111 protein-coding genes and 1 riboswitch (1 of these 112 running past the window's edge) are annotated in these 111,934 nt (G+C 74.4%); of the genes, 53 read left to right on the top strand and 58 right to left on the bottom strand.

Going from position 1 to position 111,934, the window contains the following annotated elements:
- Positions 1-228: 228 nt before the first annotated feature.
- Positions 229-1,188 (bottom strand): DMT family transporter, encoded by a 960-nt coding sequence (locus ACGFZL_RS08945; RefSeq protein ID WP_393690227.1) that lies wholly within the window; start codon positions 1,186-1,188, stop codon positions 229-231.
- Positions 1,189-1,262: 74 nt separating this feature from the next.
- Between ACGFZL_RS08945 and ACGFZL_RS08950 the strand changes: the two genes are divergently transcribed.
- A complete protein-coding gene (locus ACGFZL_RS08950; RefSeq protein ID WP_393690228.1) occupies positions 1,263-2,174 on the top strand; it encodes a LysR family transcriptional regulator in 912 nt (303 codons plus the stop codon).
- Between the two features lie 20 nt (positions 2,175-2,194).
- On the opposite strand, the gene ACGFZL_RS08955 is transcribed toward ACGFZL_RS08950, so the two are convergent.
- On the bottom strand, positions 2,195-2,662 hold the full coding sequence (locus ACGFZL_RS08955; protein ID WP_393690229.1) for a pyridoxamine 5'-phosphate oxidase family protein: 468 nt from the start codon (positions 2,660-2,662) through the stop codon (positions 2,195-2,197).
- Positions 2,663-2,758: 96 nt separating this feature from the next.
- On the opposite strand from ACGFZL_RS08955, the gene ACGFZL_RS08960 reads away from it, so the two are divergent.
- Both ACGFZL_RS08960 and ACGFZL_RS08965 read left to right on the top strand, forming a co-directional pair.
- Entirely contained in the window at positions 2,759-3,520 is a 762-nt protein-coding gene (locus tag ACGFZL_RS08960; RefSeq protein WP_393690230.1) for a HipA family kinase, read from the top strand.
- Entirely contained in the window at positions 3,517-3,900 is a 384-nt protein-coding gene (locus ACGFZL_RS08965) for a DUF3037 domain-containing protein (protein ID WP_393690231.1), read from the top strand. The genes ACGFZL_RS08960 and ACGFZL_RS08965 overlap by 4 nt, the downstream gene beginning before the upstream one ends.
- Positions 3,901-3,916: 16 nt before the next feature.
- Here the strand turns inward: ACGFZL_RS08965 and ACGFZL_RS08970 are convergent, their stop codons facing one another.
- The gene (locus ACGFZL_RS08970; RefSeq protein WP_393690232.1) at positions 3,917-4,357 is read right to left on the bottom strand and encodes an excalibur calcium-binding protein; all 441 of its coding nucleotides are present in this window, start codon (positions 4,355-4,357) and stop codon (positions 3,917-3,919) included.
- A gap of 511 nt (positions 4,358-4,868) precedes the next feature.
- Between ACGFZL_RS08970 and fabG the strand changes: the two genes are divergently transcribed.
- The 5 genes from fabG to ACGFZL_RS08995 all read left to right on the top strand — a co-directional run bounded on the left by fabG (position 4,869) and on the right by ACGFZL_RS08995 (position 9,631).
- Entirely contained in the window at positions 4,869-5,630 is a 762-nt protein-coding gene (gene fabG, locus ACGFZL_RS08975; RefSeq protein ID WP_355176366.1) for a 3-oxoacyl-ACP reductase FabG, read from the top strand.
- Between the two features lie 24 nt (positions 5,631-5,654).
- Entirely contained in the window at positions 5,655-6,422 is a 768-nt protein-coding gene (locus ACGFZL_RS08980; RefSeq protein ID WP_393690233.1) for an SDR family oxidoreductase, read from the top strand.
- A 191-nt stretch (positions 6,423-6,613) separates the two neighbouring features.
- On the top strand, positions 6,614-8,200 hold the full coding sequence (locus ACGFZL_RS08985; protein ID WP_393690234.1) for an ABC transporter substrate-binding protein: 1,587 nt from the start codon (positions 6,614-6,616) through the stop codon (positions 8,198-8,200).
- A gap of 105 nt (positions 8,201-8,305) precedes the next feature.
- On the top strand, positions 8,306-8,992 hold the full coding sequence (gene ung / locus ACGFZL_RS08990) for a uracil-DNA glycosylase (RefSeq protein WP_393690235.1): 687 nt from the start codon (positions 8,306-8,308) through the stop codon (positions 8,990-8,992).
- Positions 8,993-9,103: 111 nt separating this feature from the next.
- The gene (locus ACGFZL_RS08995) at positions 9,104-9,631 is read left to right on the top strand and encodes a hypothetical protein (protein ID WP_355176362.1); all 528 of its coding nucleotides are present in this window, start codon (positions 9,104-9,106) and stop codon (positions 9,629-9,631) included.
- Between the two features lie 845 nt (positions 9,632-10,476).
- On the opposite strand, the gene ACGFZL_RS09000 is transcribed toward ACGFZL_RS08995, so the two are convergent.
- The gene (locus ACGFZL_RS09000; protein WP_393690236.1) at positions 10,477-10,989 is read right to left on the bottom strand and encodes a DinB family protein; all 513 of its coding nucleotides are present in this window, start codon (positions 10,987-10,989) and stop codon (positions 10,477-10,479) included.
- Between the two features lie 87 nt (positions 10,990-11,076).
- On the opposite strand from ACGFZL_RS09000, the gene ACGFZL_RS09005 reads away from it, so the two are divergent.
- The gene (locus ACGFZL_RS09005; protein WP_393690237.1) at positions 11,077-11,988 is read left to right on the top strand and encodes a Gfo/Idh/MocA family protein; all 912 of its coding nucleotides are present in this window, start codon (positions 11,077-11,079) and stop codon (positions 11,986-11,988) included.
- On the opposite strand, the gene lnt is transcribed toward ACGFZL_RS09005, so the two are convergent.
- Complete coding sequence (gene lnt, locus ACGFZL_RS09010) at positions 11,906-13,486, bottom strand: apolipoprotein N-acyltransferase (RefSeq protein ID WP_393690238.1); 1,581 nt, start codon at positions 13,484-13,486, stop codon at positions 11,906-11,908. The two genes, ACGFZL_RS09005 and lnt, sit on opposite strands and share 83 nt — an antisense overlap.
- A 138-nt stretch (positions 13,487-13,624) precedes the next feature.
- Here lnt and ACGFZL_RS09015 point away from each other — a divergent pair, with 138 nt between their 5' ends.
- A complete protein-coding gene (locus ACGFZL_RS09015; protein WP_393690239.1) occupies positions 13,625-14,365 on the top strand; it encodes an SDR family NAD(P)-dependent oxidoreductase in 741 nt (246 codons plus the stop codon).
- Positions 14,366-14,385: 20 nt separating this feature from the next.
- On the opposite strand, the gene ACGFZL_RS09020 is transcribed toward ACGFZL_RS09015, so the two are convergent.
- From ACGFZL_RS09020 to ACGFZL_RS09030, 3 genes are all read right to left on the bottom strand, one after another.
- Positions 14,386-14,565 (bottom strand): hypothetical protein, encoded by a 180-nt coding sequence (locus ACGFZL_RS09020; RefSeq protein ID WP_355176357.1) that lies wholly within the window; start codon positions 14,563-14,565, stop codon positions 14,386-14,388.
- Positions 14,566-14,638: 73 nt separating this feature from the next.
- Complete coding sequence (locus tag ACGFZL_RS09025) at positions 14,639-15,514, bottom strand: undecaprenyl-diphosphate phosphatase (RefSeq protein ID WP_393690240.1); 876 nt, start codon at positions 15,512-15,514, stop codon at positions 14,639-14,641.
- 161 nt (positions 15,515-15,675) lie between these two features.
- Entirely contained in the window at positions 15,676-16,461 is a 786-nt protein-coding gene (locus ACGFZL_RS09030; protein ID WP_393690241.1) for a TVP38/TMEM64 family protein, read from the bottom strand.
- 114 nt (positions 16,462-16,575) lie between these two features.
- Between ACGFZL_RS09030 and ACGFZL_RS09035 the strand changes: the two genes are divergently transcribed.
- Positions 16,576-17,424, top strand: a complete 849-nt coding sequence (locus ACGFZL_RS09035; RefSeq protein WP_393690242.1) for a spermidine synthase — start codon at positions 16,576-16,578, stop codon at positions 17,422-17,424.
- 20 nt (positions 17,425-17,444) lie between these two features.
- Here the strand turns inward: ACGFZL_RS09035 and ACGFZL_RS09040 are convergent, their stop codons facing one another.
- Positions 17,445-18,467 (bottom strand): hypothetical protein, encoded by a 1,023-nt coding sequence (locus ACGFZL_RS09040; protein ID WP_393690243.1) that lies wholly within the window; start codon positions 18,465-18,467, stop codon positions 17,445-17,447.
- A 130-nt stretch (positions 18,468-18,597) separates the two neighbouring features.
- Between ACGFZL_RS09040 and ACGFZL_RS09045 the strand changes: the two genes are divergently transcribed.
- Both ACGFZL_RS09045 and ACGFZL_RS09050 read left to right on the top strand, forming a co-directional pair.
- A complete protein-coding gene (locus tag ACGFZL_RS09045; RefSeq protein WP_393690599.1) occupies positions 18,598-19,035 on the top strand; it encodes a DUF4442 domain-containing protein in 438 nt (145 codons plus the stop codon).
- 97 nt (positions 19,036-19,132) lie between these two features.
- Positions 19,133-19,795, top strand: a complete 663-nt coding sequence (locus ACGFZL_RS09050) for a DedA family protein (RefSeq protein WP_393690244.1) — start codon at positions 19,133-19,135, stop codon at positions 19,793-19,795.
- Positions 19,796-19,850: 55 nt separating this feature from the next.
- Here the strand turns inward: ACGFZL_RS09050 and ACGFZL_RS09055 are convergent, their stop codons facing one another.
- The 3 genes from ACGFZL_RS09055 to ACGFZL_RS09065 all read right to left on the bottom strand — a co-directional run bounded on the left by ACGFZL_RS09055 (position 19,851) and on the right by ACGFZL_RS09065 (position 21,893).
- On the bottom strand, positions 19,851-20,429 hold the full coding sequence (locus ACGFZL_RS09055) for a YbaK/EbsC family protein (RefSeq protein WP_393690245.1): 579 nt from the start codon (positions 20,427-20,429) through the stop codon (positions 19,851-19,853).
- 43 nt (positions 20,430-20,472) lie between these two features.
- Entirely contained in the window at positions 20,473-21,045 is a 573-nt protein-coding gene (locus tag ACGFZL_RS09060; protein ID WP_393690246.1) for an XRE family transcriptional regulator, read from the bottom strand.
- A gap of 74 nt (positions 21,046-21,119) precedes the next feature.
- On the bottom strand, positions 21,120-21,893 hold the full coding sequence (locus ACGFZL_RS09065) for an acyltransferase (RefSeq protein ID WP_393690247.1): 774 nt from the start codon (positions 21,891-21,893) through the stop codon (positions 21,120-21,122).
- 107 nt (positions 21,894-22,000) lie between these two features.
- Between ACGFZL_RS09065 and ACGFZL_RS09070 the strand changes: the two genes are divergently transcribed.
- The gene (locus ACGFZL_RS09070; RefSeq protein ID WP_393690248.1) at positions 22,001-22,528 is read left to right on the top strand and encodes a gamma carbonic anhydrase family protein; all 528 of its coding nucleotides are present in this window, start codon (positions 22,001-22,003) and stop codon (positions 22,526-22,528) included.
- Positions 22,529-22,790: 262 nt separating this feature from the next.
- Here the strand turns inward: ACGFZL_RS09070 and ACGFZL_RS09075 are convergent, their stop codons facing one another.
- Positions 22,791-23,198: a CoA-binding protein gene (locus tag ACGFZL_RS09075; RefSeq protein WP_393690249.1), complete on the bottom strand. Its 408-nt coding sequence runs from the start codon at positions 23,196-23,198 to the stop codon at positions 22,791-22,793.
- Positions 23,199-23,249: 51 nt separating this feature from the next.
- Here ACGFZL_RS09075 and ACGFZL_RS09080 point away from each other — a divergent pair, with 51 nt between their 5' ends.
- The 3 genes from ACGFZL_RS09080 to ACGFZL_RS09090 all read left to right on the top strand — a co-directional run bounded on the left by ACGFZL_RS09080 (position 23,250) and on the right by ACGFZL_RS09090 (position 25,592).
- Positions 23,250-23,876 carry a YigZ family protein gene (locus ACGFZL_RS09080; RefSeq protein WP_393690250.1) on the top strand — a complete coding sequence of 209 codons (627 nt, stop codon included), beginning with the start codon at positions 23,250-23,252 and terminating at the stop codon, positions 23,874-23,876.
- A 158-nt stretch (positions 23,877-24,034) separates the two neighbouring features.
- Entirely contained in the window at positions 24,035-24,895 is an 861-nt protein-coding gene (locus ACGFZL_RS09085; protein WP_393690251.1) for an RNA polymerase sigma factor SigF, read from the top strand.
- 256 nt (positions 24,896-25,151) lie between these two features.
- Positions 25,152-25,592 (top strand): ATP-binding protein, encoded by a 441-nt coding sequence (locus ACGFZL_RS09090; protein WP_355175816.1) that lies wholly within the window; start codon positions 25,152-25,154, stop codon positions 25,590-25,592.
- Between the two features lie 36 nt (positions 25,593-25,628).
- Here the strand turns inward: ACGFZL_RS09090 and ACGFZL_RS09095 are convergent, their stop codons facing one another.
- From ACGFZL_RS09095 to ACGFZL_RS09110, 4 genes are all read right to left on the bottom strand, one after another.
- A complete protein-coding gene (locus tag ACGFZL_RS09095) occupies positions 25,629-26,597 on the bottom strand; it encodes an anti-sigma factor RsbA family regulatory protein (protein WP_393690252.1) in 969 nt (322 codons plus the stop codon).
- Positions 26,594-27,487, bottom strand: coding sequence for an MEDS domain-containing protein (locus ACGFZL_RS09100; RefSeq protein ID WP_393690253.1), 894 nt, complete (start codon positions 27,485-27,487; stop codon positions 26,594-26,596). The genes ACGFZL_RS09095 and ACGFZL_RS09100 overlap by 4 nt, the downstream gene beginning before the upstream one ends.
- An 83-nt stretch (positions 27,488-27,570) precedes the next feature.
- A complete protein-coding gene (locus ACGFZL_RS09105; protein ID WP_355175821.1) occupies positions 27,571-27,930 on the bottom strand; it encodes an STAS domain-containing protein in 360 nt (119 codons plus the stop codon).
- Positions 27,927-29,252, bottom strand: a complete 1,326-nt coding sequence (locus ACGFZL_RS09110) for a PP2C family protein-serine/threonine phosphatase (RefSeq protein ID WP_393690254.1) — start codon at positions 29,250-29,252, stop codon at positions 27,927-27,929. Before ACGFZL_RS09110 ends, ACGFZL_RS09105 begins: the two co-directional genes overlap by 4 nt.
- Before the next feature lie 119 nt (positions 29,253-29,371).
- Here ACGFZL_RS09110 and ACGFZL_RS09115 point away from each other — a divergent pair, with 119 nt between their 5' ends.
- From ACGFZL_RS09115 to ACGFZL_RS09130, 4 genes are all read left to right on the top strand, one after another.
- Complete coding sequence (locus ACGFZL_RS09115) at positions 29,372-33,556, top strand: SpoIIE family protein phosphatase (RefSeq protein ID WP_393690255.1); 4,185 nt, start codon at positions 29,372-29,374, stop codon at positions 33,554-33,556.
- Positions 33,556-33,846 (top strand): STAS domain-containing protein, encoded by a 291-nt coding sequence (locus tag ACGFZL_RS09120; RefSeq protein WP_355175810.1) that lies wholly within the window; start codon positions 33,556-33,558, stop codon positions 33,844-33,846. The genes ACGFZL_RS09115 and ACGFZL_RS09120 overlap by 1 nt, the downstream gene beginning before the upstream one ends.
- A 126-nt stretch (positions 33,847-33,972) precedes the next feature.
- Positions 33,973-35,136 (top strand): exonuclease SbcCD subunit D, encoded by a 1,164-nt coding sequence (locus ACGFZL_RS09125; protein WP_393690256.1) that lies wholly within the window; start codon positions 33,973-33,975, stop codon positions 35,134-35,136.
- A gap of 37 nt (positions 35,137-35,173) precedes the next feature.
- A complete protein-coding gene (locus ACGFZL_RS09130; protein WP_393690257.1) occupies positions 35,174-38,170 on the top strand; it encodes an AAA family ATPase in 2,997 nt (998 codons plus the stop codon).
- Positions 38,171-38,180: 10 nt separating this feature from the next.
- Here ACGFZL_RS09130 and ACGFZL_RS09135 read toward each other — a convergent pair whose 3' ends face one another.
- Complete coding sequence (locus ACGFZL_RS09135; protein ID WP_355175807.1) at positions 38,181-38,627, bottom strand: Lrp/AsnC family transcriptional regulator; 447 nt, start codon at positions 38,625-38,627, stop codon at positions 38,181-38,183.
- 123 nt (positions 38,628-38,750) lie between these two features.
- Here ACGFZL_RS09135 and ACGFZL_RS09140 point away from each other — a divergent pair, with 123 nt between their 5' ends.
- Complete coding sequence (locus tag ACGFZL_RS09140; protein ID WP_393690258.1) at positions 38,751-39,245, top strand: rhodanese-like domain-containing protein; 495 nt, start codon at positions 38,751-38,753, stop codon at positions 39,243-39,245.
- Between the two features lie 21 nt (positions 39,246-39,266).
- On the opposite strand, the gene ACGFZL_RS09145 is transcribed toward ACGFZL_RS09140, so the two are convergent.
- A complete protein-coding gene (locus tag ACGFZL_RS09145; RefSeq protein WP_393690259.1) occupies positions 39,267-40,955 on the bottom strand; it encodes a DUF885 domain-containing protein in 1,689 nt (562 codons plus the stop codon).
- A gap of 65 nt (positions 40,956-41,020) precedes the next feature.
- Positions 41,021-41,491 carry an Lrp/AsnC family transcriptional regulator gene (locus ACGFZL_RS09150; protein ID WP_355175804.1) on the bottom strand — a complete coding sequence of 157 codons (471 nt, stop codon included), beginning with the start codon at positions 41,489-41,491 and terminating at the stop codon, positions 41,021-41,023.
- Positions 41,492-41,550: 59 nt separating this feature from the next.
- Here ACGFZL_RS09150 and ACGFZL_RS09155 point away from each other — a divergent pair, with 59 nt between their 5' ends.
- On the top strand, positions 41,551-42,744 hold the full coding sequence (locus ACGFZL_RS09155) for a trans-sulfuration enzyme family protein (RefSeq protein WP_393690260.1): 1,194 nt from the start codon (positions 41,551-41,553) through the stop codon (positions 42,742-42,744).
- A 15-nt stretch (positions 42,745-42,759) separates the two neighbouring features.
- On the opposite strand, the gene ACGFZL_RS09160 is transcribed toward ACGFZL_RS09155, so the two are convergent.
- The 3 genes from ACGFZL_RS09160 to ACGFZL_RS09170 all read right to left on the bottom strand — a co-directional run bounded on the left by ACGFZL_RS09160 (position 42,760) and on the right by ACGFZL_RS09170 (position 46,816).
- The gene (locus tag ACGFZL_RS09160; RefSeq protein WP_393690261.1) at positions 42,760-44,067 is read right to left on the bottom strand and encodes a GNAT family N-acetyltransferase; all 1,308 of its coding nucleotides are present in this window, start codon (positions 44,065-44,067) and stop codon (positions 42,760-42,762) included.
- A 188-nt stretch (positions 44,068-44,255) separates the two neighbouring features.
- Positions 44,256-45,683: a PLP-dependent aminotransferase family protein gene (locus tag ACGFZL_RS09165; protein WP_393690262.1), complete on the bottom strand. Its 1,428-nt coding sequence runs from the start codon at positions 45,681-45,683 to the stop codon at positions 44,256-44,258.
- A gap of 260 nt (positions 45,684-45,943) precedes the next feature.
- Complete coding sequence (locus ACGFZL_RS09170) at positions 45,944-46,816, bottom strand: alpha/beta fold hydrolase (RefSeq protein ID WP_393690263.1); 873 nt, start codon at positions 46,814-46,816, stop codon at positions 45,944-45,946.
- 291 nt (positions 46,817-47,107) lie between these two features.
- On the opposite strand from ACGFZL_RS09170, the gene ACGFZL_RS09175 reads away from it, so the two are divergent.
- Entirely contained in the window at positions 47,108-47,869 is a 762-nt protein-coding gene (locus tag ACGFZL_RS09175) for a GntR family transcriptional regulator (protein ID WP_355175799.1), read from the top strand.
- Positions 47,870-47,935: 66 nt separating this feature from the next.
- On the opposite strand, the gene ACGFZL_RS09180 is transcribed toward ACGFZL_RS09175, so the two are convergent.
- Positions 47,936-49,090: an ROK family transcriptional regulator gene (locus tag ACGFZL_RS09180; protein WP_393690264.1), complete on the bottom strand. Its 1,155-nt coding sequence runs from the start codon at positions 49,088-49,090 to the stop codon at positions 47,936-47,938.
- Between the two features lie 28 nt (positions 49,091-49,118).
- Here ACGFZL_RS09180 and ACGFZL_RS09185 point away from each other — a divergent pair, with 28 nt between their 5' ends.
- Together ACGFZL_RS09185 and ACGFZL_RS09190 are read left to right on the top strand one after the other, a co-directional pair.
- Complete coding sequence (locus ACGFZL_RS09185) at positions 49,119-49,337, top strand: hypothetical protein (RefSeq protein WP_393690265.1); 219 nt, start codon at positions 49,119-49,121, stop codon at positions 49,335-49,337.
- A 61-nt stretch (positions 49,338-49,398) separates the two neighbouring features.
- On the top strand, positions 49,399-49,842 hold the full coding sequence (locus tag ACGFZL_RS09190; RefSeq protein WP_355175797.1) for a hypothetical protein: 444 nt from the start codon (positions 49,399-49,401) through the stop codon (positions 49,840-49,842).
- Here ACGFZL_RS09190 and mug read toward each other — a convergent pair.
- The 10 genes from mug to bioB all read right to left on the bottom strand — a co-directional run bounded on the left by mug (position 49,803) and on the right by bioB (position 59,748).
- Complete coding sequence (gene mug, locus ACGFZL_RS09195) at positions 49,803-50,336, bottom strand: G/U mismatch-specific DNA glycosylase (RefSeq protein ID WP_393690266.1); 534 nt, start codon at positions 50,334-50,336, stop codon at positions 49,803-49,805. The genes ACGFZL_RS09190 and mug overlap by 40 nt on opposite strands.
- A 74-nt stretch (positions 50,337-50,410) precedes the next feature.
- Positions 50,411-51,853, bottom strand: coding sequence for an adenylosuccinate lyase (gene purB, locus ACGFZL_RS09200; protein ID WP_393690267.1), 1,443 nt, complete (start codon positions 51,851-51,853; stop codon positions 50,411-50,413).
- A gap of 60 nt (positions 51,854-51,913) precedes the next feature.
- A complete protein-coding gene (locus ACGFZL_RS09205; protein ID WP_393690268.1) occupies positions 51,914-52,714 on the bottom strand; it encodes an SGNH/GDSL hydrolase family protein in 801 nt (266 codons plus the stop codon).
- A 71-nt stretch (positions 52,715-52,785) separates the two neighbouring features.
- Complete coding sequence (locus tag ACGFZL_RS09210; protein WP_393690269.1) at positions 52,786-53,799, bottom strand: hemolysin family protein; 1,014 nt, start codon at positions 53,797-53,799, stop codon at positions 52,786-52,788.
- The gene (locus ACGFZL_RS09215) at positions 53,796-55,139 is read right to left on the bottom strand and encodes a hemolysin family protein (RefSeq protein ID WP_393690270.1); all 1,344 of its coding nucleotides are present in this window, start codon (positions 55,137-55,139) and stop codon (positions 53,796-53,798) included. Before ACGFZL_RS09215 ends, ACGFZL_RS09210 begins: the two co-directional genes overlap by 4 nt.
- Positions 55,140-55,269: 130 nt before the next feature.
- Entirely contained in the window at positions 55,270-55,695 is a 426-nt protein-coding gene (locus ACGFZL_RS09220) for a GNAT family N-acetyltransferase (RefSeq protein WP_393690271.1), read from the bottom strand.
- Positions 55,696-55,753: 58 nt separating this feature from the next.
- Complete coding sequence (locus ACGFZL_RS09225) at positions 55,754-56,431, bottom strand: class I SAM-dependent methyltransferase (protein WP_393690272.1); 678 nt, start codon at positions 56,429-56,431, stop codon at positions 55,754-55,756.
- Positions 56,432-56,500: 69 nt separating this feature from the next.
- Positions 56,501-57,217 (bottom strand): dethiobiotin synthase, encoded by a 717-nt coding sequence (gene bioD, locus ACGFZL_RS09230; RefSeq protein WP_393690273.1) that lies wholly within the window; start codon positions 57,215-57,217, stop codon positions 56,501-56,503.
- A gap of 1 nt (position 57,218) precedes the next feature.
- Positions 57,219-58,508, bottom strand: a complete 1,290-nt coding sequence (locus ACGFZL_RS09235; RefSeq protein WP_393690274.1) for an adenosylmethionine--8-amino-7-oxononanoate transaminase — start codon at positions 58,506-58,508, stop codon at positions 57,219-57,221.
- Positions 58,501-59,748, bottom strand: coding sequence for a biotin synthase BioB (bioB, locus tag ACGFZL_RS09240; protein ID WP_393690275.1), 1,248 nt, complete (start codon positions 59,746-59,748; stop codon positions 58,501-58,503). The genes ACGFZL_RS09235 and bioB overlap by 8 nt, the downstream gene beginning before the upstream one ends.
- A 161-nt stretch (positions 59,749-59,909) precedes the next feature.
- Between bioB and ACGFZL_RS09245 the strand changes: the two genes are divergently transcribed.
- A complete protein-coding gene (locus ACGFZL_RS09245) occupies positions 59,910-61,037 on the top strand; it encodes an 8-amino-7-oxononanoate synthase (protein ID WP_393690276.1) in 1,128 nt (375 codons plus the stop codon).
- Positions 61,038-61,044: 7 nt separating this feature from the next.
- Here ACGFZL_RS09245 and ACGFZL_RS09250 read toward each other — a convergent pair whose 3' ends face one another.
- Together ACGFZL_RS09250 and ACGFZL_RS09255 are read right to left on the bottom strand one after the other, a co-directional pair.
- Complete coding sequence (locus tag ACGFZL_RS09250; protein ID WP_393690277.1) at positions 61,045-61,266, bottom strand: DUF397 domain-containing protein; 222 nt, start codon at positions 61,264-61,266, stop codon at positions 61,045-61,047.
- Positions 61,267-61,275: 9 nt separating this feature from the next.
- A complete protein-coding gene (locus ACGFZL_RS09255; RefSeq protein ID WP_355175784.1) occupies positions 61,276-62,139 on the bottom strand; it encodes a helix-turn-helix transcriptional regulator in 864 nt (287 codons plus the stop codon).
- Positions 62,140-62,373: 234 nt separating this feature from the next.
- Here ACGFZL_RS09255 and ACGFZL_RS09260 point away from each other — a divergent pair, with 234 nt between their 5' ends.
- The gene (locus tag ACGFZL_RS09260) at positions 62,374-62,865 is read left to right on the top strand and encodes an ATP-binding protein (RefSeq protein WP_355175783.1); all 492 of its coding nucleotides are present in this window, start codon (positions 62,374-62,376) and stop codon (positions 62,863-62,865) included.
- 40 nt (positions 62,866-62,905) lie between these two features.
- Here the strand turns inward: ACGFZL_RS09260 and ACGFZL_RS09265 are convergent, their stop codons facing one another.
- Positions 62,906-63,379 carry a C40 family peptidase gene (locus ACGFZL_RS09265; protein WP_355175782.1) on the bottom strand — a complete coding sequence of 158 codons (474 nt, stop codon included), beginning with the start codon at positions 63,377-63,379 and terminating at the stop codon, positions 62,906-62,908.
- A gap of 3 nt (positions 63,380-63,382) precedes the next feature.
- Positions 63,383-63,597: riboswitch (cyclic di-AMP (ydaO/yuaA leader) on the bottom strand.
- A gap of 509 nt (positions 63,598-64,106) precedes the next feature.
- On the opposite strand from ACGFZL_RS09265, the gene ACGFZL_RS09270 reads away from it, so the two are divergent.
- The 7 genes from ACGFZL_RS09270 to ACGFZL_RS09300 all read left to right on the top strand — a co-directional run bounded on the left by ACGFZL_RS09270 (position 64,107) and on the right by ACGFZL_RS09300 (position 70,422).
- Positions 64,107-64,409, top strand: a complete 303-nt coding sequence (locus ACGFZL_RS09270; protein WP_355175781.1) for an urease subunit gamma — start codon at positions 64,107-64,109, stop codon at positions 64,407-64,409.
- Positions 64,410-64,420: 11 nt separating this feature from the next.
- The gene (locus tag ACGFZL_RS09275; protein ID WP_355175780.1) at positions 64,421-64,732 is read left to right on the top strand and encodes an urease subunit beta; all 312 of its coding nucleotides are present in this window, start codon (positions 64,421-64,423) and stop codon (positions 64,730-64,732) included.
- Positions 64,725-66,446, top strand: coding sequence for an urease subunit alpha (locus ACGFZL_RS09280; RefSeq protein WP_393690278.1), 1,722 nt, complete (start codon positions 64,725-64,727; stop codon positions 66,444-66,446). The genes ACGFZL_RS09275 and ACGFZL_RS09280 overlap by 8 nt, the downstream gene beginning before the upstream one ends.
- A gap of 27 nt (positions 66,447-66,473) precedes the next feature.
- Positions 66,474-67,148, top strand: a complete 675-nt coding sequence (locus ACGFZL_RS09285; RefSeq protein WP_393690279.1) for an urease accessory protein UreF — start codon at positions 66,474-66,476, stop codon at positions 67,146-67,148.
- A gap of 54 nt (positions 67,149-67,202) precedes the next feature.
- Positions 67,203-67,880, top strand: a complete 678-nt coding sequence (ureG, locus tag ACGFZL_RS09290; protein WP_355175777.1) for an urease accessory protein UreG — start codon at positions 67,203-67,205, stop codon at positions 67,878-67,880.
- Positions 67,877-68,689: an urease accessory protein UreD gene (locus ACGFZL_RS09295; RefSeq protein WP_393690600.1), complete on the top strand. Its 813-nt coding sequence runs from the start codon at positions 67,877-67,879 to the stop codon at positions 68,687-68,689. The genes ureG and ACGFZL_RS09295 overlap by 4 nt, the downstream gene beginning before the upstream one ends.
- 128 nt (positions 68,690-68,817) lie before the next feature.
- Positions 68,818-70,422, top strand: a complete 1,605-nt coding sequence (locus ACGFZL_RS09300) for an alpha/beta hydrolase (RefSeq protein WP_393690280.1) — start codon at positions 68,818-68,820, stop codon at positions 70,420-70,422.
- Positions 70,423-70,427: 5 nt separating this feature from the next.
- Here ACGFZL_RS09300 and ACGFZL_RS09305 read toward each other — a convergent pair whose 3' ends face one another.
- The 5 genes from ACGFZL_RS09305 to ACGFZL_RS09325 all read right to left on the bottom strand — a co-directional run bounded on the left by ACGFZL_RS09305 (position 70,428) and on the right by ACGFZL_RS09325 (position 76,155).
- Entirely contained in the window at positions 70,428-71,165 is a 738-nt protein-coding gene (locus ACGFZL_RS09305) for a lysophospholipid acyltransferase family protein (RefSeq protein ID WP_393690281.1), read from the bottom strand.
- Positions 71,166-71,218: 53 nt separating this feature from the next.
- The gene (locus tag ACGFZL_RS09310) at positions 71,219-72,454 is read right to left on the bottom strand and encodes a helix-turn-helix domain-containing protein (RefSeq protein WP_393690282.1); all 1,236 of its coding nucleotides are present in this window, start codon (positions 72,452-72,454) and stop codon (positions 71,219-71,221) included.
- 203 nt (positions 72,455-72,657) lie between these two features.
- Positions 72,658-73,605 (bottom strand): hypothetical protein, encoded by a 948-nt coding sequence (locus ACGFZL_RS09315; RefSeq protein ID WP_393690283.1) that lies wholly within the window; start codon positions 73,603-73,605, stop codon positions 72,658-72,660.
- A gap of 59 nt (positions 73,606-73,664) precedes the next feature.
- Entirely contained in the window at positions 73,665-75,221 is a 1,557-nt protein-coding gene (locus ACGFZL_RS09320) for a DUF6801 domain-containing protein (RefSeq protein WP_393690284.1), read from the bottom strand.
- A 301-nt stretch (positions 75,222-75,522) separates the two neighbouring features.
- Entirely contained in the window at positions 75,523-76,155 is a 633-nt protein-coding gene (locus ACGFZL_RS09325) for a hypothetical protein (RefSeq protein ID WP_393690285.1), read from the bottom strand.
- Between the two features lie 750 nt (positions 76,156-76,905).
- Here ACGFZL_RS09325 and ACGFZL_RS09330 point away from each other — a divergent pair.
- From ACGFZL_RS09330 to ACGFZL_RS09395, 14 genes are all read left to right on the top strand, one after another.
- Positions 76,906-77,949 carry an ATP-binding cassette domain-containing protein gene (locus tag ACGFZL_RS09330; protein ID WP_355175770.1) on the top strand — a complete coding sequence of 348 codons (1,044 nt, stop codon included), beginning with the start codon at positions 76,906-76,908 and terminating at the stop codon, positions 77,947-77,949.
- Positions 77,946-78,710, top strand: coding sequence for an MlaE family ABC transporter permease (locus tag ACGFZL_RS09335; protein ID WP_393690286.1), 765 nt, complete (start codon positions 77,946-77,948; stop codon positions 78,708-78,710). The genes ACGFZL_RS09330 and ACGFZL_RS09335 overlap by 4 nt, the downstream gene beginning before the upstream one ends.
- 5 nt (positions 78,711-78,715) lie before the next feature.
- Positions 78,716-79,522, top strand: a complete 807-nt coding sequence (locus ACGFZL_RS09340) for an ABC transporter permease (protein WP_355175768.1) — start codon at positions 78,716-78,718, stop codon at positions 79,520-79,522.
- A gap of 1 nt (position 79,523) precedes the next feature.
- A complete protein-coding gene (locus tag ACGFZL_RS09345; protein WP_393690287.1) occupies positions 79,524-80,777 on the top strand; it encodes an MCE family protein in 1,254 nt (417 codons plus the stop codon).
- Positions 80,774-81,829 (top strand): MCE family protein, encoded by a 1,056-nt coding sequence (locus ACGFZL_RS09350; protein WP_393690288.1) that lies wholly within the window; start codon positions 80,774-80,776, stop codon positions 81,827-81,829. The genes ACGFZL_RS09345 and ACGFZL_RS09350 overlap by 4 nt, the downstream gene beginning before the upstream one ends.
- Entirely contained in the window at positions 81,826-82,857 is a 1,032-nt protein-coding gene (locus ACGFZL_RS09355) for an MCE family protein (protein WP_393690289.1), read from the top strand. The genes ACGFZL_RS09350 and ACGFZL_RS09355 overlap by 4 nt, the downstream gene beginning before the upstream one ends.
- Complete coding sequence (locus tag ACGFZL_RS09360) at positions 82,854-83,873, top strand: MCE family protein (protein WP_393690290.1); 1,020 nt, start codon at positions 82,854-82,856, stop codon at positions 83,871-83,873. The genes ACGFZL_RS09355 and ACGFZL_RS09360 overlap by 4 nt, the downstream gene beginning before the upstream one ends.
- A 107-nt stretch (positions 83,874-83,980) precedes the next feature.
- Complete coding sequence (locus ACGFZL_RS09365) at positions 83,981-85,168, top strand: MCE family protein (protein ID WP_393690601.1); 1,188 nt, start codon at positions 83,981-83,983, stop codon at positions 85,166-85,168.
- Positions 85,165-86,478: an MCE family protein gene (locus ACGFZL_RS09370; RefSeq protein WP_393690291.1), complete on the top strand. Its 1,314-nt coding sequence runs from the start codon at positions 85,165-85,167 to the stop codon at positions 86,476-86,478. Before ACGFZL_RS09365 ends, ACGFZL_RS09370 begins: the two co-directional genes overlap by 4 nt.
- Positions 86,475-86,993 carry a hypothetical protein gene (locus ACGFZL_RS09375; protein ID WP_393690292.1) on the top strand — a complete coding sequence of 173 codons (519 nt, stop codon included), beginning with the start codon at positions 86,475-86,477 and terminating at the stop codon, positions 86,991-86,993. Before ACGFZL_RS09370 ends, ACGFZL_RS09375 begins: the two co-directional genes overlap by 4 nt.
- On the top strand, positions 86,990-87,604 hold the full coding sequence (locus ACGFZL_RS09380) for a hypothetical protein (protein WP_393690293.1): 615 nt from the start codon (positions 86,990-86,992) through the stop codon (positions 87,602-87,604). The genes ACGFZL_RS09375 and ACGFZL_RS09380 overlap by 4 nt, the downstream gene beginning before the upstream one ends.
- Positions 87,574-88,149, top strand: coding sequence for a hypothetical protein (locus ACGFZL_RS09385; RefSeq protein ID WP_393690294.1), 576 nt, complete (start codon positions 87,574-87,576; stop codon positions 88,147-88,149). The genes ACGFZL_RS09380 and ACGFZL_RS09385 overlap by 31 nt, the downstream gene beginning before the upstream one ends.
- 27 nt (positions 88,150-88,176) lie before the next feature.
- Positions 88,177-88,947: a hypothetical protein gene (locus ACGFZL_RS09390; protein WP_393690295.1), complete on the top strand. Its 771-nt coding sequence runs from the start codon at positions 88,177-88,179 to the stop codon at positions 88,945-88,947.
- 26 nt (positions 88,948-88,973) lie between these two features.
- Positions 88,974-90,257 carry a lytic transglycosylase domain-containing protein gene (locus ACGFZL_RS09395; RefSeq protein WP_393690296.1) on the top strand — a complete coding sequence of 428 codons (1,284 nt, stop codon included), beginning with the start codon at positions 88,974-88,976 and terminating at the stop codon, positions 90,255-90,257.
- Here ACGFZL_RS09395 and sbnA read toward each other — a convergent pair.
- The 12 genes from sbnA to ACGFZL_RS09455 form a co-directional block, all read right to left on the bottom strand.
- The gene (gene sbnA, locus ACGFZL_RS09400; protein WP_355175757.1) at positions 90,251-91,243 is read right to left on the bottom strand and encodes a 2,3-diaminopropionate biosynthesis protein SbnA; all 993 of its coding nucleotides are present in this window, start codon (positions 91,241-91,243) and stop codon (positions 90,251-90,253) included. The two genes, ACGFZL_RS09395 and sbnA, sit on opposite strands and share 7 nt — an antisense overlap.
- Positions 91,244-91,279: 36 nt before the next feature.
- The gene (gene sbnB, locus ACGFZL_RS09405) at positions 91,280-92,326 is read right to left on the bottom strand and encodes a 2,3-diaminopropionate biosynthesis protein SbnB (RefSeq protein WP_393690297.1); all 1,047 of its coding nucleotides are present in this window, start codon (positions 92,324-92,326) and stop codon (positions 91,280-91,282) included.
- Positions 92,323-93,336, bottom strand: a complete 1,014-nt coding sequence (locus ACGFZL_RS09410; RefSeq protein ID WP_393690298.1) for a TauD/TfdA family dioxygenase — start codon at positions 93,334-93,336, stop codon at positions 92,323-92,325. Before ACGFZL_RS09410 ends, sbnB begins: the two co-directional genes overlap by 4 nt.
- A gap of 2 nt (positions 93,337-93,338) precedes the next feature.
- A complete protein-coding gene (locus ACGFZL_RS09415; protein ID WP_393690299.1) occupies positions 93,339-95,744 on the bottom strand; it encodes an amino acid adenylation domain-containing protein in 2,406 nt (801 codons plus the stop codon).
- Complete coding sequence (locus ACGFZL_RS09420) at positions 95,741-98,281, bottom strand: Pls/PosA family non-ribosomal peptide synthetase (RefSeq protein ID WP_393690300.1); 2,541 nt, start codon at positions 98,279-98,281, stop codon at positions 95,741-95,743. Before ACGFZL_RS09420 ends, ACGFZL_RS09415 begins: the two co-directional genes overlap by 4 nt.
- A 102-nt stretch (positions 98,282-98,383) precedes the next feature.
- Complete coding sequence (locus ACGFZL_RS09425; RefSeq protein ID WP_393690301.1) at positions 98,384-99,172, bottom strand: anti-sigma factor domain-containing protein; 789 nt, start codon at positions 99,170-99,172, stop codon at positions 98,384-98,386.
- Positions 99,169-99,732, bottom strand: coding sequence for an ECF RNA polymerase sigma factor SigK (gene sigK / locus ACGFZL_RS09430; RefSeq protein ID WP_393690302.1), 564 nt, complete (start codon positions 99,730-99,732; stop codon positions 99,169-99,171). Before sigK ends, ACGFZL_RS09425 begins: the two co-directional genes overlap by 4 nt.
- A 141-nt stretch (positions 99,733-99,873) precedes the next feature.
- Positions 99,874-100,347, bottom strand: a complete 474-nt coding sequence (locus ACGFZL_RS09435; protein WP_393690303.1) for an ATP-binding protein — start codon at positions 100,345-100,347, stop codon at positions 99,874-99,876.
- Positions 100,348-100,419: 72 nt separating this feature from the next.
- A complete protein-coding gene (locus tag ACGFZL_RS09440; protein ID WP_393690304.1) occupies positions 100,420-101,742 on the bottom strand; it encodes an MFS transporter in 1,323 nt (440 codons plus the stop codon).
- Positions 101,743-102,086: 344 nt separating this feature from the next.
- Entirely contained in the window at positions 102,087-103,313 is a 1,227-nt protein-coding gene (gene rocD / locus ACGFZL_RS09445) for an ornithine--oxo-acid transaminase (protein WP_393690305.1), read from the bottom strand.
- A complete protein-coding gene (gene ddaH, locus ACGFZL_RS09450; protein WP_393690602.1) occupies positions 103,310-104,149 on the bottom strand; it encodes a dimethylargininase in 840 nt (279 codons plus the stop codon). Before ddaH ends, rocD begins: the two co-directional genes overlap by 4 nt.
- Positions 104,150-104,278: 129 nt before the next feature.
- A complete protein-coding gene (locus ACGFZL_RS09455) occupies positions 104,279-104,782 on the bottom strand; it encodes an Lrp/AsnC family transcriptional regulator (RefSeq protein ID WP_393690306.1) in 504 nt (167 codons plus the stop codon).
- Positions 104,783-104,859: 77 nt separating this feature from the next.
- Here ACGFZL_RS09455 and ACGFZL_RS09460 point away from each other — a divergent pair, with 77 nt between their 5' ends.
- The 4 genes from ACGFZL_RS09460 (at position 104,860) to ACGFZL_RS09475 (ending at position 109,319) form a co-directional block, all read left to right on the top strand.
- Complete coding sequence (locus tag ACGFZL_RS09460) at positions 104,860-105,624, top strand: LytTR family DNA-binding domain-containing protein (RefSeq protein ID WP_355175746.1); 765 nt, start codon at positions 104,860-104,862, stop codon at positions 105,622-105,624.
- A gap of 2 nt (positions 105,625-105,626) precedes the next feature.
- Positions 105,627-105,986 (top strand): hypothetical protein, encoded by a 360-nt coding sequence (locus ACGFZL_RS09465; protein ID WP_393690603.1) that lies wholly within the window; start codon positions 105,627-105,629, stop codon positions 105,984-105,986.
- 19 nt (positions 105,987-106,005) lie between these two features.
- Positions 106,006-107,736: a cation acetate symporter gene (locus ACGFZL_RS09470; RefSeq protein WP_393690307.1), complete on the top strand. Its 1,731-nt coding sequence runs from the start codon at positions 106,006-106,008 to the stop codon at positions 107,734-107,736.
- A 389-nt stretch (positions 107,737-108,125) separates the two neighbouring features.
- The gene (locus ACGFZL_RS09475; RefSeq protein WP_355175744.1) at positions 108,126-109,319 is read left to right on the top strand and encodes a histidine kinase; all 1,194 of its coding nucleotides are present in this window, start codon (positions 108,126-108,128) and stop codon (positions 109,317-109,319) included.
- Positions 109,320-109,324: 5 nt separating this feature from the next.
- On the opposite strand, the gene ACGFZL_RS09480 is transcribed toward ACGFZL_RS09475, so the two are convergent.
- The 4 genes from ACGFZL_RS09480 to ACGFZL_RS09495 all read right to left on the bottom strand — a co-directional run.
- Positions 109,325-109,549, bottom strand: a complete 225-nt coding sequence (locus tag ACGFZL_RS09480) for a hypothetical protein (RefSeq protein ID WP_393690613.1) — start codon at positions 109,547-109,549, stop codon at positions 109,325-109,327.
- Positions 109,550-109,569: 20 nt separating this feature from the next.
- Complete coding sequence (locus ACGFZL_RS09485) at positions 109,570-110,517, bottom strand: cytochrome c oxidase assembly protein (RefSeq protein ID WP_393690308.1); 948 nt, start codon at positions 110,515-110,517, stop codon at positions 109,570-109,572.
- Between the two features lie 103 nt (positions 110,518-110,620).
- Positions 110,621-111,646, bottom strand: a complete 1,026-nt coding sequence (locus ACGFZL_RS09490; protein ID WP_355175741.1) for a 6-phosphofructokinase — start codon at positions 111,644-111,646, stop codon at positions 110,621-110,623.
- 165 nt (positions 111,647-111,811) lie between these two features.
- Positions 111,812-111,934: the 3' end of a glutamine amidotransferase gene (locus ACGFZL_RS09495; RefSeq protein ID WP_355175740.1), read on the bottom strand. The gene runs 606 nt beyond the window's last position; the window shows 123 of its 729 coding nt (coding positions 607-729); its start codon lies off the right edge, out of view — the gene reads right to left on this strand; its stop codon occupies positions 111,812-111,814.

Genomic DNA, 111,934 nt, shown 5'->3' on the forward strand with positions numbered 1-111,934 from the left:
CGGAGCCCGGAGCCCGGAGCCCGGAGCCCGGAGCCCGGAGCCCGGAGCCCGGAGCCCGGAGCCCGGAGCCCGGAGCCCGGAGCCCGGAGCCCGGAGCCCGGAGTCGGGGACCGGGAGTCGGGAGCGTGGTCGTTGGCCGTTCGCGTCGGTGCGGGCTCGGCCGGTTGCGTGGGTCGGTCGCCGGCGGACGGGATGCCCGGCAGCGCGATCCTCGCCGCCGCGAGGTCGTCAGGCGTTCGCGCGCTGCGGGTCCCGTGCCGGGCTGGGCGCGGCGAGGGGCCTGGGCCTGGGGCAGGCCTGGGTGAGGGCCGCGCCGGCCAGGACGACGACCGCGCCGACCGGGGTCGACCAGGACAGGTGCTCGCCGAGGAGGGCCACGCCCGCCGCCGTGGCGATGACCGGGGTGAAGTAGGTGACCATCTGGGCGGTCGTCGGGCCGACCTCCGCGACCAGCCCGTACTGGAGCAGGACCGCGAGCCCGGTGCCCAGGGCGCCGAGCGCGGCGACCGCCAGCAGCGGGAGGAGCGGGAAGTGAGCGGGGACGGACGTGAACAGGGGCGTGGCGACGGCGAGTTGCACCGTGGCCAGGAGCAGCTGGGCGCCGGTCAGGGAGAGGTGGGACTCACCGGACCCTGCCAGCGTGCGACGGACATAGATCCAGCCGACCGGGTAGCTCAGCGAGGCCAGCAGGGCCAGCGCCGTGCCCGTGCCGTCCAGGCCGTGGAAGCCCTGCCAGACGCCCAGCACCGTCAGGACGCCGAGGAAACCGACGCCGAGCCCCGCCACCCGCAGCCGGGTCGGGCGGTCCTCGGAGAGGGCGACCAGGGACAGGGCCATGCCCCACAGGGGCGAGGTCGCGTTGCAGATGCCGGCCAGCGACGACGGGATGGTCAGCTCGGAGAAGGCGAAGAGGGAGAACGGCAGCGCGTTGAGCAGGAACCCGGCGACCGCCAGGTGGACCCAGGTCCGCAGGCCGCGCGGGAGCCGCTCGCGCCGTACCGCCATCGCCACCGCGAGGACCGCCGTCCCGGAGGCGAGCCGGCCCAGCGTGACCTGGAAGGGCGCGAAGCTCTCGGTGCCCACCTTCATGAAGAGGAAGCTGAAGCCCCAGATGAGGGAGAGGAGGCCGAAGCGCAGCCGCCAGTCGAGCAGGCGGGCGGGGGCGGAGGCCGAGCCGGTGGTGTTCATGGGACGACGATGACGGCGACCGTCCTCGTAGCACAAGCGAGAATTCGCTGGCGGTACCCTTTAGTATCGCTTACGTGTTGAATCTCGAGCGCCTGCGCACCCTCGACGCCCTCGCCCGGCACGGCTCGGTCAGCGGTGCCGCCGAGTCGCTGCACATCACCACCTCGGCCGTCTCGCAGCAGATGGCCAAGCTGGAGCGGGAGGTCGGCCAGCAGATGCTGGCCAAGAACGGCCGGGGCGTGCGGCTCACCGACGCCGGCGGGCTGCTCGCCGAGCACGCCGCCCGCATCCTCTCCCAGGTCGCCCTCGCCCAGTCCGATTTGGAGGCGCAGCGCGGGCAGGTGGTGGGGGAGCTGCGCATGTCGGCGTTCCCGACGGCCGCCCGCGGGCTCTTCCCGGCCGCACTGGCCGCCCTGCGCGCCGGACACCCGGCGCTGCGGCTGCGCTCCAGCGAGCTGGAGCCGGAGCGCGGCATCGCGGGCGTGATCCGCGGCGACCTCGACCTCGCCGTGGTCCTGGACTGGTACAACAAGCCGATGCCGCTGCCCGACGGGCTGGTCAAGGCCGCGCTTCTCGACGACCCCGCCGACGTGGCGATGCCGGCCGGGCACCGGCTCGCGGACCGGCCGGAGGTGGATCTCGCCGAGTTCGCCGAGGACGAGTGGATCACCTGGGGGGAGGGCGAGTTCTGCCATGAGTGGCTGCTCTTCACCCTGCGCTCCATGGGCGTCGAGCCGATCGTCGGCCACCTCGCCGCCGAGAGCCACACCCAGCTCGCCCTGGTCGCCGCCGGGCTCGGGGTGTGCATCGCCCCGGTGCTCGGCCGCGACCCGGTGCCGGCGGGCGTGGTCACGGTGCCGCTTCGGCAGCGGGTGCGGCGGCACGTGTACGTCGTCTGGCGCGCGGACGCCGACCGCCGTCCGTCGATCCGGGCGGCGGTGGAGGCCCTGCGGACGGCGGCGGGCCGGGTCGGCCGACCGGTGTGAAGCGGCGCAGGAGACGCCCCTCAGCCCGCGGCGAGCTTGCGGAAGTCCCAGGAGACCGTCTTGTCCGGAGTCAGCCGCAGCCAGGCGTGCCGGCCGTCGTGCGGCAGCTCCGCCAGGCCGAAGTACTTGCGGGCGAACAGCGTCTCCGCCAGGTCGAGTTCGGCGCACAGCTCGCCCGTGCGCGGCACCTCGCCGACCACCTCCACCCGGCCCGACAGCTCCGCGCCCCGCAGCTCTCCGTACTCCTCGCCGGTGTCCACCACCACGGCCGCCCGCGAGTCGTGCCGGAGGTCGGCCCAACGCCGGCTGCGCACCACGGAGTACAGCCACATCGAGGTGCCGTCCCAGGCGAACCAGAGGGCGCTCACGTGCGGGGTGCCGTCGGCGGAGACCGAGGCGACCCGGCAGGTGCGCTGCTCGCCGAGGAAGGCGTCCAGTTCACCGGGCGTCATCATGATCCTGCGGCCCCGCCGCTGCGTCCCGCTCATGCGGGCCCCCTTCCCCTCGCGCCGACCGGTCGACGGTACCCCGGCGGGTACGGGCGGGTGGCGTCCGGTGTCCAACGGCGCCGGTAGCCTGGGGCGATGCTCAAGGACGTGGTCGCCACCCGGTTCGTCGCGCCGCTGCGCGAGGGGGGTTCGCTGCCGGGACTCGTCGAGGCCGACGACCTCGGCCTGTACGTGCTGAAGTTCACCGGCGCGGGTCAGGGCCGCAAGACGCTGGTCGCCGAGGTGGTCTGCGGCGAGCTGGCCCGCCGGCTCGGCCTGCGGGTGCCGCGCCTGGTGACGGTCGGCCTCGACCCGGTGCTCGGGCTGGCCGAGCCCGAGCAGCAGGTGCAGGACCTGCTCCGCTCCAGCGGCGGCACCAACCTCGGCATGGACTTCCTCTCCGGCGCGCTCGGCTTCGACCCGCTCGCCTTCGCGGTGGGCGCCGAGGAGGCCGGGCGGGTCGTCTGGTTCGACGCGCTGGTCAACAACGTCGACCGGTCCTGGCGCAATCCCAACCTGCTGCGGTGGCACGGCGAGCTGTGGCTCGTCGACCACGGCGCCTCGCTGATCTGGCACCACAACTGGCCCGGCGCCGAGCGGTCCGCCGCCCGCCCCTACGACGCCACCGACCACGCCCTCGCGCCCTTCGCGCCGGACGTCCGCTCCGCCGCCGCCGAGCTGGCGCCGCTGGTCACCGAGGACCTGCTCGCCGAGGTCACCGCCGAGATCCCGGACGCCTGGCTGGCCGACGAGCCCGGCTTCGCCACGCCCGACGAGGTCCGGCGGGCCTATGCCGGGCCGCTGCTCGCCCGCGCGGCCGACATCCACGAGCGGGTCCGTCTGGAGGGGGAGCGGTGAGCGAGCGGCACGTCTACGAGTACGCGCTGCTGCGGATCGTGCCCCGGGTGGAGCGCGGCGAGCGGATCAACGCGGGGGTGTTGGTGTACTGCCGGGCGCGCGGGTACGTCGGGGTGCGCACGCACCTGGACGAGCGCCGGCTGCTGGCCCTCGACCCGGACGTCGACCTGGCCGGGGTGCGGGGGGCGCTGCGCGCGGTCGAGGGCGTGTGCGAGGGGGGTGCGGCGGCGGGGCAGGCGGGCGGTGACGATCCGGGGCGGCGCTTTCGGTGGCTGATCGCGCCCCGGTCGACCATCGTGCGGGCCGGGCCGGTGCACACCGGGCTCACCGCGGACCCGGTGGCCGAGGTGGAGAGGCTGCTGGAGCTGCTGGTCCACTGAGTGGACCGGGGGCGGCTCAGGTGCGTCGGCGGCGGCGCAGTACCAGGGCCGTCGCCAGGCCCGCGGCGGAGACGCAGGACAGGCCGATGGCGACGTCCCAGCCGGTCGGGCCGGTCGTCGAGGAGCCGCCGAGGCCGCCCTGGACGCCGAGCGTGGGGGCTGTGGTCGGGGTGGCCCGCTGGGCCGGGGCGAGGGTCTCCGGGCGGGGGAGCCAGGTGGCGGAGATGGTGGGGAGGGAGGCTCGGCGGGGGAGTGCCTCGCAGGCTCTGCCGTCGGAGGGGCCCTGTTCGCGGTCCAGGCGGCCGGGGTCGTTCCGGTCGCGGTCCAGGGCCGCCTGGGCGTCCTCCTGGTAGGCGTAGTTCCGGCAGTTCTGGTCCTGGGCGTGGGCGGGATCGGCCAGGGGGACGATCGCGGCGGTGGCTATGGCCAGGGTGGCGGCACCGGTGCGACGGCGCATGGGCGCTCCTTGTTGGGGGTTCCGTGTGGGGCGTGGCTTCGTGATCGACGCTAGGGGGAACCGGGGGCGGGGGCCCGCAGCGCTGGTCCGTTCGAGGGATCAGGGCGCAGGGCGGGGGGCGTGGCGCAGCTCGGCGCGACGAGGTGCCGCTGCGCCCACCCGTGCCGCCCCAGCGGCACGACTGCCCGCAGCTGCGCGGGGGCGGGCGGGTGCGGCACGACTGCCCGCAGCTACGCGGGATGCGGCTGCCCGCAGCTGTGGCACGTGTGTGGCCGACGCGACGGCGACGCCCCAGGGGCGCGGGGCTGTGTCGATTTGCGGCTCCGCCGCGTGGGCGCGACCAGCCACGACGCGCCCGCAGGCGACGGACGACCGCTGCGGCGTAATGGATCACACCGGGGTGGTGTCCCGTTGACACCGGGTGCCTTGGCTTCTAGCGTCTCGTGTGCGGAAGGTACTAAGCGGTCGCTCACCCGACGGTGGGCGTCCCCAAGGGCGAGGAGAAGCAGCAATGTCCACCACTGAAGCGCGGGTCGCCGTCGTCACCGGAGCCGCGCGCGGCATCGGTGCCGCCACCGCCGTACGCCTGGCCGCCGAAGGCCGTGCCGTCGCGGTGATCGACCTCGACGAGGCCGCGTGCAAGGACACCGTCGAGAAGATCACCGCCGCCGGTGGCAAGGCCGTCGCGGTCGGCGCGGACGTCTCCGACGAGGCCCAGGTCGAGGCGGCCGTCGCCCGGGTCGTGGCCGAGTTGGGCGCGCCGACGATCCTCGTCAACAACGCGGGCGTGCTGCGCGACAACCTGCTCTTCAAGATGAGCGCCTCCGACTGGGACACCGTCCTGAACGTGCACCTGCGCGGCTCCTTCCTGATGACCAAGGCCGTCCAGAAGCACATGGTGGACGCGGGCTTCGGCCGGGTCGTCAACCTCTCCTCCTCCTCGGCGCTGGGCAACCGCGGCCAGGCCAACTACTCCGCCGCCAAGGCCGGTCTGCAGGGCTTCACCAAGACCCTCGCCATCGAGCTGGGCAAGTTCGGCATCACCGCCAACGCCGTCGCCCCCGGCTTCATCGCCACCGACATGACCGCCGCCACCGCCGAGCGCGTCGGCATGGGCTTCGACGACTTCAAGAAGGCCGCCGCCACCCAGATCCCGGTGCAGCGCGTCGGTGAGCCCGAGGACATCGCCAACGCCATCGCCTTCTTCACCGGCGAGGCGGCCGGCTTCGTCTCCGGCCAGGTGCTGTACGTCGCCGGCGGACCGCTGAACTAGCGAGACCAGAGGACACGGGTTCACATGACTTCCGCAGAACTCCCCGAGCCTTCCGGCAAGGTCGCGCTCGTCACCGGCGCCAGCCGCGGCATCGGCTACGGCGTCGCCGAGGCGCTCGTCGCCCGCGGCGACCGGGTGGTCATCACCGGCCGCAACGAGGACGCGCTGAAGGAGGCCGTCGAGCGGCTCGGCGCCGACCGGGCCGTCGGCGTCGCCGGCAAGGCCCACGACGAGGTCCACCAGGCCGCCGCCGTCGAGCGCGCGATGGAGGTCTTCGGCCGCGTCGACTTCCTGGTCAACAACGCCGGGACCAACCCGGTGTTCGGGCCCATCGCCGACCTGGACCTGAACGTCGCTCGCAAGGTCTTCGAGACCAACGTGATCTCGGCGCTCGGCTTCGCCCAGCGCACCTGGCACGCCTGGCAGAAGGACAACGGCGGCGCCATCGTCAACATCGCCTCCGTGGCGGGCATCGCCCCCTCGCCCTTCATCGCCGCCTACGGCGTCAGCAAGGCCGCCCTGATCAACCTCACCCAGCAGCTGGCGCACGAGTTCGCGCCCCGGGTGCGGGTCAACGCCATCGCCCCGGCCGTGGTGAAGACCAAGTTCGCCGCTGCCCTGTACGAGGGCCGCGAGGAGGAGGCCGCGGCGAGCTACCCGCTGGGCCGGCTCGGGGTGCCCGCCGACATCGGCGGCGCCGCCGCGTTCCTCACCTCGGACCAGTCCGACTGGGTCACCGGCCAGACCCTGGTGGTCGACGGCGGCATCTTCCTCAACGCCGGCGTGAGCTGAGGCCGGTACCGGACTCGGCACGGGCGCCGTCGTCCCCGGCGGCGCCCGTGTCCACCTTCCGAGATCATCCCCGGATGACAACGAAGTCAGCCGGGGTTGATCAAAACACCCTGTTCACAAGGGGGTTGAGGGCGCGAGGCGCTGCGGTATGGTCTGCCGATTCTCCAGTCGGCCGATCGAGGAGCGTGCGCGTGTCCCACCGGAACCGAGGTCTGCGGCGGGTCGCGGCCGTGGCGTCCATATCGTCACTGGTCGCCGGCTGCGGAGTCTTCTCCTCCGACGCTTCCGGCCACGACGCGCCGATCGTCGTGGGCACCACCAGCGCGCCCAGCAGCCTCGACCCGGCCGCCTCCTGGGACGGCTCCTGGGAACTGTTCCGCAACATCTACCAGACGCTCCTGAGCTACCCGGCCGGCGCGACCGCGCCCCAGCCCGACGCCGCCCGCGCCTGCTCCTTCACGGACGCCTCCAACCAGACCTACCGCTGCGAGCTGCGCCCCGGCCTGACCTTCTCCAACGGCGACCCGCTGGACGCCCAGGCGGTCAAGCACTCCATCGACCGCATCAAGCGCATCGATGTCAACGGCGGCCCCGCCGGCCTGCTCGGCAGCCTCGACCGGGTCCAGGCGCCCAGCGCGCGCGAGGTGGTCTTCCACCTCAACAAGCCCGACGCCACCTTCCCGTTCGTCCTCGCCACGCCCGCCCTGTCCCTCGTCGACCCGGGCGACTACCCCGCCGACGCCCTGCGCGAGGGCGACTCGGTCGTCGGCTCCGGGCCGTACACGCTGCGGGCGTACCGGGACGGCGAGCGGGCCGAGCTGGTGCGCAACGACCACTACCAGGGGTTCGCCGAGCGCCGCAACGCCGCCGTCACCATCAGGTACTTCAAGGACTCCGCCGGCATGGTCAAGGCGCTGCGCGACCGCGAGATCCAGGTCACCTACCGCGGCCTGGCGGCGGACGACGTGATCGCGCTCCAGTCCTCGGCCGGTGAGGAGAAGGACCTCCAGCTGGTCGAGGGCACCGGCGCCGAGATCAGCTACCTGGTCTTCAACCCCAAGGACCCCTGGGCGGGCCGCAAGCCCGTGCGCCGGGCGATCGCCCAGGTCATCGACCGGACGACCCTGGCGCACACGGTGTACCAGGACACCGTCGAGCCGCTGTACTCGATGGTCCCCAAGGGCCTGACCGGGCACACCACCGGCTTCTTCGACACCTTCGGCGACCCCAGCGCGGACCGGGCCCGCCGGATCCTCACCGCGGCCGGCATCACCGCGCCGGTCCCGCTCACCCTCTGGTACACCTCCGACCGCTACGGCTCCGAGACGGCGGCCGAGTTCGCGGAGATCAGACGGCAGCTGGAGAAGTCGGGCCTCTTCACGGTCACCCTGAAGAGCCGTCCCTGGAAGGCGTACGTCGAGGGGTACCAGAAGGGCGCGTACCCGGTCTTCGGGCGCGGCTGGTCCCCGGACTTCCCCGACGCCGAGAACTTCATCGCCCCCTTCGTCGGCGAGCAGAACGCCCTCGGCACGCCCTACGACGTCCCCGAGATCACCGGCGACCTGCTGCCCCGCTCGCGGCGCGAGAGCGACCGGGCCAGGGTGGAGCGGGAGTTCGAGCGGGCCCAGCGGATCCTGGTGGACGACGCACGGCTGCTGCCGCTGTGGCAGGGCAAGCAGTACGTGGCGGTGGACGCGGACATCTCCGGTGCGGAACGGGCGCTGGACCCCTCGACGATCATGACGATGTGGCAGCTGTCCCGGAAGACCAGCTGGTAGCGGCGCTCTTCTCCGGGGTGCCGGGCCCGTTGTCAGTGGTCGCCGGTAGGTTTTGCGGACCGGCAAGGACCGGCTAGCGACCCCGCACAGCGTAAGGAAGTTGACGTGACCGACATCGCCATGCTGCCCGAGTCCTGGCGCGAGGTGCTCGGCGGCGAGCTCCAGAAGCCCTATTTCAAGGGGCTGACCGAGTTCGTCGAGGAGGAGCGGGCGAAGGGCCCGGTCTATCCGCCCCGGGAGGAGGTCTTCGCCGCCCTGGACGCCACGTCGTTCGACCGGGTGAAGGTCCTCGTCCTCGGGCAGGACCCGTACCACGGCGAGGGCCAGGGCCACGGGCTGTGCTTCTCGGTCCGGCCGGGTGTGAGGGTCCCGCCGTCGCTGCGCAACATCTACAAGGAGCTGCACGCGGAGCTGGACGTCCCGGTGCCGGACAACGGCTATCTGATGCCGTGGGCCGAGCAGGGCGTGCTGCTGCTCAACGCGGTGCTCACGGTGCGGGCCGGCGAGGCCAACTCGCACAAGGCGAAGGGGTGGGAGCTGTTCACCGACGCGGTGATCCGCGCGGTGGCGGAGCGCGCCGACCCGGCGGTCTTCGTGCTGTGGGGCAATTACGCGCAGAAGAAACTGCCGCTGATCGACGAGTCCCGGCACGCGGTGGTCAAGGGCGCGCACCCCTCGCCGCTGTCCGCGAAGAAGTTCTTCGGCTCGCGCCCGTTCACGCAGATCAACGAGGCGGTCGCCCGCCAGGGGCACGCCCCGATCGACTGGACCATCCCCGACCTGGGCCGGTGAGGGGGCGGACCGGCCCGGTGCGGAGCCGCCTGACCCGGATCCCCGGCCCCGGCCGTTAGCGTTCCCGCAGGACAGCTCGGGCACAGCCGACGAGGCGCGGAGGACGACGCGGTGGCCAAGGGACAGGAGCAGGCGGCGCCGGACGCCCTGCTGACGCGCATCGGGCAGGTCGTCATGCTGCACCACGCCGGCGACCGCGAGGAGGCCCGGCACCGCCTGCTCGGCCTGTGGGCGGAGCTGGGCGAGCACGGCGACGCGCTGCACCGCTGCACCCTGGCCCACTACCTGGCGGACACCCAGGACGACCCGGGCGACGAACTGGCCTGGGACCTGCGGGCGCTGGCCGCCGCCGAGGAACTCACCCACGACCCGCGGGGCGGCGCCCGGCCGGAGACCCTCGCCGCGGCGCGGGCCCTCTACCCCCGGCTGCACCTGGACCTCGCCGCCGGCTACGAACGCCTCGGCAGCCGTGAGGCCGCCCGCCTCCACCTGGCCCGCGCCCGCACGGCGGCCCGCGACCTCGCCGACGACCGCTACGGCGCCGGCCTGCGTGCGGCGATCGGCCGGCTCGCCCGCCACCTCGGCGAGGACGACCCGAACGGAGACGGGCCGTGGGCCCCGCCGAGGCGGCGGCCGTAGGACTCACGTCCGCGGGTTCACGTCCGCCGGGTCGCGCCTGCGGGCTCATGGCCGCCCGGCCGTATCCGCCGGATCACGGCCTCCTGGTCGTGCCCGCCGGGCGCATCCGCCGGGTGGCGTCCGCCGGCTCATGGCCGCCAAGTCTCGTCCACCGGTTCGCGTCCGCCGGCTCACGGGCGCCCAGTCGCCCTCGCCCGGTCGCCTCCGCCGGGTCACAGCCGCCTGATCGCGCCCGCTGGGCCACGGCTGCCCGGTGGCGCCCGCCCTGCCCCCCGGGGCGCCGCGCCTCCCGTGGTCGCTCAATGGCCGTAGGTTCGCTCGCAGATCACCGCCTGTGGGCTGTCCGGGCGCCAGCCGCCGTACCGCCTGCCCAGCGCGCAGAGGTCGGCGGTGCCGACCGCCGTCCCGGCCGTCGGTCGCGGGGCGCCGGTGGAGCGGCCGTGCGGGCGCGGGGCCGGCTCCGGGGCCCGGTAGGGGGGCCGGGGATGTGCCGGGCGCGGTCGGGGCGTGGGGCGGGCGGTGGGTGGGCGGGGGGAAGGCGTGGCCGCCCGGGGTGCCGCAGCGGTGGGCGCGGGGTCCGTCCGCTCCAGCGCCTCGTGGGCCGGGGCCTGCACGGCGCGCGGTGCGGCCCGGCCCTCCGGGCGTGGTGCGGGGGGCCGATCGGGCGGTGCCGGGTGCCGGATCGTCATGCAGCCGGTCAGGGCGGCCGAGACGGCCACGGTCGCGAGCAGCGCTGCGAGAGTCGTCGTTCGATGCACCCGCGCCACTCTGTCGGCCCTGGCCGGGCCGCCGGGCCCGACCGGCGCCGATGTGCCCCGCACGAGTGATCTCCGAGGGCCCCGTGTTCACTCGCCGGTCGCGCCGTCGACGCGCTCGCGCAGCAGGTCGGCGTGGCCGTTGTGGCGGGCGTACTCCTCGATCAGGTGGGTGTGGATCCAGCGCAGGCTGAAGCGCTCGCCGGTGCGCGAGTGCGTGCCGCGGGACATGTCGTCCAGGGCGAAGCCGGCCGCGGCGCGCCGGGCCGCCTCGATCTCGGCCTGCCAGGTGCCGTACGCCTCCTGCCAGGTGTCCGCCTCCGTCAGGTGGAACTCGCCGTCCGGATCCGCGTCCGAGTAGTACAGCGGCCCCGCGTCCTGAGCCGCCAGCACCCTGCGGTACCAGCTGCGCTCCACCTCCGCCATGTGGCGCACCAACCCCAGCAGGGTCAGCTCGGACGGCGCCGCCGAGGCGGTCCGCAGCTGGGCGTCGGTCAGCCCCTCGCACTTCAGCGCCAGGGTCAGCCGGTGGTACTCCAGCCAGCCCTCCAGCATGGTGCGTTCGTCGGCGTCGGTGGCGGGCTCGCGGCGTTCGGTCGTCATGCCCCCATCCTGCCCGCCCGCACCCTCCCCGGGGCGACGTATGCTGCGCAGCGATCAAGCCCGTCGGACGTAGAAGGAGCAGAACACGTGAAGGTCGGCTGTATCGGACTCGGCGACATCGCGCAGAAGGCGTACCTGCCGGTGCTCGGCACCCTGCCCGACGTGGAACTGCACCTCCAGACCCGCACCCCCGCCACGCTCACCCGGGTCGCGGACGGCCTGCACCTGCCCGCGGACCGGCGCCACACCGACCTCGACGCGCTGCTCGCCGAGGGCCTCGACGCCGCCTTCGTGCACGCGTCGACCGCCGCCCACCCGGAGATCGTCACCCGGCTGCTCGGGGCCGGCGTGCCCACGTACGTCGACAAGCCGCTGGCCTACGAACTCGCCGACTCCGAACGCCTGGTGGCGCTCGCCGAGGAGCGGGACACGAGCCTCGCCGTCGGCTTCAACCGGCGCCACGCCCCCGGGTACGCGCAGTGCGCCGAGCACCCGCGCGAGCTGATCCTGATGCAGAAGAACCGCACCGGGCTCCCCGAGGACCCGCGCACCATGATCCTTGACGACTTCATCCACGTCGTCGACACCCTGCGCTTCCTGGCCCCCGGCCAGGTCGACGACGTCACCGTGCGCGGCCGGGTCGTGGACGGCCTGCTGCACCACGTCGTCCTCCAGCTGGCCGGCGACGGGTTCACCGCGCTCGGCGTCATGAACCGGCTCAGCGGCTCGGTGGAGGAGGTCCTGGAGGTCTCCGGGCAGGACACCAAGCGGCAGGTGCTCAACCTCGCCGAGGTCGTCGACCACAAGGGCCAGCCCTCGGTGCGCCGGCGCGGCGACTGGGTGCCGGTCGCCCGGCAGCGCGGCATCGAACAGACGGTGCTTGCCTTCCTCGACGCCGTGCGGGCCGGTGAGGTGCTCAGCGCCCGGGACGCGCTGGAGACCCATGAGCTGTGCGAGCGGGTGGTGCTTCAGGTGACGGGCGGCGGGCGGACCGCCTGAGCCGCAGCGCCTGCCCGCCCTCGGCGAGGCCCCACCCCGCCAGGACCAGCAGCGCGGCCTGCACCGGCCAGTCGCCGAAGCGGACGTAGGGCGTGGTGCCGGCGGCGAGCGGGACGTCGTAGACCCGTGCCTCGCTCGCGTCGGTGCCGAGCCACGGTCCGACCTTCGCCCCGCGCGCGTCGTAGACGGCGGAGACGCCGGTCAGCGTGGCGTGCACCATCGGACGGCCGGTCTCGGCGGCCCGCAGCGCGGCGAGCGAGGCGTGCTGCGCCGGCGCCCAGGAGTGCTGGAAGGTCGACGTCGAGGACTGGGCCAGCAGCAGCTGGGCGCCGTCGGCGGCGAGGTGGCGGCTCATGTCCGGGAAGGCGCTCTCGAAGCAGACCATGGGGCCGACCCGCAGCCCGCCGCCGACGTCCATCACCACCTGCTCCGAGCCCTGCCTGCGGTCCTCGCCGGCCGCCTTGCCCACCGAGGTGGCCCAGCCGAGGAGCGAGCGGGCCGGGATGTACTCCCCGAAGGGCACCAGGCGCATCTTGTCGTACCGGTCGCCGGTCGGGCCGTCGGGGCCGATCAGCACCGAACTCTTGTAGATGCCGGGCTTGTCGGAGCGCCGGGCGTCGACGTTGACCAGCAGGTCGGCGCCGGTCTCCCGGGACAGCGCGGCGAGGCGCCGGGCCAGGTCGGGCCGGTCGGCCAGGTCGTAGCCGACGCTGCTCTCGCCCCACACGACCAGGTCGGCGCCCCGCCCGGCGACCTTCCGGGTCAGCTCCTCCTCGCGGTCGAAGCGCCGACCCGCGCTGTCCCGGCCGGACACCACGCCGGGCTGCACCACCGCGACCGCCACCCGCTCGCCGGTGTCGGGCCGCGCGGGCCACGCCCAGGCGGCCGAGGTGGCGGCGGCGGTGGCGAGCAGGCCGGCCACGGCCGGCATCCGGGCCCGGCGCACGGCGACCAGGACGGCGAGCGCCACGTTGACCGCCACCAGCAGGAAGCTGAGCAGCCACACCCCGCCCACCGAGGCCAGCCGCAGCGCCGGCGCGACCTGCCACTGGCTGGCCCCGAGCACGCCCCAGGGGCCGCCGAGCCCCTGCCAGGAGCGGACCAGCTCCACCGCCAGCCAGCCCGACGGCAGCACGACGAGGGCCGCCGCGACGCGGCCCCGCCCGGGCGTCCCGCCCAGCAGGCGGCGCACCAGCCAACCCCAGGGCGCCCACAGCGCCCCCAGCAGCGCGGCGATGACGAAGGTGAACACGTTCAGGCTCGGCAGCAGCCAGTGGTGCATGGCCAGCATGAACCCGAAGCCGCCGCACCAGCCGTCGTACGCGGCCCGCCTCCCGGTCGGCGCGGAGCGCGCGAGCAGCAGCCACGGGACCAGGGCCGCCCAGGCCCACCACCACAGGGCGGGGCCGGGGAAGGCCAGGACGGGCAGGGCCCCGGCGAGCACCGCCGCAGCCGAGCGCCGCCACGGGGAGGTGAGCCGGTGGCCGAGCGTTCTCATACGGCCCTCCCTACCCCGCGCGGCCCGTCGTGCGCAACGACCAGCGGTTCCGCCGCCCCGCTGACCCTTTTCACCGGCCCGGGTCCGGGCCTAGGGTGATCGATGATCGATCAAACGTGGGAGTCCTCGGAGGTCCTCATGACGCGTCCCCTCACCGTCGTCACCGGCGGCAGCCGGGGCATCGGCGCCGCCACCTGCCTGCGCCTGGCGGCCGACGGCCACGACGTGGTCGTGGGGTACGCCCGTGACCAGGAGGCCGCCGAGTCGGTCGTGGCCGGGGTGCGCGCGGCGGGCGGCCGGGCACTGGCGGTGCGGGCCGACACCTCCGCCGAGGCCGACGTCGAGCGGCTCTTCGCCGAGGCCGAGGAGCGGCTCGGGCCGGTGACCGGGCTGGTGAACAACGCCGGGGTGACCGGCCCGCTGGGGCGCCTCGCCGACGCGGACCCGGCGGACCTGCGCCGGGTCCTCGACGTCAACCTCCTCGGCGCGCTGCTCTGCGCCCGGCAGGCGGCGCGGCTGATGACCTCGCGCGGGGCCGGCGCCATCGTGAACGTCTCCTCGGGCGCCGCGACCCTCGGCAGCCCGGGGGAGTTCGTCCACTACGCGGCCAGCAAGGCGGGGGTCGACGCCCTCACCGTCGGCCTGGCGAAGGAGCTGGGTCCGGACGGCGTGCGGGTCAACGCGGTGGCGCCCGGCGCCGTGGACACCGAGATGCACGCCGCGATGGGCGCCCCCGAGCGGGGCCGGGAGATCGGGGCCGCGGTGCCGCTGCGCCGCGTGGGCCGGGCCGAGGAGATCGCCGCCGCGGTCGCCTGGCTGCTGTCGCCGGAGGCGTCCTACACGACGGGGGCGGTGCTGCGGGTGGCGGGCGGGCGCTGAGCGCGCCGGCCCGGGCGGGCTCAGGCGGCCTCGATGACCTCGCAGCGGATCGCGGCCGCCCACTCGACCACCAGGTACTCGTACTCCACGCGTTCCTGCGCCGACAGGATCCCGCCCGCGCGCCGCCACAGGGCGCGGATCTGATCGTTGACTTCGGCGGCCGAGCGCGCGGAACCAGGGGTCACGGAATCGGGGGACATGCGGGACAGCCTAGGGGCTGACACTGACACTGCGCTACCGCACGGCTACACCCGGCCCGTCGCCGCCCGTGCCTCAGTGCGCCGGCTCGGCCGCGTGCGGGCTCAGCACACCCACGCTGACCAGCACGATGATGATGATGCCGAGGGCGATGCGGTACCAGACGAACGGCATGAAGCTCTTGGTGGAGATCCACTTCATGAACCACGCGATCACGACATATCCCACCACGAAGGCGATGATCGTCGCGAAGATCGTCGGCCCCCAGGAGACGTCGTCGCTGCCCACGGCGTCCTTCAGCTCGAACAGGCCCGAGGCCAGCACGGCCGGGACGGCGAGCAGGAAGGAGTAGCGGGCCGCCGCCTCGCGCCGGTACCCCATGAAGAGGCCGCCGCTGATCGTCGCGCCGGAGCGGGAGACGCCGGGGACGAGCGCCGCGGCCTGGCAGAGGCCGTAGATCAGGCCGTCCTTGATGTCGAGGTCGTGCAGCTCCTTGCGCTGCTTGGCCGCGCGGTGCCGGCCGCCCTCCTCGTCGCGGGCCGCGAGTCGGTCAGCGATGCCGATGACCACGCCGACCACGACCAGCATCGTCGCGGTGATCCGCAGGTCCCGGAAGGGGCCCTCGATCTGGTCCTTCAGCGTCACGCCGAGCAGGCCGATCGGGATGGAGCCGACGATGACCAGCCAGCCCATGCGGGCGTCCGGGTCGTGGCGCATCGACTTGTCGGTCAGGGACCGGCTCCAGGCGGCGAGGATCCGCCCGATGTCCTTGCGGAAGTAGATGAGCACGGCGGCCTCCGTGCCGATCTGCGTGATCGCCGTGAAGGCCGCGCCCGGATCGTGCCAGCCGGCGAACGCCGCGGCCAGCCTCAGGTGCGCGCTGGAGGACACGGGGAGGAACTCGGTCAGCCCCTGGACGAGTCCGAGGACGAGGGATTCAAACCAAGACATGAGGTCGCGAAGGTCCAAGTGCCGATCGAGAACGGGCGAGGGACACACCGAGTCGCCGCGTGCGGTGATCGGGATCGAGCGTGCCGAGGGCAGCGTAACGCCCCCGGGTGACGGCCGGACCCCGGGGGGCGGCCGTCACCCGGGGGTGCGGTGAGTCGCTGTCAGTGGCCGCGCAGCCGGTGGCGCTTGCGCCAGGCGACCACCGCGCCGGCCAGGCCGGGCAGGGCGATGGCGGCCAGCGCGATCAGGAAGGCGGGCGAGGTGGGCGCCGAGGCGCGGGCGCCGGCGACCGCGTAGGCGGCGGTGTTCGGGATCGAGCCGAGCCCGGTGGCCAGCAGGAAGGGCAGCAGGCCCATGCGGGAGACGGCCGCGCAGTAGTTGGCGGCGGCGAACGGCACGCCCGGGAACAGCCGGGCCGCCAGCATCGAACGGAAGCCGTGCCGGCTGAGCTGCCCGTCCGCCGCCTTCAGCCACTTGCCCCGCAGCAGTGGGCGCAGCGCCTCCTGGCCGAGCACCCGGCCCAGGCAGAAGGCGACACCGGCCCCGAACACCGTCCCGGCCAGCGCCGAGACGAGGCCCAGCTGGGAGCCGAACAGGGCGCCGGCGGCCAGGTTGAGCAGCGGGCGCGGCACGAAGGCCACGGTGCACAGCCCGTACGCCACCGCGTAGGCGAGGACGGCGGCGGCGCCGCCCAGCCCGGCCGGCCAGCCGTCGGTGAGGATCTGCTGCGGCTGGAACAGCAGCACCGCCGTGCCGGCCGAGGCGAGCAGCGCGACGAGCAGGGAGAGCCGTGACCACGGCGACAGCAGGATTCTGGTCACCCGGGAGGCGCGGACGGCCGACGCGGCCGGTCCGGCGACGGCGAGGTGCGGCGCGGTGGGCCGGGAAGTCGTGGTCCGGGGAGTGACCGTGGCGGTGCCCCCAGAGCGGGTGGTGGCATCGAGCATCCGGTGACACTAACCGACAAATGTGTGTGATCGCCGTATGGTGCGTCTCACGAACGTCACAACCCCGGGGCCCCGGACGCCCGCCGCGACCTGACGCGGGCTCACAATGTGCAGGTGAACGCCTCTGTCCCCGTCACCCGCGCCGTCGATCACGGCACCGCCAAACTGATGCCCGACATCGACCGGGAGCGGGCCTGGCTGCTGACCGTCGACGGGGCGCCGCAGTCCTACGTCGACCTGGACGACCCCGCGCACCTGGAGTTCGAGTACGCCCGGCGGCTCGGCCACTGCCTGGACGTCGTGGCGCCGGCGGGGCGCGCCCTCGACGTGCTGCACCTCGGCGGCGGCGCGCTCACCCTGCCCCGCTACCTGGCCGCGACCCGGCCGGGCTCCCGGCAGCGGGTGGTGGAGGCCGACCGCGCCCTGCTCGACCTGGTCACCGAGCACCTGCCACTGCCCGCGGGCGCCGGCATCACCGCGCACGCCGCCGACGCCCGCGCCTGGCTGGAGGCGGCACCCGACGGTTCGGCGGACGTCCTGGTCGCCGACGTGTTCGGCGGCTCCCGGGTGCCCGCGCACCTGGCGTCCCTCGGCTACGTCCGGGAGGCCGAGCGGGTTCTGCGGCCCGACGGCGTCTACCTGGCCAATCTCGCCGACGCGGCGCCGTTCGCCTTCCTGCGGGCCCAACTGGCCGGGCTCGCCGTAGCCTTCGAGGAGCTGGTGCTGATCGCCGAGCCGGGGGTGCTGCGCGGGCGCCGGTTCGGCAACGCGGTCCTCGCCGCCGCCCACCGGCCGCTCGACACCGGCGCGCTGGCCCGCCGCACCGCCGCCGACGCCTTCCCGGCACGGGTGCGGCACGGGGCCGCCCTGCGGGAGTTCATCGGCGCGGCCCGGCCGGTGGAGCGGGACGAGGACGCCGTGCCCTCGCCCGAACCGCCCGACGGGGCCTTCGGCATCGGCTGACCAGGGTGTGCGGACACGTCCTAGGAGCCGGTCGGCGGCTCCTCGGTCAGGCGCACGGTGCTGAGGATCTTCTGCACCGTCGCCTCCGGGACCTCGCCGGGGACGCCCTTGGGGCCGTACAGGTTCCAGGTGACGAACGCGCCCGCGCCGTTCTTGAAGGCGAAGGTGGTCACCTTGCCCTCGCTGTCGCACTTGCCCTTCTTGGGCGCGCCCTGCGACCAGGCCGTGACGAGGCTGCCCTTGATGCCCGCGGTGGTGGTGAACGGCTTGGGCTTGCCGTACTTCACCGCCTTCTTGTCCGGGTGGGTGTAGCCGCCGTAGATCCACCAGGGCACGCGGGTCTCGGCCGCCATGTCGGTGCTCTTGGCGCCGTCCTCGCCGCGGGTGCCGACCGTGGCGAGCGCGGTGTCCTCCTTGCGGCCGTCCTTGTTGTCGTCGCTCGTGCACCACTTGGACTTGTAGTAGGCGGGGGCGGTGACCGTGGTGCGCTCGGTCTTGCCCTTCTCCTCCCACTCGAAGCCGACGCTGGTGTCGGTGGACTCGATCTCCCAGTCGGCCGGCACGTCGAACATGGTGCCGAAGCGCGGGTTGGCGACCACCTTCCAGCCCGGGACCGTCGCCTTGGGCCCGTCCCCGCCGCGCGGGTTGCCCCCGGTGGCGGTCGCGGTCGGGTCGGCGGTGGGAGTCCCGCTCTTGGACGCGCTCGTGGTGGGCGCGGTCTTGCCGTCGCCCTTCGCGTCGTCGTCCTTGTCACCGCCGAGCACCAGGAAACCGGTCACGCCGGCGGTCACCACCACGGCGAGGGCGGCGATGATCGCCGTCAGCTTCGTCCGGTTGCCGCCGCCCCTGGAGGGCGGCTGCGGCGGCGTCGCGGGCTGCGGCGCCCCCCACTGCGGCGGCTGCTGCCCGTACGGGTTCGGCTGCTGGTAGCCGGGCTGCTGGTACGGGTTCGGCTGCTGATACCCCGGCTGCTGATAGGGGTTCGGCGTCTGCGGATTCTGCGGGTTCTGCTCGCCCCCGGGCGGCTGCTGTCCTGGCCACATGAGCAGTCACCCTAATGCCGCAGGGACACGATTCGGTCACCGGGCTTTGTCAGGGACGTAGCAACGGGGGAGCGAGAGAGTGGCCCTGAAAGCTACTCATGGGTAACCTGCTGCCATGAGCGATGATCAGATGTCGATAGGCGAGCTGCTCGCCGCCACGGTGCCGATGGTGCGCACCCTCAACCTCCAGTACCTGGAGACGACTCCGGAGAAGGCCGTCCTCGTCCTGCCGGACCAGGCCGAGTACCGCAACCACGTCGGCGGTCCGCACGCCGGCGCCATGTTCACGCTGGGGGAGTCGGCCAGCGGTGCCATCGTCCTGGCCGCCTTCGGCGACCAGCTCTCCCGCGCCGTGCCGCTGCCGGTCACCGCCGAGATCGCCTTCAAGAAGATCGCCCTGGGCCCGGTCACCGCCACCGCGACCCTCGGCCGCACCGTCGCCGAGGTCGTCGCCGAGCTGGACGGGGGCGAGCGGCCCGAGTTCCCGGTGACCGTCGCCATCACGCGCGAGGACGGGGCGGTCACCGGTGAGATGACGGTGGTCTGGACCCTGCGGCCCAACGGCTGAGTCGCTCTCCGGACAACCGGTAGGCTTCTTGGGTGCGTCTTTGTCCAAGGCGTGCCTGGGAAGCGGCCGGCCGGTGTGAAGCGGAGGGGTGGGGGCGTTGCACGTCCAGGAATGGCTCGACACGGTGCCCGCGGCGGCCGTCTACGCCGTGGTCGGACTGGTCATCGGGCTGGAGAGCCTCGGCATCCCGCTGCCGGGCGAGATCGTCCTCGTGTCTGCGGCGCTGCTCTCCTCGCAGAGCGGAGACGTGAACCCGTTCGTCCTCGGTGCCTGTGCCACTGCCGGGGCGGTGATCGGTGACTCCATCGGCTACGCCATCGGGCGCAGAGGCGGGCGGCCGTTGCTGGGCTGGCTGGGGCGGAAGTTCCCCAAGCACTTCGGTGAGGGGCACATCGCCACGGCCGAGCGGTCCTTCCAGAAGTGGGGGATGTGGGCCGTGTTCTTCGGGCGCTTCGTCGCCCTGCTGCGGATCTTCGCGGGGCCGTTGGCCGGGGTGCTGCGGATGCCGTACTGGAAGTTCCTGATCGCGAACCTGCTGGGTGGGGTGGTCTGGGCGGGCGGCACCACGGCCGTCATCTACTACGTGGGTGTGGTGGCCGAGGACTGGCTGAAGCGGTTCTCGTGGCTGGGTCTTGTGGTGGCGGTCGGGATCGGGGTCGGGTCGCTGCTGGTGGTACGGCGGCGGGCGAGCAAGGCATCCGCGAACAGGGAGACGGCGCCGGAGAACGTCGAGCCCGAGCCGGCGGTCGCCGCGGAGTAACGCCTCTCTGCCCGAGGCCGGCGCCGAGGTGCTGATGCGCCCACTGCGTGACCGGCTACGACGCGCTGTCCTGGCGTGTCGCGATGCCGAGGTCCTTGAGGACGATCGCCCCCGGGAGCTGCGCGAAGGCCTCGCCCGGTACCAGCAGTTTGCCGCGCCGGCGTCCGCTGCCGACCAGGACGTAGGGCAGGTCGACGACGGCCTGGTCGACGAGGACGGGCCAGTCGGCGGGCAGGCCGAGCGGGGTGATGCCGCCGTACTCCATGCCGGTCGCGCCGGTCGCGGTGTCCATCGCCGCGAACGAGGCTTTTCGGGCGCCGAGTTGCCGGCGCACCGCGCCATTGACGTCGACCCGGGTGGTGGAGAGCACCACACAGGCGGCGAGCGTGGTCTCGCCGCCCCGCTTGCCGCTGACGACCACGCAGTTGGCGGAGCGCTCCAGCAGGTCGCGCCCGTAGTGCTCCACGAAGACGGCGGTGTCCGCCCACTCCGGGTCGGTGTCGACGTAGACGATCTGTGCGGCGGGGACGCCGCCCTGCCAGTGGCGCACGGCCTCGGCGACGGGGGCGGTCAGCCGGTCGAGGCAGTCGGGGGCGGGGGTGGCGTCGTCGAAGGAGCCGATGGGTGCCTGCATGACCGCACCGTAACAACGCCGGGGCGGGCGGCTGCGGGCCGTCTCAGCGGACGGGCGGCACCGAGACCGCCATGATCATCTCCATCGGCTCGGTGCCCGCGTTGCCGTAGACGTGCGCCGAGGCCGCCTCGAAGGAGGCGCTCGCCCCGGCCGGGACGCGGTGCGCGACGCCGTCGACGGTGAGGGTCAGTTCCCCGGCCGTCACGTGGACCAGCTCCACGGTGCCCGCCGGGTGCGGGTCGGAGGGGCTGCTCTCGCCCGGCATCAGCCGCCATTCCCACATCTCCAGCGGACCGGGGGCCTCGGTGCCGGCGAGCAGCCGGTTGTAGCTGCCGGCGTCGGTGTGCCACAGGCGCACGGCCTGGTCGGCGGGGACGATGCGGACGGCGGGTCCCTGCTCGTAGTCGAGCAGGGTGGGAAGGCTGATGCCGAGCGCGTCGCCGATCTTCACGACCGTGCCGAGGCTGGGGTTGGTGCGGGCCTGCTCGATCTGGATGAGCATGCCCCGGCTGACGCCCGCGCGGGCGGCGAGGGCGTCCAGGGTGAATCCGCGCTCGGCCCGCCAGCGCCGGACGTTGCGGGCCAGGGAGCGGGTCAGCAGGTCGAGGTCCGACACGTTCCGTCCACCGCTCCGTCCGCCCTGGTCGTCTTCCCACCGCACTGTACTGAACGGTCCCCGGTACGTGTCCGCTACGCCTCGGCGGCCGGCTCCGCCAGCTCGGCCAGGCGGGCCACCGCGTCCTCGTCCAGGAGTGAGAGCACCCGCAGCTGTTCGGGGGTCACGTCGTCCGGGATCGGCATCGGGGTCGGGGTCCGCAGCGGCGGCTGCCAGCCCTCGGCCGGGGTCCAGCGCCGGACGACCCGGGCGGGGGCGCCCGCGACGACGGCGTGGTCGGGGACGGTGCCCCGGACCACGGCGCCGGCCGCCACGACCACGTTCCGCCCGATCCGCGCGCCGGGCAGGATCACCGCGCCGGTGCCGACCCAGCAGCCGGGGCCGATCTCCACCGGCTCCATGCGCGGCCACTGCTTGCCGATGGGCTGGTGCGGGTCGTCGTAGGAGTGGTTGGTGGAGGTGACGTAGACGTACGGGCCGAAGTAGCAGTCGCTGCCGATGGTGACCGTCGTGTCGGCGATGACATGGCTGCCCCGGCCGAGGACCACGCCGTCGCCGAGGCGCAGGATCGGCTCGGGGCCGAGGTCGAGGTCGGGCATCAGGCCGGCGGTCAGGGTGACCTGTTCGCCGATGACGCAGTGGGCGCCGACGTGGATCCAGGGTTCGCCGAAGACGGTGCCGAGCGGGAAGGCCAGCCGGGTGCCATGGCCCAGCGCGCCGAACCGGAAGCGTCCGGGATGGCGGGCGGTGACGGAGCCGGTGCGCTGCACCCAGGCCCAGCCCGCGTGGACGGCCCGCTGGGCGAGGCGGCTCCACAGGGACGGGCGGGTCTTCTCGCGCTTGGGCACCCGTTCACGGTAGTCGGCGGGCGGTGGGGCCCGGATGCCGGAGCCCTGTGATCTTCACCCCACCGGGTGGCGTACGGTGCTCGGGATCACCCGACGAGGAGGCGACGATGACACAGAAGGCGCTGATCACCGGCATCGGCGGCAAGGACCCGAAGGTGGACCCGGGGGCCTTCGTGGCGCCGACGTCCTCGGTGATCGGGGACGTGACCCTGGGCGCCGGGGCGAGCGTCTGGTACGGGGCGGTGCTGCGCGGCGACTGCGAGGGCATCTCGGTGGGCGCGGACAGCAATGTCCAGGACAACTGCACGCTGCATTCCGACCCGAGCTTCCCGGTGAGCGTCGGCGAGCGCGTCTCCATCGGCCACAACGCCGTGGTGCACGGGGCGACCGTCGAGGACGACTGCCTGATCGGCATGGGCGCGACGGTGCTCAACGGGGCGGTGATCGGAGCGGGTTCGCTGGTCGCGGCCCAGGCCCTCGTGCCCCAGGGCATGCGGGTCCCGCCGGGGTCGCTGGTGGCGGGCGTCCCGGCCAAGGTCAAGCGCGAGCTGTCCGAGGAGGAGCGCCAGGGCATCACCCTGAACGGCACGATGTACGTCCAGCTGGCGGCGGCACATCGCGAGGCGCACGAGTAGTCGGCTGCGGGGCGGGGGCTACGCCAGGACGCCCGCCTTCACGGCGCCGACGAAAGCCCGTCCAGGGCGCTCCCGTACCGACTCACCTCCGCCGCCGGGTCTTCCACGTACAGCGCGCTCGTCAGGGCCTCGACGGCTCCCTGGACCCGCGCGCCGGGCGCGGCGGGGGTGTCGGCACCGCCGTTGAGGTCGGCTCGGTGTCAAGTCCACCCCCGCCGGCGTCCTGCCCCTCGGCTCAGCGCTCAGCACACAGTCAGGCCGGTCAGCCCAGCCGCGGGATCTCGATGGCGGGGCAGCGGTCCATCACCATCTCCAGGCCCGCCGCCCGGGTCCGCTCGTACGCGGCCTCGTCGACGACGCCCAGCTGGAACCAGACCGCCCGGGCGCCCTTGGCCACCGCCTCGTCGGCGACCGCGCCGGCCAGCTCGCTGTTGACGAAGACGTCGACCACGTCCACGTCGAAGGGGACGTCGGCGAGAGAGGCGTACCCCTGCTCGCCGTGCACCGTCTCCGCCTCGGGGTGCACGGGCACGGCGCGCTTGCCGAAGCGCTGGAGCACCTCGGCCACGCCGTAGGCGGCGCGTGCCCGGTTGTTCGACAGGCCGACCACCGCCCAGGTGTCGCCGAGTCCGGTGAGGATCCTCCGGACCGTTGCCTCGTCGCCGTACACCTGCGTCCTCCCTCGTCCGGGTGGTTCCCGGGCCGAGACTACGCTGGTGGCATGCAGGACGAGTACCGCACCGTCGCCCGCGCGGGCGTGCACGAGACCGAGGTCAACCGCTCGCGCTTCCTGTGCGCCCTCGCCCCGGCCGGCACCGAGCGGGAGGCCCAGGAGTTCGTCGCGTCGGTGCGCAGGAAGCACGGTGACGCAAGTCACAACTGCTGGGCGTATGTCATCGGCGCCGACGCCGCCGTGCAGAAGGCCAGCGACGACGGCGAGCCCGGAGGCACCGCGGGGGTGCCGATGCTCCAGATGCTGCTGCGCCGCGACATGCGGTACGTCGTCGCCGTCGTCACCCGGTACTACGGCGGGGTCAAGCTCGGCGCCGGCGGGCTCATCCGGGCCTATGGCGGGGCGGTCGGCGAGGCCCTGGACGAGCTCGGGACGCTCACCCGGCGCCGGTTCCGGCTCGCCACGGTGACCGTCGACCACCAGCGGGCCGGCAAACTCGAGAACGACCTGCGCGGCGGCGGCCGGGACGTGCGCGACGTGCGCTACGGCGAGGCGGTCACCATCGAACTGGGCCTGCCGGACGCCGAGGTGGCGGACTTCCGCGCCTGGCTGGCCGACGCCACGGCCGGCACGGCCGGGTTCGAGACCGGCGGCGAGGCGTACGGTGACGCGTAGGGCTGCGGGCCGGATTTCCGGCGAACCGGACATAGCGGAAAGGTTGTTGAACTCGTCGAAATCGTGGGCATGGGTGGTGGATGCCGGGGTAGACGGGAGTTCGTCGGCCCGAGTGCAAGATGAAGATGAGGCCGATCGGACTGGGAGGGTGCAGGACTATGACGACCGTGACTGAGACGACGACGGGGACGGTTCGGGGTGCCGGGCGGCTCGGCGGCGTGCCGGAGATCACGGACCCGTCGAAGGTGGCGCCCCGTGACGCGCGGGAGCTGTCGCGGCTGTTCTTCGACCAGCTGGCCGGCCTGGAGGAGGGCACGGCCGAGTACCAGTACGCGCGCAACACGCTGATCGAGATGAACATGTCCCTGGTCCGCTTCGCGGCCGGCCGGTTCCGCAGCCGTGGCCCGGAGGAGATGGAGGACATCGTCCAGGTCGGCATGATCGGCCTGATCAAGGCGATCGACCGGTTCGAGCTGACCCGCGAGGTCGAGTTCACCTCCTTCGCCGTCCCCTACATCGTCGGTGAGATCAAGCGGTTCTTCCGTGACACCTCCTGGGCCGTGCATGTGCCCCGTCGCCTGCAGGAGGCGCGGGTGCAGCTGGCCCGGGCCACGGAGGAGCTGCGTTCCCGGCTCGGCCGCAACCCCACCACCCGGGAGCTGGCGGAGCTGATGAGCCTGCCGGAGGACGAGGTCGTCGAGGCCCGCCTGGCGGCCAACGGCTACAACTCCGCCTCCCTGGACGCCGCGATCAACGGCAGCGAGGACGGCGAGTCCGCGCTCGCCGACTTCATCGGCGCCGACGACGCCGCCCTGGCCCTGGTGGACGACTTCCACGCGCTGGCCCCGATGATCGCCGAGCTGGACGAGCGCGACCGGCAGATCATCCACTGGCGGTTCGTGGAGGAGCTGACCCAGAAGGAGATCGGCGAGCGCCTGGGCGTCTCCCAGATGCACGTCTCGCGCCTGATCTCCCGCCTCCTGGGCCGCCTGCGCGAGGGCATGCTCACCACCAGCTGAGCCGCCGACCGAAGTACCGACCGGACCGGCTGGTTCCGGCACGGAGACCGATGCGGGCGACGTCCGCGTCGGTCTCCGGTCTATCGTAGGTATGACAAGTGTTCTGATTGCGCGGAACGCGTGTGCGATCCGCGCTCCACGGGGAGTCCCACGACGGTTGTACGGAACAGGTGAGGTCGGACCGGGCGAGCCGCAGTCCCGGACGGAGCCGGCCGATGACGGGCCGCCGGCCGACGGCGTTGCGCGGGAGGTCCGCGTGACCTTCCAGCGGAACGCCTTCCGGCTGGCGGAGGCGCGGCACTTCGCCGTCCAGTACCTCGTCACCGAGTACGGTGACGGCGCGGCCCCGCTGCCCGCCCGGGTGGTGGAGGCGACGCAGCTGGTGGTCAGCGAGCTGGTCACTAACGCCGTGAAGTACGGGGCCGGGCCCATAGAGCTGTGCCTGGCCGTCGAGCGCGGCGCGCTGTCGGTCACGGTCCGCGACGGCGACCCGACGCTGCCGGCCCCCCGGCCCGCCGACCCCGAGCGGGTCGGCCAGCACGGCCTGGAGATCGTCGCGGCGCTCAGCGAGAGCGTAGACATCCGGCCCGAGCCGCACGGCAAGCGCGTCACCGCGCGCATCACACTGCCCACCGCCGCCCCGGCGCCCGGTACCACCCACGGCCACGGCGCCGCGGGGCAGCCCGCACTCAGCTGACCCCCGGCCGGCTCCCGGTCCCGGCCGGGCCGGTGCTCAGCCGAGTCCGATGTGCAGACGCACCGTGGTGCGGCCCCGATCGGTGTGCACCTCCAGGAGGTCGCACAGCTGGCGCACCACCCACATGCCGTGTCCGCGTGGCTGCCCCGGATCCGGCGGCAGATAGCCCAGGTACCAGTGCGCCTCGTCGCCACCGCGGCTGGTGACGTCGCACACCACCCGGCGCCCGGAGCGGCGCAGCGAGAGGTGCCCCGCTCCCGAACCGTGCTGCACGGCGTTGGTGGCCACCTCGTTGACCGCGAACACCAGGCGCTCCGCGCGCTCCGGTGACAGGCCGAGCCCCGCCGCCGCCTTCGCGACCTCCTGGCGCACCGCCGTGAGATCGGCCCCGAAGCGCATGCTGACGTCCTCTCCCTCGGCGGCCACGGGCATCGGCGCCCGCCGCCAGCCGCCGTCCTCGGTGGGTGCCGTGTAACCGGCACTCGGCCGCGCCGAAGCGCCCACGGCCAGCTGCGGATGGGTGCGCCGCGCGTCGGCCACCACGCCCTCGGGCAGTACCCGGGTGTCGTACGGGCAGATGATCGAGGCCGGGCAGGCGGCGAAGGTCAGGTTGACCGCGGCCTCGTAGCGCGTCCACTCGGCGGTCTCCAGCGCGTCCAGGCCGCGCCACACCGGCTCGCCGACGACCCGTATCCGCGTGTGGCGCCCGGGCCGGGTGTGCTCGTCGACGTATCGGCGGTAGGCGCCCAGGGTGTTGCCCGGCGACTCGTAGAACTCCTCGGCGAAGAGGAACTCCACCTCCCGCGCGGTGCCTCCCAGTGCCTGGCGGAGCAGTTCGGTGTTGGCCGCCGTGTTCACGGACAGCACCGCCTCGCCCCGCTCCACGCCCTCGCGGAGGAACGGGGCGGTCGTGGCGAGGAACTCCGCGTCGCTGCCGTAGACCAGGCCCCGGTGGGTCAGCCCCCCGGCGCCGCACGGCGCGGGAGCGGTGCTCGCGGTGCTCACGCGCCGGCCCCCCGCGCCGTGACCACCAGGGCGGGGACGTCGGCGAAGCCGACCATGCCGATCACCTGGCACAGCAGCGGGGCCAGCTCCCCGACCCGCAGCCGCCGGCCGGCCTCCAGCCGGGCGGCGGCGTGGGCCAGCACCCGCACCCCGCCCAGGTCGATGAACTCCAGCCCGGACATGTCCACACGGACGTCGCCCGGCCAGTGCAGGGCCGTCTCCAGCGCCGCGGCCAGGGCGTCGCAGGTGCGGTAGTCGACGCTGCCCACCACCCGCAGCGTGCGCCGGCCGCCCCGGAAGGACGGCACCAGCCGCAGCGTGCCGTCGGCGTACAGCGGCTCGGGCTCCACCTCGCCCGGGTGGCAGCCGTGGAAGGCGGCCAGCTGCTCGGCGGAGAACCGGCGGGTGTCGTACTGGCAGATCGCCGACGCCGGACCGCCGGCGAACACCGCGTTGACCTTCGTCTCGTACTCGGCGAGCCGCTCCGCACCGGGGACGTCGCGCAGCGCCCAGCCCATCTCGCCGCTCACCCGGAAGCCGGTGTACCCGGCGGCCAGGGACGCCTCGACCTCCTGCCACAGGCCGGCCACCATGGCATCGGGGTCGAAGGAGCCCGCGGCGAGGTAGCTCTCGTCCGCCGTGGTCACCGCGAGCTGCCCGGTGGCCAGCGCCGGACCCGGGTCCGTCCCGGAGCCGGCCAGCCAGCCGAGCACCTCCGCCGGGGCGCTGGTGTCGGCGAAGTACATCACGCGCTCCCCGCGCCGCAGGCCCTCGGTCAAGTAGGCGGCCACGACGCGGCGTTGCTCGGCGTCGTCGCCGTACGCAAGACACAAGTGGTCGTGGTGGCCCATGTCCTGGACTCGGCGCTCGGCACCCGCGTGAGCGATCACCCCGGCCTCCCTGCCCCTTCCCCGGGAGGATCTCTCCCCGGGGAACTGTGTAGCGCACACACTATCCGCTGCCCGCGGATCGCTCATGCCCGCAGTGCGGCGACGGCCTCCTCGGCTGTCGCATGGAAGGTGAAGACCTGGTCGAGGCCGACCACTTGGAAGACGCGCATCTGGTCCGGCGTCACCCCGGCCAGGCTGAGCCGGGAACCGGCCGCCTGGGCGCGCTGGTAGGCGGTGATGAGCACGGTGATGCCGGTGGAGTCGCAGTAGGCCAGCCCGGACAGGTCGAGGACCACGCCGTGCTCGTCGAACGGGGCCTCGTCCACCGCCCTGCCGAGCAGACGCGCGGTGTGGTGGTCCAGTTCGCCGGCGACCTCCAGGACGAGGGGGCCGGGGGAGGGGCGGCGCGGGGTGACGGTCAGCAGGTGGTCGTGGTCGGTCACCGGTGCTCCTGGGTGCGGATCTCGGGGTGTGCGGGGACGGACAGGGCGAGCAGCGCGGTGTCGTCGCCGACACCCTCGCCCAGGTGGTGCAGCAGCGTCTCGACGGAGCCGAGCAGCTCCGCCGCGCTGTGGACGCCCGCGGCGGAGAGGTGCCGGGTCAGCCCGTCCTCCCCGAGCATGGCGCCGCCGGGCAGCCGGGCCTCGGTCAGCCCGTCGGTGTAGAGGAGCAGGCTGTCCCCGGGCGCCAGCCGCGTGGTGGTCTGCACGAACCGGGGCGCGGGCAGGATGCCGATGAGCTGCCCGCCGGCCGTGGAGACGGCCCTCACCCTCCCGTCGGCGCGCACGACGAGCGCCGAGGGGTGGCCGCCGCCCGCCAGGGTCAGGGTGCAGGAACCGTCGGGCAGCGGCGTCAGCAACCCGAAGACCGCGGTGCAGTACCGGGGAAGGTCGCCCTGGTGCTCGCGCTTGAGGACACTGTCCAGATTGCGCAGGACCGCGCAGGGATCGGGGTCGTAGATCGCGGCGGCGCGCAGCGTGTAGCGGGTCAGCGAGGTGTACGCGGCGGCGGACGCGCCCTTCCCGCACACGTCGCCAAGGAAGAAGGCCCAGCGGCCGTCGTCCAGCGGGAACAGGTCGTAGAAGTCGCCGCCGACCTCCTGCGCGGACGCCGTGTGGTAGGCCGCCGCGGTGTCCAGGCCGGGTACCTCCGGCAGCGCCGGCGGGAGCAGGGTGCGCTGGAGCGTGCGGGCCAGGTGCTCGGCCTCGGCCCGCCTGTCGCGCTCGGCGGCGACCGTGCGGATCGCCGAGAGCCGCAGCTCCAGCTCGTCCATCACCAGCGCGGCCAGCTCGCGCAGCGACTCCAGCTGGCCCTCGGTGGGCCGGCGCGGCCGGGTGTCCAGGACGTCCACGGTGCCCAGCCGTTCGCCGGCGGCCGTGACGATGGGGGCGGCGGCGTAGAACCGGACGCCCGCCTCGCCCCGTACCAGCGGATGGCCGGCGGTCCGGGCGTCGCGGCCGGTGTCGCGCACCACGTAGGGCTCGCGGTGCAGGATGGCCGAGGCGCTCAGCCCCGGCTCGCGGGTGATCTCCGTCACGTCCTCGGCGAGGCCGTGGGCGGCCTTGAACCACACGCGGTCGCTGTCCACGATCGCCACCGTGGCCATCGGCACGTCGAAGATGCGGGCCGCAAGGGCCGCGATCCGGTCGAACGCGCCGTCGGGCGGGGTGTCCAGGACGCGGTAGCGGCGCACGGCGGCCAGCCGCGCCCGCTCCCCTTCCCCTGGCGCCTGTGCGCGGGGCACGCGCACGCGAGTCGTCGTCACCTTTACCCCTGTTTCCCTCGATGCCGGGACCTCACCCCGTCATCGGGATCGTTGCCGCGATCAGCGGGCTTATCCTACGAAGTCGTCAGCACCGGTGGGCGTGAGCGAGAGGGTGACCAGTGACGCGTGCGGAAGACGCCGAACACCAGCCGGCGGCCGGGACCGGCGTGTTCGACGCCGACCCGGAGATCGGCCGGGACCTGGCGCTGGTGGACTGGGCGGCGACCCCGCTGGGGCCGCCCGAGCAGTGGCCGCAGAGCCTCAGGACCGCCGTCAGCATCCTGCTGTCCTCGCGGTTCTCCATGTGGATGGCCTGGGGCCCGGAGCTGACCTTCTTCTGCAACGCCGCCTACCGGCGCGACACCCTCGGCACCAAGTACCCCTGGGCGCTCGGCCGTCCGGCCAGCGAGGTGTGGGCGGAGATCTGGGACGACATCAGCGACCGCATCGACCGGGTGATGACCACCGGCGATGCCACCTGGGACGAGGGCCTGCTGCTCTTCCTGGAGCGCAACGACTACGTGGAGGAGAGCTACCACACCTTCTCCTACAGCCCGCTGCGCGACGACGACGGCTCCGTGGTCGGCATGCTCTGCGTGGTCAGCGAGGACACCGAACGCGTCATCGGCGAGCGGCGCATGGGCACCCTGCGCGACCTGGGCTCCGATCCCAGCGTGGTGCGCACCGAGCAGGAGGTGCGGGCCTTCGCCGGCGTCCAGCTCGGCCGCAACCTGCGCGACCTGCCCGCCACCCTCACCTACCTGTTCCGGCCCGACGGCTCGGCGGCCCTGGCCGGTACCAGTGGCGTGCCCGCCGGCCATCCCGCCGCCCCGGCCCTGCTGCCGGCCGACGGCACCGGTGTCCCCGACGGCACCGGTGCCCCCGACGGCCCGGGCCTCGCCTGGCCCGCCGAGGCACTCGCGGCCGGCGAGACCGTGCTGCTCCCGCTGGACGGGACGCCCTTCGCCGGGCTGCCCGCCGGGGACTGGCCGCTGCCGCCCACCGAGGCCCTGCTGGTCCCGCTGCTCCGCCAGGGCGCCGCGCCGTACGGCTTCCTGGTCGCCGGACTGAACCGGTACCGCCTCCTGGACGAGGGCTACCGCGGTTTCGTCGAGCTGGTCGCCGGCCACCTCGCGGCCGGTCTCGACAGCGCCCGCAGCTACGAGGCACAGCAGCGGCGCGCCGAGGAACTGGCCGAGCTGGACCGCGCCAAGACCGCCTTCTTCTCCAACATCAGCCACGAGTTCCGCACCCCGCTGACGCTGATCCTGGGCCCGGTGGAGGAACTGCGTGCCCGCCTCGCGGACGCGGGACCCGAGGTCACCGAGGAACTGGAGGCCGTCCACCGCAACGGGCTGCGCCTCGGCAAGCTGGTCAACTCGCTCCTGGACTTCTCCCGGATCGAGGCCGGCCGCATGCAGGCCCGCTACGAGCCGGTCGACCTCGCCGCCGTCACCGCCGAACTGGCCAGCGTCTTCCGCTCCGCCGTCGACAAGGCCGGCCTGCGTTTCGACCTCTCCTGTCCGCCGCTGCCCGAGCGGGTGTACCTCGACCGCGGCATGTGGGAGAAGGTGGTCCTCAACCTGCTCAGCAACGCCCTGAAGTTCACCTTCGACGGCTCGGTGGGCGTCTCGGTCGACGCGGAGGACGGCCACGCCGTGGTGCGGATCGCCGACACCGGCATCGGGGTGCCCGCCGAGGAGATGCCCCGCCTGTTCGAGCGCTTCCACCGCATCGAGAACGCCCGCTCCCGGTCAAACGAGGGCAGCGGCATCGGTCTCGCCCTGGTGAAGGAGCTGGTCGGCCTGCACGCCGGCACCATCACCGCCGACAGCACCGAGGGCGAGGGCACCCGGTTCACCGTCCGGCTGCCCTTCGGCAGCGCCCACCTGCCCGAGGACGCCCTCGTGCCCGAGGAGGGCGGCGGGGTCTCGGCGGCGGCCGACCCCTACCTCCAGGAGGCCCTGCGCTGGCTGCCGGACGCGCCGGCCGAGCCGGTGGGCGACGCCGGCACCGAGGCGGCCGGGCTCACCACGGGTCCCGGTGTCACGGCCCGGGTGCTCGTCGCCGACGACAACGCCGACATGCGGGACTACCTCTCCCGCATCCTGCGCGCCGCCGGCTACCGGGTCGACACGGTGGTGGACGGCCTCAGCGCCCTCGGCGCCGTGCGCGCCGACACCCCCGACCTCGTGATCAGCGACGTGATGATGCCGGGTCTGGACGGTCTCGGCCTGGTCGCCGCCCTGCGCACCGACCCGCGCACCGCCTCCGTGCCGGTGCTGCTGCTGTCCGCCCGGGCCGGGCAGGAGGCGTCCATCGAGGGCCTCCAGGCCGGCGCCGACGACTACCTCGTCAAGCCCTTCGCCGCGGCCGAACTCCTCGCCCGGGTGCGGGCCAACGTCGAGCTGGCCCGAGTGCGCAACCACCAGGCGCGCTGGCGCACCGCGCTGGTCGACTCCCTCCAGGAGGCGTTCTTCGTCTGCGACGAGGACGGCGCCGTCGTCGAGATCAACACCGCCTTCACCGACATCCTCGGCTTCGGCCCCGAGGACCTGCCCTACCGGCCGGTCCACCCCTGGTGGCCCGACGAGGTCGCCGACCCCGAGGGCCACCGGCAGGTCGCCGACGCCTTCGCCCAGCTCATGGGCAGCCCCAAGGGCTCGTACACCATCCCCGTCACCCACCGCGACGGGCACCGGCTGTGGGTCACGGCCAGCTTCAACCAGGCCCACGACCCCGACAGCGGACGCCGCGTCACCGTCGGCACCTTCCGCGACGTCACCGCCGAGCACTACGTCGTCCAGCGCAAGAGCGCGCAGGCCGCCCTCGGCATGCGGCTGACCCAGGCGACCAGCCTCGGCGAGGCCCTGGAGGGCTCGCTGGCCGAACTCAAGGACCTCTGGCGGGCCGAGCGGGTGGTCGCCGCCGTCGCCGACGGCCGCCCGCACCCCACCCTCACCTCGACCGAGCCCGGCCTCGGCTGGCAGGACCTGCCCGCCGAGCGCCGCGCCGCCCTCGCCGGCTGGCTCGCCGAATCCACGCTGGCCCCCATCGAGGACACCGGCGGCGCGGGCATCGCCGTGAGCCACCCGCAGGGCACCATGGCCCTGTGGATCGACCTCGGCGGGCAGCGGCCCTTCACCGCCGAGGACCAGCTCCTGCTCTCGCTGCTCGCCGGCCAGCTCGCCCAGGGCCTGGCCCGCGCCCACCAGATCGACCAGCAGCGCGAGACGGCCATCGCCCTCCAGCGCGCCATCCTCGGCCCCTCCCACCTGCCCGAGGGCTTCGCCGTGCGCTACGAGCCCGCAACCCGGCCGCTGGAGGTCGGCGGCGACTGGTACGACACGGTGCGGCTGCCGGACGGCCGGATCGGCATCGTCGTCGGCGACTGCGTCGGGCGCGGCCTGGAGGCCGCCACCGTCATGGGGCAACTGCGCAGCGCCTGCCGCGCGCTGCTGCTCCAGGACTCCAGCCCCGCGCAGACCCTGATGGCCCTTGACCACTTCGCCGCCGGCATCCCCGGCGCGGTGTGCACCACCGTCTTCTGCGGCGTCCTCGACCCCGAGACCGGCCACCTCACCTACTCCAGCGCCGGCCACCCGCCCGGTATCCTCACCCACCCCGACGGTGCCACCGTCCTGCTCGACCAGGGGCGCTCGGTGCCGCTGGCGGTGCGGCCGGGGCGCAGCCGCCCCGAGGGCACCTGCACCGTGCCGGCCCGCGCCACGCTGCTGCTCTACACCGACGGTCTCGTGGAGCGCCGCCGCCGCCCGCTGACCGACGGCATAGACCAGGCCAGCGAGGCCGTCCAGGAAGGCCGCAACGTCGCCGTCGACGACCTGGCCAACCAGGTCATGGCCCGTCTCGCGCCCAGCGGCGGCTACGACGACGACGTCGCCCTGCTGCTCTACCGGCACCCGGCGCCGCTCGACATGGCGTTCCCGGCCGAGTCCTCGCAGCTCGCGCCGGTCCGCAAGGCGCTGCGCAGCTGGCTCGACCAGTGCGAACTGTCGCCGCGCACCGTGCAGAACATCCTGGTCGCGGCCGGCGAGGCGTGTGCCAACGCCATCGAGCACGGCCACCGCGACGCCCCCGGCGACATGGTCAGGCTGCGCGCCGAGGCACTCGTGGACGACCTGCGCCTCGTCGTCGTGGACACCGGGTGCTGGAAGACGCCCCAGCCCGAACTCAACCCCCACCGTGGTCGCGGCGTGGCCCTGATGCGCGCCCTGATGCAGCACGTCACCATCACCTCCGGCGCCGCCGGGACCACCGTCGACATGCACACGAGGATCGCCTGATGACCACGCCGCTCACCCTCACCCCCGGTCGACGGTCCGACGGGGCCCACCTGCTCACCGTGGTGGGAGAGATCGACATGAGCAACACCGAGGACCTGGCCACCGCCATCGAGGCCACCGCCGGGCCCCTGGTGATCGACCTCACGGCGGTGGAGTACCTGGACAGCGCCGGCCTGAGCGTGCTGTTCAGCCACACCGACCGCATCGAACTCATCGCCACGCCGCTGCTCGCCCCGGTCCTGGACATCTCCGGCCTCGCCGACCTGACCACGGTGCACGGCACCGGGTGAGGTCCCCGGTCACCGGGTGCGGCCCTTGGTGCCTCGCCGGCCGGGGCCGGATGGCACACTGAGGTCCGGCGGGTCCACCGGGGCACCGGAGGCGGAAGAGGTACGGATGCGGGTCGGGGAGGGAACGTGAGGCTGCTGCACACCTCCGACTGGCACCTGGGCCGGTCCTTCCACCGGGTCGGCATGCTCGGCGCCCAGCGCGACTTCGTCGGCCACCTCGTGGCCACCGTGCGCGAGCACGCCGTGGACGCGGTGGTCGTCGCTGGCGACGTCTACGACCGCGCGGTGCCGCCGCTGGCCGCCGTCGAGCTGTTCGACGACGCCCTGCACCGGCTGGCCGCGCTCGGCGTGCCCACGGTGATGATCTCCGGCAACCACGACTCGGCCCGCCGCCTCGGCGTGGGCGCCGGGCTGATCGGCCGGGCCGGCGTCCACCTGCGCACCGACCCGGCCGGCTGCGGCGAGCCGGTACTCCTCGACGACGCCCACGGACCGGTCGCCTTCTATGGGCTGCCCTACCTCGAACCCGCCCTCGTCAAGGCCGAGTTCGGCGTGGACCGGCCCGGCCACGAGGCGGTGCTCGGCGCCGCCATGGACCGGGTCAGGGCCGACCTCGCCGGACGCCCGCCCGGCACCCGCTCCGTCGTCCTCGCGCACGCCTTCGTCACCGGCGGCGAACCCAGCGACAGTGAACGGGACATCACCGTCGGCGGCGTCGCCGCCGTGCCGGCCGGCGTCTTCGACGGCGTCGACTACGTGGCCCTCGGCCACCTGCACGGCTGCCAGATGCTGACCGACCGCGTCCGCTACTCCGGCTCTCCGCTGCCGTACTCCTTCTCGGAGGCCGCGCACCGCAAGAGCATGTGGCTGGTCGACCTCGGCGCCGACGGGTCGGTCACCGCCGAACGCCTCGACTGCCCGGTGCCGCGCCCGCTGGCCAGGATCCGCGGCACCCTGGAGGAGCTGCTCGCCGATCCGGAGCTGGTCCGGCACGAGGAGGCGTGGGTCGAGGCGACGCTCACCGACCCGGTGCGGCCCGCCGACCCGATGGCCCGGCTCGCCGCCCGCTTCCCGCACACCCTGAGCCTGCTCTTCGACCCCGGGCGCACCGAGGACGACGCCGCCCTCTCCTACGCCCGGCGGCTGGCCGGCCGCAGCGACCAGGAGATCGCCGAGGACTTCGTGGCGCACGTGCGCGGGACCGGTCCCGACGGCGCCGAACGGGCCGTGCTGCGGGACGCGTTCGACGCGGTGCGCGCCGAGGAGACGGTACGGGAGGTGGCCCGGTGAGGCTGCGCGGCGAGGAGACGGCAAGGGGGGTGGCCCGGTGAGGCTGCACCGCCTGGACGTCACCGCCTTCGGGCCCTTCGGCACCACCCAGCGCGTCGACTTCGACGAGCTGTCCGCCGCCGGGCTCTTCCTGCTGCACGGCCCGACCGGCGCCGGCAAGACCTCCGTCCTGGACGCCGTCTGCTACGCGCTGTACGGATCGGTGCCGGGCGCCCGGCAGAGCGGCCAGGGCACGGCCCTGCGCAGCGACCACGCCGAGCCCGGCACCCGCACCGAGGTGCGCCTGGAACTCACCGTCGCGGGACGCCGCCTGGAGGTCACCCGGCAGCCGCCCTGGGAACGCCCCAAGCGGCGCGGCACCGGCACCACCGTCGACAAGGCCCAGACCTGGCTGCGCGAGTACGACGCCGGACGCGCGGCCTGGCGCGACCTCAGCCGCTCCCACCAGGAGGTCGGCGAGGAGGTCACCCAGCTGCTCGGCATGAGCCGCGAGCAGTTCTGCCAGGTCGTGCTGCTGCCCCAGGGCGACTTCGCACGCTTCCTGCGGGCCGACGCCGAGGCGCGCGGCAAGCTGCTCGGCCGGCTCTTCGACACCCGGCGCTTCGCCGACGCCGAGAAGCACCTGGCCGAGCTGCGGCGGGCCGGCGAGACGCGGGTCCGCGAGGGCGACACCGCGCTGCTCGCCGACGCCCACCGCATGCAGCAGGCGGCCGGCGGCGCCATGGAGCTGCCGGACCGGGCGCCGGGCGAACCGGGCCTCGCCGAGGCCGTGCTGGCCGCCGCCGCCGTGGCCCGCAGTACCGCCGTCGAGCACCTGGACCTCGCCGAGCAGCGGCTCTCCGCCGCCGAGGCCGCGCAGGAGGCCGCCGACCGCGAGCTGGCCGGCACCCGCGAGCGGGACCGGTTGCAGCGCCGCTCGGCCGAGGCCCGCCGGCGGGCGGAGCTGCTGGCCGAGCGCGCCGGGGAGCATCAGGACGACGAGCGGCGCATGGCGCGCGCCCGCAAGGCCGAGGCGGTGGCGCCCGCACTCGACCTGCGGGAGGCCGCCGACGCCGAGCACCGGCAGGCGGCCGCCGCCGAGCGGGCGGCCCGGGCCCCGCTGCCGGCCGGCCTCGCGGACGCCGGCGCCGCCGGGCTCGCCGCCGCCGCCCGCCGCAGCGCCGAGGAGCTGGGCCGCCTGGAGTCGGCCCGGCGCGCCGAGGAGCGCCTCACCGGCCTCGCCGGCGAGCGCGACGCCCTCGGCCGCCAGGAGCGCGCCGACGGCGAGGTGCTGCACGAGGCGGAGACCTGGCTGGCCGGCTGGGAGAGCGCCCGCGCCGCCGTCCAGGACCGTATCGACAGCGCGCAGCAGGCCGCTGCCCGCGCCGAACAGCTCGCCGAGCGCCGCGAGTCGGCCCGGCACCGGCTGGCGTCGGCCCGCGAGCGCGACCGGCTGGCCGCCGAGACCGAACAGGCGGGCCGGGAGGCCGTGGCCGCCGCGCAGCGCGCCGTCGACGCCCGCGCCCACTGGCTCGATCTCAAGGAGCAGCGGCTGACCGGCATCGCCGCCGAACTCGCCGCGCACCTCGCTCCCGGCGAGCCCTGTGCCGTCTGCGGGGCCACCGAACACCCCGCGCCCGCCCGCCGGGACGCCGGGCACGTCGACCGGGCCACGGAGGAGCGGGCCTTCGCCGGCCACCAGCACGCCGAGGAACTGCGCGCCGAGGCCGAGCGGCACGCGGGCGCCCTGCGCGAGGCTCTCGCCGCCGCCACGGCCGAGGCCGGCGACGCGCCCGCCGGGCAGTTGGCCGCCGAGGCCGAGGAGATCGAACGGGAGCACACGCGGGCCCGTGGCGCCGCCTCCGCGCTGCACGCCGCGCAGGAGGAGCTGCGCCTGGCCCTCCAGGAGCACGAGCGGCGCACCGCCGCCCGGCAGCAGGCCGCCGTGCGGGCCGCCTCCCGGGTCGGCGAACGGGAGCGCCTGGACCGCGAGGCCGCCGCGCTGGAGACCGAGCTGACCGAGGCCCGCGGCGACGCCGGCAGCGTGGCCGCCCGCGCCGCCCAGCTGGAGCGCCGGGCCGCGCTGCTCACCGACGCCGCCGGCGCCGCCCGGGCCGCCGAGGACACCGCCCGGCGCCTGAAGGACACCGACGCCCGGCTGGCCGACGCCGCCTTCCGGGCCGGCTTCGACACCCCGCGCGACGCCGCCGCCGCGCTCCTCACCGACGACGCGCACCGCGCGCTGCAACGCCGCCTGGACGCCTGGCAGTCCGAGGACGTCGCCGTGCGCACGGTGCTCGCCGAGGCCGACACCGCCGAGGCCGCCCGGCAGCCGGCCGCCGACCTCGCGGGCGCCCAGCGGGCCGCCGACGAGGTGGGGCGGCGGCTGCGCACGGCCGCCTCCGCCCGGGACGCCGCCGCCCGCACCCGCGCCGACCTGGCCCGGCTGTCCGCCGGCGCCACGGCCGCCGCCCGCAGGATCGCCCCGCTGCGCGCCGAGCACGACCGGGTCGCCCGGCTCGCCGCCCTCGCCGCGGGCACCTCGGCGGACAACGAGCGCCGGATGCGCCTGGAGTCGTACGTGCTCGCCGCCCGCCTCGAACAGGTCGCCGCCGCCGCGACCGCGCGGCTTGCCCGGATGTCCGCCGGGCGCTACACCCTCGTCCACTCCGACGACCGCACCGGGCGCGGACGCAGCGGGCTCGGCCTGCACGTGGTGGACGCCTGGACCGGGCGGGAGCGGGACACGTCCACGCTCTCCGGCGGCGAGACGTTCTTCGCCTCCCTCGCCCTCGCGCTCGGCCTCGCCGACGTGGTCACCGACGAGGCGGGCGGCGTCCGCCTGGACACCCTCTTCATCGACGAGGGCTTCGGCAGCCTCGACGACCAGACCCTGGACGAGGTCCTCGACGTCCTCGACTCGCTGCGCGAGCGGGACCGCAGCGTCGGCATCGTCAGCCATGTCGCCGACCTGCGCCGCCGGGTCCACGCCCAGCTGGAGGTCGTCAAGGGGCGGACCGGCTCGGTGCTGCGGCAGCGCGGCGCCGGCGGCTGAAACCCGCCGCTCAGCGGCCCAGGGCGCGGCGGGGGAGCGGGGAGGAGTAGACGACGCTCGTCGTCACCGAGCCGAGCGCCCCGATCCGCCCGGAGACCTCCTCCAGGTGGCGCATCGAGCGGGCCGCGACCTTGATGACGAAGCAGTCGTCCCCGGTGACGTGGTGCGCCTCCAGGATCTCCGGCGTGACCGCGACCAGGTCGTGGAACGGCTTGTAGTTGCCGGTGGGGTACCTGAGCCGCACGAAGGCCAGGATCGGTAGCCCCAGCCGGTCGGGGTCCACGACCGCCGAGTAGCCCTGGATGACCCCCGCCTCCTCGAGCCGCCGCACGCGTTCGGTGACCGCGCTCGCGGACATGGAGACGGCACGGGCCAGGTCGGCGAAGCTCGCCCGCCCGTCCTGCTGGAGGGCGTCGAGGATGAGCCAGTCGGTGGCGTCGGGGGAATACGCGGTCATGGGCCATGCATAGCAGTGGAATCCACGGCGGATCAAGAGAAGTGCCGGGGTTGCTCCCTTCAGGGCGCCGGACGTTCTCCGTAGATTTCCTGCTCCAGGAGATCACCCGCGAGAGGCCCCCGGATGAACGCCACAGCCACTGCCACCGCCCCCGCCGCCAACGCCGTCCTGCGCGTCGCCCCCGCCGCGCCGGCCGAGGCCGCCGCCCACTTCCGGGCGAGCCTCGCCTTCCACGCCGACGTCTCCGACGTCGCCGCCGCGCTCACCGCCGGGGGCGACCCCGGGTTCGTCGTCCTCGACTCCCGCTCCACCGAGGCGTGGGACCAGGGCCACGTCCCCGGTGCCGTCCACCTGCCGACCGCGCTCATCGCCGAGCAGGCCGAGCGGCTCCTCGACCCGTCCGTGCCGGTCGTCACCTACTGCTGGGGCCCGGGCTGCAACGGCGCCGCCCGGGCCGCCCTCGCGCTCGCCGAACTCGGCTACCGGGTCAAGGAGATGCTCGGCGGCTTCGAGTACTGGGCGCGCGAGGGCCTCCCCTACGAGACCTGGCAGGGCGAGGAGCGGCGCCCCGCCGACCCGCTGACCGCGCCCGTCGGCGCCGACGACTGCGGCTGCTGACGGGCGGCGGCAGGAGCCGGCTCAGAGCCGCGACAACTCGTCCACCAGGTCGTCCAGGCCCAGCGAGCCCTGCGAGAGGGCGGCCATGTGCCAGGCTTTGGCGTCGAAGGCGTCGCCGTGCCGGGCACGGGCGTTCTCCCGGCCGATCAGCCAGGCCCGCTCGCCGAGCTTGTAGCCGATCGCCTGGCCCGGGATCGACAGGTACCGGGTCAGCTCGCTCTCCACGAAGTCCGCCGGGCGGCTGCTGTGCGCGCCGAAGAACTCCTGCGCCAGCTCCGGGGTCCAGCGCTCGCCCGGGTGGAACGGCGAGTCCGCCGGGATCTCCAGCTCCAGGTGCATGCCGATGTCCACGATGACCCGCACCGCCCGCATCATCTGGGCGTCCAGGTAGCCGAGCCGCTCCTCGGCGTCGGTGAGGAAGCCCAGCTCGTCCATCAGCCGCTCCGCGTAGAGCGCCCAGCCCTCGGCGTTGGCGCTGACCATGCCGACGGACGCCTGGTAGCGGGAGAGGTCCTCGGCCACGTGCGTCCACTGGGCCAGCTGGAGGTGGTGGCCCGGCACGCCCTCGTGGTACCAGGTGGAGACCAGGTCGTAGACCGGGAAGCGGGTCTGCCCCATCGTCGGCAGCCAGGTCCGGCCCGGCCGCGAGAAGTCCTCCGACGGCGAGGTGTAGTACGGCGCGGCGGCGCTGCCCGCCGGGGCGATCCGCGACTCCACCCGCCGCACCCGCTCCGCGAGTTCGAAGTGCGTGCCGTCCAGCGCCTCGATCGCCCGGTCCATCAGGCCCTGCAGCCAGTCCCGGACCTCGTCCACGCCCTCGACGTGCCGGCCGTGCTCGTCCAGGTGCGCCAGCGCCACCCAGGGCGTCTCGGCGCCCGGCAGCACCTTCTCCGCCTCCTCGCGCATCTCGCCGAGCAGCCGCCGGTACTCGTCCCAGCCGTACGCGTACGCCTCGTCCAGGTCCAGGTCGGTGCCGTTGAAGTAGCGCGCCCAGCGGGCGTAGCGCTCCCGGCCCGCCGTGTCGGGGGCGCCCGCGACGGCCGGCGCGTACACGTCGCGCAGGAAGTCCCGCAGCTCCGCCACGGCCGCGGTGGCGCCCCGGGCCGCCGCGTCCAGCTCCGCGCGCAGCGCCTCGGGTCCGGGGGCCGCGAAGTCCTCGAACCAGCCCCGGCCCTCGCCGGTGTCAGCCCACTCGCCGAGCTGCCCGACGAAGGTGGCGACCGGGCGGGGCGCCGCGTACAGCTTGCGCTCCAGGCCGAGTTCGAGCGACTCGCGGTAGCCGGCGAGGGCGGCCGGCACCGCGCGCAGCCGCTCGGCGACCCGCGACCAGTCCTCGTCCGTCTCGGTCGGCGTGATCGTGAAGACCTCCCGCACGGAGTGCGCGGCGGTGCCCATGTTGCCGACCGCGCGCAGCCCCTCCTCCGCCTCGTGCACGGCGAGTTCGGCGGTCAGGCGCTCCCGCAGCAGCTTGGCGCAGCGCCGCTCGACGTCGCTGTCCCCGCCCGGCCTGCGCTCCGCCTCGGCGAGGCGGTCGAGGGTGGTGCGGGCCAGCCGGGCGAGGGCCTCCTGCCCGGCGGGCGACAGGTCGGGCAGGCGGCTGGAGCTCTCCGGCGCGCCGAGGTAGGTGCCGGTGACCGGGTCGAGGGCGATCAGATCGTCGACGTAGGCGTCGGCGACCTGGCGGGGCAGCGGGTTCGTGATCTCTGACATGCCGCCATCCTCGTACGGACACCGGTGCCGCGTCAGCCCCGTCCGGCCTTCCCCGTCCGGCTTTCTCAGGGCGGCAGCAGGGGGCCGCAGTCCCACTGCTGGAAGATCAGCCGCGTCTCCACGCGGGCCACCTCGCGGCGGGAGGTGAACTCGTCCAGGACCAGGCGTTGCAGGTCCGCCATGTCGGCGACGGCGACGTGCACCAGGTAGTCGTCGGGGCCGGTGAGGTGGAAGACGGTGCGCGACTCCGGCAGCGCCCGGATCCGGTCCACGAACGGGCCCACCAGCTCCCGCCGGTGCGGCCTGACCTGCACCGACAGCAGCGCCTGAAGGCCGCGGCCGAGGCGCGCCGGGTCCAGTTCGAGGCGGTGGCCGAGGATCACCCCGGCCCGCCGCAGCCGGGTCACCCGGTCCAGGCAGGTGGAGGGGGCCACGCCGACCTGGGCGGCGAGGTCGCGGTAGGTGGCCCGGGCGTCGTTCTGCAGCAGCCGCAGCAGGTGCAGGTCGACCGGGTCCAGTACGACGGAATCGGCCATCGGCCGAACGTAGCACGGCCGTTTACCGCGAGAGCCCGGCCGGTGTTCACTCTGCCGCCATGGAACCTGCCGCCATGGAATCCGCGCGCACCCCGAGGGCCCTGGACACCGAGGCCGTCCACGCCGGCCGCGACGACCTCGCGGGGCTCGGGCTGCACGCCGCGCCCATCGACCTGTCCACGACCTACCCCTCCCACGACAGCCGTGGCGAGGCCGCCCGCATCGACGCCTTCGCCGCCACCGGCGCCGACCCCGAGGGGCCGCCGGTCTACGGCCGGCTCGGCAACCCGACCGTCGCCCGCTTCGAGGCGGCCCTCGCCCGCCTGGAGGGCACCGAGGCCGCCGTCGCCTTCGCCAGCGGCATGGCCGCGCTGAGCGCCGTGCTGCTGGCCCGGGGCGCCATGGGGCTGCGGCACGTGGTGGCGGTGCGCCCGCTGTACGGGTGCAGCGACCACCTGCTGACCGCCGGGCTGCTCGGCACCGAGGTCACCTGGACCGACCCGGCCGGCATCACCGACGCGCTGCGCCCCGACACCGGTCTGGTCCTGGTGGAGTCGCCGGCCAACCCGACGCTCGCCGAGGTCGACCTGCGGGCCGTCGCGCACTCCTGCGGCTCGGTGCCGCTGCTGGTGGACAACACCTTCGCCACGCCGGTGCTCCAGCGGCCGGCCGAGCAGGGCGCCCGGCTGGTGCTGCACAGCGCCACCAAGTACCTGGGCGGCCACGGGGACGTGCTGGCCGGCGTGGTGGCCTGCGACGAGGAGTTCGCCGGGCGGCTGCGGCAGGTGCGGTTCGCCACCGGCGGCGTGCTGCACCCGCTCGCCGGCTACCTGCTGCTGCGGGGCCTGGCCACTCTGCCGGTGCGGGTCCGGGCGGCCTCGGCGAACGCCGCCGAGCTGGTCAGGCGGCTGACCGGCGACCCGCGGGTGGCCCGGGTGCACTACCCGCGGATCGGCGGCGCGATGATCGCCTTCGAGGTGCACGGCGACCCGCACGAGGTCGTCTCCCGGGTCCGCCTGATCACCCCGGCGGTCAGCCTCGGCAGCGTCGACACCCTCATCCAGCACCCGGCCTCCATCAGCCACCGCGTCGTGGACGCCGGCGACCGCCGGGGCGCCGGGGTGAGCGACCGGCTGCTGCGCCTCTCGGTGGGCCTGGAGGACGCCGGCGACCTCTGGGCCGACCTGGACCGGGCGCTCGGCGAGCCGGCCACGGCGATCCCGCTGCGGGAGGCGCTGGCCGGGTCGGAGTGACGCGCCCCGGGTGCGTCACTCGGTGGCGACCCGCTCCCCGGCCGGGGGAGTGGTGTCGGCGCCGGCACCGGTCCCGTCCAGGCGGGCGGTGACGACCAGGGTGCCCTCCTCGATCTGGTAGTCGAGGGGGAGGCCCAGGCCGCGCATGGCGGCGACCATCGCCGTGTTGGACGCCTGCGTCACGGCGTACACCCGGGCGCAGCCCGCCTCGGTGGCCATCGCGGTGAGCCGGGCCAGGAGTTCGCCGCCGATGCCCCGGTGCTGCCAGGCGTCCTCGACGAGCAGCGCGACCTCCGTCTCGTCGCCGTCCCACAGCAGGTGCCCGAGGCCGACGATCCGCCCGGAGGCGCTCTGCACCGCCAGCGTGCGGCCGTGGTGCGGGCTGAGCAGATGGCTCAGATAGCGGTCGGCGTCCCGGACCGGACCGTGGTAGCGCAGGCCGAGGGTGCGCGGCGAGCAGCGCTCGTGCATCGCCCGCGCCGCCGGGAGGTCGCGGGTGTCGGCCCGGCGGACCGTGAGGCCGCTGCCCGCGGGCAGCGGCAGCTCGTCCCGCCCGTGCGGGACGCGCGGGCCGAGCCGGGTGTCCAGCTCCACCAGGGCCCGGGCCCGGGCGAACTCGGTCGGCGTGAAGGGCAGGTACGGGCGCTCCACGGTGATGACACCGCCCTCGGGCGCGCGCAGCCGCAGCACGGTCTCCGCCAGGGCGCCCTCCTCGGGCACCTCCTCCGCCGCGCCCGCCGCCGTGGCGGGCAGCGACCGGATGGTGCAGCGGCCCAGCAACTGACGGAGCGCCAGGGGTAGTTCCGCGGTGTCCAGCGCGGTGCGGGCGGCGAGGCCGAGGATCCTGGTGGGCGCGTCGACGAGGTCGTGGGCGTCGGCCCGCTCGGTCCAGGTGTCGCGGCCCCCGGCCGCCGTGGCCGCCTCGGCCAGCTCGGAGCCGGCCAGTCCGGCCGGGACGCGGAGCAGGAACTCGTCCACCGTGCCCTCGGCGAGCGGGTGCGTCTGGAGGCTGAGGATGTCCACCCGCCGGTCGGCGAGGGACCCGCACAGCGCCGCGAGGGAGCCCGGGGCGTCCCGCACGGTGGTGCGCATCCGCCACAGGGCGCTCTCCTCGCCCGTCCCGGCCGGCGCCGCCGCGGGCGCCGGCCGGGCGCCGGTATCGTCCGTCGGCGGCGCGTGGTCGTGGCGGCGTGATCGCCAGGTGTGCAGGGCGGCGGTGGCGATGAGGGCGGCCACCGAGGCCAGGAGCATGGCGGGTACCCAGGTGCCGCTCCCCGTCAGGCGGGCGGCGGCCTCGGTCACTGCGGACACGTCTCGAGTCATGCTGCCACTGTGGAGGAACGGTATTGCGTGATCACGAACGCCTTGTGTCCGGTGGGTAAAGAACACTTACGGCGAGTTTGTTGCGGTTTCCACCATCCGGCCGCTCCTGCCCGATGCGTCCGCTCCCGTCCGCCCCGGTGTCGGCCGCGCACCGGGGGATGACGCCGGCGCGCGGCCCGCCGGCCAGATTACGGGACCCCGTCGCCGGCGGCCTTCGCCATCAGCTCCACCCCGGCCCGGATCCGGGCCGGGGTCAGGTGCGCGTACCCGAGGACCAGCCGCACCTCGCCGTCGGCCGCCGCGCCCGCCGTGCCGTGCCGGTACTGCGTCAGAGCCCGCACCTCGACGCCGGACTCCGCCGCGCGGGCCAGGAAGCGCTCCTCGGGCCCGTGGCGCCCCGGCAGTGCGGCGATGGCGTGCAGGCCCGCGGCGATGCCGGAGACCCGGGAGCCGGGGAAGTGCTCCGCCAGCGCGGCGACCAGGGTGTCGCGCCGCTCACGGTAGGCGCGCTGGCAGGCCCGCAACTGGCGGTCGTAGTCCCCGCGTTCCACGAAGTGGGCGAAGGCGGCCTGGTCGAGGGAGGGGTGGCCGAGGTCCAGGGTCCGCTTGCGCTCGACCACCTCGGCCGCCAGCCGCTCCGGCACCAGCAGCCAGCCGAGGCGCAGTCCCGGTGCGAGGGACTTGCTCACCGACCCCGTGTAGGCGACGTGTTCGGGGTCGAGGCCCTGGAGGGCGCCCACCGGGGCGCGGTCGTAGCGGAAGTCGCCGTCGTAGTCGTCCTCCAGGATCAGCCCGTCCACCGAGCGGGCCCAGGCGAGGAGTTCGGCGCGCCGCCGGGCCGAGTAGGCGATGCCGGTGGGGAACTGGTGGGCGGGCGTCGTCACCACGCACCGCACGCCCGAGGCCCTGAGCGCGCCCGGCTCCAGGCCCTCCCCGTCCAGGGGCAGCGGCACGGTGGAGACGCCCGCCGCCGCGTACAGCTCGCTGTGCTGCGGGCTGCCGGGGTCCTCGACGCCCACCGTGCGCGTCCCGCGCGCGTGCAGCACGAAGCCGAGCAGCGTGGTCGCCTGGGCCACGCCCGAGACGACGACGATCCGCTCCGGGTCCGCGACCACGCCCCGGCGCCGGGCGAGCAGCCCGGCCAGCGCCGTCCGCAGCCGGGGCAGTCCGCGCGGGTCGGGGTAGCCGAGGTCCTCGTGCGCGAGGCCCGCGAGGACGGCGCGCTGGGCCGCCGCCCACGCCGGGCGCGGGAACAGCGACAGGTCCGGTGTCCCCGGCACGAAGCCGGCGTGGACGCCCCGGGGGCGCGGGGCGAGGTCGCGCGCGGGCGTGCGGGCGGCCCGCACCGCCTCGCCGACCCAGGTGCCGGCGCCCCGCCCGCTGCGCAGGTACCCCTCCGCCGTCAGCTGCTCGTACGCCTCCGTCACCAGCCCGCGCGAGACCCCGAGGTCGCCGGCAAGGTCCCGGCTGGACGGCAGCCGGGTGCCCGCCACGAGCCGCCCCGAGCGCACCGCCTGCCGCAGCGCCTCCTGAAGCGCCCGCCCCCGGCTGCGCGCCGGCGCCGCGACGGCGGGCACGAGCACCTCCCAGGCGGCGCTGCGCTCGCTCGACGTCATGTGGCTCCCCCCCCCGGAGTGCCGCGCCCGTGCCCTGGATCCGGGCGCGTGGCCCTCACTCTACGAGGGGACCCGCGGCGCCCTGCGAGCCGACCAGCCGTCCTGCGAGCCGACCGCCTGCCTGTGGGGGGCCTACCAAGCCGGCCTGGGAGCCGACCGTCGGCCTGCGGGAGCCGACCAGCTGGCCTGAAGCCGACCGCCGGCCTGGGAGCCGGCCAGCGAGGTGCCAGCCGGCCCGTGGGTCACAGGCCGGCCCGCGACTACTGGCCGACGACCCGGAGTTGCGCCGCCGGCGTGCGTACCGCGCGCGTGCCGTCGAGGATCACGCGGGCGACCAGCGCCGGGTCGTCGTTCATCGGGACGTGGCCGCAGGCCGGGAGGCGGATCAGGCGGGCGTGCGGCAGGGCGCGCTTGGCGCGGATGCCCTGGCGGGGCAGGAGCAGCTGGTCCCGGCTGCCCCAGGCGACGGTCACGGGCGGGCCGATCACGTCGTCGGTGAACCGCACGCCGCGCCCGGCCCGCAGCGTCTCGGCGAAGCCCTCGGCCCGGGCGAGGGCCAGCGTCTCGGCGACCACCGCTTCGGGCGAGCGGCGCCCGGGACGGGCGTACACCGTGCCGGTGAGGGCCGCGCGGCCGGCCGCCGTGCGGGCCAGCCGCCCGAGCAGCGGCGCCGGCACGCTCCGGGCGCCGCGCCGCATCCCGGCGAGGACCCCGAAGTCGTAGCGCCGCTCGGCCTCGGTCCAGAAGCCGGCGGGGGAGAGGGCGGTCACCGAGCGCACCAGGTCCTCCCGGCCGAGCACCAGCGCGAGCAGCCCGCCCAGCGAGTTGCCGGCCACGTGCGGGCGCTGCCAGCCGAGGGCGGTGCAGAACGCGCCGAGGACGGCCGCGAGCGTGGCCGGGTCGTAGGGCAGTCCGGTCGGCAGGCCGGGCGACTCGCCGCAGCCCGGCAGGTCCACGGCGACCACCTCGCGCTCGGCGGCCAGGATGCCGGTCACCGGCTCCCAGGCCTGCCGGTGGTGGCCGATGCCGTGCACCAGGAGCAGCGGTTCGCCGGCGCCCACGCGCGTGTGGGCGAGGGTGACGTCGCGGGTGCCGTGCGGGGTGCCGGCGGGGAAGGTGAGCGTGCTGTCCATGGGTCGGGCTCCTCGTCGATGCTGACTCGGTACGCGTAGACAGCCTGTCAGCAAGAGCTACCGACGGGTAGACCTCGCGCGTGACCTGGGCCGCACCCGGATGTCCGGCGTGCGAACGGGCGCGAACAGCCCATGAACCCTTTGTCACGTCCCGTCCGGACACCCCCACCGGTACGAGGATTGGTCTTGACCAAGGGTCTGGGCCGCCTTATGGTCGCAGAGAACTGCAACAACCTTTAATAAACAAGGGCGTCAAAACGCCGCCGGACCACGGCGATTGCGGAGGACAGGGTGGGGACCACGCAGTTGGAACCGGTACCGGAACCGAAGTACTGGCATCTCAGGACCGTGCTCAGCGAGGCCCTGGACTCGGAGTTCTCGGTGGGCGAGATCCTGCCCAACGAACGCGACCTCGCGGCCCGCTTCGGCGTCGCCCGCGCCACGCTCCGCCAGGCCCTGGAACAGCTCGAACTGGAGGGCCGCCTGCAGCGCCGCCGCGGCGTCGGCACCACCGTCGCCCCGCCGCGCGTCGGCGTCGCCGTCGGCACGGGCGGGCAGGCGTGGCCGGGCGCGGCCGACGACGCCTGGCAGCCCGTCGACTGCGTCCTCCAGGCGCCCCCCGCGCCCGTCGCCGACGACCTCGGGACCGCGCCGGACGAGGCCGTGCACATCCTGCGCCGCTCCCGCGTGACGCACGGCCAGCCCGTCGCCGCCGAGCTGCTGTACGTGCCCCGCGCCTCGGTGCCCGAGCTGTCCGGGATCGACGCGCCCTCGGGACCCGCACGCGCGCGTGCCGTCCTGCGCGAACTCCAGCGCGCCGAACAGGGCCGCCAGGAGAGCGCCGTGGAGCTGGGCTCGGCCGGCGCCGAGGACGCGAAGGAGCTGGACCGGCTGCCCGGCGCGCCCGTCCTGGTGGTCACCACCCGCTACCTGGCCGGGGGCCGCACCGCCGCCCTCTCCGTGGCCACCTACCGCGCGGACACCTGCCGGCTCACCTTCGGCGAGTCGGGGGACGTGCGGATAGACCACGGCCCGCAGACCCGCGCCTCCTGACCGCCGCGCCCGACGCGCCGGCCCTCCTGACCTTCGCGCCCGGCGCGCCGTCCCGCCACCGACGGGTCAGCGGCGCGCCGTCGCCCCCTCCACCGCGAACAACTGCTCCTCCACGTGGTCCAGGGCGAGCCGCAGCGCACCCGTCGCCACGGCGGCCTCGCCGAGCAGCGACAGCGTCACGCGGGGCGGCCGCAGGCAGAAGCGGCCCAGCTCCTCGCGCAGCGGTTCCAGGACCCCGTCGAGGCCGGCCGCCCAGCCGCCGATGACGAGCAGCTCCGGGTCGAGGGCGAGGACCAGCGCCGCCACGTCGTGCACCAGGCGCTGGAGGAAGCGGTCGACGGCCTCCCGGGCCAAGGGGTCGCCCTCCCGGGCCTGCTTGAAGACCCGGGCCACCGCCTGCTCGTCCAGCGGGTGCAGCGGCCGGTCGGTCGTGGACAGCAGCGTCTCCGGCGTCACACCCCGGCCAAGGAGGTGCAGCGCGCCGATCTCCCCGGCCGCGCCGCCGTACCCCCGGTGCAGCCGGCCGCCGATCAGCGCCCCGGCCCCCGGGCTCAGCCCGGCCAGCACGAACACCACGTCGTCGGACTCGGTGGCGGCGCCCTTCCAGTGCTCGGCCACCGCCGCCGCGTTCGCGTCGTTCTCCACCAGCACCGGGCACTTGAAGGACCGGCTCAGCCGCTCCCCGAGCCGCAGCCCCGTCCACTCGGGCAGCGCGGTGCTCAGCCGCACCGTGCCGTCCGCCTCCACGATGCCCGGCGTGGCGGCGCCCACCGCCCGCAGCGAGCCGCGCGGCACGCCCGCCCGGCGCAGCAGCTCGGCGACCGCCGTGCGCAGCCGTTCCAGGCGCTCGTCCGCCGACGCGGTCTCGTCCACCTCCTTGGCCTGCGCGCCGATCACCCGGCCGTCCAGGCCCGACAGCAGCGCGGCCACCCGGTGCGGCCCGATCTCCAGGCCGAGCAGGTGCCCCGCCTCCGCCCGGAACCGGAACCGGCGCGCGGGCCGCCCCTGCCGGCGTGCCGCCCCCTCGTCGGCGGCCTTCTCCACCACCAGACCGGTCTCCATCAGGCCGTCCACGACGCCCTCGACGGTCGGCCGGGACAGGCCCGTCACCCGGGTGATCTCGGTCAGCGTCGCGCAGTCGGTGGCACGCAGCGCGTGCAGCACGACCGCGGAGTTGATCCTCCGCAGCAGCGACGGATCCCCGCCGGTCAGCCCGCCCAAGGTCCGTCCTCCCAGCTCGTGCGCGTGTGTGGCCGGATCGTACTTCGCCGCCGGGCCCGCGGCGAGCCCCGGTACCGACCGTTCCGCTCCGCCGGCCCGCCTCACCCCGGCGCCCAGGGACCAAGTCGCCCTGCACAGCGACCCGGACGGCATGCTCGGCCCGTGGAGCGGGCTCGGGGTCGCGGCGCTGTGGGCGGGGGCGGCGCTGCTATGGGGTGCCTGGCGGGTGGGGCGCCGGGACGCCTGAGGGAGCGTCAAGGCCGCTGCCGCACGGCCAGTTGTCAGTGGTGCCCGCTTTACTGGACCCCATGGACATCGCCGAGAGCCTCGCCCTCATCGACCTGCTGTGCGCCCGGGAGTTCCCCGCGGCGCCCGGCCGGACGGAGCACGGTGAGAGCGGACCCGGCTTCCACATAGCCGCCTTACAGACCAGCGAGGGCTTCTGGGAGGGGGACGGCAGCGCGTGGGAGGAGACGGAGGCGCAGTACGCGGCCGACCTGGACGGCCTCGCCGAGCGGCTCGGCGCCCGCTGGGGGGCTCCGCAGCACATCAGCCTCTACAGCGTGTTCGACCGCAGCGTGCGGGGCGAGGAGGTCGGGGAGCCCTGGGCCGGACTGAGCGGCCATGTGCCGGACGTCCACCTGTGGCAGGTGCCGGGCACGGGCCGCTGGATCGCCCTCGGCGTCTCCCAGTGGGACCGGGAGCTGCCGTTTCAGCTGCTCGGCGTCGTGGCGGAGACCGCCCCGCCGTGACCGTCCGCGCCGGCCGCCGCCTCGCGCAGCCGCGCGAACTCCTCGGCCATCGAGGCCGCCGTCCAGTGCGCGTTGAGCCCGCTCGGGTTGGGCAGCACCCACACCCGCGCCCCGCCTATGGTCCGCTCCTGCGGGCCGACCCTGGCGGTGCGGTCTGCGAAGGCCGCCCGGTAGGCGGTCACGCCGACGACCGCCAGCCATCGGGGCCGCAGCCGCGCCACCTTCTCGGCCAGCAGCCGCCCGCCCTCCGCGTACTCCTCGGGGCTCAGCTCGTCGGCCCGCGCGCTCGCCCGCGCCACCACGTTGGTGATGCCGAGCCCGTGGGCCAGCAACTCCTGCTCCTCGTCCGGCCTCAGCTGCCGGGGAGTGAAGCCGGAGCGGTGCAGCACCGGCCAGAAGCGGTTGCCGGGACGGGCGAAGTGGTGGCCCGTGGCCGCCGACATCAAACCGGGGTTGATGCCGCAGAAGAGCACCCGCAGGCCCTCGGCGGCCACGTCCGGCACCAGGCGGTCGCGGGCCGCCTCCAGCTCGGCCGGGGTGGGGCGCGAGGCCCGGGTGGGCCGGGGCGTCAGAGGATCGCCCCGGGGGTGTAGCCGGCCGCCTCGGGGTGCTGCTTGGCGATCTCCTCGATCCGCCCGACGACGGCACCGACCTGGTCGGCGGCGGCGCCGGTGAAGGACAGCTTGTCGGCCATCAGCGCGTCCAGGGCCGCGCGGTCCAGCGGGATGCGCGCGTCGGCGGCCAGCTTGTCGAGCAGCTCGTTGCGCTCGGCGCCCTGCTCGCGCATGGCCAGCGCCGAGGCGACCGCGTTCTCCTTGATGGCCTCGTGCGCGACCTCGCGGCCCACGCCGGCGCGCACCGCGCCCATCAGCACCTTCGTGGTGGCCAGGAACGGAAGGTAGCGGTCCAGCTCGCGGGCGACGACGGCCGGGAAGGCGCCGAACTCGTCGAGGACGGTCAGGAAGGTCTCCAGCAGGCCGTCCAGGGCGAAGAACGCGTCCGGCAGGGCGACCCGGCGCACCACCGAGCAGGACACGTCACCCTCGTTCCACTGGTCGCCCGCCAGCTCGCCGGTCATCGAGGCGTACCCGCGCAGGATCACCATCAGGCCGTTGACGCGCTCGCAGGAGCGGGTGTTCATCTTGTGCGGCATCGCCGAGGAGCCGACCTGGCCGGGCTTGAAGCCCTCGGTGACCAGCTCGTGCCCGGCCATCAGCCGGATGGTCTTCGCCAGCGAGGACGGCGCCGCCGCCAGCTGCACCAGCGCGGTGACGACCTCGTAGTCCAGGGAGCGCGGGTAGACCTGGCCGACGGAGGTGAAGGCCTGCGCGAAGCCGAGGTGCGCGGCGATGCGCTGCTCCAGCTCGGCGAGCCGGCCGGCGTCGCCGCCGAGCAGGTCGAGCATGTCCTGGGCGGTGCCGACCGGGCCCTTGATGCCGCGCAGCGGGTACCGGCCGAGCAGCTCCTCGACCCGGCCGTACGCCACGAGCAGCTCGTCGGCGGCGGTCGCGAAGCGCTTGCCCAGCGTGGTGGCCTGCGCGGCCACGTTGTGCGAGCGGCCGGCCATGACCAGCTCGCCGTACTCGCCGGCCAGCCTGCCGAGGCGGGCCAGGACGGCCACGGTGCGGTCCCGGACCAGCTCCAGGGAGAGCCGGATCTGGAGCTGCTCGACGTTCTCCGTGAGGTCGCGGGAGGTCATGCCCTTGTGCACGTGCTCGTGCCCGGCCAGCGCGTTGAACTCCTCGATCCGCGCCTTCACGTCGTGCCGCGTGACCTTCTCGCGCTCGGCGATCGAGCCGAGGTCGACCTGGTCGAGCACCCGCTCGTAGTCGGCGAGCGCGGCGTCGGGCACCTCGACGCCGAGGTCCTGCTGGGCACGGAGCACGGCGAGCCAGAGCTGCCGCTCCAGCCTCACCTTCTGCTCGGGCGACCAGAGCACGGCCAGTTCGGCGGAGGCGTACCGTCCGGCGAGGACGTTCGGGATGCGGGGCTTGGCGGCAGCGGAAGTCACGTGTACGGAGTCTACTGGCGGTTCGTGCAGGTCGGCGCCACCGGGGGGGTTCGTCGGAAGCTACGAGGCCGGGTGCTCGGCGTCGTGCCCGGCCTCGTACGGCAGGAGGCCGGGGCGCTTCGGCGGCAGGCCGTCGCCGGAGGAGCGGCCGGTCAGGCGGCGGCCTATCCAGGGCAGCAGGTGCTGCCGGGCGAAGCGGACGTCGGCGGTGCGGCGCAGCAGCCAGCCGGGTGGGGGCGTCAGGGCCATCGGCAGGTGCCAGCCGGTGTCCTCGGCCTCGTGGCCGAGGGTCTGCCAGACGGCCTCGGCGACCCGGCGATGGCCCTCGGCGGTCAGATGCAGCCGGTCCACGTCCCACATCCGCGGGTCGGCCAGCGAGGCCGCGCCGTACAGGTCCACGACGACGGCGCCGTGCTCGGCCGCCAGGCCGTCCACGATCTCGAACAGCGCCTCCATCCGGGGCCGGAACCGCTCCAGGACCGGGCCCTGCCGGGCGGGGCTGCGCATCAGCACCAGCTGCTCGCAGGCCGGGGTCAGCCGCTCCACGGCCTCGGTGAGCAGGTCCCGCACCCGGACCATGTCGCACTTGGGGCGCAGCGTGTCGTTCAACCCGCCGACCAGGGTGATCACGTCGGCGCCCATGGCGGCGGCGACGTCGACCTGCTCGTGCACGATCTGGCCGATCAGCTTGCCGCGCACCGCGAGGTTCGCGTACCGGAAGCCGGGGGCCCGGGCCGCCATCCGTGCGGCCAGGAGGTCCGCCCAGCCCCGGTAGCCGCCGTCGGGCATCCGGTCGGACATGCCCTCGGTGAAGGAGTCGCCGACGGCGACGAGGCTGGAGTAGGCGGGAGGTGTCTGCATGGCGACAGCGATGGTAACCCGCCCGCCATACCCGCCGGTCGGTCGCCCCCGCCCCCCGGGGGCGACCGTCGTCAGGCCCGCCGGCCGAACAGCTCCCGCAGCACGTCCTCCATGGTCACCAGGCCGGCCAGCCGGCCGTCCGAGCCGAGGACGGCGGCCAGGTGGGTGCGGCTGCGGCGCATCGCCGTCAGCACGTCGTCCATCGGGGTGGCCTCCCGCACCCGGGCGATGGGCCGCATGTCCGCGCGGCGGAACGGCACGGTGCCGGCCGGGGCGTCCAGGGCGTCCTTCACGTGCAGGTAGCCGGTGATGCGCCGGCCGTCGTCCACCACCGGGAAGCGCGAGAAGCCGGACTCCGCCGCCAGCCGCTCCAACTGCTCCGGGGTGATGCCCACGCGCGCGTGCACCACCCGCTCCAGCGGCAGCACCACGTCCCGCACCGGGCGGCGGCCCAGCTCCAGGGCGTCGTTCAGCCGCTCCTGTGCCCGGTCGTCGATCAGCCCGGCCTCGCCGGCGTCCTTGACGATCTCGGCCAGCTGGGCGTCCGTGAAGGTCGCCGACACCTCGTCCTTGGCCTCCACCCGCAGCAGCTTCAGCGCGCCGTTCGCCAGCGCGTTGACGGTGAAGATGATCGGCCGCAGCGCCCGGGACAGCGCCACCAGCGGCGGGCCGAGCAGCAGCGCGCTGCGCACCGGTTCGGCCAGCGCGACGTTCTTCGGCACCATCTCGCCGAGCAGCATGTGCAGGTAGGTGGCCAGGGCGAGCGCGATCACGAAGGACACGGCGTGCCCGGCCCCCGAGGGCACCCCGACCGCGTGGAAGACCGGCTCCAGCAAGTGCGCGATGGCCGGCTCCGCGACGATGCCGAGGACCAGCGTGCACAGCGTGATGCCGAGCTGGGCCGCCGCCATCAGCGCCGAGACGTGCTCCAGGCCCCACAGCACCCGCCCCGCGCGCCGGTCGCCCTGCTCCGCGTACGGCTCGACCTGGCTGCGGCGCACCGAGATCAGCGCGAACTCGGCGCCCACGAAGAAGGCGTTGACGACCAGCGTCGCCAGGCCGATGAGGAGCTGTACGGCGGTCACCGGAGCCCCTCCCCGTCGCCGCCCGGGGGCAGGTCGGGCGGCGGCGCGTGCAGCAGCACCCGGGCCGCGCGGTGCCCGGTGGCGTCCGCGACGTCCAGTTGCCAGCCGGCCACCCGCACGCTGTCGCCCACGGCCGGGATCCGCCCGAGCCCGGCCGCGACCAGGCCCGCCACCGTCTCGTACGGACCGTCCGGCACCCGGAAGCCGAGGCGCTCCAGGCGGTCCACCCGGGCCGAGCCGTCCGCCCAATACTGCACGCGGCCCTGGTCGTCGGTGCCCGCCGGGTCCAGCTCGGGCGTCTCGTGCGGATCGTGCTCGTCGCGCACCTCGCCGACGACCTCCTCCACGATGTCCTCAAGGGTGGCCACGCCCGCCGTGCCGCCGTACTCGTCGATCACCACGGCCATCGTCCGCCGCCCGGAGAGCCGGTCCAGGAGCCGGTCGACGGTCAGCGACTCCGGCACCAGGAGCGGCTCGCGCATCAGCTCGCCGACCGGCGTGCGGGCCCGGAGCTCGGACGGCACCGCCAGGACGTCCTTGACGTGCGCCGTGCCCACCACCGCGTCCAGGGTGTCCCGGTAGACGGGGAACCGGGACAGGCCCGTGGCGCGGGTGGCGTTGGCGACGTCCTCGCAGGTGGCGCGCTCGTCCAGGGCGACGACCTGCACGCGCGGGGTCATCACGTGCTGCGCGGTGAGGTCGGCCAGGTTCAGGGTGCGGACGAACAGCTCGGCGGTGTCCGCCTCCAGGGCGCCCTCCTTGGCCGAGTGCCGGGCCAGCGCCGCCAGCTCCTGCGGCCCGCGCGCCGAGGCCAGCTCCTCGGCCGGCTCCACGCCGAGGCGGCGCACCACGCGGTTGGCGGTGTTGTTCAGGTGGGCGATGAAGGGCCGGAAGGCCGCGCTGAACCAGCGCTGCGGGCCGCCCACCCGCTTGGCCATCGCCAGCGGCGCGGAGATCGCCCAGTTCTTCGGCACCAGCTCGCCGACGATCATCAGGAAGACCGTGGAGAGCGCCGTGCCCAGGACGAGGGCCAGCGAGGACGCCGCCGGACCCGACACCCCGAGGTCCCGCAGCGGGCCCGCGAGCAGCGCCGCCACCGAGGGCTCGGCGAGCATGCCGACGACCAGGTTGGTCACCGTGATGCCCAGCTGAGCCCCGGAGAGCTGGAACGTCAGACCGCGCACCGCCTTGAGGGCGCTCGACGCGCCCCGCTCGCCGCGCGCCGCCGCCCGCTCCAGCTCGCCGCGCTCGACCGTGGTCAGCGAGAACTCGGCCGCGACGAAGGCACCGCAGGTGAGCGAGAGCAGGACCGCCACGAGCAGCAGGAGCACTTCGGTCATCGGGTCACCTCGCCTCCATGATCGGCCAGGACGCGGAGGTTCGCGCGACGTCGCACGCCGGGGACTCGCTCATGCGCAGGTGCTCACAGCCTTCCGGTGGGTGCGCGGACGGCCGCGCCGCTCGCTCGGCTCACTGGGCGAGGGGCTTCACCCAGCGCCGCCAGTGGTCCTCGGGCGCGTACCCGGCCGCCCGCCAGGCATGCTGCGCCCGCTCGTTGCGCACCAGCACCATGGCGTCCCCGCGCCGCCCGCCGAGCCGCACGAACCGCTCCTCGGCGGCGGCCAGCAGCGCCGAGCCGATGCCCCGGCGGCGGTGGTCCGGGTGGACCGCGAGGCGGTACAGGTGGCACCGCCAGCCGTCGAAGCCGGCGATCACCGTGCCGGCCAGCTCACCGGCGCGCTCGGCGAGGATCAGCGCCCCGGGGTCGCGGGCCACCAGGCGCTCCACACCGGCGCGGTCGTCGCTGATGCTGGTGCCCTCGGCGGCGGCCTTCCAGAAGGCCAGCACCGTGTCGAGGTCGTCAGGGGCAGCGGCCCGTATACGCAGTTCCGTCATGCCGCGATGCGATCACGCGCGCGGTGCGCCCGCCGGGGATTCCGGCATGCGGACGCCCTCAGGGACGCCGCCACGCCGTGCCGAGCACGCAGTACGACGTCGGCAGCGCCGGGCCGTTCTCCGGCAGCAGGATCCGCCGGTAGGGGCCGAGCACGAACCCGGCCTCCCGCAGGGCGGCGACCGGGTCCCGGGAGACGTGGCAGCCGCCGGACAGCGGCGGCCACACCGTGCGGTCCAGGGCTCGCTGGGTGAGGGCCATCGCCCGGCCGCCGCCCCGGCCGTGCTCGAAGAAACGCACCTCGCCCCCGGGCCGCAGCACCCGGTGCACCTCGGCGAGCGCCCGCGGCAGGTCGCGGACGCTGCACAGCACCAGCGAGACCACCGCCACGTCGAACGCCTCGCTCTTGACCGGCAGCGCCTCCGCCACGCCCGGCGCCACGTCGACCGGCACCGCGGCCCGCTGCGCCGCGTCGACGGCCAGCCGCCGCAGCCGGCGCTCCGGCTCGATGGCGACCACCTCCGAGACGCCGCCCGGATAGTGCGCGAAGTTGAGTCCGTTGCCCGCGCCGACCTCGATCACCCGCCCGGACGCCCCGGCGAGCAGCCGCCGGCGCAGCCCGCCCAGGCCCAGGCGGGTCTCGGCGCGCTCGCTGACCCGGGCGTAGCAGCGGGCGAACAGCGGATGGTGGACGGCGTCCCGCGGCACCTGGCGGGACCGGCCGGAGCGCGGCGCCATGGGTCCTCCCTCGCGGGGTGAGGCTTCTCGTCCTACGAGTCTTCCCCGCCCGGATGCCGCGCACCCACGTCAGGGCGACTCGCGCTCCCCGAACGCCCCCGCGTCCCACGTGCCCGCCAGCCGGGGCGCCAGCCACCCCGGGGCCGCCCCGCGGAAGGCGGCCGGGGCGAGGGACGCCGCGTCCGCCGGGACGGCGCCGAGCAGCGGGGCGGCGGCGACCTCGGGCAGGTCGGCCACATTGCAGCGGGAGGCGAGGTCCGGGGCCTCGGGCCAGCTGCCGATCACCACGCCCTCCAGGCGCAGTCCGCGGGTGCGCAGCTCGCGCGCCGTCAGCTCCGTCGTGTTGAGCGTGCCGAGCCCCGCCGACGCCACGAGCAGCACCGGCGCGCTGAGCAGCGAGGCCGCGTCGGCCAGTGTGCCGCCCACCGCGTCGAAGCGGACCAGCAGGCCGCCCGCCCCCTCGACCAGCACCAGGTCGTGCTCGGTGGCCAGCTTCGCCGCCGCCTCGGCCACGTCCGCCGGGCGCACCGGGGCACGTCCGGCCCGGCGCGCGGCCGTGGCGGGCGCCAGCGGCTCGGGGTAGCGGGCCACCTCGGCCGTCGTCACCCCGCCCGCCAGGCGCGCGACCTCCGCCGCGTCGCCCGGCTCGTCCGGCCCCACGCCGGTCTGCGCCGCCTTGAGCACGGCCACCGTCCGGCCGGCCGCGAGCGCCGCGGCGGCGACGGCGGCGGTCGCCACTGTCTTGCCGACCTCCGTGCCCGTGCCCGTGATCACCAGTACCGGCATGTCATCCCTCCCGCGCCGCCGCGCACACCGCGCGGGCGATCCGTGCCACGTCCCCGTCCCCGGTGACGTACGGCGGCATCGTGTAGACGAGGTCGCGGAACGGCCGCAGCCACACGCCCTCGCGCACCGCCGCCCGGGTGGCGGCGGCCAGGTCGACGGGGTGGTCGAGCTGCACCACCCCGATGGCGCCGAGCACCCGCACGTCGGCCACGCCGGGCAGTTCGGCGGCCGGCGCGAGGCCGTCCCGCAGGCCCGCCTCGATCCGCTTGACCTCCCCGCGCCAGTCCTGGCCGAGCAGCAGCCCGACCGAGGCGCAGGCGACGGCCGCGGCGAGCGGGTTGCCCATGAAGGTCGGCCCGTGCGCGAGCACCGGCACCTCGCCCCGGGAGATCCCCTCGGCCACCTCCGCCGTGCACAGGGTGGCCGCCAGCGTCAGGTACCCGCCGGTCAGCGCCTTGCCGACGCACATCACGTCCGGCGTCACCGCCGCGTGCCCCGCCGCGAACAGCTCGCCGGTGCGCCCGAAGCCGGTGGCGATCTCGTCGAACACCAGCAGCACGCCGTGCGCGTCGCACGCCTCGCGCAGCACGCGCAGGTAGGCGGGGGAGTGGAACCGCATCCCGCCCGCGCCCTGCACCACCGGCTCCACGATCACCGCGGCCAGCTCGTCGGCGTGCCGCTCGACCATCTCGCGCAGGTGCTCCGCGTACGCCTCCTCGTACTCCGCCGGCGGCGCGTCCGCGAAGAGCTGACGGGGCAGCACCCCCGACCACAGCTCGTGCATGCCGCCCTCGGGGTCGCACACCGACATCGGCTGCCAGGTGTCCCCGTGGTAGCCGCCGCGCCAGGTGAGCAGGCGGCGCTTGCCGGGGCGGCCCAGCGAACGCCAGTACTGCAGGCACATCTTGACGGCGACCTCGACCGACACCGAGCCGGAGTCGGCGAGGAAGACGTGCTCCAGGCCCTCGGGCGACATGTCGACAAGGAGCTTCGTCAGGCGGACGGCGGGCTCGTGGGTGAGCCCGCCGAACATCACGTGGCTCATCCGCGCCAACTGCTCGCGCGCCGCCTCGTTCAGCACCGGGTGGTTGTAGCCGTGGATCGCCGACCACCACGAGGACATGCCGTCGACCAGCTCGCCCCCGTCGTCCGCGAGCCGCAGCCGCACCCCGCTCGCCGAGGCGACGACGAGCGGGTCCTGCCGGCCGGGCATCGGGCCGTAGGGGTGCCAGACGTGCCGCCGGTCCAGGGCCAGCAGCTCGGCGGTGTCCAGGCCGTACGGGTCAGGCATTGGGCGCGACGTCCGTCCCCGCGCCCCGGCGGCGCACGGCGACCAGGTCCGTACGGGGCCCGCCCGCCGTCCCCGCGGACCCGTCCGAGGCCGCGGCCGGCACGGAACCGCAGACTCCCGCGCCCTCGTGCGACCCGCACCCACCGCCGCCGCCGTGCGTCCCGCACCCACCGCCGCCCTCGTGCGACCCGCACCCCTCGGCCCCCGCGGAGGAGGCGCACCCGGCCGCGACATCCGCGCGGTGCTTCGGCAGCGTCACCTCGTCCGCGCCCTCCACCTCGAAGCCGGCGTCCACGATCATCTCCAGGTCGGCCTTGCCCGCCTGGCCCTCGCTGGTCAGGTAGTCGCCCAGGAAGATGGAGTTGGCCAGGTGCAGGGCCAGCGGCTGCAGGGTGCGCAGGTGCACCTCGCGGCCACCGGCGATGCGCACCTCGACGTCCGGGCAGACGAACCGGGTCATCGCCAGGATGCGCAGGCACCGCTGCGGAGTGAGGTTCCACTCCTTGGCCAGCGGGGTGCCCTCGAACGGGATCAGGAAGTTGACCGGCACCGAGTCGGGGTCGAGGTCCCGCAGCGCGAACACCACGTCGACCAGGTCCGCGTCGCTCTCGCCCATGCCCGCGATGAGCCCGGAGCAGGCGGACAGGCCCGCCCCGTGCGCCTTCCGCACCGTGTCCACCCGGTCGGCGTACGTGTGCGTGGTGGTGATGTCCCCGTACGTCGCCTCGGAGGTGTTCAGGTTGTGGTTGTAGGCGTCCGCGCCGGCCGCCCGCAGCCGCTCCGCCTGGCCGTCGGAGAGCAGCCCCAGGCAGGCGCACACCTCGACCTCGGCGTTCTGCTCCTTGATGGCCTTGATGGTGTCCGAGACCCGGTCCACGTCCCGGTCGGTCGGACCGCGCCCGCTGGCCACCAGGCACACCCGCTTGGCCCCGCCGGCCACACCGGCGGCGGCGGCGTCGGACGCCTCGCCGGGCTTGAGCCAGGTGTACTTGAGGATCCCGGCGGTCGAGCCGAGCCGCTGCGAGCAGTAGGAGCAGTCCTCGGGGCACAGGCCCGACTTGAGGTTGACGAGGTAGTTGAGCTTCACCCGTCGGCCGAACCAGTGACGGCGCACCTTGCCGGCCGCGGCCACCACGTCGAGCAGGTCGTCGTCTGAAGTGGCGAGGACGGCGAGCGCCTCCTCGCGGGTCGGCGCCGCGCGCCGAAGCCCCTTGTCCACCAGCGTGTTCAGCAGGTCCATGAGAGCCGATCCTGTCCTACCGGACGCCCCCGGGCCAAGGAGACTTCGCACAACGCGCGCCGTTCACTGTGTGGGTATTGCCACACCTCGGGCGGGCGTATGTCCGGCTAATGTCTGTCCACTGCCTACAAACACACCGACGCACGAGCGGGGGACCGAGCATGGCGTTCGGCTGGATCGACGAGCAGGCGGAGCAACGCCGCCGGGCCGGCCTCGAACGGGTCCTGCGCCCCCGTCCGGCCGACTCCCCGCTGCTCGACCTGGCGAGCAACGACTACCTCGGGCTGGCCCGGCACCCCGAGGTCGCCGAGGGGGCGGCCCGGGCGGCCCGCACCTGGGGCGCCGGCGCGACCGGCTCCCGGCTGGTGACCGGCACGACCGGGCTGCACACCGAGCTGGAGCGCGAACTGGCCGCCTTCTGCGGCTTCGAGGCGGCCCTGGTGCTCTCCTCCGGCTACGCGGCCAACCTCGCCGCGGTCACCGCGCTCGCGCCGCACGGCTCGCTCGTCGTCTCCGACGCGGGCAACCACGCCTCGCTGATCGACGGCTGCCGACTGGCCCGGGGCACCACGCAGGTCGTGGCGCACGCCGACCCGGACGCCGTCCGCAAGGCGCTGCGCACGCACGACGGGCCCGCCGTCGCCGTCTCCGACACCGTCTTCTCCGTCGACGGCGACGCCGCCCCGCTGGCCGCCCTCGCCGCGGCGTGCCGCGAGCGCGGCGCCGGCCTGCTGGTGGACGACGCGCACGGCCTCGGGGTGCTGGGCGAGGGTGGCCGGGGCGCGCCGCACGCGGCCGGCCTCGCGGGCGCGGACGACGTGGTCGCGACGGTCACCCTGTCGAAGTCGCTGGGCGGCCAGGGCGGTGCCGTGCTCGGGCCCGCCCGGGTGATCGCCCATCTGGTCAACACCGCCCGGACGTTCATCTTCGACACCGGGCTGGCCCCCGCGGCGGCGGGCGCGGCCCTCGCGGCGCTCAGACTGCTGGGCCGGGAGCCGGAGCGGGCGGGGCGGGCGCGGGCGGTGGCGGCCGAGCTGCACGCGCGGCTCACCGCCGCGGGCCTGGACGCGGTACGTCCCGACGCCGCCGTCGTCTCGGTGCGGGCGCCCTCGCCGCAGGCGGCCGTGGGGTGGGCGGCGGAGTGCCGGGCGGCCGGGCTGTCCGTGGGGTGCTTCCGGCCCCCGTCCGTGCCCGACGGCGTCTCCCGGCTCCGGCTGACCGCGCGCGCGGACCTGACGGAGCGGCAGGTCGCGCGCGCGGTACGGGTGATCGGTGAGACGCGGCCGTGAGCGTCGGTCAGACGCCGGCCGTGAAGGCGGCCCAGCTCCCGGGGGAGAAGAGCAGCGCGGGCCCCGCGGGGTCCTTGGAGTCGCGCACGGCGAGCAGGCCGGCCCAGGGGCCGACCCGCGGCCGGGCCGTCTCCACGCAGTTGTTCGCACCGGTGCTGTGGCTGCTGCGCAGCCAGCGCACGCCGTGCAGAGCGGTGCTGGACGGGATGTACCGAGGAAGTGCGGACATGGTGCCTCCTTACGCGCCTGCCGCTGTCGCGGCGATGAAGTCCAACGAGTCCTCGGGCGAAAGAGCATGGATCGAGAGGGTGGTGAAGGCCTCGGTGTAGGCCTCCAGGTCTTCTTTCCGTTCGAGATGGAAACTACTCGTCAGTTGGTCGAGAACGACCACATCCAGATCAGAAGTGCTCGAAAAAGAGAAGATTACGAAAGGGCCGGTGACACCCACGTGCGCCCCGGCGCTGAACGGCAGGACCTGGAGCCGCACGTGCGGCAGCCGCGCCGCCGCCACGAGACGGGTCAGCTGACGGGCCATCACCCCGGCCCCGCCGACCTGCCGGCGCAGCACAGCCTCGTCGAGCACCGCGCTCAGCCGCAGCGGCGGATCCCCGTGCAGCACGTCCTGCCGGGCGAGGCGCACCTTGACCAGCGTGTCGAGCCGTTCGTCGGGCAGCCCGTCCACCGCGGCCCGGGTCACCGCCCGGGCGTACTCCGGGGTCTGCAGCAGCCCCGGGACCACGCTGGTCTCCAGGGTGCGCATCGCCCGCGCCTGCGACTCCAGGCTGAGGAAGTCCCGGTAGGCCGGGGGCAGCACCCCGCGGTACGGATGCCACCAGTGGTGCCGGCCCGCGCCGGCGTCCTCGGCGCCCGCCAGCGTCGAGAGCAGCTCCCGTAACCGGGGGTCGTGCACCCCGTAGGCGTCCAGCAGCAGGCGCACGTCGGCCGGTCTCACCCCGCTGGTCCCGGTCTCGATCCGGCTGACCTTCGACTGGTGCCAGCCCACCAGCCGGGCCGCCTCGCCGCTGGTGATCCCCGCCGCCGCGCGCAGGGCGCGCAGTTCCGCGCCCAGCTTCCGCCGGCGCACGACCGGACCGTGCTGCATGGCCATCTCCCCCGCTTCCCGGGCGCTGTCCCCATGCCGCCCGAATACGCTCTGCCGTCGCAGAGTTCACCGCTTCGAGCGACAGATATATGCACATCTTGGGGGATCGCCGCCCGGCGCCCCCGCGGTGATGGCACTCTGGCGGACGAACCACCAGTGCGGGACCGTACTCGAACCAGCCGCTCCGTGTCGGAGCGTCGGACGGCGGGCCCGTGGGAAAGGGACGAGGTCGCCATGGCAGACCATCTGGAAGCATCCGTCACTCTGCCGAGCGATCCCGCCTCGGTGGCCGCCGCGCGCACCTACGTGGTCGGGACCCTGGCGGAGTGGGGGCTGCCGGCGGAGGCGGACGCGGCGGAGACCGTCCGGCTGATCGTCTCCGAGCTGGCGACCAACGCGGTGCAGCACACGCTCGGCATGTCACCCACCTTCACGGTGGACCTGGCCCTCGACCACGACCAGTGGCTGCGGGTCGGCGTCACCGACAGCCACCCCCGGCTGCCCAAGCGCCTGCCGGCCGCCGTCCAGCAGGACAACGGCCGGGGCATGGTGATCATTCGCTGGCTGACGGCGGAGTGCGGCGGCCGGCTCCGGATCCGGCCCACCCGGGAGGGCGGCAAGACCGTCTCCGTCGAGCTGCCCTGGACACCGCCGATCGTCCCCGCGCCGGCCGCGCCGACGCCGGCCACCATCGCCGGGAGCGGTACGGCGGCGGTGGCGCCGTAAGCCGTGGGTACGGGCGCGGGCCTACTTCACCGGCGCGGGCCTACTTCACCCGGCCGTACCAGACGCTGCTCGTCCAGATCTTCTGCAGCCGCACCACGTCACCGGTCTTGGGCGCGTGCCAGAGCTTGCCCTTGCCGGCGTAGATGCCCACGTGGTAGACACCGCGACCCGAGTGGAAGAACACCAGGTCCCCGGCCTTGCGGCTCTTGGCGGAGACGTGGCGCGTCTTGTTGTACTGCTGGGCGGCGGTGCGCGGCAGCTTCTTGCCGGCCTTCTTGAACGAGTAGAGCGTCAGCCCCGAGCAGTCGAACCGGCTCGGCCCTATGGCGCCGTACCGGTACGGCGCGCCCTTCTTGGACGCCGCGATCTGGAGGGCCTTCGTCGCGTGCGTCGCCGCGGCGGCCTCGGAGGCGGCACCCGGGACCGCGATCGAGCCGCCCACGGCGGCGATGGTCAGCGCGGACGCCGTGCCGGCCCGGGCCATCAGCGACGGGACACGATTGAGCGCAGACATGCGCAACCCTTCGTCAGCCGCCTGTGAAGGATGACCTGTCGGATTCGGGCTGGCGAAGTAGCCCGGCCGCGCGTGCGCGGCTTCACCCCAAGGGACGCTCGGGCCGGTCCTGTCGGAACCGTTCCGGCGACCCGTCGTGCTCGGGTCCTCCACTCCTGCCGATCCACTCCTGTCGACCAGGACACCCGGACGGCGGCAGGACTCGGCGTCCGCCCGGATCGCCCCGCCGGTGCGGCGGGGGCTTGTCGTCAGTCACGGATCTTGTCCCATGGAAGTCGGAAAATCCCAACGGAACGTGGCTTCTGTGTTGTTACTCACCACTCGCCCGATCGGGTGGCCATCATCCCGTTCGAGGCATTGCGACCGGTGGGGCAGATGCCCGGAGCAGTAACGGAAGGGCTCATTCCGGAAGATGAGTGCACGCGGCACGCAACCGCGACCCTTCGGAAATCGGTGGTGTCGCTACGCCGAAAGGGGGTAAGTCGTTCGGCTCGTTTCAACTCCGGCCGCTTCGGGCCCCCGTCCCTGGCAGCGGTAATCAGTCGGTCAAAACCTGGTGATGCGCCGGAAACCTGAGAAACCTACTCTCACACCGATCCACCTGCGGTTTTCCGTGTAGCGACAGGCGCATTCCGCTGCTTGCCTGTGTGTTACATCTTGGACCGTCGCGGTGGCCGCGGCAGCCGGACCGGGGTGGTCCGACGTGAGGTTCTGTGAGGTGGGACGCGTGCAACTGACCCCGCACGAGCAGGAGAGACTGCTCATCCATGTGGCGGCCGATGTGGCTGAGAAGCGTCGGGCGCGTGGGGTGCGGCTCAACCACCCCGAGGCCGTCGCGCTCATCACCTCGCACATCCTCGAGGGCGCCCGCGACGGCCGCACCGTCGCCGAACTCATGGCCTCCGGACGCAAGCTGCTCCAGCGCGCCGAGGTCATGGAGGGCATCCCGGAGATGATCCACGACGTGCAGGTCGAGGCCACCTTCCCGGACGGCACCAAGCTCGTCACCGTCCACGAGCCGATCATCTGACGGGGCCGGTCGTGATCCCCGGAGAGATCCTCTTCGCCGACGAGCCGGTGCCCTTCAACGAGGGGCGCGAGGTCACCCGGCTCACCGTGCTCAACACCGCCGACCGGCCCGTCCAGGTCGGCTCCCACTACCACTTCGCCGAGGCCAACCCCGGCCTCGACGTCGACCGCGCGCTCGCCCGGGGCAAGCGCCTGAACATCCCCGCCGGCACCGCCGTCCGCTTCGAGCCCGGCATCCCGGTCGAGGTGGAGCTGGTACCCCTCGCGGGCGCCCGTGTCGTCCTCGGCCTGCGCGGCGAGACCGGAGGTGCCCTCGATGCCTGACCTCTCCCGCGCCGCCTACGCCGACCTGTTCGGGCCCACCACCGGCGACCGCATCCGGCTCGCCGACACCGACCTGCTCGTGGAGATCGAGGAGGACCGCTGCGGCGGCCCCGGGCGCTCCGGCGACGAGGCCGTCTTCGGCGGCGGCAAGGTGCTGCGCGAGTCCATGGGCCAGTCGCGCGCCACCCGCGCCGAGGGCACCCCGGACACCGTCGTCACCGGCGCCGTGGTCCTCGACCACTGGGGCATCGTCAAGGCCGACGTCGGCATCCGCGACGGCCGGATCACCGGCATCGGCAAGTCCGGCAACCCCGACACCATGGACGGCGTCCACCCCGACCTGGTCATCGGCCCGGAGACCGAGGTCATCGCCGGCAACGGCAAGATCCTCACCGCCGGCGGCATCGACACCCACGTCCACTTCATCGCCCCGCAGCTCATCGACGAGGCCCTCGCCTCGGGCGTCACCACCCTCATCGGCGGCGGCACCGGCCCTGCCGAGGGCAGCAAGGCCACCACGGTGACACCGGGTTCCTGGCACGTGGCGCGGATGTTCGCGGCCCTGGAGTCCAGCCCCGTCAACATCGGCTTCCTCGGCAAGGGCAGCACCATGTCGAAGGAGTCGATGCGCGACCAGGTGCGCGCGGGCATCCTCGGCTTCAAGATCCACGAGGACTGGGGGGCGACCCCCGCCTCCATCTCCGCCTGCCTGGACGTGTGCGAGGAGACCGGCGTCCAGCTCGCCGTGCACACCGACACCCTGAACGAGGCCGGGTTCGTCGGCGACACCTTCGCCGCCGTGGCCGGCCGCACGCTGCACGCCTTCCACGTCGAGGGCGCGGGCGGCGGGCACGCGCCCGACATGATCACGGCGGTGTCGCTGCCGCACATGCTGCCCAGCTCCACCAACCCGACCCGCCCGCACACCGTCAACACCGTCGAGGAGCACCTCGACATGCTGATGGTCTGCCACCACCTGAACCCGGCCGTGCCCGAGGACCTCGCCTTCGCCGAGTCCCGGATCCGGCCCAGCACCATCGCGGCCGAGGACATCCTGCACGACCTCGGCGCCATCTCCATGATGTCCTCGGACTCCCAGGCCATGGGGCGCATCGGCGAGGTGATCATGCGGACCTGGCAGACCGCGCACGTGATGAAGCGGCGTCGCGGCTTCCTGCCGGGCGACACCCGGGCCGACAACCGGCGGGCACGTCGCTATGTCGCCAAATACACCATCAACCCGGCCGTGGCGCAGGGCATCGAGCACGAGGTCGGGTCGGTGGAGACCGGCAAGCTCGCCGACCTGGTCCTGTGGGACCCGCGCTTCTTCGGCGTGAAGCCGCAACTGGTGCTCAAGGGCGGGCAGATCGCCTACGCCCAGATCGGCGACGCCAACGCCTCCATCCCGACCCCGCAGCCGATCCTGCCCCGGCCGATGTTCGGCGCGTACGGCACGGCGCCGGCCGCCAACTCGCTGGGTTTCGTCGCCGAGCAGGCCATCACCGACGGGCTGCCCGAACGGCTGAACCTGTCCCGGTCGCTCGTGCCTATCCGGTCCACCCGCGGGCGGACCAAGGCGGACATGCGGGAGAACGACGCCCTGCCGCGGGTCGAGGTCGCCGCGGACTCCTTTGCCGTGACCATCGACGGCGAACTCGTCGAGCCCGCACCCGTCGCCGAACTGCCGCTGGCCCAGCGGTACTTCCTGTTCTGAGCGGGGCGAGTCGTCCATGAGGTGTCCATGAGCCGCGCCGCCCTGCTCGTCCTGGCCGACGGCCGCTTCCCCGCCGGCGGGCACGCCCACTCCGGCGGGGCGGAGGCCGCGGTCAAGGCGGGCCGCGTCACCGACGCCGCGAGCCTTGCCGCGTTCTGCCGGGGCCGGCTGCACACGACCGGCCTCGTCACCGCGTCGCTCGCCGCGGCGGCGGCGCTCGGCGCCGACCCCGTCGCCCTCGACGAGGCGGCCGACGCCCGCACGCCCTCGCCGGCGCTGCGGCTGGCGGCGCGCAGGCTCGGCCGGCAGCTGATGCGGGCCGCCCGCGCGACCTGGCCGCACCAAGAACTCGACGCGCTGGCCGCGCTGTTCCCCAAGGGCGCCCATCAGCCGGTCGTCCTCGGGGTGACCGCCCGCGCCGCCGGACTCGGCCCCGAGGACGCGGCGTACTGCTCCGCGTACGAGGGGGTCGGCGGCCCGGCGACGGCCGTGGTGCGGCTGCTCGGCCTTGACCCGTTCGACGCGACAGCCGTACTGGCCCGGCTGGCACCCGAGGTGGACCGCGTGGCCCAGGACGCCGTACGGGCGGCCCGCACCGCCGCGTCCGACGGCCCCGACACCCTGCCGGCCCCCTCGGCCCCCCTCCTCGAGCTGGGCGCCGAGGCCCACGCGGCCTGGCCGGTACGGCTGTTCGCCTCGTAGACCCGAACGCATCGCGATCCAGACCCGCCCCCGCGTCACCAGGAGTTGATCCCCATGCACCTCGACCACACACACGACCACACGGCAGCGGTGAGCGCCGACGCCCGCCGCCCCGACGGCACCCGCCGGGCGTTGCGGATCGGGCTCGGGGGGCCCGTCGGGTCCGGCAAGACCGCTACCGTCGCCGCGCTGTGCCGGGCGTTGCGGGAGGAGTTGTCGCTCGCCGTCGTCACCAACGACATCTACACCCGCGAGGACGCCGAGTTCCTGCTCCGTGAGGCGGTGCTGCCGCCCGAGCGGATCAGCGCCGTCGAGACCGGTGCCTGCCCGCACACCGCCATCCGCGACGACATCTCCGCCAACCTCGAGGCGGTGGAGGACCTGGAGGACGAGGCGGGTCCGCTGGACCTCGTCCTGGTGGAGTCCGGCGGCGACAACCTCACGGCCACCTTCTCCCGGGGCCTGGTGGACGCCCAGATCTTCGTGATCGACGTCGCGGGCGGCGACGACATCCCGCGCAAGGGCGGCCCCGGCGTCACCACCGCCGACCTGCTGATCGTGAACAAGACCGACCTGGCCCCCCACGTCGGCTCCGACCTCGCCCGGATGGCGGCCGACGCGAAGGCGCAGCGCGGCGACCTGCCCGTCGTGCTCCAGTCGCTGCGCGGCGAGGACGGCGTCCGCGAGGTCGCCGACTGGGTGCGGGGGCGGCTCACCGCGTGGACGGCGTGAGCGCCCCGGCCGCCTGCACGGCCCCCGCCACCCCGGCCACCCCGGCCGCGCCGGCCGGCGTCCGGGCGCGGGCGCGCATCCTGGCCCGCGCGGACGGCCGCGGCACCACCCGACTGCCGGTCCTGGAGGGCGAGGGCCCGCTCGCGGTGCGGCGCACCCGGGCGGGCGGCACCGAGGCCCGCGTCACCCTGGTCGGCGCGATGAGCGGGCCGCTCGGCGGCGACCGCTTCACGGTGCGCGCCGGCGCCGAGCCGGGGGCCAGGCTGCGCGTCGGCTCGGCCGCCGCCACTCTCGCGCTGCCCGGGCAGGACAAGGCGGAGGCGCGCTACGACGTCCGGCTCACCGTCGCCGAGGACGCCGAACTGCATTGGCTGCCCGAACAGCTCATCTCCGTCCGGGACAGCGATCTGCGCGTCACCACCCGCGCCGACGTCGCCGCCGGCGGGCGCCTGGTGCTGCGTGAGGAGCAGGTACTCGGCCGCAGCGGCGAGGAGCCGGGGCTGCTGACCAGCCGGCTGACCGTGCGCGTGGCCGGCCGGTGCGTCCTCGACCAGGAGCTGGCCTGCGGCCCGGGCGCCCCGGGCGGCTGGGACGGCCCCGCCGGCCTGGCCGGGATGCGGGCCGTCGGCCAGCTTCTCGTCGTACGGCCGGAGTTCGTCGAACGGCCCCCGGCGGCCGATCCCTTCGCGCCCGGCGCGGCCGTCCTGCCACTGGCCGGCCCCGCGGCGCTGGTGACGGCCGTCGCCCCGGACGCCCTGCGGCTGCGCGCGCTGCTGGACGCCGGCCTCGCCGCCCTGGCGGCGGCCTGAGCCACCGCCGACCGAACGACTTTCTCCGTTTATCGGATTGGCAAAGAACCGCACCCAGCCCTGTTCTCAGGCGACGCACAGCCGCGAGGATCCCCCTACTTGTCGTGAACCTGTACGGGGAGGGCCACTTGAGCAAGACCAGACTGCGGCGGAAGACGGCACTCGGCTCGGCCGGCGTGCTCGTCACCGCCACTCTGATAGCCGGCGCCGTCTCGGCGCCCGTCGCCAGCGCCGGCCCCGCCGCCGGCAGCGGCAACGGCCGGACCAGCGAGGCCCGCGGCGTCGCCCTCGCCGCCCAGCGCGCCGCCGAGGCCGGCATCGACTGGCAGGACTGCCCCGCCGACTGGGGTCTGGCCAAGCCGATCCAGTGCGGCTGGGTCACCGTGCCGGTCGACTACGCCGCGCCGAACGGCAAGAAGATCAAGCTCGCCGTCGACCGCGCCCTCAGCACCGGCAGCAGGGCCGACTACCAGGGCGCGCTCGTCTACAACCCCGGCGGCCCCGGCGGCTCCGGCATGCGCTTCCCGACCCGGGTGACGACGAAGAACCCGCTGTGGACGAAGGTGTCGAACGCCTACGACTTCATCGGCTTCGACCCCCGCGGCGTCGGCCACTCCGCGCCCATCTCCTGCGTCGACCCGCAGGAGTTCGTCAAGGCCCCCAAGCTCGACCCGGTGCCGCGCTCCGAGGCCGACAAGCGCGTCCAGCGCAAGCTGGCCGCCGAGTACGCCGACGGCTGCTACGACCGCAGCGGCGCCATGCTCCCGCACATGACGACGCCGAACACCGCGCGCGACCTCGACGTCATCCGCGCCGCCCTCGGCGAGCGCAAGCTCAACTACCTCGGCGTCTCCTACGGCACCTACCTCGGCGCCGTCTACGGCACCCTCTTCCCGGGCCACGTGCGCCGCATGATCGTCGACAGCGTCGTCAACCCCGACCGCGACAACATCTGGTACCAGGCCAACCTGGAGCAGGACATCGCCTTCGAGGGCCGCTGGAAGGACTGGCAGGACTGGGTCGCCGCGAACGACGCCGCCTTCCACCTCGGGAACACCCGCGCCAAGGTCCAGAAGCAGTGGCTGAAGCTGCGCGCCAAGGCGGAGAAGCACCCCCTCGGCGGGGTCGTCGGCCCGGCCGAGCTGATCTCCTTCTTCCAGAGCGCGCCGTACTACGACTCCTCCTGGGTCCCGGTCGCCACGGTGTTCAGCAAGTACGTCGCCGGTGACACCCAGGCGCTCGTCGACGCCGCCGCGCCCGACCTGTCCGACACGGCCGGCAACATCTCCGCGGAGAACGGCAACGCCGTCTACACCGCGGTGGAGTGCGCCGACGCCAAGTGGCCGACCAGCTGGCAGAAGTGGGACCGGGACAACACCCGGCTGCACCGCGACTACCCGTTCATGACCTGGGCCAACGCCTGGATGAACCTGCCGTGCGCCACCTGGCCGGTCCGCCAGCAGACCCCGCTGGAGGTGAAGACCGGCAAAGGCCTGCCCCCGGTCCTCATCGTCCAGTCGAAGCGGGACGCGGCCACCCCGTACCAGGGCGCCGTCTCGCTGCACCAGCGGTTCAAGGGCTCGCGCCTGATCACCGAGCGGGACGCCGGTTCGCACGGCGTCACCGGGCTGGTCAACCCGTGCGTCAACGACCGGGTCGACACCTACCTGCTCACCGGCGAGGTGGACGCCCGCGACGTCACCTGCGCGCCGCACGCCACGCCGAAGCCGTAGCCGGTTCACCGTCGGGGCCGGCCGGGGAGACCCGGCCGGCCCCTTCGCCGTGTCCCGGCCGCCGCCTCCGCCGCCTCGGCCTTGACGTCGGCCGCGTACCGGTCGACGTACTCCTGCCCTGACAGGGCGAGGATCGCCGACATGATCTCGTCGGTGACCGCGCGCAGCACCGCCTTCTCGCCGTCCATGCCCGCGTAGCGGGAGAAGTCCAGCGGCTCGCCGAACCGGATCGTCACCGGGCGCAGCCGCGGCACCTTGCGGCCAGGTGGCTGCGCCTCGAAGGTCCCGATCATCGCGCACGGCACCACCGGCGCCCCGGCCCGCAGCGCCATCACGGCGACGCCGACCTTGCCCTTGTACAGCCGCCCGTCGTGCGAGCGGGTGCCCTCCGGGTAGATGCCGAGCAGCTCGTCCCGGGCCAGCACGCCGAGGCCCTCGCGGACCGCCGCCTGCCCCGCCTCCTTGCCGGAGCGGTCCACCGGGATCTGCCCGGCGCTGCGGAAGAAGAACGCGGTCAGCCGGCCCTTGACGCCCGGTCCGGTGAAGTACTCCGCCTTGGCGAGGAAGGTGATCCGGCGCCGCAGCACCGCGGGCATCAGGAAGTGGTCGGAGAAGGACAGGTGGTTGCCCGCCACGATGGCCGCCCCGGAGTCCGGGACATGGTCCAGGCCCTCGATCCGGGGGCGGAAGGCCAGGCGCAGCGGCGGGCCGAGCAGGACGTACTTGAGCAGGTAGTAGAACACGTTCCCAGTCTCCGGTGATCGCCCCGCCCGCGATAGACCTCGGTCCGTACGGGCTACTCCTCGCGGCCCCCCGGGCCCCCGGCTCCGCCCGCGCCTCCGCGCAGGTGCAGCGCGCGCAGGGCCGCCTCCAGGGCGAACCGGTGGGCCGGGTCGGCCAGGCGGTCGCCGAAGCGGGCGTCGAGGTTGCGCAGCCGGTAGCGCACGGTCTGCGCGTGCACCCCCAGCATGTCGCCGACCTGCTCCGCGGGCGCCCGGGTGGAGATGTGCACCCGCAGGGTCTCCACCAGCCGGTCCCGGCGGCTGGCCGGCAGCTGGTCCAGCGGCGCCAGCTCCCGGGCCGCCAGCTGGGCCACCAGGGGCGGGTCGGAGAGCAGCCACAGCGTCACCAGGTGGTCCTCGCAGCGCAGCAGCGGCGCGTCCGGCACCACCCCCTCGTCGGCCAACTGGAGCACCCGGCGCGCCCAGCGGATCGAGTCGGCCGCCTGGGCCGGCGGCACGGTCAGGCCCACCGCGCCCTGCGTCCCGCCGACCAGCGCCGCGTCGAGCATCGCCTGCCGCTCGGGGGTCAGGCCGCCGGGGATCAGCAGATGCGGCTGGGGGATGTCCAGGTCCATCAGGACATCGCCGGCCAGGCCCGCCTCCAGGTGCTCGGGCACGGGGGAGCGCAGGGCGACCATGGTGACCTCCGCCGGCAGCGGCCAGGCCGCTGCCTCGCAGAGGCCGGGCAGCGCCTGGGGCAGCGGCGGGGCGGCGAGGATCAGGTGCAGCAGCCGCCGGCGCTGGGCCGGCACCTCCGAGGAGGCCCGCGACTGCACCTCGACGTAGCCCTCCCGGGAGATCGCCTCCAGCTCGTCCACGTAGGCGAACAGCGCGTCGGCGAAGGCGAGGATGACGGTGGGGGAGAGCCGGTACTGCTGGCCCACGGCCTTGGCCCGGCGCAGCGCGATGCGGGCGCCGAGCCGGTAGGCGCCCTGCAGGGTGTCCAGTTCGCGGCCCTCGTACGCCTCCACCCGGCCGAACTTGCGCAGCAGCTCGTCGCGGAGCGCGGCGTTCTTGCCCGGCTCGTCGACTCGGTCCACGAAGGCGGACAGGGCCTGCTCCACGCCCTGCCGGATGGCGCCCGCGTTCGGCCCGTTGAGCAGGCGCCCGTAGACCGGGTAGGCCCGGGTGACCTCGATCCGGATCTCCTTCATCAGGCCGGGTAACTCGGGACGCATGAAGGCCGCGAACTCCTTCGGGAGGGGTTCGAGCGGTTCACCGACCTCCGGTGCCCTGGCGGTTGAAGGCATGAGTCGCCGTCCCTTTGCCGTCACGTGCTGCCTGCCTGGGCTGCTGAAGCTAAACGAAGTTCGGTGGGGCGTACACAGTCCGTGCACATTTCGGTGCACCGGGACGCGGCGCGACCATCGGGACGGCTGAGAATCACCGGTGCGCGGCCATTACCCGACGGCCGGGCGGGACCCGGCCGTCGGACGGCGTCTGACGGCTCGCGTCACCTGACCGCCGAGTGCCAGTCGCGGGCGAGCACCTTGCCCGCGTCGGGAGCCGCGGTGCCGGGCGCGGTGAGGCCGGCCAGGTAGGTCGAGGCGTTGTTCAGGGTGAGGCTGTTCTTCCCCGCGGCCGAGGGCAGCCCGGTCTTGAGGTTGACCGCGGCGTCGACCAGGCCGAGCAGGCCGAGGCCGCAGCCGCTCGCGCCGGGCACGGCGAAGGTCGCGTCGCCCTGGGGGGCGCCGGTCAGGGCGAGGCGGCTCAGCTCCCCGTCGTCGGCGACGGCGCCGTCACCGTTGAAGAAGGACAGCCCGAACTCCGGGTAGTCGAGGTTCTTGGGGCGCAGCGTGATCGGGTTGGACTTGGTGCCGATGTAGCAGTTGCTCCCCAGGAACGGGTTCTCCAGGTGGATGCGGACCGGGATGGCGACGATCTGCACGTCGGTCACGGCGCCCGCGCTCTGGTTGAAGTCGTAGGGCGCGCCGACGGACTGCACGGTCGCGGTGATCTTGTTCAGGCTGGAGTCGGTGATCGCCCGGCAGATCGCGCTGATCGCCGGGACGTTGCTCGGACACATCAGGCCGAGGAGGCCGCCGGGAACGGTCGCGGGGTCGGCGACGAGCGCGCCGTCGGCCGGGGCGAGCACCTTGCTGGTGCCGTCCGAGTTCTGCACGATCCCCATCTGGAGGTTGGTCTTGCCGGTCACCACGGTGGTGTTGCCCAGCTTGATGGAGCCGCTGGGCGAGCTGGAGACCACGCACTGCGGGGTGCGGGCCACGCCGTCCGCGGCCAGCATGTCGGGGGCGTCCACCGGACAGCGGGTGAAGGGCGCCCACTCGCCGTTCAGCTGGGCGCCGGCCGCGGTCGCGGTGCCCACGGAGGCGAAGGCGCCGAGGGCGGTGCCGAGCGCGGTGACGGTGGCGAGTCGGGCGCCGAGGGTGAGGCGGTTCATGAGGTGGCCTTCCGCGAGGAGGGAGGGGGAGGGCGTACGGGGCGGTTGGTACGGGCGGCTCAGCGTTCCGGCACGGGGACCTTGAGCGGCTGGCCGTCGGGGGTGCATTCGAGCGGGTTCAGGACGTCCGCGGCGGCGAAGCAGGTCTGGCCCTGGATCTGCTTGATGTAGTTGTCCGGTCCGGAGATGGACGCCGTGAGCAGGCGGTCGAGATCCTCGCCGCCGGTGCCGCAGCCGGTGAAGGCGGGGATGGTGAATGTGCCGGTGAGCGGGCCGCCGGAGAGCAGCTGGTACCCGGTGGCCACCTGGCCGCTGACCTGCTCGCCCCGGCCGAACAGCACGAGATGGTCACCGGGGTGCTTGGCGGGTTCCGGTTCGGGTGAGTACAGCGGTCGCTCGGTGCGGCAGTCGGGACCGACGTCCAGCGGGGTGCCGTTGACCTCGAGGGAGAGCATGTGCACCACCAGCGGCACGCGGATGTAGGTGTCGGTGGAGGTGAACACGAAGTCGGTCTCGCCGACGGAGTCGACGGTGAGCTGGCCGGTCTCCTCCAGCACGATCCTGGCCTTGGTCGGGGTGAAGCCGAAGGTGAGGAAGGTCCCCTCCACGGGCCGGCTCTGCTTGCGGCCCTGGTTGAAGAGGTCGCCGGTCGAGTGCTGGGTCAGGTAGCCCCCGCTGAAGTCCGGCTTCGGGGTGAACAGGACGTCGCCCTGTTCGATGAAGGTGCAGGACACCGGGAACAGTTGGGCGCCTTTGAGCTTGTTCACGTTGTTGTAGCCGGTGATGTACGCGTTCAGCGACATCGGGCGCATCGGGTAGTCGGGCCCGTACTTGCACGGCGGGGCCTCGCGGGCGGGCGCCGGACCGCCTGGCGCGGGGTCGGCCACCGTCGGCCCCTTTTCGTCCGGCCGGCCGGCGGGGTCCTCGCCCGGCTCGTCCGGGGTGCCGGGGTCGGTCCCGGTGGCCGAGGCGGACGGCGTGTCACTGGGGGAGGGCGAGGAGGAGCCGTCGCCCGGAGCGGGGCCGACGGGCACGGTGGCCAGCAGGCCGTCTCCCGGGGCGTCCTCGGCGAGGGCGCACTCGACGCCGAGTGTGCTGGGACCGGTGGCCGTCGCCGCTTCGGAGGGTGTGCCGGTGGCCGCGGCGCTCGGGGTCTCCGCGGTGGCGGCGAGGGACAGGTCGAGGGAGAGAGCGCCCGCGGAGAGGGTCAGGTCGCCGGCGCTCTGCCCGGTCACCGTCGGGACGTCCCCGGTGGCGGTCAGGGTCAGCGGGCCGGACGGGGGGAGCGCCGCGGGGGGCACGCTGCCGCGCCAGGTCGCCTCGGCGGTGTTGTCGTTCTGCGCGACCCGCACCCCGAGCCGGGTCTCGGCCCGCTCCACCGACGCGCCGCGCGCGGCGAGGTCGCGCACCGCCGCCTCCGGCAGCTCCACGGCGGTCGTGACGTCCGTCGGCCGGATGGGCTCGCCGGCCGCCACCCGGTCCGGGAAGCGGGCCGTCACCCGGACCGTCACCGGCTGCCGCCCCGAGGGCAGCGAGCAGGTGTAGGGCAGCGCGGCGTCGACCTCCTGCGCACCGGCGGCGACTGCCGCGGCGGGCAGCCCTGCGGCCAGCACCACGAACGCGGCTATCGTCGCGCCGCGGGCGTGGGCACGGGCGGGTCCGGCTGCCGGGGGGCGGTTCGGGGCCGTGGCCGTCGTCCGGGCCGGGGCCGTCGTCCGGGCCGTGGGCCGGGGTCCGGTGCGGGGGCCTCTCATCTGTCGCTCCGCTCGGGGGTTCGTGCGCCGCGCGCGGCCTCGGCGGCCGGAGCGGTGGCGCGGTGGGGCGGCACGGGACGGCGCCGCCCGACGGCGGACGGCCCGCGGGGCCCGGACCGGGGTGACCGGCCGGACGTTCGCGAGCCGTCCTGGGTGACGCCGCTTACGGGTTGGAGCCGACGATCTTGGGGATGGTCGTCGTGCCGGTCTTCTTCACCGCGTAGTTGCCCTTGAAGGTGGGCTTGGTGGAGGTGGTGACCACCGTGCCGCAGCCCGTGGCCGAGGTGACGACCAGCTCGCCGGCGACGCTGTTGACCGCGAGGATGCCGGTGGAGTTGGTGTAGGTGCCGGACGCCTTGCCCTGCACGTTGAACAGGCAGGCGCCGATGGTGATCTTGGCCTTGACGTTGCCGACGTAGCCCTTGGTCACACCGGTGGAGGCGGTGTAGTCCTGCGCGACGACCGTCCAGGGCGTGGTCGGGGTGGTGGTGACGTTGCCCAGGACGCTCGTGCACGGCGAGGACGCGGTGCCGAAGTTGATGGCGTTGATGCTCCCCACGGTCGCGGGGTTGCCCGTGGCGCTCGACATCGTGCCGGTCGCCGTCGACGTCGTACACGTCATCGGGATGTTGGCGGTCAGCACGATGTTCCCGCTGTTCGTCGCCGTGAAGTTGGCCGGCGACGGCGTGACGGTCCACACGGTGGAGGGGACCGCGGAGGCGGGGGCGACGGACATGGCGAACGCGGCCGCACCGGCGCCCGCCACGAGGGCGACTCTTCTGATGGACTTCTTCATGTTCCGGAACTCTCCTTCTGGATCGACCGGCTGAGGGGGACCGTTTCCGTACCTGTGGGGACTGCTGGAGAGGGTGGACGGACGGTCCGCGGCTCGGACAACCTCGGCCGCGGGCACCGACGTTACTTGCGGGAAACTTGGCGGAACAACGCCGCCGACCATGATTCTTTGGCAAATGCCGAACATCTGGCGGCCGAGTGAGCAGTTCTCGGCGCGAATTAGTCATCCGGTGCTAAGAGGAGGCGTCCGGACCGGATGTCGCGGAATGTGGCACTCTCCGTGCATGCGCCACGTTCCGCGGCCCGCCGTGGGGCCGGACACTCACCGGATGACAATGCGAGGCGCCGTTCTTGTGGTGCGGGTGACAATTCCCGGACGGGCGTGCGGGGCCTCCCGGAAATCTCCGAACTGTCTCTTGCCCGCCGAGGTTACTCGGCCGTAACGTGCCGGGCACGGCGCTGATCTCCTGGTGGGTGCCCCCCTTGCCGCGGAGACGCGACGGACGATGTCCGGCCTTGCCCTCCTTCTGACCGGTCATCCTTCGGCAGGGCCGCGCGGACACCGCCCCGGTGGCGGGCGCGTGGCCCTGTCCTGTGGGTGGCTGACAAGTGCCGGACCGCACTTTGTCTGCGCGGTGACAAAGAGCGGGAAGGGGCGGGGAATTGATCGGCCCACCGGTTGTCAGTGCACCGCGCGGCGGCTTAACGTGCGCTCCACGGTGCGCGGTCACACCGCGTATTCGGAGGTGAGATGGGAATCGAAGTGGTCGTCGAGGGTCTGACCAAGTCCTTCGGCCGGCAGAGCATCTGGCAGGACGTGAGTCTCACCCTGCCGGCCGGAGAGGTCAGCGTCATGCTCGGCCCTTCCGGCACCGGCAAGACCGTCTTTCTGAAGTCCCTCATCGGACTGCTCAAACCGGAACGCGGCCGTGTCCTCATCAACGGGGTGGACATGGTGAACAGCCCGGAGCGGGACATCTACGAGACCCGGAAACTCTTCGGGCTCATGTTCCAGGACGGCGCCCTCTTCGGCTCCATGTCGCTCTTCGACAACATCGCCTTCCCGCTGCGCGAGCACACCCGCAAGAAGGAGTCGGAGATCCGCCGCATCGTCATGGAGCGGATCGAGGTGGTCGGCCTGCTGGGCGCCGAGGGCAAACTGCCCGGCGAGATCAGCGGCGGCATGCGCAAGCGGGCCGGGCTCGCCCGGGCGCTCGTCCTGGACCCGCAGATCATCCTGTGCGACGAGCCGGACTCCGGCCTCGACCCGGTCCGCACCGCCTACCTCTCCCAGCTGCTCATCGACCTGAACGCGCAGATCGACGCGACGATGCTCATCGTCACCCACAACCTCGACATCGCCGCGACCGTCCCCGACAACATGGGCATGCTCTTCCGGCGCGAGCTGGTCACCTTCGGGCCCCGCGAGGTGCTGCTCACCAGCGAGGAACCCGTGGTCGCGCAGTTCCTGGCCGGCCGCCGCCAGGGCCCGATCGGCATGTCGGAGGAGAAGGACGCCGCCACCCTCGCCGCCGAGGCCGCCGGCCCCCGCCCCGCCTCGGCGGACGCCCCCCGCACCATCGTCCCGCAGCTCGAACCGTCCCCGGGGCTCCCGCCCCGCCAGGCGGTCACCCGGCGCCGCGAACGCGTCCTCGGCATGCTCGACCGCCTCCCGCCCGCCGCCCGCCGGGCCATCGAGCACACCTACGCCACCGCGCCCACCCGGCCCCTGCCGGTGGCCGGCGGAGCCGGCGGGACCCTGCCCGGGCGGCCCGGGGCCGGGAGCGGCGTGTGATCGCCGGGGCGCTGCGGCAGACCGGACGGCTGTTCGCGCTGGCCGCCGAGGTGGCCCGGGCGATCTTCCGACGGCCCTTCCAGTTCCGCGAGTTCGTCGAGCAGTTCTGGTTCATCGCCAGCGTCACCATCCTGCCCGCCGCCCTCGTCTCCATCCCGTTCGGCGCGGTCATCGCCCTCCAGGTCGGCTCGCTCACCCAGCAGCTCGGCGCGCAGTCCTTCACCGGCGGCGCCAGCGTCCTTGCCGTCGTGCAGCAGGCCAGCCCGCTCATCGTGGCGCTGCTCATCGCCGGCGCCGGCGGCTCCGCGATCTGCGCCGACCTCGGCTCGCGCACCATCCGCGAGGAGCTGGACGCCATGGAGGTCATGGGCGTCTCGCCCGTGCAGCGCCTCGTGGTGCCCCGGGTGCTCGCCACCATGGGTGTGGCCGTGCTGCTCAACGGCCTGGTCTCCGTGGTCGGCATCCTCGGCGGCTACTGCTTCAACGTCTTCCTCCAGGACGGCACCCCCGGCGCCTACCTCTCCAGCTTCTCGGCGCTGGCCCAGCTGCCCGACCTCTACGTCAGCGAACTCAAGGCCCTGGTCTTCGGGTTCATCGCCGGCATCGTCGCCGCCTACCGGGGTCTGAACCCGCGCGGCGGGCCCAAGGGCGTCGGCGACGCCGTCAACCAGTCCGTCGTCATCACCTTCATGCTGCTCTTCTTCGTCAACATGGTGATGACGGGCGTCTACCTCCAAATCGTCCCGCCGAAGGGAGGCTGAGGCCCGTGGCCTCCCCGCTCGTGTGGCTGGACCGCTCCGGCGACCAACTCCTGTTCTACATACGGTCCCTGCTGTGGATCCCGCGCACCCTGCGCCGCTACCTCAAAGAGGTGCAGCGCCTGCTCGCCGAGGTCGCCTTCGGCACCGGCGGCCTCGGCGTCATCGGCGGCACCATCGGCGTGATGGTGGCGATGACCCTGTTCACCGGCACCGTCGTCGGCCTCCAGGGGTACGCCGCCCTCGACCAGATCGGCACCGCCGCCTTCACCGGCTTCGTCTCCGCCTACTTCAACACCCGGGAGATCGCGCCCCTGGTCGCCGGGCTCGCCCTCTCCGCCACCGTCGGGGCCGGCTTCACCGCCCAGCTCGGCGCCATGCGCATCAACGAGGAGGTCGACGCCCTCGAAGGCATGGGCATCCGCTCCCTGCCCTACCTCGTCACCACCCGCATCATCGCCGGCGTCGTCGCCATCATCCCGCTCTACGCGATCGGGCTGCTCTCCTCCTACCTGGCCTCCCGCTACATCACCGTCCTCTTCAACGGCCAGTCCCGGGGCACCTACGACCACTACTTCGACCTGTTCCTGTCGCCCACCGACGTCCTGCTCTCGGTGCTGAAGGTGCTCATCTTCAGCGTGATGGTGATCGTCGCCCACTGCTACTACGGCTACCGCGCCACCGGCGGCCCGGCCGGCGTCGGCGTCGCCGTGGGCCGCTCGGTGCGCAACGCCATCGTCCTCATCAGCGTCACCGACTTCTTCCTGTCGCTGGCCCTGTGGGGAGCCACCACGACCGTGAAGGTGGCGGGCTGACATGAGCGGCGCTTCCGGCGCGACGCTGCGCCGCCGGCTCGCGGGCGTGGCCTTCCTGGTGGTCCCCGCCCTGCTGGTCTGGCTGGCCGTCGCCGTCTACGACAAGCAGTTCACCGACACCGACCCGGTCACCGTGGAGACCGGCAGCGTCGGCAACGAGATGCACCTGGGCGCCGAGGTCAAGCTGCGCGGCGTCGTCGTCGGCGAGGTCCGCGCCATCGACGCCACCGACACCGGCGCCCGCCTCACCCTCGCGCTGAAGCCCGGCGCCGTGGACGCCATCCCGGCCGACGTCCGCGCCCAGATGCTCCCCACCACCCTGTTCGGGGAGCGCTTCGTCGCCCTCGTGCCGGCCACCGGCTCCACCGGCCGCACCCTGCCCGCCGGCGCCGTCATCCCCCAGGACCGCTCCGCCAACGCCGTCGAGCTCCAGCAGGTCCTCGACAACGTGCTGCCGCTGCTCACCGCCGTCCAGCCGCAGAAGCTCTCCGCCACCCTGTCCGCCGTCTCCCAGGCCCTGGAGGGCCGCGGCGACCAGCTCGGCGACACCCTCACCCGGCTCGACCGGCACCTGCGGAAGTTCAACCCCCAACTGCCCACCCTCAACCGGGACCTGAAGGAACTCGTGAAGGTCAGCAACGTCTACGCCGACGCCGCGCCCGACATCGTCACCGCCCTGACCGACTTCACCACCACCAGCACCACCCTGGCGGAGAAGGAGGACGACCTGGCCGGCACGCTCGGCGCGACCACCCGCACCGCGGAGGACCTGACCGGCTTCCTGCGGCAGAACAAGGACACCATCATCCGGCTGAGCGCCGACTCCCGGCCCACCCTGCAGCTGCTCGCCGAGTACTCCGCCGCCTTCCCCTGCACCCTGCGCACTCTCGCCGACTTCGTCCCCGCCATGGACAAGGCCCTCGGCAAGGGCACCGACCGTCCGGGACTGCGGGTCGACCTCACCACCGTGCCCTCCCGCGGCGCCTACGTCCCCGGCCGGGACACCCCCGCCTACGGCGCCTCCGGCGGCCCCCGCTGCTACCCCGTGCCCTACCTCGGGGTCTCCGCGAAGCCCGCCGCCGAGGTGCCCGCCGCCGCGGAGCAGGATCTCGGCCCGGCCAACTCCCCGCAGGAGAACGACCTCGTCAACGAGCTCCTCGCCCCCGCCACCGGCAAGGCCCCCGCCGACCTGCCCGACTGGAGCAGCCTGCTGGCCGGACCCGCCCTGCGCGGCACGGAGGTGACCCTGCGATGAGGGACCCCGCGCCCCACACCCGGCGCCGCCCGCTGACCGGCCCCCTGCTCAAGTCCCTGGTCTTCCTGCTGGTCACCGCCCTCGCCACCACCGTCCTCGGCCTGAGCGTCGCCAACACCGGCGTCGGCGACGACACCGTCACCTACAAGGCCCTGTTCACCGACGTCACCGGCCTCACCGACGGCGACAGCGTCCGCATCTCCGGCGTCAAGGTCGGCCAGGTCACCGACGTCCGCGTGGTCGACCGGCGCACCGCGCAGGTCTCCTTCACCGTCCGCGACGACCGCACCCTGCCCCGCTCGACCACCGCCGCCGTGAAGTACCTCAACATGGTCGGCCAGCGCTACGTGGCCCTCGACCGGGGCAGCGGCGACCTCGCCGGCACCCTCGACGGCGGCGACACCATCCCGCTGGACCGCACCTCGCCCGCCCTCGACCTCACCCTGCTCTTCAACGGCTTCAAGCCACTCTTCGAGGGCCTCTCCCCGAAGGACGTCAACGAACTCGCCGGCTCCCTCGTGCAGGTGCTCCAGGGCGAGGGCGGCACCGTCGACTCCCTGATGCGGCACATCGGGTCGCTCACCACCACCGTCGCCGCCAAGGACAAGGTGATCGGGGAGGTGGTCGCCAACCTCAACACCGTGCTGACCACCCTCAACGACCGCGAAGCCGACTTCGACACCCTGGTGGACACCCTCCAGAAGCTCGTCACCGGCTTCAACGAGGACCGCAAGCCGCTCGGCCGGGCCGTCGCCGCCATGGGCGACTTGACCACCACCACCGCCGGGCTGCTCCAGGACGGCCGCGCCCCGCTCAAGCGGGACATCAAGGAACTCGGCCGGCTCTCCGGCAACCTCGGCGACGCCACCCCGCAGCTCGAGGACTTCCTCGACCGCACCCCGGACAAGCTGACCGCGCTGACCCGGCTGTCCTCCTACGGCTCCTGGTTCAACTTCTACCTCTGCGAGGCCCGGGTGAGCGGAGTGCGCACCTCCGACGGCTCCAAGCCGCCGACCGGCGTGACGGTCACCGAGGCGAGGTGCGGCACATGAAGCCCGTGAAGGAGCGCAACCCCGTCACCGTGGCCCTGGTCGGCCTGGTCCTGCTCGCGCTGCTCACCGTCCTCGCCTACAACGCCGACCGCCTCCCGCTGATCGGCGACGGCACCGGCTACAGCGCCGACTTCTCCGAGGCGGCCGGTCTCGACGACGGCGACGAGGTGCGCATCGCCGGCGTCAAGGTCGGCGAGGTCACCGGCGTCGCCCTCGACGGCGACCGGGTCAAGGTCAGCTTCGAGGTAGACGACGCCTGGATCGGCGACCGCAGTACGGCTGCCATCGCCATCAAGACGCTGCTCGGCGACAAGTACCTCGCCCTCGACCCGCTGGGCAGCGCCCGCCAGGACCCCGGCACCCGCATCCCGCTGTCCCGCACCACCTCCCCGTACGACGTCACCCAGGCGTTCCAGGACCTCAGCGGCACCGTCGACGCCATCGACAGCCGGCAGCTGGCCAAGAGCTTCGAGACCATCTCGGAGACGTTCAAGAACTCCCCGCCGCACGTCCGAAAGGCCGCAACCGGGCTGTCCGACCTGTCGAGGTCGGTGTCCAAGCGGGACGACGAGCTGTCCGAACTGCTCAGCGGCAGCGCCAGGTTCACCAAGACCCTCGCCGACAAGAAGTCCAGCTTCGAGACGCTCATCGAGGACGGCGGCTCCCTGCTCGGCGAACTCCAGGACCGCCGCGACGCCATCCAGGCCCTGCTGAAGGGCAGCCGCGACCTCGCCACCGAACTCACCGGGCTGGTCGGCGACAACGACAAGCAGCTCGGCCCCACCCTCAAGGCGCTGGGCCGCGTCACCACCGTCCTGAAGGACAACACCGACCAGCTCGACAAGACCCTCGCGCTGGTCGGCCCCTACTACCGGCTGGTCGGCAACACCCTCGGCAACGGCCGGTGGTTCGACAGCTACCTGTGCGGGGTCGTGCCCCGCGACTACCTGCCCGCGCAGTCCCAGCCCACGACCGGCTGCCTGCCGCCCAAGCAGCGGACGGCGGCCCAGGGGAACGGTGAGCGATGAGCACCCGCGCGAAACTCCTGGCGGCGGTGGTCGCCCTCGTCGTGGTCGCCGCCGGGCTCGCCGCCGCGCGCGCCCTAGGCGACGACGGCACCCGGATCACCGCCTACTTCGACCGCGCGGTGGGCATCTACGCCGGCTCCGACCTGCGGATCCTCGGCGTCCGGGTCGGCGAGGTGGAGTCGGTGGAGCCGGAGGGCACGAAGGTCCGCGTCCGGCTCGCCCTGGACGAGGGCGTACGGGTCCCCGAAGGGGCCGGTGCCGTGGTGGTCGCGCCCAGCGTCGTCGCCGACCGCTTCGTCCAGCTCACCCCCGCCTACAAGAGCGGCCCCACCCTGAAGAACGGCGCCGTGCTGCCCGCCGACCGCAACCGCACCCCCGTCGAGATCGACCAGCTCTACGACTCCGTCACCGACCTCAGCAAGGCCCTCGGCCCCGACGGCGCCAACGCCTCCGGCGCCCTGTCCGGGCTGCTCAAGACCGGCGCCGCCAACCTCGACGGCAACGGCGAGGCCATCGGCGACAGCATCGAGCAGTTCGGCAAGGCGGCGAAGACCCTGGACGGCTCCAGCGACGACCTGTTCACCACCCTGTCCCAGCTCCAGGTCTTCACCACCATGCTCAAGGACAAGGACACCGACGTGCGCACCGCCCAGGAGCGCCTGGACACGGTGGTCGGCTTCCTCGCCGACAACAAGGACGACCTGGCCGGCGCCCTGGACGAACTGGGCACCGCCCTCGGCCGGGTGAAGACCTTCGTCCAGGACAACCGCGGCGAGCTGAAGAAGAACGTCGACACGCTGGTGCCGATCACCGAGGCGCTGGTGAAGCAGCGCGCCTCGCTGGCCGAGGCCCTGGACGTCGCCCCGCTCGCCGCGGACAACTTCACCGGCGCCTACGACACGGGCACCGGCATGATCGAGGGCCGCACCAACTTCAACGAGATCAGCATGGGCGGCCCCCTGCTGCCCCTGCCGGTCAGCGGGGGAGCGGCCGCCTCGGGGGAGGGGAAGCGGTGAAGCGCGTCATCCGGCGCCGGGGCGCCGCCTCCGACGACACGCGGGCCGCCGACGGAACCGACGCGGCGGAGACCGCCGAGGCGCCCCGCGCGGCACCGCACCGCCCGCTGCGCCGCGGCGCCCTCACCACCGGCCGGGCCGCCGGACTCGGCCTCGGTGGACTCCTCGCCCTCGGCCTCGGCTTCGCCCTGGCGCTCGGCGCGTTCTCCTCGACCGCCCCGAGCTTCGACGGCCTGGAGGACATCCCGCTGCCCGGCGGCGCCGACCTCGGCCCCCACCCCTACACCGTCACCGCCGAACTGGACGACGTCCTCAGCCTCGTGCCGCAGGCCGCGGTCAAGGTCAACGACGTCGCCGTGGGCCGCGTCACCCGCATCAGCCTCGACGGCGACGCCTGGACCGCCCGGGTCACCATGGAGGTCAACGGCGACGTGCGGCTGCCCGCCGACGCCGGCGCCCGCGTCGAGCAGTCCAGCCTGCTCGGCGAGAAGTACGTCCAGCTCGTCGCGCCCGCGAAGCCCGCCCCCGCCCGGCTCGCCGACGGGGCGGTCATCCCGGTCGCCCGCACCGGGCGCAACACCGAGGTCGAAGAGGTCTTCGGCGCGCTGTCCCTGCTGCTCAACGGCGGCGGCGTCAACCAGCTCAAGACGATCACCACCGAGCTGAACAAGGCGCTCGGCGGGCGCGAGCCCGAGATCCGCTCCACGCTCAAGCGGGTCGAGGAACTGGTCGGCAACCTGGACGACCACCGCGGCGACATCACCGACGCCCTCGACAGCGTCAACCGCCTCGCCGCCACCCTGGCCGGCCGCAAGGACGACGTGCGCACCGTCCTCACCGGCCTCTCGCCCGGCCTGAAGACCCTGCACGAGCAGCGCGGCTCCCTGCTGACCATGCTGCGCTCCCTGGACACCCTCTCCGGCGTCGCCGTCTCCACCGTCGACGCGAGCAAGGACGACATGGTCGCCGACCTCAAGGCCATCGCGCCCACCCTCAAGGCGCTGGCGGACGCCGGCACCGACCTGCCCGACTCCCTCCAGGTGCTGCTGACCTATCCGTTCACCGATGAGGTGATGCGCGGCGTGAAGGGCGACTACCTCAACGTGTACCTGAGCATGGCGGCCGTCCCCGGCACCGAGGTGATCCCGCCGCTGGTGCCGAAGCCCTCCCCCTCACCCTCGCCGACGCCCACCGCGCAGGAGCCGCAGCCGGAGGCGCGGTCGGAGGTACGGCCGCGGGCGCTGCCCCTGCCGTCCGTGCCGACGGCGTCCGGGACGGGGGGTGGGGCGCGGTGATCACCCTAGCCGTCCGCCTGAAGAACCTGGCCTTCCTCGTCATCGCCGTCCTCGTGCTCGGCTTCGTCGGCATCCGCTACGCCGACCTCGGCCGCTTCGCGGGCGTCGCCGACTACTACACCGTCGACGTGGAACTCCCCCGCACCGGCGGCCTGTTCACCCACTCCGACGTCACCTACCGGGGCGTCTCGGTCGGCCGCGTCGGGCCCATCGACCTCACCGCCGAGGGGGTCGTCGCCGAGCTGCGCATCAAGAAGTCCGCCCCGCGCATCCCCGCCGACACCCGGGCCGTGGTGGCCGCGCTGTCCGCGGTCGGGGAGCAGTACATCGACCTGCGGCCGGCGAGCGACGGCGGCCCCTACCTCGCCGAGGGCACCCGGATCGCCGAGCGCGACACGCAGGTGCCGGCGCCGGTCACCGACGTCCTCACCAGCGTGAACGACCTCACCAAGTCGGTGCCCCTGGAGGACCTGCGCACGGTCGTCGACGAGTTCGGCAAGACCTTCGACGGACACGGCGACGACCTCCAGAAGCTGCTGGACAGCGGCGACGCCTTCGTCCGGGCCGCCGACCGGGCGCTGCCCTCCACCACCCGGCTGATCACCGACGGCGAGACGGTGCTGCGCACCCAGGCCGAGGAGACGGACGCCATCACCGGCTTCGCCGACGGCGCCGAGCGGCTGGCCCGCAGCCTCAAGGGCTCCGACGCCGACCTGCGCCGGCTGCTCACCGTCACCCCGGACGCCGCCACGCAGGTCAGCGGGTTGCTGCGGGACCTCGACCCCAGCCTCGGCGTGGTCCTGGCCAACCTGCTCACCACCTCCGACGTCGCCGTCACCCGCCAGCGCGGCATCGAGGAGCTGCTCGTGAAGTACCCGGCGGCGGTGTCCGCCGGCGCCACCGCCGTCCAGGGAGGAACCATGAAACTGGGCCTGGCCGTCACCTTCTTCAAGCCGCTGCCCTGCACCGCCGGGTACGGCGGCACCCGCTACCGCAACGGCCTCGACCTCGGCACCGCCCCCGCCCTGAACACCGGCGCCGCCTGCACCGCCCCGGCGTCCAGCGGCGTCGACGTGCGCGGCTCGGCCCACGCCCCGCGCGGCGGCCCGGTCCCGGCACCGGCCCGCCCCGGCTCCCTGCCCTCGGGCAACTCCGGCAGCGGCACCCCGGCCGCCGCGCCCAGCACCTCCTCGGCGCCCGCCACCGCCGCCGCCCCGCTGCCGGGCGCCCTCGCCCTGCCCGGCGTCGGCGACTCCACAGCGCCCGACCTGGCCGGGCTGCTCGCACCGGCCGCCGGAGCGGGCCGATGAGGCGGGCCCGCGTCCTCGCCGGGACCGGACTCGCCCTCGCGCTCGCCTTCTGCGGCACCGGCGCCTGGACGTACGCCCAGGCGCGGGGCGACGACGGCCTCTCCTACGGCCGGGAGCGTGACGCCGCGCTCTCGGACGGGCGGGCCGCGCTGACCACGCTGACCAGCCTCGACGCCTCGTCCGCCGAGCGGGCCCGGGCCGGCGTCCGGGCCTGGCGGGACGCGTCCACCGGCCCGCTGAGCGAGGAACTGGGCCGCACCGAGCCGAAGACGGGCCCCTCGGCGAAGGGCGTCGTCACCGACGCCGCCCTCACCGCCCTGGACACCCGGGCCGGCACGGCCAAGCTGATCGCCACCGTTCGCGTGGAGGTCACCGCCGGTTCCACCGGCAAGCCCGGGGCGGACCGCAAACGCCTGGAGGCCGTCCTGGACCGCACCGGCGACGACGAGTGGAAGGTCAAGGCGCTGAGCGCGGTGCCGCTCGCGGGGGCCGCGGGGGAGGACGGAACCCGATGAGCCGGCTGACGACGGAGACGGACGAGGACGCGGAGCCCGCGCTGAACGAAGGCGAGGCGGCCGAAGAGACCGCCGGGGAGGCGACGGACAACCCCGGCCGCCGCCTCCCGTCCGCCCGATGGCGCCCCATCGCCGCCGCCGCGCTCGCCGCGCTGCTCCTCCTGGCCGGCGGCGCCTTCCTCTACGGCGCCCACCGCCTGCACGCGCAGCCGTCCGCACGGAACCACGCCCTGACCGACAGCGAGGCCACCACCAAGGTCGCCGGGGACGTCGGCAGCGCCCTGGCCCGGGTGTTCTCGTACACCCCCGAGGGCCTCGGCACCACCGAGCGCTCCGCCCGGTCCGTGCTGGCCGGACGCGCGGCCCGCCAGTACGCCGACCTGATGACGCGGGTCCGCGCCGACCTCACCCGGCAGCGCGTCACCCTCAGCACGCAGGCGGTGCGCACCGGTGTGATCGAACTCGACGGCGACGACGCCCGGTTGCTGGTCTTCCTCGACCAGATCTCCCGCCGGGGCAAGGACCCGGCCACCTCGGTGGCCGCTCAACTCACGGTCACCGCGCGATGGGAGGGCGACCAATGGCGGATCACCGACATCCAGAGCCGCTGAAGAGGCGGAGGGCGGTCGGGCCGGCCGGCCTGCCGGCCAAGGTCGTCGCCCTCGCGCTCGCCCTCGTCCTCGCCGCCGGCGGCGTCGCGGCCTGGGCCGGCTGGGACTGGTACGCCGCGGCCCACGACGACACGGCGGCCTACGCCGAGCAGCGCGACACGGCGCTCGCCGCCGGGGAGCAGGCCGTGCAGAACCTCAACACGCTCGACCACCAGCACCTCGACCGGGGTCTCGACCTGTGGGAGACCTCGACCACCGGCGAACTCCACGACCAACTGGTCTCCGGACGCTCGGAGTTCGCCTCCCAGGTGCGCACCGCGAAGACCGTCACCACGGCCAAGGTGCTCTCCGGCGCCGTCACCGAGCTCGACGACCGGGCCGGCCGCGCCCGGGTGCTCGTCGCGCTGCGCGTGACGGTGAAGGCCCCGGGCGCCGAGAGCACCGACAAGGACAGCCGCATGCTCGGCGAACTGACCCGCACCGGCGGCCGGTGGAAGCTCAGCGCCCTCGGGCAGGCGCCCGTCGGCGGCACGGCGGCCGGCTGACCCGGCCGGGGAGAGGACGACACCACCATGGCGACCACCCGTCACCACCTCAACAGCCTGCGCCGCCGCCAGGCCCGCGAGGCGGCCCAGCGCACCCGCCCGCCCGCCGCCGACGGCGCGGTGAGCACCCTCGACCCGCCCCGGGACCGCAGGACCCCGCGACAGGCCCCAGCCGCGCGACCGGCCCCCGCCGAACCGGCTCCCGCCACCGAGCCGCGGACCACCCGCCGCCTGGGCCGAGGCCGCCTCACCCTCGCCGTCCTCGCCCTGCTCGTGCTGCTCCTCGGCTGCTTCGCCGGCTGGGCGCACGGCCGCGCCGAGGGCCTGCGCGACGACCCCGGCGCCCGCAACACCGCCCTGACCGATCTCGCCCGCACCAGCGAGATCAAGGGGCAGACGGCCAAGGCGGTCGGCGCGCTCTTCTCCTACGACGCCGCCCGCCCCGCCGCCTTCGACAAGGCCGCGAAGGAGTTGCTGACCGGGCGGGCCGTCGCGCAGCACAAGGCGCTCTTCGACGCCGTGCGCTCCGGAGCCGACCGGCAGAAGGCGGTGATCACCACCACGGTCACCGACAGCGCGGTCGAACGCATCGACGGCGACCGGGCCCGGGTCCTCGTCTACGCCGACCAGAGCAGCGTCGCCACGGCCGGTGCGAAGACGCCGGCGAAGGCGGGGGAGAAGCCGGCCAAGGACCAGGCGAAGGACCAGGGCACCTACGCCGGCGCCATGTTCGCCGTCGACCTCCTGCACCGCGACGGGCGCTGGCTCGTCTCCGGCATCGACACCTTCGGCCGCTGAACCCCCACGACCAGGGAGTGACCACCATGCCCGCACCCCGCGTACCCCGCCTGCGCGCCCGGACCCGGCAGGGCCTGCTGGCCACCGCCGTCGCGGTGAGCACGGTGGCCGCCCTCACCGCGTCCCGGCCTCCCGGCGTCGCGTCGGCCGAGCCGAGCGGACAGGGCCGCCCGGCCGGCGAGGAGGCGCACGCCCCGTCATCGGCCGCCCCCGCCGCCCCGCCGGTCGCGGCGCCGCCCGGCGACGGCTCGTACCACACCGAACTGCCGCCCCTGGTGGGCCCCGTCGGCGCCCTCGGCCCCCTCGCACCCGGCGTCCCCGCGGCCCCGGCCACGCCCGGGCAGACCCGGCGGATCCAGGCCGAGTCCGGCCTCCCCGCCACCGTGCTGCGCGCCTACCGCGCGGCCGAGACGTCCGTCGGCCGCACCGACCCGGGCTGCCGGCTGCCCTGGCAGCTGCTCGCCGCCATCGGCAAGGTCGAGTCGGGGCAGGCCCGCGGCGGCGCCGTCGACCGGAACGGCACGACGCTGGGCCGGATCACGGGCCCCGCCCTCGACGGCAACGGCTTCGCCCTGATCCTGGACACCGACGGCGGTGCGCACGACGGCGACCCGGTCTACGACCGCGCGGTGGGCCCGATGCAGTTCCTGCCCTCGACCTGGTCCCGCTGGGGCGCCGACGGCAACGGCGACGGACGCGCCGACCCGAACAACGTCTTCGACGCCGCGCTGGCCGCAGGGCACTACCTGTGCGCCGGCACCCGCGACCTGGGCGTGCCGGCCGACCTGGACCGGGCGGTGCTCAGCTACAACAACTCGCGCGCCTACCTGGACCTGGTCCGCTACTGGCTGGACTTCTACCGCCGGGGCGTGCACACCGTGCCCGACGGCAAGGGCGTCGTTCCCAGGTCCCCCGGCGCCGGCGGCACCACCCCGGCCACGAAGCCCACCGACCGCCCCAAGGGGAACGACGGCGGCAAGGGCGGCGGCATCGTCATCGGCCCCGACCCCTCGGGTACGCCGTCCCCCGCACCGTCGCCCACCCGCCCGTCCCCCTCGCCGACCCCGACCCCCTCCCCGAAGCCCACCGGCCGGCCGAGCACCACCCCGTCCCCGACTCCCACCCCGACGGCCTCGGACACGCCCGCCCCGCCGAGCCCGTCGGACACCCCGTCGCCCGAGCCCTCGCCCACCACCGGCGAACCCACGCCGTCGCCCACGACGCCCTGTCCCTCCGACTCCGCGACCCCGAGCCCGACCCCGCAGGACCCGCGGGAGGCGACCACCGCCGAGGAGCCGTGCGCTCAGTGACGGGGCCCCGGGGCCGGCGGCGCCGGGACGTCCGCGGCGAGCGCGTCCGCGCCGTACAGGGCCTCCACCCAGTTGGCCTGGTAGACGGTGTCCAGGTAGCGCTCGCCGAGGTCCGGTGAGACCGCCACCGCCGTCAGGTCGCCGGCGTCGTGGTCGGCGAACCAGGACGCGGCGCCGCTGACCACCGTGCCGGTGGAACCGCCGAACAGGAAGCCGCGGCGGGCAAGACCCCGGCAGGTGCGCACGGTGTCCGCCTCGTCCACCGTGACCACGTCGTCCACGAAGGAGGTGTCGAGCAGCGGCGGCGGCACGCTCATCCCGAGCCCCGGGATCATCCGGCGCCCCGGCGCGCCGCCGAAGCTGACCGAGCCCGCGCTGTCCACGGCGACCACCCGCACCGGGCGGTGCCACTCCTTGAACCAGCGGGCGCAGCCCATCAGCGTGCCCGTGGTGCCGGCCCCCACGAACAGCAGGTCGAGGCCGGGGAAGGCACGGGCGATGGCCGGGGCCGTACTGCCGTAGTGGGCCCGCCAGTTGGCCGGGTTGGTGTACTGGCCGAGCCAGACGTGGCGCGGGTCCAGGGCGCAGAGCCGGCGGACGTAATCCAGCCGCGCGCCCAGCAGGCCGCCCTGCGGGGCGGGTTCGCGGACGACGTGGACCCGGGTGCCGAGCGCCTCCATCATGAGCCGGGTCGCCAGGTTGCACCGGGCGTCGGTCACGCACAGGAAGCCGTAGCCCTTGCTCGCGGCGATCATGGCGAGGGCCACGCCGAGGTTGCCCGAGGAGGACTCCACCAGGATCGATTCCGGGGTGAGGACGCCCTCGCGCTCGGCGGTCTCGACCATCTCCCGCGCGGCCTTCAGCTTGATGGACCCGGCGAAGTTGAACCCCTCGCACTTGAGGTAGAGCGGACGGCCCAGTTGGGCCCGCAGGTCGACGTAGAGGTCCTCTTCATTGAAGGCGTAGGGGACCGAGATGACGGGCACGACGCATTCCTCCTCGGGATGTCGGTGCCGGGCGGTTCAGCCGTGGCGGCGCAGTTCGTGGAAGAAGCCGTCGGCGAACCGGAGTTCACCGGCGGCTGCCACCCGGTCGTAGGCGTACTTGCCGACCGCCAGGTCGAGCACGCCGAGGCCGAACGGTGAGAAGACGACGGTGCGGTCCGCCGGCACGGTGAGCCGCCCGGTCAGCACGTCGTCCAGTGTTCCGGCGACGAACTCCCGGTCGCCGGTGAGCCGTTCGGCCAGATGCGGTGAGGTCTCGGCGCGCAGGCAGTGCTCGACGTCGTCCACGACGTCGACCGCGTCGAGCAGGATCTCCGGCGCAAGGTCGCGCAGCGAGACGTGCAGCACCACGGGGTGGTGCCCGAACCAGGCCGGATCGTGCACGTGCGGCGCGGCGGCGACGGTGGCGAAGACGATCAGGTCGCTGTGCCGGATCAGTTCCTCCGGGCCCTCGTGGACGGTGACCCGGCCGCCGGCGCCGGTCCGCTCCAGGTAGTCGCGGAAGGCGGCGGCCCCGGCGGCGGACGTGTCGTGCACGCCGATCTCCTCGAACTCCCAGCCGGTGGCGGCCAGGAAGGTGTGGATGTACCGGGCGATGAGCCCCGCGCCGACGAACCCGACCCGCCGGGGGCGTTCGCGGGTCCGGCTGAGCCGGTCGGCCGCCGAGGCGGCGGAAGCGGCGGTGCGGCTCGCGCTGATGATGGAACTCTCCATACAGGCGAACGGGTAGCCGGTCACCGGGTCGTTGAGGATGAGGACGGCCGACGCCCGGGGCAGCCCGGTGGCGGTGTTCTCGGGGAAGCTGGAGATCCACTTGATGCCGTCGACCCCCACGTCCCCTCCGAGCGAGGCCGGCAGGGCGATGATCCGGGCGGTCGGCCGGTCGCCGAAGCGCAGGAAGGACGAGGGCGGGTTCACCGACCGGCCCGCGCCGTGCAGCCGGTAGGCGCCCTCCACCACGCCGACCAGGTCCCGCTCGCGGCCCCGCAGGGCGCGCTCGACCTGCTCGCCGGGGACCACCGCGAAGGACGGGGCGCCGGTGACCGGTTCGCCGACGGCGGTCATGACGGGCCCGCCCCGACCGGTCCGAACGCGGTCTCCGCCGCCCCGGACGCGGGCACGCGCACCGGGTCGGCCATCGCCACGACGACGTCCCGGGGCCCCTCGTAGGGCTCCCTGCTGTGCGCGGTGCGCAGATTGTCGACCAGCAGCAGGTCGCCGGCCCGCCAGCGGTGCAGCGCCGTGTGGTCGGCGTACACCGCCTCGATCTGCCGCACGGTCTCCTCCTCGATCGGCTCCCCGTCGCCGTACCGGGTGGTGAACGGCAGCGCGTCGGCGCCGTACACGTCCGTCAGGTACTCGCGGACGTCCGGATCGAGCGTCCACTCACTGAGGAAGGCGACCTGGTTGGACCAGCAGCGCCGGCCGTCGGCCGGGTGGCGCACCACGGCCGCGCGCCGCTGCCGGGTGCGCAGCCCGCCGTCGTCCCGCCAGGCGAAGTCGACGGCCTGGGCCCGGCAGTACGCCTCGACGGCCGCGCGGTCGTCGGTGCCGAACGCGTCGGCGACGCCGGCGCCGATGTCCTCGTGGTAGCTGCGGTCGAGGACCCAGCCCTCGGTCTCGAAGCGGCGGACCAGGCCGCCGGGGAGCGCCGCGAGGACGGCCGCCGCGTCGGCGGTGCCGGTCTCGCCGCCCTCGTCGGGCGCGGTCAGGCAGGCGATGAGCAGCAGGCCGGGGCGGTCCAGGGTGTAGCTCGACTCGTGGTGCATGCACATCCGCTGGTGCGGGGGCCAGGTGGCCGAGGAGTAGACGCCCTCGCGGTGGGTCCGGCGGGCGGCCAGTGCCTCGCGCTCGGGCGCCGGCACGGCGCCGAGGCCGTCGGCGACCGCGGCCACCTCGTCCGGGGTGCCGAGGTCCAGTCCCCGCACCAGGAGCGCGCCGTGCCTGGCGAGGGCGGTGCGCACGTCGTCCCGGTGCGCGGCGGCCCAGGGTCCCGGGTCGCCGGGCGGGGCGCCGATCAGCGGCGGTGCGCCGGCGTGCGGGCCGGGGGGCCGGAGCGGAGTGGAGGACGTCATCGTCATGCTCCTTGGCTGGTCGAGCGGCCGGTCGGGGTTCCGGCCGGACGGTCGGTGAGCAGGCCCGCCAGGTCGGCGAGCACGGGGTGGCGGGTGATGTCGGCGACGGTCACGCGGCGGTCGAGCCGGACGGCGAGGCGTACCGCCGACAGCGAGTCGCCGCCCGTGGAGAAGAAGTGGTCCCGGCGCCCGATCCGGTCGGCGGGGACGGCGAGCACGTCCGCCCAGGCCGCCGCGAGCCGCTCCTCGGCCGGGCCGCGCGGCGGCTCGACGGCGGCCGGTGCCGGGTCGGGGGCGGCGAGCGCCGCGAGGGCCTTGCGGTCGGTCTTGCCGTTGGCGGTCAGCGGCAGCGCGGGCCGCCAGCACAGGGCCTCCGGGAGCAGGTACGCGGGCAGCCGGCGGGCCAGCCGCTCGCGCAGCCCCCGCTCGTCCAGCGGGCGCGGCCCGGCGTAGTGCGCGACCAGGCGTGCCGCCCCACCGGGCGGCCGGTCGACCACCACGGCGGCGTCCCGCACACCGGCCACGCCCAGCAGGGCGTTCTCGATCTCGCCGGTCTCCACCCGGAAGCCGCGCACCTTGACCTGGCCGTCCCGGCGGCCGAGGAACTCCAGCTTGCCGTCCGGCATCCAGCGGCCGAGGTCGCCGCTGCGGTAGAGCCGCTCCCCGGGGTCGAGGGGGTCGGCCAGGAAGGACTCGCGGGTGCGGTCGGGGTCGCCCAGGTAACCGCGGCCGACGCACACCCCGGAGAAGACGATCTCGCCGGGCGCGCCCAGCGGCACCGGACGCAGCCGGCCGTCCACGACGTGGACCCGCACATTGCGCACCGGGCGGCCCAGCGGCACCCGGTCGTCCGGCGGGGGCCGGTCCATCGGCTCGTGGTTGGTGTCGTCGCTGGTCTCGGTCAGCCCGTAGGCGTTGACCAGGGGCGTGCCCGGTCGCGTGGCGAACCAGCGCCGCACCAGCTCCGGACGGACGGCCTCGCCGGTGACCGACACCCGGCGCAGGTCCGGCAGTTCGCGCGGCCGGCGCTCCAGCGCGTGCAGCACGGCGTCCAGGTACGAGGGGACGACCTGGAACACGCTGACCCGCTCGCGCTCGACGGTGTCCAGGAACCGGTCCGCGTCGAGGACCGCCGCCTGGTCGACCAGCACGGTCCGGCCGCCCACCAGCGGGGCGGCGAGCAGCTGCCACAGGGAGATGTCGAAGCACTGGGGCGCCGTCTGGGCGACCGCCTGACCCGCGTCGAGACCGAGGACGTCGATCTTGGCGAGCAGGTGGTTGAGCAGGCCGGCGTGCTCGCACATCGCGCCCTTGGGCTCGCCGGTGGAGCCGGAGGTGAAGTAGACGTAGGCGAGCCGTCCCGGCCCCACCGGCACGCCCGGTGCGGTGTCCGTGGCGGCGTCGCCGGTCCGGGCGGCGACCGCGGTGTCCAGCACCGTGGTGCCGGGGCGCCGGGCCAGCGCCGCGTCCAGGCCGGGGGAGACGCCCGCGCCGGTCAGCACCAGGCGGCAGTCGGCCCGCTCCAGCATCCGGGCGATCCGGTCGGCCGGGAAGCCGGGCTCCACCGGGAGGTAGGCGCCGCCCGCCTTCAGGACGGCGAGGACCGAGGCCAGCCAGTCCAGGTCGCGCTCCCGGACCACGGCGACCCGGTCCTCCGGGCCGAGGCCCGCGGCCAGCAGGGCGTGCGCGAGCCGGTTGGCGCGGACGTCGAGGTCCCGGAAGGTCCACCGCCGCTCGCCGTGCACCGCGGCCACCGCGCCGGGCCGGGCCGCCGCCCGCTCCTCGAACAGCTCGTGCGCCCGCCGGTCGGGCAGCGGCACCACCGGACCGGCCAGCTCCTCGCGCTGCCGGCGCGCCTCCGCCGCCGTCACCAGGCTCTGCTCCGCCTGCGGCCCGTCCGGGTCGGCGGCGAGCAGGGCCAGCGCGGTGCGGTGGTAGCCGGCGATCCGGGCGGCGGCCGGCGCGTCCAGCAGGTCGGTGCGGTAGCGCAGGCGCAGCGTCCAGGGCCCGGCCCCGTCCGTCACGGAGACGGTGAGACCCGGTTCGCCCTGTCCCGGCGGGTTCCCGGGCGCGAAGACGACGTCCCGGGCGCCCGGCGCTCCGGGGGCCGGCTCCGGCCCGGCGGACACCGCCCGGTCGGCGTCGCGGACCAGCCCGCGCCAGTCGGCCGCGCCGACCGGCACCCGGCACACCCCGCCCGCGTACCCGGTGCGGACCGCCGGCTCCCCGGTCAGGGACGCCAGCACCCGCAGGTGCGCGGCGAAGGCCAGCACGGTCGGCGCCACCCCGAGCCGCCCGGCGGTGTCGCGCAGCGCGGCGGTCAGGACGGCGGGCAGCACCTCGGTGTGGCCGGCCAGGCCCGGACGAGGGTCGCGGGTCCACGGGGTCAGGGCGGTACGGGCGTTCACGACGCGTCACCTCCGGGCGCGGGCAGGGGGCGGGCCGGATTGCCGCCCCACCGGGCGGCCGGCGGCACGGTCTCGCCCTTCATCAGGAAGCTGTCCGGCGCCAGCACCGCGCCCTCGCCCACCCGGACGCCGTAGTGCACGAAGGCCCGCACCCCGAGCGTGCAGCCGGCCGCCAGCTCCGAGCGCTCGGACTTGAAGGCGCCGTCCTCCTGGGAGTGGCACTGGAGCAGGCTGCCCATGTTCAGCGTGCAGCCGTCGCCGATGGTGGTCAGCGCCCGCTCGGTGATGCCGCACCCGTCGTCGAAGACCCGGCGGCCGATCTTGACGCCGGCCAGCCGCATGACGGCGTTCTTGAACGGGGTGCCGTCGAGCACGCGTACATAGGTCTCGTTCGGCACCTTCCAGTACCGCTCGTGATACCAGAAGCGCCGGTCGTAGATCGAGCGGAACATCGGCCGCAGCGGGTGCCTGGCGGTCGTCAGCCGCTCCACGAGCACGAAGTACAGCGGCCCGGACAGCACGGCCACGACATTCGCCGCCGCCACCGGCCACGCGCCGTACCGGGCGTACAACTCGGCGGCCACCGTGGCAAGGAGCGTGACCCAGCTGAAGAAGAGCCAGCGGACCAGCAGGTACAGCGCCATGCTCGCGGCGTTGTGCCGGTTCTTGGCCGCCAGCAGCCTCCGCAGCTCCGGTCCCGAGCGGACCTCGTCGAAGGCGGTGTCGCGCCGGACCGTGCGGGGGATCTCGAAGGGCGGCGAGCCGAGCAGCCCGGTGTTCTCCCGCACCGGCCCGTCGACCGGGACCATCACCTTGGTCGCCAGCAGGCAGTTGTCGCCGGTGCGGCCCCCGGCCGGGTAGGCGATCTGGTTGCCGAGGAAGTTGTGCGGTCCGATCGTCACCGGCGAGAGGCGGAAGGAGGTGGCGGAGTAGTCGGCGTCGAGCAGAGACAGGCCGTCGGCGACCATCGTCCCCGTGCCCACCGAGGCCAGGTACGGGGTCTCGTGCCGGACCTCCGTGCCGAAGTTGGACCCGGTCTGCGCCACCGGTCGCAGCCGGTAGCCGAGGGCGGCCGACAGGTAGTGCACGATGGCCGAGCTGTCCCCGAACAGGCGGGTCAGGAAGCGGCGGTTGGTGGTCAGCGCGATGAACCGGTGCAGCCCGTGGCGCACGCCGTACAGCGGGTACACCGCGCCGGGGCGCAGCGCGCGGCCGAGCAGCCGGGGCACCGCGGCGATGAAGAGCAGCCCGAGTGGCAGCGCCCCGAAGAAGGCCACGGCGGCCAGGCCCAGCACCTCCGTGTAGAAGGTCCCCGAGGTCAGGGCCGTCGGCCCGGGTTCGAGGGCCGCCTGCAGCTGCGGCACACCGGTGAGCAGGATGCCCACCCCGCCGATCGCCAGCGGCAGGTAGACCAGGGTCACCGCGAGCAGGGTCAGGACGGAGTGGACGGCGCGGCGCAGCGTGCCGCACCGGGCGTCCGGGACGCGCGGCAGGACGGTGCCGGCCGGCTGGGCCGGCGAACCGTGCCAGTGCTCCCCGGCCGGCACCGCTTGGCCGCTGTGCAGGCTGGAGGCGTGCCCGAGCCGGGCGCCGTCGCCCAGGGAGGTGCCGGTGTCCAGGACGGTGGCCTCGCCGACCACCACGTCGTCCCCGACGGTGACGGTCCCGGTGCGGATGACGCCCGCCTCGGCCCGGTAGCAGTTGAGGTACACGTCCCGGCGGATCACCGAGTTGCGGCCGACGGACAGCAGGTCGGCGCAGACCGGCACCCGGCGGGAGAGCACGACGCTGCCCCTGCCGACGTGCGCGCCGAGCGCGCGCAGGTACAGCGAGTAGAGCGGGGAACCGGCCAGCAGCACCAGCGGATCGGTCCGCACCAGCGTTTTCACCAGCCAGAAGCGGACGTACCCCGGACTCCACACCTCGACCCGGTGCTCCGGCCGGAACCGCCCCACCAGCAGCCACTTCACCGCCACCGGGAGCAGGCACAGGGCGAGCAGCGCGGCGCCGCCGAAGGCGGCCGAACGCAGGTAGGCGCCGAGGACGCCGGACGCGTCGGAGATCCATTCGTAGCCCCAGGTGCTGATGACCGCGACGAGGCAGGCGTATCCGCAGAACAGCAGCAGCTGGACCGCCGCGCAGAGCAGGTACGAGCCGCGGCCCCGGAGCCGGACCGGCTCCGGCGCCGCTGCCACGGACGGGGAGGGCGCCAAAGCGGCCTCCTCGGCGGGGGGCGCGTCCGTCGCCATGGCCGCCGCGAGCGTCCGCGCGGTGCGGTGCCGGTAGACGTCCCGCATCGACACGGCCGGCAGGCCCTCGTGCTTGCGCACCCGGGCACAGAACCGGGCCATCAGCAGGGAGTCGGCACCGAGGTCGGAGAAGAAGTCGCTGTCGGCGGTGACCGCCGGGGCGGCGGTGGCCTCGGCCAGGACGGTGACGAGGACCCGGGCCAGCTCGGACTCCGGCGGGCCACCGGCGCCCGACTCGGTCGCCACGGGCGCCGACGGGCCCTGAGTGGCGACCGGCCTGGCCGTCATGCGCGCTTCCTCGAAAGGGTCAAAACCGTAAATCTCATACCAAGTATTCGAGGCAGCAGAGGAAGCGTATGACCCCGGCGGCGGAGTTTGTGCGCCGCCCCGTCAGCCGGCCGCGCGGATGGGGACCACCGCGAGCGGCTGGGTCGTCGGCTGCTGCGAACCACCCGCCGGCTCCACGCTGATGCCCACCGCCACCGCGTCGCCGATCCAGCCCTCCATGAGCCGGATCGCCGCGCCGCCCCTGCCGGACACCAGCCCGGCCGGCCGCAGTTGCTCGGTCCCCGCCGCGTACCACAGCTCGTACACCCGGCCGCCGGAGAGCGCGGGCAGCGACTGCGCGGTGAAGGCGGCCCGGTTCTCGCTCGCGGCGACGACGATCCCGACCGAGGCCCCGTCCGGGAGCCGGGCCGTGTGCACCGCCGCGTCGGAGGCCGTCAGGACCGAGGTGAGCCGGTCGGCGGCCTCCCGCGCCGCGCCCTCCGTCCGGGCGGCCTGCTGCCGGGCGTCCGTCGCCTCGGAGCGCTGCCACGCGGCGACCCCGCCCAGCGCGGCCGCCGCCACGGTCGCGGCGAGCGCGAGCGCCGGAGCACGGCGCCGGGCGCGGCGCGGCACCGTCACCCGGGCGGGGCCCGCCCGTTCCCGTGCGATCAGGGCGGCCTGGTCGAGCACCCTGGCCCGCACCCGCTGCGGCGCCGTGACCGGTGCCCCCTCCTCGGGCAGCGGAGTGCCGGCCAGCCGGGTCAGCACGGACGCCGAGGCGTCCACCTCCTGGCGGCAGGCCGCGCAGCCCGCGAGATGGTTCTCGAAGGCGGACCGCTCGGCGGCCGGGAGCGCGTGCAGGACGTAGGCCCCGACCTGGTCGTGCGCCTGCTCCTGCTCGGCCGCGGTCACGGGTCGGTCTCCATGCACTCGCGCAGCCGGCGCAGGCCCGCGCGCATCCGGGACTTCACGGTGCCCTGGGGCAGGGCCAGGGAGTCCGCCACCTCGACGTAGGTCATGCCCTGGTAGTAGGCGAGGACCAGGGGCACCCGCTGGAGCCGGGCCAGCGCGGCGAGGCAGTGGTAGACCCGGCGGTGCTCGTCGCGGTCGGCCACGGTCTCGGCGACCTCGTCGAACGCCCGGTCCCGCACCAGCATGCCCGCCAGCCGCTCGCGCTCGCTGCTCGCCTGCGCGGAGCGGACCCGGTCCACCGCGCGGCGGTGGGTCAGCGTGAGGATCCAGGACCGCGCCGAGCCGCGCTCGGGCCGGAACCGGTCCGCGGTGCGCCACACCTCGACCATCACGTCCTGGGTGACCTCCTCCGCCTGCGCCGCGTCGTGCAGGATGCGGCAGGACAGGCCCATCACGGCGTCCGCGAACAGGTCGTAGATCTCGGTGAACGCCCCCATGTCCCCGGCGGCCGTACGGGTGAGCAGCCGCCCGGCGGCGTCCTTCTCGGGTCCCTTCGACAAGTCCGGCTCCCAGTCCCTCGTGGCCGGGCCCCGGCTGTCCGGTGTCCGCGCCGGGCCCACCGCTTCAGCTTGCGGTGAGAGCGGGCCGCCCGCAAAAGCGGCTCGGGTCCGGGTGGCGGCGAGGAACACGGGAGCACCCCCTCATGCCGGCCGCAGGGCGGTCCGGGCGTGCGGGGGCGGCGGTGGAGCCTGTTCCGTGCGGTCCGGCGGGGCCTGTTCCGTGCGGTCCAGCCGGACCCGCACGGTCTTGCCGTCCAGCGAGGGCACCACCGTCAGCCGGCCGCCGAGCCGCTCGATCAGCGGCAGCCCGAACCCGCCCCGCTCACCGCCCTCGGCCCAGCGGTGCGGCAGATCCTCCCCGCGGTCGGAGACCGCGACGACGAGGACGCCGTCCCGCTCGGTGAGGCTGAGCAGGCAGGGACCGGGGGCGTGCCGCACCGCGTTGGTGACCAGCTCGGACACGACGAGGAGGGCGTCGTGGGCACGCGCTCCGTGCCAGCCGGCCCGCTCCAGCAGGCGGGCCGCGGCCAGGCGGGCGACGGCGGGTGTGTGCCGGTCACCGGGCAGGGCGAGTCGGCGGACGAGGACCGGCGGAGCCGGTGCGGTGGTGGGCATGACGCCCTCCGATCACCGGGACGAGTGGCTGCGCAGGGTATTCGTAGCCGACCCGGTCCCGGATGCCTGGCGTCAGAACTTCGGCGTCGGCGCCTGCGCCTCCACCAGCTCGGCCGCCTCCTGCTCGGTCTGCACCGACGGCGGCGAGCCGGCCAGCGGCTTGCGGGCCGTCTCCTTCATCACGGACACCGCGACGACACCGACCAGGGCCGCCGCCATGGCGTAGTACGCCGGTGCCATGTCGGAGCCCGACAGGCTGATCAGCGCCGTGATCACCAGCGGCGTGGTGCCGCCGAACAGGGACGTCGAGATGTTGTAGCCGACCGACAGGGAGCCGTAGCGCACCGAGGTCGGGAACATCGCCGGCAGCGCCGCCGACATGGTGCCGAGCAGGCAGACCAGGGAGAGGCCGAGCATCAGCATGCCGGCCGCGATGGCGGGCAGGCTGCCCTGCCGGACCAGCAGGAAGGCCGGTGCGGAGAGCACCAGGAAGCCCAGCATGCCGGCCATCAGCAGCGGCTTGCGGCCGTAGCGGTCGGAGAGCCGGCCCACCTGGTTGATGACCAGCATCAGGATCACCATGGTGATCACCAGCATCAGCAGCCCGTGCGTCTCGCTGTAGCCCAGCTCGTCGGAGAGATAGGTCGGCATGTACGACAGCAGCATGTAGTCGGTGATGTTGTACGCGCCCACCAGCGCGATGCACAGCACCAGCGGCCGCCAGTGGGTGCGGAAGATCTTGGCGAGGTCGCCGCGCGCCGTGGTCTCCACCGCGTCCGCCGCCTCGGCGACGGGCACGTTCGCGTCCTCCAGCTTCAGGTACGCCGGGGTGTCATCGAGCCGCATCCGCAGATAGATGCCGATCATGCCGAGCGGCGCCGCCACCAGGAACGGCACCCGCCAGCCCCAGGAGTCCATGCCGTCGTCGCCGAGCAGCGCGGTCAGCACGGTGACCAGGCCCGCGGCCCCGGTGTACCCGGCGAGCGTGCCCAGCTCCAGGAAGCTGCCGAAGAAGCCGCGCCGCTTGTCCGGGGCGTACTCGGCGATGAAGGTGGACGCGCCGCCGTACTCGCCGCCGGTGGAGAAGCCCTGCAGCATGCGGAAGAGGATCAGCAGGACCGGGGACCAGAAGCCGACGGCCGCGTAGCTCGGCAGCAGCCCGATGGCGGCGGTGCCGATCGCCATCAGGATCATCGTCAGCGCGAGCACCTTCTTGCGGCCGATCTTGTCGCCCATCGGCCCGAAGACCATGCCGCCGATCGGCCGCACCAGGAAGGCGACGGCGAAGGTGGCGAAGGACGACAGCAGCTGCACGGTGTCGTTCCCGGAGGGGAAGAACACCCGGCCGATGGTGGCGGCCAGGTAGCTGTAGATGCCGAAGTCGAACCACTCCATGGCATTGCCCAGAGAGGCCGCCTTCACTGCCCGACGGACCGCTGCCTCGTCCGTCACCGTGATGTCCGAGCGGCGGAGCCGTGGGTTCTGCCGGCGCTTGATCGCCCGGAACAGGGCCGGGTGGCGCCGGACGGCCGCCGTGTCGGGTGCTGGGCCGTGGTCGGTGGAGGACGTGGCGGGTTCCTTTCCACGGGCGGCGCGCGAAGCCTCGGGCGCCGCTCGGTCGTACGTCTTCAGCTCGTACCGCTACCCCCGATCTTGTGGCCTATGAAGTGACGTCGGTCATGCGGAGGGGCCGAAGGGATGACCCCCCGGCCCCGGGCGTCGGGCCCCGGCCGTCGGCGTCAGGAGGACGCCAGCACCTTCTCCAGCGCGCCGAGCGCGCCCCGCAGCTCCTCCGCGCCCACCGTCAGCGGCGGGGCCAGCCGGATCGTCGAGCCGTGGGTGTCCTTCACCAGCACGCCCTCCCGCATCAGCCGCTCGCTCACCTCGCGCCCGGTGCCCAGCGCCGGGTCCACGTCGACGCCCGCCCACAGGCCGCGTGCCCGGAACCCCACCACACCCCGCCCGACCAGCCGCTCAAGCCCCTCGCGCAGCACCACGCCAAGCTCGGCCGCCCGGCGTTGGAACTCGCCGGTCGCCAGCAGCTCCGTCACCGCGATGCCGACCGCCGCGGCCAGCGGGTTGCCGCCGAAGGTCGAGCCGTGCTCGCCCGGGTGCAGCACACCGAGCACCTCACGCCGGCCCACCACCGCGGAGACCGGCACGATGCCGCCGCCCAGCGCCTTGCCGAGCAGCACCACGTCCGGGCGCACCCCCTCGTGCTCGACGGCCAGGGTGTACCCGGTCCGGCCGAGCCCGGACTGGATCTCGTCCGCGACGAACAGGCACCCCGCCCGCTCGGTCAGCGCCCGCACCCCGGCCAGATAGCCGTCGTCGGGGATGTTCACGCCGGCCTCGCCCTGGATCGGCTCGATCAGCACCGCCGCGGTCGTCTCGTCCACGGCCGCCTCCAGGGCCGCCAGGTCGTTGTACGGCACGATCCGGAAGCCCGGCGCGAACGGGCCGAAGCCCGCGCGGGCCGACTCGTCGGTGGAGAAGCCGACGATCGTCGTCGTCCGGCCGTGGAAGTTCTCCGCCGCGACCACGATCGTCGCCCGGTCGGCGGGGACGCCCTTCACGTCGTACGCCCACTTGCGGGCCACCTTGATGCCGCTCTCCACCGCCTCGGCGCCGGTGTTCATCGGCAGCACCATGTCGGTGCCCGTCACCCCGGTCAGCCGCTCGGCGAACTCGGCGAGCCGGTCGTTGTGGAAGGCCCGGGAGGTGAGGGTGAGCCGGTCCAGCTGGCGGTGGGCGGCCTCGACCAGCGCCGGGTGGCGGTGGCCGAAGTTCAGCGCCGAGTAGCCGGCCAGCATGTCCAGGTAGCGGCGGCCCTCCACGTCCTCCACCCAGGCGCCCTCCGCGCGGGCCACGACCACGGGCAGCGGGTGGTAGTTGTGCGCGAGGACCGGCTCCTCGGCGCGGATCAGGTCGGCGGAGCCGCGGGCGGTGCGGGCGGGTGCGGTCATGACGGGTTCTCCCGGATCTCCTGGGTGCAGCACTTGATGCCGCCACCGGCCTTGTGGAACTCGGACAGGTCGACCGGCACGGGCAGGTAGCCGAGGCCGGCGAGCCGGTCGGCCAGGGCGGTGGCCCCCGGCGCGACGAAGACGTGCCGCCCGTCCGAGACGGAGTTGAGCCCGAACGCCATCGCGTCCTCACGGGTCGCGAGCACCGCGTCCGGGTACAGCCGGGCAAGCACCTCCCGGCTGCCCGGCGAGAAGGCGCCGGGATGGTAGGCGATGCGGCCGTCCCCGCCGTCCCGCCCGTCGTCCAGGACGAACAGGGCCGTGTCCAGGTGGTAGAAGTACGGGTCGACCAGCGTCAGCGACACCACCGGCCGCCCGAAGTACTCCTGCACCTCATGATGCGCCTGCCGGGTGGTGCGGAACCCGGTGCCGGCCAGCACCCACCGGCCCACCGGCACCAGATCGCCCTCGCCCTCGCACACCGACCCCGGCTGCTGCACCTCGAAGCCCGCGTCCTTGAACCAGGCCGTGTACGGCACCGACTCGGGACGGCGCTCCGCCGCGCGGAACAGCGAGCCGAAGACCCGGCCGCCCACCGTGAGGGCGTGGTTCGCCGCGAACACCATGTCGGGCAGCCCCGGCACCGGCACGACGGTCTCCACGGTGTGGCCGTGCGCGCGGTACGCCTCGACCAGCGCCCGCCACTGGGCCTGCGCCCGGCCGACGTGCACGGGGGCCTCCGGGTGCATCCACGGGTTGATGGCGTACCGGACGTCGAAGAAGCGGGGCTCGCACATCAGGAAGCGCCGCGGGCGCGGCACGGGGGAGTGGCTCACAGCGGTCACGGCGGGGTCCTCCGCTCGCGGACGGTGACTGGCGGTCACTCCACGGTACGGAGCGCGACCGGCGCCCGACAAGCGACGACACCTGCGTGTCCGCGCAACGATGCTGCGTCTTCGGGGCGCTCAGCGCACGTCCGGTGCGCGCTCGGGCGCCGGCTGGCTCACCCCCGCCTCGGGGCTGTCCGGTATCAGATGGGTCAGCACCATCACGCTGATCGTCTTCCGGATGAACGGCTCGGCCCGGATCCGCTCCAGGACCTCCTCGAAGTGGTCCACGTCCCGGGCCCGCACGTGCAGCAGGGCGTCCGCGCCGCCGGTCACCGTCATCGCCGCCGCGATCTCCGGGTACGCGCGGACCACCTCGGCGAGGCGCCGGGGCGGCGCCGCGCCCTCGCAGTACACCTCGACGTACGCCTCGGTGCGCCAGCCCAGCGCCGACGGCCGCACCGTCGCCGTGAACCCGGTGATCACCCCGGTCTCCCGCAGCCGGTCCACCCGGCGCTTGACCGCCGTGGCCGACAGCCCGATCTCCGCGCCGATCTCGGCGAAGGACGTCCTGGCGTTCGCCATCAGGGCGGTGACGATCTTCCGGTCGAGTGCGTCGAACGGCGCGGGCCTGCTGCTCATGCGGGCACTGTATCCAGCGCGGACGGCGTCGCCCGGCCTGTGTGCAGCAGCCCGGCCGGGCCCTACACTCCACGTTCATGCTGCGCGCCCTCGCCGTCGACGACGAACGCCCCACGCTCGAGGAGCTGGTGTACCTGCTGAACGCCGATCCGCGCGTCGGCACCGCGGAGGGCGCCGGGGACGCGACCGAGGCGCTGCGGCGCATCAACCGCGCCCTGGACTCGGGCCCCGAAGGGCCGGACGCGATCGACGTGGTCTTCCTCGACATCCAGATGCCCGGCCTGGACGGCCTGGACCTCGCCCGGCTGCTCACCGGGCTCGCCCGCCCGCCGCTGGTCGTCTTCGTCACCGCCCACGAGGACTTCGCCGTCCAGGCATTCGACCTCAAGGCCGTCGACTACGTCCTCAAACCCGTGCGCCGGGAGCGGCTCGCCGAGGCGGTGCGCCGCGCCGACGCCCTGCACACCGCCGAGCGCCGCGACCCCGCCCCCCGCGTCCCCGTGCACGAGGGCGACCCCGACCACCTCCCCGTCGAACTCGGCGGCGTCACCCGCTTCGTCGCCGTCGACGCCATCACCCACGTCGAGGCCCGCGGCGACTACGCCCGCCTGCACACGGCGGCCGGCAGCCACCTGGTGCGCATCCCGCTCTCCACCCTGGAGGAGCGCTGGCGCTCCCGCGGCTTCGTCCGCATCCACCGCCGCCACCTCGTCGCGCTCCGCCACATCGGCGAGCTGCGCCTGGACGCGGGCACCGTCAGCGTCCTGGTCGGCGGCGAGGAGCTGCAGGTCAGCCGCCGTCACGCCCGCGAACTGCGGGACCTGCTGATGCGGAGGCCGTGAGCGTGCCGCAGGACCCCGCCGTCCGCCGCGTCGTCGTCACCGGACCGCCCCGGCGCGCCCGCCGCGCCCCCGGCGGAGCCCGCCCGCGCACCGAGATCGACGAGCAGACCACCCTCGGCCACACCTACGTCCGCTCCCTGATCCGCAGCCAGCTGCGCACCGGACTCACCGCGCTCGCCGTCCTCGCCCTGCTGGTCGGGCCGCTGCCCCTGCTGTTCACGGCCCTGCCCGCCGCCCGCCGCCTGGAGTGGGCCGTGCTCGGCTTCGCCCTGTACGCCCCGCTGGTGCTCCTTGCCCGCTGGTACGTGCGCCGGGCCGAGCGCAACGAACGGGACTTCGTCCGCCTGGTCGAGGACCGATGACGGCTCCCGCGGTCCGCGGATGAACCCCGCCTACGCGATCCCGGCCGTCGCCCTCGTCGTCCTCGCCACCGTCCTGGTCGGCGCCTTCGGGCTGCGCGTCTCGCGCACCACGTCCGACTTCTACGTCGCCTCCCGCACCGTCGGGCCCCGGCTGAACGCCGCCGCCGTCAGCGGCGAGTACCTCTCCGCCGCGTCCTTCCTCGGCATCGCCGGCCTCGTCCTCGTCCAGGGCCCCGACATGCTCTGGTACCCGGTCGGCTACACCGCCGGCTACCTCGTCCTGCTGCTCTTCGTCGCCGCCCCGCTGCGCCGTTCCGGCGCCTACACGCTGCCCGACTTCGCCGAGGCCCGGCTCGCCTCCCGGCCGGTGCGGCGCCTCGCGGGCGCCTTCGTGGCGGGCGTCGGCTGGCTCTACCTGCTGCCCCAGCTCCAGGGCGCCGGGCTCACCCTGACGGTGCTGACCGGCGCCCCGGGTGGTCTGGGGGCGGTGATCGTCGCCGTCGTCGTCACCGTCATCGTCGCGGCGGGCGGCATGCGCAGCATCACCTTCGTGCAGGCGTTCCAGTACTGGCTGAAGCTGACCGCGCTGCTCGTCCCCGCCTTCTTCCTGGTCCTCGCCTGGCAGGGCGACGGCGCACCCGGCGGCGCCTTCGCGGAGCCGGCCGCCTTCCGCGAGCAGCGCGCCGTGACGGTCGCCGACACCCTCACCCTGCGCCTGGACCGGCCGCTCACCGTCACAGCCGACGGCACCGTGGACGGCTACGCCCACCACGGCACCCGCCTCCACCTCGACCCCGGCCCGCACCGCGTGCGGGCCGGCACCCGCCTCACCTTCGCCGCCGGCACCCCCGTCCCGGCCGCCGCACCCGGCCCCGACGACGCCCTGTCGCCCTCGCGCGCCGAGAGCCGCACCGAACGGCCCCTGTACGCCACGTACGGGCTGATCCTCGCCACCTTCCTCGGCACCATGGGCCTGCCGCACGTCGTGGTCCGCTTCTACACCAGCCCGCACGGCGTCGCCGCCCGCCGCACCACCGTCACCGTCCTCGCCCTGGTCGGCGCCTTCTACCTGCTGCCGCCGGTCTACGGCGCCCTCGGCCGCCTCTACGCCCCCGACCTGGCCCTCACCGGCGACGCCGACGCCGCCGTGCTGCTGCTGCCGGACCGGATGATCGGCGGCACGGGCGGCGACCTGCTCGGCGCGCTGGTCGCGGGCGGCGCGTTCGCGGCGTTCCTGTCCACCGCGTCCGGGCTGACCATGGCCGTCGCGGGCGTCGTCACCCAGGACGTGCTGCCCGCCCGGGGCGTGCCGCACTTCCGGCTCGGCACCGTCCTCGCGATGGCCGTGCCGCTGGCGGCGAGCATCCTGGTCGGCGGACTCCCGGTCGCCGACGCGGTCGGGCTCGCCTTCGCCGTGTCGGCGTCCTCCTTCTGCCCGCTGCTGGTCCTCGGCATCTGGTGGCGCCGGCTGACCCCGCCGGGCGCGGCGGCCGGGATGCTGGTCGGCGGCGGTTCCGCGCTGCTCGCCGTCGCCGCCACCATGGCCGGCCTCCCCGGCGGCTCCGGCACCCCGCACGCCCTGCTCGCCTGGCCCGCGCTGTGGTCGGTGCCGCTGGGCTTCCTCACCATGGTGCTGGTCTCCCTCGCCACGCCCGGCCGTGTCCCGCCCGGCACGGCGGCGATCCTCGCCCGCTGCCACCTGCCGGAGGAGCTGGGCACGGGGGACCGCGGTGCGGAGGTGACGGGGTGAGGGGGCGTCCCGCCGGCCCGGTCGCGCCGGTGACGGGTCTGCCGGCCGCCGGCCGTCGGCTCCCGGCCGGGCACGGTGTGCGCGGCGGTCACGGGACGGACGGCTGCTCGGCCGACCTGGTCGCGGCGATGCCGTCCCGACCGGGCCCCGGGGGCCGACCGGATGCGGCGGAACCGTGCGGGGAGGTGGCGGGATGAGCGGGTTCCCGGCCGGGCTTGACGTGGCCGTGCTGCCCTTGCCGGACGCCGGGGGCCGGCCGGCCGCCGGGGAACTGTGCGGGGAGGTGGCGGGATGAGCGGGTTCCTGGCCGGGTTTGACGTGGCCGTGCTGCCCTTGCCGGGCGCCGGGGGCCGGCCGGGTGCGGGGGAGCGGCGCGCGGGGGTGGTGGGGTGAGCGGGTTCCTGGCGGGGCTCGTCGCCGCCGTGCTGCCGCTGCTCGCCGCCGGGTTCTGGCTGGGGCGGCGCACCGCCCGGCCGCGCGGGCCCGGTGACCTCGGCACCCCCGTCGAGCACGCCACCTTCCAGACCCTGCACACCGCCTCCCTGGCCACCCCGCCGCTGCGGGCCGGTCTGACCGAGGAGACCGCCCGCCGGTCCGCCCGCAAGCTGCGCCCCCTGCTCGGCACGGACGCGCTCTGCCTGACCGACCTGAGCGAGGTACTCGCCTGGGACGGCGCCGGCGCGCACCACCGCGACGAGATCATGGAGCGGCTGGCCGGCCCGCTGGAGACCGGTCGCGGCGAGGCCCTCCGGCTGAGCTGCGACACCCCCGACTGCGCCGTGCGCTGGGCGGTCGTCGCCCCGCTCACCGTCGACGACCGGGTGCTCGGCGCGCTGGTCGCCTGCGCGCCCCGCGAGTCCGCCGTGCTGGTCCGGGCCGCCGCCGAGGTCGCCCGCTGGGTCTCCGTGCAGCTGGAGCTGGCCGACCTGGACCAGTCCCGCACCCGGCTCATCGAGGCCGAGATCAAGGCGCTGCGGGCGCAGATCTCCCCGCACTTCATCTTCAACTCGCTCGCGGTGATCGCGTCCTTCGTGCGCACCGACCCCGAGCGGGCCCGCGAGCTGCTCCTGGAGTTCGCGGACTTCACCCGCTACTCCTTCCGCCGGCACGGCGACTTCACCACCCTCGCCGACGAGCTGCACGCCATCGACCACTACCTGGCCCTGGTGCGCGCCCGCTTCGGCGACCGCCTCACCGTCACCCTCCAGATCGCCCCCGAGGTGCTGCCGGTCGCCCTGCCCTTCCTGTGCCTCCAGCCGCTGGTGGAGAACGCGGTGAAGCACGGCCTGGAGGGCAGGCCGGAGGGGTGCCGCATCCAGATCACCGCGCAGGACGCCGGCGCCGAGGCGCTGGTCGTCATCGAGGACGACGGCGCCGGCATGGACCCCGCCCTGCTGCGCCGCATCCTCGCCGGCGAGGCCAGCCCGACCGGCGGCATCGGGCTGTCCAACGTGGACGACCGGCTGCGCCAGGTCTACGGCGACGACCACGGCCTGGTCATCGAGACGGCCGTCGGCGCCGGCATGCGGATCACCGCCCGGCTGCCGAAGTACCAGCCGGGCGTCCACTCGGGCCCCGGCTGACCGGGTCAGGTGCTGCGCGTCGCGAGCATTCCCAGCGTGATCAGGCCGAGCAGCACCCACCCGAACCACAGCCAGCCGTTGCTGCCGAGCGCCACCGTGTAGGCCGTCACCACCACCAGGCCGCCGATGGTGAGCGCCCCCATCGCCTTCGTCGAACCGTCCGTGGAACCGGGCATCGCGACACCCTCCTCGTAGACCGTCCCCTCCATGGTGCCCGAAAGGGCGCCCACGCGGGTCGGGTCGGGGACGCTCAGCCGCGGGTGTTCAGCGACGCCAGGTAGGCGTTGTACGCCGCCAGCTCCTTGTCGCCGTCGCGGTCGGCCTGGCGGTCCGAGCGCCGGGCCTGCCGCTTGTCGGCGGCGTACCACTGCGCGACCAGCGCGAGCAGCACCAGCACCGAGGGCACCTCGCTGAACGCCCAGGCGATGCCGCCGGCCGCGTTCTGGTCGGAGAGCGCGTCGACGCCGAGCGAGGCGGGCGGGTTCTCGAAGGTGGAGACCATGGGGGAGGAGGCCATCATCAGCGCGATGCCGAAGAAGGCGTGGAAGGGCATGCCCGCGAACAGCTCCAGCATCCGCATCAGGTAGCCGGGCCGGTGCGGACCGGGGTCGACGCCCATGATCGGCCAGAAGAAGACCACGCCCACCGCGAGGAAGTGCACCATCATCGCGATGTGGCCCGCCGACGAGCCCATCAGGAAGTCGAACAGCGGCGTGAAGTACAGCCCGTACAGGCTCGCGATGAACAGCGGGATGGTGAAGGCGGGGTGCGTGACCACCCGCAGGTACCGGCTGTGCAGCAGCATCAGCAGCACCTCGCGCGGCCCCTTGCGGCCCCGCCCGGCCGGCGGCAGCGCGCGCAGCGCCAGGGTGATCGGCGCGCCGAGCAGCAGCAGGATGGGGGAGACCATGCTGATCACCATGTGCTGCACCATGTGCACGCTGAACATGACCATGCCGTAGTCGTTCAGCCTGGTGCACATCATCAGGGCGACGCTGAGCACCCCGACGACGAAGGCGGCGGTGCGGCCCACCGGCCACTCGTCGCCGCGCCGGGTCAGCCGGAGAACGCCCCATCCGTACAGCGCGAGGGCGAGCAGGCAGCCGATCAGGAAGAAGGGGTCCGCCGACCAGGCGAGGCCCCGTCCCAGCGTGAACGGCGGCAGATCCATCGTCATGCCGTGCCCGCTGTGATCCATCCGCCGGCTCCTGATTCGTGGGGGTTGAGCGCGCTCTGTCCGGCACCAGACTAGAACCGCCCCCGGCGACGGACGTCACCGGGGGCAGGCGCGACAGCCGGGGTCAGATGACGCAGTCGGCCTCCGCGTAGCGCTCGGCGGGCACCGTCTTCAGCGACTCCACGGCCTCCGCCAGCGGCACCATCGCGATGTCGGTGCCGCGCAGCGCGGTCATCATCCCGAACTCGCCGCGGTGCACCGCCTCCACCGCGTGCCAGCCGAACCGGGTGGCGAGCACCCGGTCGTACGCCGTCGGGGTGCCGCCGCGCTGGACGTGCCCGAGGATCACCGGCCGGGCCTCCTTGCCGAGGCGCTCCTCCAGCTCCACGGAGAGCTGGCGGGCGATGCCGGCGAACCGCTCGTGCCCGTAGACGTCCTTGCCGCCCTCGTCGAAGGCCATGCTGCCCGCCTTCGGCTTGGCGCCCTCGGCCGCCACCACGATCGCGAACTTCTTGCCCGCCTCGAACCGCTCCGCGACCTTCGCGGCCAGCTCCTCGATGTCGAAGGGCCGCTCGGGGACGACGACCGCGTGCGCGCCGGCCGCCATGCCCGAGTGCAGCGCGATCCAGCCGGTGTGGCGGCCCATCACCTCCACGATCAGCATCCGCTGATGCGACTCGGCGGTGGTCTTCAGCCGGTCCAGGGCCTCGGTCGCCACCGTCACGGCCGTGTCGAAGCCGAAGGTGACGTCGGTGACCGCTATGTCGTTGTCGATGGTCTTGGGCACGCCGACGATGGGCAGGCCGTTGTCGGACAGCAGCCGGGCGGCCTTCAGGGTGCCCTCGCCGCCGATCGGGATGACCGCGTCGAGACCGAGTTCCGCCAGATGGCCGCGGGCCCGCTCCACGCCGTCCCGCAGATGCTCGGGTCGGACCCGGGAGGAGCCGAGGACGGTGCCGCCGCGGGCCAGGATGCCGCTGACCGCGTCGAGGTCGAGCTTCAGCCAGTCGCACTCCAGGAGGCCCTTCCAGCCGTCCCGGAAGCCGATGACCTCGTCACCGTGGTCGACGACGGCGCGGTGCACGACGGACCGGATGACGGCGTTGAGGCCGGGGCAGTCACCGCCGGAGGTGAGGACACCAATGCGCATAGCCCGGAATACCTTCTCGAGTGGCACGGGACCGGACTGCGCTGTCCGGCACGATTCCCCGCCACCCTAGCGGCATCCCCGGCCGCCGCCGCACCGTGCGTCCGCCTGGTGGACGTACGCGCTCACCTGTGCGTATGACCCGTCAGACGGGCCGCGCCCCAAGGCTCAGGCCGGCTCCTTGGCCGCGGCGATGCGCTCGGCGCGCAGCGCCTCGTACCAGCGGTCGTCGGTCGGCGGCAGCGCGTTCACGTCCAGGGCCAGCTTGAGCAGCAGGTCCGCGATCAGCGG

The sequence above is a fragment of the Streptomyces sp. NPDC048182 genome, assembly GCF_043202555.1.
GTDB lineage: Bacteria > Actinomycetota > Actinomycetes > Streptomycetales > Streptomycetaceae > Streptomyces.

Bases quoted from the DNA above. Each gene is read 5' to 3' on its own strand.
- ACGFZL_RS08945 (WP_393690227.1), bottom strand. From the start codon at position 1,188: ATGAACACCACCGGCTCGGCCTCCGCCCCCGCCCGCCTGCTCGACTGG.
- ACGFZL_RS08955 (WP_393690229.1), bottom strand. From the start codon at position 2,662: ATGAGCGGGACGCAGCGGCGGGGCCGCAGGATCATGATGACGCCCGGT.
- ACGFZL_RS08960 (WP_393690230.1), top strand. From the start codon at position 2,759: ATGCTCAAGGACGTGGTCGCCACCCGGTTCGTCGCGCCGCTGCGCGAG.
- ACGFZL_RS08970 (WP_393690232.1), bottom strand. From the start codon at position 4,357: ATGCGCCGTCGCACCGGTGCCGCCACCCTGGCCATAGCCACCGCCGCG.
- fabG (WP_355176366.1), top strand. From the start codon at position 4,869: ATGTCCACCACTGAAGCGCGGGTCGCCGTCGTCACCGGAGCCGCGCGC.
- ACGFZL_RS08980 (WP_393690233.1), top strand. From the start codon at position 5,655: ATGACTTCCGCAGAACTCCCCGAGCCTTCCGGCAAGGTCGCGCTCGTC.
- ACGFZL_RS09000 (WP_393690236.1), bottom strand. From the start codon at position 10,989: ATGACGACCGAACGCCGCGAGCCCGCCACCGACGCCGACGAACGCACC.
- lnt (WP_393690238.1), bottom strand. From the start codon at position 13,486: ATGAGAACGCTCGGCCACCGGCTCACCTCCCCGTGGCGGCGCTCGGCT.
- ACGFZL_RS09015 (WP_393690239.1), top strand. From the start codon at position 13,625: ATGACGCGTCCCCTCACCGTCGTCACCGGCGGCAGCCGGGGCATCGGC.
- ACGFZL_RS09020 (WP_355176357.1), bottom strand. From the start codon at position 14,565: ATGTCCCCCGATTCCGTGACCCCTGGTTCCGCGCGCTCGGCCGCCGAA.
- ACGFZL_RS09025 (WP_393690240.1), bottom strand. From the start codon at position 15,514: ATGTCTTGGTTTGAATCCCTCGTCCTCGGACTCGTCCAGGGGCTGACC.
- ACGFZL_RS09030 (WP_393690241.1), bottom strand. From the start codon at position 16,461: ATGCTCGATGCCACCACCCGCTCTGGGGGCACCGCCACGGTCACTCCC.
- ACGFZL_RS09040 (WP_393690243.1), bottom strand. From the start codon at position 18,467: ATGTGGCCAGGACAGCAGCCGCCCGGGGGCGAGCAGAACCCGCAGAAT.
- ACGFZL_RS09045 (WP_393690599.1), top strand. From the start codon at position 18,598: ATGTCGATAGGCGAGCTGCTCGCCGCCACGGTGCCGATGGTGCGCACC.
- ACGFZL_RS09055 (WP_393690245.1), bottom strand. From the start codon at position 20,429: ATGCAGGCACCCATCGGCTCCTTCGACGACGCCACCCCCGCCCCCGAC.
- ACGFZL_RS09070 (WP_393690248.1), top strand. From the start codon at position 22,001: ATGACACAGAAGGCGCTGATCACCGGCATCGGCGGCAAGGACCCGAAG.
- ACGFZL_RS09080 (WP_393690250.1), top strand. From the start codon at position 23,250: ATGCAGGACGAGTACCGCACCGTCGCCCGCGCGGGCGTGCACGAGACC.
- ACGFZL_RS09085 (WP_393690251.1), top strand. From the start codon at position 24,035: ATGACGACCGTGACTGAGACGACGACGGGGACGGTTCGGGGTGCCGGG.
- ACGFZL_RS09120 (WP_355175810.1), top strand. From the start codon at position 33,556: ATGACCACGCCGCTCACCCTCACCCCCGGTCGACGGTCCGACGGGGCC.
- ACGFZL_RS09135 (WP_355175807.1), bottom strand. From the start codon at position 38,627: ATGACCGCGTATTCCCCCGACGCCACCGACTGGCTCATCCTCGACGCC.
- ACGFZL_RS09140 (WP_393690258.1), top strand. From the start codon at position 38,751: ATGAACGCCACAGCCACTGCCACCGCCCCCGCCGCCAACGCCGTCCTG.
- ACGFZL_RS09145 (WP_393690259.1), bottom strand. From the start codon at position 40,955: ATGTCAGAGATCACGAACCCGCTGCCCCGCCAGGTCGCCGACGCCTAC.
- ACGFZL_RS09150 (WP_355175804.1), bottom strand. From the start codon at position 41,491: ATGGCCGATTCCGTCGTACTGGACCCGGTCGACCTGCACCTGCTGCGG.
- ACGFZL_RS09155 (WP_393690260.1), top strand. From the start codon at position 41,551: ATGGAACCTGCCGCCATGGAATCCGCGCGCACCCCGAGGGCCCTGGAC.
- ACGFZL_RS09160 (WP_393690261.1), bottom strand. From the start codon at position 44,067: ATGACTCGAGACGTGTCCGCAGTGACCGAGGCCGCCGCCCGCCTGACG.
- ACGFZL_RS09165 (WP_393690262.1), bottom strand. From the start codon at position 45,683: ATGACGTCGAGCGAGCGCAGCGCCGCCTGGGAGGTGCTCGTGCCCGCC.
- ACGFZL_RS09170 (WP_393690263.1), bottom strand. From the start codon at position 46,816: ATGGACAGCACGCTCACCTTCCCCGCCGGCACCCCGCACGGCACCCGC.
- ACGFZL_RS09190 (WP_355175797.1), top strand. From the start codon at position 49,399: ATGGACATCGCCGAGAGCCTCGCCCTCATCGACCTGCTGTGCGCCCGG.
- ACGFZL_RS09205 (WP_393690268.1), bottom strand. From the start codon at position 52,714: ATGCAGACACCTCCCGCCTACTCCAGCCTCGTCGCCGTCGGCGACTCC.
- ACGFZL_RS09215 (WP_393690270.1), bottom strand. From the start codon at position 55,139: ATGACCGAAGTGCTCCTGCTGCTCGTGGCGGTCCTGCTCTCGCTCACC.
- ACGFZL_RS09220 (WP_393690271.1), bottom strand. From the start codon at position 55,695: ATGACGGAACTGCGTATACGGGCCGCTGCCCCTGACGACCTCGACACG.
- ACGFZL_RS09225 (WP_393690272.1), bottom strand. From the start codon at position 56,431: ATGGCGCCGCGCTCCGGCCGGTCCCGCCAGGTGCCGCGGGACGCCGTC.
- bioD (WP_393690273.1), bottom strand. From the start codon at position 57,217: ATGCCGGTACTGGTGATCACGGGCACGGGCACGGAGGTCGGCAAGACA.
- ACGFZL_RS09235 (WP_393690274.1), bottom strand. From the start codon at position 58,508: ATGCCTGACCCGTACGGCCTGGACACCGCCGAGCTGCTGGCCCTGGAC.
- bioB (WP_393690275.1), bottom strand. From the start codon at position 59,748: ATGGACCTGCTGAACACGCTGGTGGACAAGGGGCTTCGGCGCGCGGCG.
- ACGFZL_RS09245 (WP_393690276.1), top strand. From the start codon at position 59,910: ATGGCGTTCGGCTGGATCGACGAGCAGGCGGAGCAACGCCGCCGGGCC.
- ACGFZL_RS09250 (WP_393690277.1), bottom strand. From the start codon at position 61,266: ATGTCCGCACTTCCTCGGTACATCCCGTCCAGCACCGCTCTGCACGGC.
- ACGFZL_RS09255 (WP_355175784.1), bottom strand. From the start codon at position 62,139: ATGCAGCACGGTCCGGTCGTGCGCCGGCGGAAGCTGGGCGCGGAACTG.
- ACGFZL_RS09260 (WP_355175783.1), top strand. From the start codon at position 62,374: ATGGCAGACCATCTGGAAGCATCCGTCACTCTGCCGAGCGATCCCGCC.
- ACGFZL_RS09265 (WP_355175782.1), bottom strand. From the start codon at position 63,379: ATGTCTGCGCTCAATCGTGTCCCGTCGCTGATGGCCCGGGCCGGCACG.
- ACGFZL_RS09280 (WP_393690278.1), top strand. From the start codon at position 64,725: ATGCCTGACCTCTCCCGCGCCGCCTACGCCGACCTGTTCGGGCCCACC.
- ACGFZL_RS09285 (WP_393690279.1), top strand. From the start codon at position 66,474: ATGAGCCGCGCCGCCCTGCTCGTCCTGGCCGACGGCCGCTTCCCCGCC.
- ureG (WP_355175777.1), top strand. From the start codon at position 67,203: ATGCACCTCGACCACACACACGACCACACGGCAGCGGTGAGCGCCGAC.
- ACGFZL_RS09310 (WP_393690282.1), bottom strand. From the start codon at position 72,454: ATGCCTTCAACCGCCAGGGCACCGGAGGTCGGTGAACCGCTCGAACCC.
- ACGFZL_RS09315 (WP_393690283.1), bottom strand. From the start codon at position 73,605: ATGAACCGCCTCACCCTCGGCGCCCGACTCGCCACCGTCACCGCGCTC.
- ACGFZL_RS09325 (WP_393690285.1), bottom strand. From the start codon at position 76,155: ATGAAGAAGTCCATCAGAAGAGTCGCCCTCGTGGCGGGCGCCGGTGCG.
- ACGFZL_RS09330 (WP_355175770.1), top strand. From the start codon at position 76,906: ATGGGAATCGAAGTGGTCGTCGAGGGTCTGACCAAGTCCTTCGGCCGG.
- ACGFZL_RS09345 (WP_393690287.1), top strand. From the start codon at position 79,524: ATGAGCGGCGCTTCCGGCGCGACGCTGCGCCGCCGGCTCGCGGGCGTG.
- ACGFZL_RS09350 (WP_393690288.1), top strand. From the start codon at position 80,774: ATGAGGGACCCCGCGCCCCACACCCGGCGCCGCCCGCTGACCGGCCCC.
- ACGFZL_RS09355 (WP_393690289.1), top strand. From the start codon at position 81,826: ATGAAGCCCGTGAAGGAGCGCAACCCCGTCACCGTGGCCCTGGTCGGC.
- ACGFZL_RS09360 (WP_393690290.1), top strand. From the start codon at position 82,854: ATGAGCACCCGCGCGAAACTCCTGGCGGCGGTGGTCGCCCTCGTCGTG.
- ACGFZL_RS09375 (WP_393690292.1), top strand. From the start codon at position 86,475: ATGAGGCGGGCCCGCGTCCTCGCCGGGACCGGACTCGCCCTCGCGCTC.
- ACGFZL_RS09380 (WP_393690293.1), top strand. From the start codon at position 86,990: ATGAGCCGGCTGACGACGGAGACGGACGAGGACGCGGAGCCCGCGCTG.
- ACGFZL_RS09385 (WP_393690294.1), top strand. From the start codon at position 87,574: ATGGCGGATCACCGACATCCAGAGCCGCTGAAGAGGCGGAGGGCGGTC.
- ACGFZL_RS09390 (WP_393690295.1), top strand. From the start codon at position 88,177: ATGGCGACCACCCGTCACCACCTCAACAGCCTGCGCCGCCGCCAGGCC.
- ACGFZL_RS09395 (WP_393690296.1), top strand. From the start codon at position 88,974: ATGCCCGCACCCCGCGTACCCCGCCTGCGCGCCCGGACCCGGCAGGGC.
- sbnB (WP_393690297.1), bottom strand. From the start codon at position 92,326: ATGACCGCCGTCGGCGAACCGGTCACCGGCGCCCCGTCCTTCGCGGTG.
- ACGFZL_RS09410 (WP_393690298.1), bottom strand. From the start codon at position 93,336: ATGACGTCCTCCACTCCGCTCCGGCCCCCCGGCCCGCACGCCGGCGCA.
- ACGFZL_RS09420 (WP_393690300.1), bottom strand. From the start codon at position 98,281: ATGACGGCCAGGCCGGTCGCCACTCAGGGCCCGTCGGCGCCCGTGGCG.
- ACGFZL_RS09435 (WP_393690303.1), bottom strand. From the start codon at position 100,347: ATGCCCACCACCGCACCGGCTCCGCCGGTCCTCGTCCGCCGACTCGCC.
- ACGFZL_RS09440 (WP_393690304.1), bottom strand. From the start codon at position 101,742: ATGGAGTGGTTCGACTTCGGCATCTACAGCTACCTGGCCGCCACCATC.
- rocD (WP_393690305.1), bottom strand. From the start codon at position 103,313: ATGACCGCACCCGCCCGCACCGCCCGCGGCTCCGCCGACCTGATCCGC.
- ACGFZL_RS09455 (WP_393690306.1), bottom strand. From the start codon at position 104,782: ATGAGCAGCAGGCCCGCGCCGTTCGACGCACTCGACCGGAAGATCGTC.
- ACGFZL_RS09460 (WP_355175746.1), top strand. From the start codon at position 104,860: ATGCTGCGCGCCCTCGCCGTCGACGACGAACGCCCCACGCTCGAGGAG.
- ACGFZL_RS09470 (WP_393690307.1), top strand. From the start codon at position 106,006: ATGAACCCCGCCTACGCGATCCCGGCCGTCGCCCTCGTCGTCCTCGCC.
- ACGFZL_RS09485 (WP_393690308.1), bottom strand. From the start codon at position 110,517: ATGGATCACAGCGGGCACGGCATGACGATGGATCTGCCGCCGTTCACG.
- ACGFZL_RS09490 (WP_355175741.1), bottom strand. From the start codon at position 111,646: ATGCGCATTGGTGTCCTCACCTCCGGCGGTGACTGCCCCGGCCTCAAC.